The sequence below is a fragment of the Bradyrhizobium sp. LeoB3 genome, from assembly GCF_055456055.1.
In genome coordinates this window covers 173,015-288,357 of sequence record NZ_JBVBEF010000002.1, presented here as the reverse complement: position 1 = coordinate 288,357, position 115,343 = coordinate 173,015, and the positions used below count along the sequence as shown (strand labels likewise).

Genomic DNA, 115,343 nt, shown 5'->3' with positions numbered 1-115,343 from the left:
CCCTTCCCGGCTACGTTGCCTCCGAAACCGGCAAGGTCAGCGGCGTGAAGGATTTCCTGGAACGCATGCACTCTGATCGCTGAGGCCGGGCCGGCCGTTCGCTGGCCGAAATTGCGCTGCTCGAGAACCGGCTGGGCCGACCGTGCTGCACTGGCACGGCGACACCTTCGATCTTCCGCAGCAAGCTGTGCGGCTCGCTTCAAATGCCAATTACGAGAACCAGGCCTTCGCCTATCGGAGGAACGCGCTTGCGCTCCAGTTCCATCTCGAGGCCGACCCGCGTCAGCTGGAAGAGTGGTATGTCGGCCACGCGGCCGAATTGTCGGCGGCGAAAACGGGGTGGCGGTTTGAGGCGGTCCATGATTCAAGCTTCTGATGTGGACAGCATGAATCGGACCCGGACGGCCGCCGGTGTTGAGGGCACCTCAAGCGTCCGTTGTTGGACTCGGCGACACCTTGGAACGACACCTTGGAGATTGGACACATGGCGCTCAAGCGGATGGACAACGTAGGAATCGTCGTCGAAGACCTCGGAGGGACGATTGATTTCTTTCGCGAACTCGGCCTCGAGCTCGAAGGGCGTGCCACGATCGAAGGAGAATGGGCCGGACGTGTCACCGGACTGGGCGATCAGCGTGTCGAGATTGCCATGATGCGCACACCGGACGGCCACGGCCGGCTCGAGCTCTCCCGCTTCCTCACGCCATCCGTCGTCGCAGATCACCGGAACGCCCCGGTCAATGCCCTAGGCTACCTCCGCGTGATGTTCGCCGTGGACGACATCGACGAGACGCTTGAAAGGCTCCGCACGCGCGGCGCGCAGCTCGTAGGCGAGGTAGTCCAGTATAAAGACGCGTATCGGCTCTGCTACATCCGTGGGCCTGAAGGGCTTCTGATCGGACTCGCCCAAGAACTCGGCTGAGCGCAATACGAAGACAAACGGCGACGAGTGACCAATTTCAGCGAGCGCGCCCGAGGCCGCCCCGCCTGTTCGAGATCCATCCCTCCAACCGACGGCCTCTGCCGTCGTTACACCGCGGCCCCGATACTCGCTGACTGCTTGCTGCCAATATGATAGGCTGATGCTCCTAATCGAGGAGAATGGATGCCATGGTACGTGGCCCCTGTTGCGGGGGCGGGATGAAATAGGCGGCTAGGCCGCACGATGGGAGGAAATTATGACCATCGAAAGCATTCTGAGGCGGAAGGGCACCGAGGTTACGACAATAGCTCCGGACGCGAGCATCAAGAGGGCGGCAGACTGGCTCCGCGCAAAGAATATTGGCGCTCTCGTGGTGACAAGTGAGGACTCTGTTCTCGGCCTGATTTCCGAACGTGAAATCGTTCATGCATTTTCTCGCTATGGCGCGACAGCCGGGTCGATGCTTGTGAAGGAAATCATGCAATGCGGTGTGACTACGGTGTCTCCGGACGAGAGTGTCAATCGCGCGATGAAATTGATGACGCACCATCGCGTGCGCCACATGCCGGTACTGCGCGGCGGCAAGCTAGTCGGTATCGTCAGCATCGGCGACGTCGTCAAGGATCGACTTGAGAATCTGGAGCTTGAGGCGAACATCCTTCGTGACGTCTACAAGGCCGCGCGTTGACGGCCCGGGCGCTGGCTCCTAGGCGCGCTGTCAATCCTCGTGCTCGCGTTCACATGGACTCGGTTGCACCCTAGAAAGGCTGCATGGGGACGCCCGCGCCGACAAAGCTGCGGAAAGCGTCGCATCCAATAAAAACGTTGTGGCTGTGAACGAGCTCACAACGCAACCAGCGCGATCATGTTTTGATCGGGCTGCATCAACCATTGATAGAATGGGATGCGACGGTCGCCGGAGGGCTTCCCCAGGAAAGGGGTAAGACATGAACAGCAAACCTCCCACTCCGAAGCGGGGTGCCTTCCCTACGCCGAAAGAGGTGCGCGACAAAGCACCAAAGTACAACCCTGACGCATCCGACACAGCCGACGATCAGGAAGGCAAGGAGACAGACTCTTCGCCGGACCAGCAGCGGCACGAGGATACTCAGCGTGGACCGAAGGACGAAGCAATGGAGCCTAAGCGGAAATAATCGAAGTTCATTTCAGCAAACGGAGACATACCATGGCAATCCAGCTTGGAGGAAGCGGACAAGGTAGATATCCCAAACGCGGAGCGACTCCCACGCCGAGGAGCGTTTTGGCAGCCGCCACTCCACATAGTGTCGTTGGCCTTGCAGCGGCACCTCCCCATTTCATCACGATCCCTCATAGACTGTCCTCTTGGGGCAATTTCGATCACGGTGATTGCGTCACTGCCGAAGAAGCGTTCGCGAAGGCGTGTCACAATCCGGAAATCTTCATTTCGGACAACGAAGTGATACGATGGGCGACGAAACATGGGGTGCTGGAGGGGGCCTATCTGCATCAGGTGATGCTTTGGATGCAGGAAAACGGCTTCCATCAGAACCGGCACATCTATGATGACGGCCAGATCTATTCGGTCGACTGGACGAATCCCTCCACGTTAAACAGCGCAATTGCGACAGGTCCGGTCAAGATTGGCGTTGCCGCAACCCAAATCCAGACCGCATGGAACTCAACGAACGGCAAGACCGGATGGTTTGCCCTTGGATTCACCAAGGACACCAACGAGGACCATTGCGTCAGCCTTTGCGGATACGGCTCGCTCAACTGGCTCGCACAGCAGCTTCAGGTCACCGTGCCGGCCGGTGTCGACGGTACAAAGCTTGGCTATGCGATGTTCACATGGGACTCGATCGGTATCATCGATCAGCCTTCTATGATCGCCGTTACCGAAGAGGCATGGCTCAGAACCCCGACGACGATCGTCAAGCCCGCAAAGACGCCCGCGCGGGAAAGCGTCACGGCGTAGCACGCTTCAGTGGAATGACTGCACCGGCGCGGAGCCCGCTTCACCGGCAGAGCTTCGCGCCGCCCTACAAATCCGCGGGGCGTCTCTTGCAGGCGAAGAACGCGGTGACGGCGAGCGGGATTGCGAGCGCGATCCATGAGGTCGTGTCCCAGATGCCATCGCCGAGCAAGGCGGACACAAGGCCGAAAGCGACGATCACCGCGATGATCGCCGGGAACAGAAAGATCTGGGTGAGCGAACGACGGGCGTTGATCATCAGAGGTGCTCCGGAACTTGCACGGCGGGATATCGGGATTCGGCCAATTCACCCACCACTCTACTCCGCGGGCGGCGCATGCGGTGTTTCGGCCGGTTTGCCGAAACGGCGTTTCGCGTCTTCGCGCCAGCGCTGGAAGGTGACGTAGAGCATCGGCACCAGGAAGATGCCGATCGAGCTTGCGGCGAGCATGCCGCCGAACACCGCCGTGCCGACCGCCCTGCGGCTGATCTCGGCGGCGCCGGTCGCGACCACCAGCGGCACCAGGCCGAGGATGAAGGCGATCGAGGTCATCATCACAGCGCGGAACCGCATCTGGGCGCCGAGCTCCGCGGCCTGCGCAATCGGCAATCCGCCCTCGCGCTGCTCCTTGGCAAACTCGACGATCAGGATGCCGTTCTTGGCAGCGAGCGCGATCAGCACCACGAGGCCGATCTGGCCGTAGAGATCGAGGTTCAAGCCGGCGACCTTGATCGCCGTGTACGAGCCGAGCACGCCCACCGTGACCGACAACAGGACCGGGATCGGAATGGTCCAGCTCTCGTACAGCGCAACCAGGAACAGATAGGCGAACAGCACCGCGAGCGCGAGAATGATGCCGGTCTGCCCTGAGGCCGCCTGCTCCTGATAGGCGGTGCCGGTCCATTCGTAGGAATAGCCGGCCGGTAGCGTCGCTCGCGAAATTTCCTCCATCGCGGCGATCGCGGTGCCCGACGAGACGCCTGGCGCCGGGCTGCCGTTGATGGTGACCGAGCGGTAGTTGTTGTAGCGGGTGATGACTTGCGGTCCGGTGACGATCCTCACGCTCGCGATGGAGCGCATCGGTACCATCTCGCCGCCGCTGTTGCGGACATAGATCTGCCAGATGTCGGAAATGTCGCCGCGATTGGCAGCCTCACCTTCGACATTGACCTGCCAGGTGCGGCCGAACAGGTTGAAGTTGTTGACGTAGATGCCGCCCAGCGTCGCCTGCAGCGCGGTGAACACGTCGGCCATGTTCAGCCCGAGCGCCTGCGCCTTGGCGCGGTCGATGTCGAGATAGATCGACGGATTGGTCGCGGTAAAGGTCGAGAACACGCGCGCCAGCCGCGGGTCACGGTTGGCCGCATTGATCAGGCCGGTCATCACGCTGCCGAGCGCAGCCGGATCCTGCCCTTCCAGCGCATCGAGCTGATATTCGAAGCCGCCGGAGGTCGAAAGCCCGATGATCGGCGGCAGGTTGAACGGCAGGATATTGGCCTGCCGGATCTGCGCGCCCTCCCCGAACATTCGCCGGATCGTCGCCTGCACCGAATCCGCGGCGGCCTGCCGATCGGCGAACGGCTTCATGCGCGCCACCATGAAGGCCGAGTTCGGCTCGCTCGCGCCGTCGAGCAGCGAAAAGCCGATGATCGAGAGCACGTGCTCGACCTGCGGCATCTTCTTCAAGAGCGCCTCGACCTGCTTGGTCACCTCGCTGGTGCGCGACACCGACGCACCGTCAGGCAATTGCACCGAGATGAAGAAGGCGCCCTGATCCTCCTCGGGCAGGAAGCCCGTCGGAGTTATGCGCGACACGCCGAAAACGCCGCCGGCAAACACCAGCACCGCGACCAGCGACAATATCGCCACCCGCAGCAGCCGGCGCACCATGCCGGCATAACGGTCGCGCACCCAATCGATGCCGCCGAGCACGCGCCCCATGATGCCGCGGCGCGGCCCGGTATGCCGCAGGAACACGGCGCAGAGCGCCGGCGACAGCGTCAGCGCGTTCAGCGCCGAGATCACCATAGCCGCGCTGATCGTCACCGCGAACTGGCGAAACAGGGTTCCGGAGATGCCGGGGATGAACGCGATCGGCACGAACACCGACAACAGCACCAGCGAAATCGCGATGATCGGCGCGGTGATCTGCGCCATCGCTTTTTTGGTGGCCTCCGCCGGCGACAGCTCGGGCTCGCTCTCCATCACGCGTTCGACGTTCTCGACCACGACGATGGCGTCGTCGACCACGATGCCGATGGCAAGCACCATCGCAAGCAGCGACACGGTGTTGGCGGAATAGCCGAGGATCAGGAGAACCGCAAAGGTGCCGATCAGGCTGACCGGCACCGCGACCGCCGGGATCACCGTGGCGCGCAAATTGCCGAGGAACAGGAACACGACGATCACGACCAGCACGAAGGCTTCGCCGAGCGTCTTCAGCACTTCCTTGATGGTATCGGAGACGAAGGTCGTGGAGTCGTACTGCACCAGATAGGTCAGGCCCGGGGGAAACCGTTCCGACAATCTGGTGAGCGTCGACTGCACCGCGGCGGCGGTGGTCACCGCATTGGCGCCCGGCGCAAGATAGATGCCGATCGGTACGCCGGGCTGGCCGTCGATCCGGGACTCGCTGTCCATGTTCTGGGCGCCGATCTCGACCCGGGCGACGTCGCTGACCCGGAGCACCGAGCCGTCCGGGTTGGCGCGCAGCACGATATTGCCGAACTGGGCCGCCGTCGTGAGCCGCCCTTGCGTCTGCACGTTGAACTGGAACTGCTGGTCCTCGGCGATCGGACGGGCGCCGATGCGGCCGACCGGCGCCTGTACGCTCTGCGCCCGGATCGCCGCGATCACATCCGAGGGCGCCAGATTGAGGCTGGTGAGCCGCTGCGTATCGAACCAGATCCGCATCGAGTAGTTCAGCTTCGCGAACAGCGAGGCCTGGCCGACGCCCGGCGTGCGCGAGATCGCATCGAGCACGTTGATGATCGCGTAGTTGGTGATGAACAGCGGATCCTGCTGGCCGCTCTTGCTGTACAGCACGATGAACTGCAGCACGGCCGAGGATTTCTTCTGCACGACCAGGCCTTGCGCCTGCACCTCGGTCGGCAGTTGCGCGAGCGCGCTCTGGACGCGGTTGTTGACGTTGACGGTGTTGATATCGGGATTGGTGCCGAGCGCGAACGAGACGGTCAGCGTGTAGCTGCCGTCATTGCCGCTGGTCGACTTCATGTAGAGCATCTTGTCGACGCCGACGACCTGGGCTTCGAGCGGCTGCGCGACGCTCGATTCCACCACTTCGGCGGAGGCGCCCGGGAAATTGGCGGTTACGGTGACCTGTGGCGGCACGATGTCCGGAAACTGCGCCACCGGAATTTGCAATAGCGCCAGCGCGCCCGCGATGGTGATGACCAGCGCGATGACGATGGCAAGCCGCGGACGATCGACGAAGATGGCGGAAATCATGGGCTGGTGCCCGCAGGCTTCGGACCGATCGCGCCGCCGCTCCGGGGCGAGCCCGTGTTTTCCGCCGTTTCCTTCAGGCTCGACTGGATCAGCGCGCTCGCCGGTGCCGGCGCCACCGGCTGGCCGGGCCGCACCCGCTGCATCCCTTCAGCGATCACCTTCTCTCCGACCGAAAGCCCAGAGGTCACCGAAGCGATGGTCGCGGTCGACTGTCCAAGGACGATCCGCCGCTGCTCCGCCTTGTTGTCGGCCCCGAGCACGAAGACATAGTCGCCCTGCTGGTCCGACAGCACGGCCGAGCGCGGGATCGCCACCACGTCGACCGGCTGCGCGCCCTCGAGCAGGACGGTGACGAACTCGTTGTCGGTGAGCTGGCGCACCGTGACGTTGTCCGCCGACGACAGACGAGGCAGTATGGGATTGGGGATAATGCCGCGCAGCGTGATGGTATCGGTGTTCTGCGCGATCGTGTTGTTGACGAAGTTGAGCTCGCCGACCTGGTCATAGAGCTTGCCGTCGGGCAGACGGATCCTGATCACCACCGCCTTGAACCCGCCCAGCGTCGCGTAACGGTCGCGCAGCACGAGGCCTTCGCGCACCGACACCGGGAAGGTCACGTACATCGGGTCCTGGCTCACGATGGTCGTGAGCACGCCCGAGCTTGGGCTGACAACGTTGCCTTCGGTCACCGCGGTGCGGCCGATCTTACCGTCGATCGGCGAGCGGATCTGGGTGTAGTCCAGATTGATCTTTGAGAGGTCGACTTGTGCCTGGGCAGCCTGCACCTGCGCTTCCAGGCTCTGCTCGTTGGCGAGCGCAGCATCATAGGTGGACTGCTGGCCGGCCGGGCCGCCGAGCAAGGCCTTGGCGCGGCCGGTCGTCAGCTTGGCGTTGACGAGGGTGGCCTGCAATTGCGCGACCTGCGCCTTCTTGGACTCAAGGTCCGCCTCGAACGGGCCGCGCTCGAGCTCGTAGAGCATATCGCCGGTCTTGACCTCGGCGCCTTCGACGAAGTTCCGCTTTTCCAGGAAGGCGGTGACGCGGGCGACCACGTTGACCCGGTTGGTGGCCTCGATCCGCCCCAGAAACTCGTTGGATTGGGTGACGGGCCGCTTGACCGCCTCAATGATACCGACCGCTGGAGGTCCCGCGGCCTGCTGGGCCTCGGCGGCGGCCAGCGCGCCGAACATGGCGCTGCCCAACGCGACGACCCCGGCGAGCCGGGCCATTGTTATCCCTGCAAGATTCACTGTTCGCGCCTTTGTCCCGTTTGACCCGGATCAATAGCATCCGCATCGGGAAAGCCAACGGTATGAACGTATGGCAGCGGTCAATCGATGCTCTCTCGATGGCCAGATCGCCGTGTCGCACCAAAATGTGATGGCGGAGGAAGGGATCAGGTCCGCAGGCCTCCGCTGGTAGCGCTGTGTGGCCCCGCCGCTACTGGAACGAACTTTTTTGGCCAGGCGCTGCACAACCTGTTGAATGTTGCTTGCTGCATGATCGGCCAGCAAGCCAAGCTTGGCTAGGCGCCGTGGGGCCGGTCGCCGGGGGAGCTTTTCGGTGCCAAAGCTCGGGATTTGCGCGGCAGTCCTTCTTGCGATTGTCGGCGGATCGGAGACAAGGGCAGCCGACGTCGCGCCGACCAAGGCGCCGCCGGCAGCGTCCACGACGCCGCGCCCCTGCACCGACCCGTCGGACTTCGTCACGACCAACTGCCAGCTCACCTGGGAAGGCATCACGGTCTTCGGCATCATCGACACCGGCTTCGGCTGGCAAAGCCACGGTGCCTCGTTTGATCCGCGATCTGCAGTCGCAGCGTCCTACCTGGTCCAGAAACAGAACCGCTTGGCGACATGGACGCTCGCACCCAATGCCTTGAGCAATTCGACCATTGGCATCAAGGGAACCAGGCCAATCGGCGAGGACTTTTCTTTCGTCTTTGACCTCGATGCCGGCTTCGACCCCTATTCGCTGCGATTCTCGAATGGACCCGGAGCTATCGCCGCGAATGCCGGCCTCCCGCAAAACCTGCAAACCGCCTATTCGGATTCAAGCCGAGCGGGTCAGTGGTACAACGGTCAGGGTTACGTCGGCGTCAGCTCCCCGACCTTTGGCACGCTGACCCTCTTCCGACAGAACTCGCTGACGCTGGACGCCGTGTTCGATTACGATCCGTTCGGCGCCTCCTACGGTTTCTCGGCGATCGGCTTCCAGGGAATCACCTGCGGCGGCGGCAACACCGAAAATTGCAGACACTCGACGTCGGTGAAGTACCGGTACAACTTCAACCATTTCCGGGCGGCGGCGCTGTGGCAGTTCGGCGGCTATGACGAGAACAATGCGTCCAATGGCGCCTATCAATTCCAGCTCGGCGGCGACATTCCGATCCGCGACAATGACGTGCTCTCGGTCGATGCGATCTACAGCCATGTCAAGGATTCCGTGTCGCTTGCGCTTGCACCGGGAGCCAACAACGCGTTCGGGACGCCGATCGCCCCGTTCCTGCCGCAGACGCTGACGGCGACGATCTCCGACAACACCGCCGCGATGTTCGTGGCGAAATACACGACCAAGTCGCTGAAGCTGTACGCCGGTTACGAATACATCCGATACGAGCCGCCGAGCAATCCGCAGGCCGCCTTCACCGACATCGCCGGAAACTTCCTTTGCCAGGGCTGCGATGCCTTCAACGGCACGAACATCAATAATGCGGCGTTCGGCGTGAACGGGCTCGGCAACAAGACCTTTCAGGTCATGTGGGCCGGCATGAAATACTCCGTGAACGACGATCTCGATGTGATCGCCGCCTATTATCACTACATCCAGAATTCCTTCTTCGGCACCGCCGCCGGAGGCGCCTCCTTCTGCTCCTCCAGCGCGCACGCGCAATGCGCCGGCACGTTCGACGCAATCTCTGCCGCGGTCGATTGGAGATTTGCGCCGAAATGGGACACCTATTTCGGCGTGATGTTCACGCAGGTCAATGGCGGCCTGGCGTCCGGCTTTTTCCAGCACAGCAACGTCGCGCCCACAGCCGGGCTGCGCTTCCGCTTTTGAGACGGCGGATCTACGCTGACCGTTGCGACCAGCCTACCGGCGCCTCGATATCGAAATTGGCAAGCTCATAGCCGCGCCGGAAATCGACGATGTGCTTGTCCATCCAGGACCGCGCCTCGGCGGGATTACGCATCAAGAGCGCCTGCAGGATCTTCTCATGGGCGAAGACCAGGCGTTCGCCGGCATTCAGGCGGGAGAACACCCGCAAGAAAGCCGGATAGAATAGCTGGCTCATCGGCTCGCGGCTGAGCTGCAGCGCACGATTGCGCGAGGCTCGCGCGATGATCTGGTGAAACTCGATGTCGAGCGCAACGAGGCTCTGCTTGTCCTCGAGCGCGGCCTTGGTGTTCTCGACATTGGCGCGCAGCGCGGCCAGCAGGTCCTCGTCGATCCGCATCGCGGCGCATTCCGCCAGCACCGGCTCGAAACAGCGCATGCTTTCCCAGAGTTCGAAGAAGCTGATCTCCTGCAGTACGATCGCGGCCGTCACCTTCTGCGAAATGTCGGCCTCGCGCGGCGCGGTGACATAGAGCAATTTGCCGCCGTCGTGACGGCGGACGATGCCGTTCTGCTCCAGCACCCGGATCGCTTCCCGGACCGTCGAGCGGTGGACACCAAAGCTTGCCGCCAGCGCGATCTCCGCCGGCACCCGGTCGCCGACCGCCCACTCGCCCGACATGATCTTGGCCTCGATGCTGCGCACCACCAGCCGGTAGACCGGCTCGTTGCGCTCCTGGGCGTTGTTGCTGAGATCCGCTACAGACATCAGGCGACGCCTCGCGCGAACTCGCGGTCGCGCAATTCGCGGCGACGGATCTTGCCGGTGATCGTCATCGGAAGCTCGGCGATATACGCGATCGCGCGCGGATATTTGTAAGGCGCGGTGACCGACTTGACGTGGTCCTGCAATTCGCGCGTCAGCTCCGGCGACGGCGCATGGCCTGGCCGCAGCACGACGAACGCCTTCACGATCTCCCCACGCTCGGCATCGGGGCTGCCGACTACCGCGCACATCTGCACCGCCGGATGCTCGGCCAGCGCGTTCTCGACCTCGATCGGGCCGATGCGGTATCCGGCTGAATTGATGACATCGTCCGAGCGCCCGCGATACCAGAGATAGCCATCGGCATCCTTCTCCGCGCGATCGCTGGTCAGAAACCAGCGCCCGTCCGGACCATCGACAAAGCAGGCCGCGGTGCGCTCCGCATCCTTCCAGTAGCCGAGCATCAATTGCGGGTTTGGCACTTTCAGCGCGAGGTCGCCCTCCTGCCCCGGCGGCAAGCGGTTGCCCTTGGCGTCGATCACATCAAGGTCGGAGCCCGGCGATGGACGCCCCATCGAGCCGTAACGGACCGGCTCGGTTGGATAGTTCAGTGCGACCATCAGGGCTTCGGTCTGCCCATAGGCTTCATCGATGCGGATGCCGGTCGCCGCCTCCCAGCGCTCGGCGACGACGGGGTTCATGGCTTCGCCCGCAGTGACGACGCGGCGCAGCCGGCCGAGATCATCGCGCGCGCGGACTTCGCCGACGACGCGCGACAACTCCGTGCCGGGCGCGCAGTAGACGGTGACCTGGTGCTTGCGCAGGAGTTCGAGCCGGTCCTTCGGCACGAACGGGCCGTCGAAGAAGAACGAGCAGGCGCCGCAGCTCAGCGGCCCGAAGATGATGCTGGTCCCCGCCTTGCTCCAGCCGGTGTCTGCCGTGCACCAGATCACCTCGCCGGGACGCAGATCGAGCCAGTAGATCGCGGAGACCCGCCACGCAAAGATCGCGCGTGCCGCATGGACGACGGCCTTCGGATGGCCGGTCGAGCCTGACGTGTAGTACATGATCGCGGGATCTTCGGCCCTGACGATCGCCGGCTCGATCGTCTCGGAAGCGCGCGCCACTTCGCTGTTCCAATCGAGCCAGCCTGAGGTCTGGCCGAGCGCGATCCGCACCGGGATCAGCTCCTCCACGGATGCGAATTTGCCGGTCTGCTCGGGACGGCAGATCGCCGCCTTGGCCTCGGCATTGGCGACGCGATATTCGATATCGCGCGCCGTCAGCATCTCGATGCACGGGATCGGCACCGCGCCGATCTTCATCGCCGCAATCAGCGCGACGAACCATTCGGATAGCCGCGGCAGCATGATGATGACGCGGTCGCCCTTTTCGACGCCATTCGCGCGCAGCACATTCGCGAGCCGGTTCGATAGCAGCGACAGATCGGAATAGCTGTAGCGCCGCGTCTCGCCTGCGGCGTTCTCCCAGATCAGCGCCGCCCCATCCTGCTCGCGGGCGCGGCGGTCGATGATGTCAGTGCCGAAATTGAAGGTCTCCGGCACCTGCCAGCGGAAGTTGGCGCACAGGCTTTCATAGCCTTCGACCGCAGGCTCTTTGGGCGGTGACCAGACATCTCGCATCATTTCCTCCTGCTCGCGCGTTTTGCGCTTGTTGTTCTGTTTCTGCGGCGGGCTCTTACCGCCGCCTATCTCGCGCCGTGAGTCACGATCCGCCGTCCGATCGCCCAGCGGTGCACCTCGGACGGGCCGTCATAGATGCGGAAGGCGCGGACGTCGCGATAGAACCGCTCGACCACCGTGTCGCGGGTGGTGCCGAGCCCGCCGAGGATCTGCAGCGAACGGTCCGCGACGCGCGCGATCGCTTCCGAGCAGATCACCTTGGCCATCGAGCTCTCGGTCGAGGCCCGCTCGCCTTTGTCGAGCAGCCAGGCCGTATGCCAGATCGTCAGTTGCGCCTGGTGGATGTCCATCGCGTTGTCGGCCAGCATGAAGGAGACGCCCTCGTGCTCGCCGAGCGGCTTGCCGAACGCCGTGCGACGCCGCGCGTACTCGGTCGCGATTTCCTGGGCGCGGATCGCTGCGCCGAGCCAGCGCATGCAGTGCGTGAGCCGCGCCGGCGCGAGGCGAACCTGGGCGTGACGAAAGCCCTGTCCGATCTCGCCGAGCACGGCGTCGGACGGCACGCGAAGTCCATTGAAGCGGACCACCGCATGCCCGCCAACAAAGCTGGAATCGATAGTGTCGAGCGTGCGCTCGATCGTGATAGCGGGATCGGACATGTCGGCGAGGAACATGGTCGCAGCCCCCTCCATTCCTGCGCCGCTCGTCTTCGCCATGATGATCGCAAAGGCCGCGCCTTCGGCGCCGGTGATCAGCCATTTCTCGCCGTCGATGACCCAGTCATTGCCATCGCGCCGCGCCGTAGTCTGCAACTGGCCGGGATCGGAGCCCGCGCCGGGAGCGGGCTCCGTCATGCAGAAGCAGGAGCGGATATCTCCGGTCGCGAGCGGCTTCAAATAGCGCTCGCGCTGATCCGGCCGCGCCACGACATCGAGGAGATGGATGTTGCCCTCATCAGGCGCGGCGCAATGCAGCGCCACGGGACCGAGCATCGAATAGCCGGCGGCGGTGAACACGGCGGCGCGGCCGATATGCGACAGATGCTGGCCGCCATATTCCGCCGGCGCATGTGGCGCGAATACGCCGGTCTTGCGCGCGAGCGCGTTGAGCTCGCGCCGTAGCTCGTCGGTCGGACCATGGGAGGTCCAGCGCTTGTCCTTCTCGAACGGGACGACCGTGTCCTTGACGAAGGCTTTCACGCGATCGGCCAGTTCGGACACGCGCGGTGGCAGCGAAAAGTTCATGTCGAGTTGATGCATCGTCAGTTTCCTCGCTCAGTTCCGGTCGCTGCGTCGCGCGCGACCAGGAGAATGTCCTCGCCAAGACAGGCGAAGTCGGCATAGCGACTGTCCTTCACCGCGCCGTTGGCCCATTGCCGGTGCAGTTGCAGGAACACGATCCCGAGCTTGAACAGCGCGAGCACGCGCATCGCCGGCAGGTCATCGATATCCAGTCCGGTCAGATCGGCATAGCGCCGCGCGACTTCGGCACGGCGCCAGAACCCGGGATGAGTTGTCGGCATCTGCTGCAGGCGCTGCAATGCCGGCGGATCATCCGGCTGCGCCCAATAGCTCAAGAGCGTCGCCAGATCGAACAGCGGATCGCCCCGCGTGCCCATGTCCCAATCGACCAGCGCGACCGGCGAAAGCGTCTGCGGATTCAGGATCAGATTGTCGAGCTTGAAATCGCAGTGCAGCAGCGTCGGCGTCCGCTCACGGAATGTCTGCCGGGACAGCCACTGCGAAATGTCCTGCAGCAGACCTCGCAACGCGCTGTCCTCGGCAACCAGCGCCCCGCGTTTCGACCAGCCGGCAATCGCGCGGGCGATGAACCCCTCGGGGCGGCCAAGATCCTCGAGTCCGACCGCGCGCGCATCGACCCCGTGCAACGCGGCCAATGTTCCAACCATCATCTCCGAGAGAACCCCGGGTGCATCGTCGCGCCCTTGCAGCGGCGGCGACAGATCCGCGCCGCGGATGACGAGCCCTGCGCGATACTCAATGAGTTGGAAGGGAACGCCGATGACGCCGCGGTCGCCGCAATAATGCAGCCCCCTCGCGATGAACGGCAGCGCGTCGGCAAGGCGCGACAGGATGCGATGCTCGCGCGCCATGTCGTGGGCGCCCGGCGGCAGATCGCCGTCGGGCGGACGGCGCAGGACCGCCGGCGCGCCGTTGACGTTCAGGAGATAGTTGCGATTGGCGAGGCCACCGGCGAACTGCCGGATCGGCCGCGCCAGATCGACATTCATGCCGTGGGCTTCCAGATGCCGCGCAAGGCGATCCCAATCGGCAGGCGCGGTTTCCGCGGCCGACAGCAGTCCCGGATTTCCTGATAGCGACGGATCAGCAATCACGCGCGCCTCGACCTCCCTGTTCCGAATATCAAGGTTGGAGCCCTAGCCTCCCGCCGCTTCGAGGGCTCGGACGATTATTGTCGGACCAAAAATTAGCGCCAGGACCGCCAAGCTTGCAACTGGCAATAGCGAAATCGACACTCCGCGCCAGGCCATCTCATAAGCTTTTGTGATTTATAGATATTTTTCGAAACGGCTTCCGAGAGCCAGATCCACCGGAACGCATATGTCGGACAATAAATTAGTGCTCCCGGGCACCGAAGCGATGACGGTAGGCGGTCGGGCTGATGCCGGCGACTTTCCGGAAGCGCGATCGGAAGGTAACCGCGGATTCGAATCCGACCGAGCTTGCAATCTGATCGACCGAAGCCACGCTGGTTTCGAGCAGTTCCTGCGCCCGGCGAATGCGCATCTTGAGCAGCCATTGCAGCGGCGTCGTTCCGGTCTGCTCCTGGAAGCGTCGCGCCAGTGTCCTCGGACTCATGCGCGCCCGGTCGGCCAGCGACCGAACCGTGAGCGTGCGGTCGAGATTGGCGCTCATCCAGTCGAGCAGCGAGGCCAGGCTGGCGGCGGATTTCGGCGGTTCGTGCCTGATGAACTGGGACTGGCCGCCGTCCCTGACTAGGGGAGCAACGGCGAGCCGCGCCGCGTCGGCCGCAACCGCCTGACCGTGATCGCGTCGTAGCAGGTGCAGGCACATGTCCACTCCCGCTGAGGCTCCGGCGGAGGTGATCAGGCGCCCCTCGTCGACGAACAGCACGTTTGGATCGACCTGGATGCGCGGATAGCGCCGTGCGAACTCGTCTGCGCAGATCCAATGCGTCGTGGCCCGGCGTCCATCCAGGAGGCCAGTTGCCGCCAGAACGAAGGCTCCCGAACAGATCGACGCCAGTCTGGCGCCGCGCTCCCAGGCAGATTGAAGCGCCCCAAGCACGGCCGGGGAGACCGGAGCGGTCGGATCTTCCACTCCCGGCACCAGGACCGTATCGGCCGACGCGAGCTCCTCAAGGCCCCACTCCGTTTGTAACGTGAAATTCCTCGACCGAACTTCGGTCGCTTCGCTGCACACGCGGACACTATAGCTGGCGACGCCCGCCGCTCCACTCGCGCGCCCGAACACCTCGCACGGGACCGACAGGTCGAACGGCACGAACCCGTCCATCGCGAGAACTGAAACTTTATGCATGACCACCTCGGAGCGAGCATTTTCCAGGGCGAACATAGCCGAAACGCGGTTTGGCAGGAAATGATCGCAGGTTGTCATTTCGGTCACTCACCGAGCGCGCGAGGCATTGTCTATGCATGCCGCCGGTCTTGAAGCGGGAAGGTGCGCGTGTCCGACGATTACGAATCGACGCAGTTGCGGTGGCTTGGAATACTGTCGGTCCTCGAGGCGACAACGCTGGTCCTGCTTGTCGCAGTCGCCGTGCCACTGAAGCATATCGCCGGCTGGAACGTCGCCGTCCATGTCATGGGGCCGGTCCACGGCCTTGCGTTTCTCGGCTATTGCTGGGCTGCGATCCAGGCGATCGCGGAAGGCGGCTGGAGCCGATCGGAGGCGGTGCGGCTGTTCGCGGTCGCGTTCATCCCGTTCGCGGGCTTTGCCAATGCGCGGCTCATTGCACGAAAGTCCGCGGCCTTGCGCACCGGTGTGGTCCAGTGAGCCTTGCTACGCTTTACCCATGGCTGAAGGCGTTGCATGTCGTCAGCGCCTTCTTTTTTGTAGCCGGTACCGTCACCACGTCGATGGTGCTGGCAGCGGAGCGCGCGAATCCGGGATCGGTCGAGCCCGTTGCGGGTTTTCTGGCCAAATCGGAACGCTGGCTGACCACGCCGGCCATGCTGCTGGTCTGGGCTTTCGGCTTGACGTTGGCGGTCACGGCCGGGTGGTTCTCAAGCTCCTGGCTGCAAATCAAGTTTGCCTTTGTCGTTGTGCTCTCGGCCGTACATGGAATCCAGTCAGGCCAGCTCCGGCGCCTTGTCAGGAATAAGGCGCTAAAACCCTGGACAACGCTGCCCTTGATCCTCGTCTGCGTGATGGCGGTGGTCGTGCTGGTCGTGGTCAAGCCTTAGCCGCGCCCGCCTTGGGGCGCAGGCCATCCTGAGAGTGGATCGAGATCTGCTGCCGAAGCAGCCAGCGGATCTCCGAAGGGGTATCGATCTCGCGAATGTCCTCCGCCAGCGACGCTGCGCGCTGGCGATATCTCGGATCATCCAGCACCGAGCGTACAGCGGGACGCAATTGCTCTGCGATGGGTGCGTTGGTCGCCAGATTGACGCCGACCCCGGACCAGGCGACGCGGACGCCGACATCGCCGCGGTCGGCTGCCGTTCCCGCTGCGACGATGGGAACGCCGTAACTCAAGGCTTGATTGACACTGCCGTAACCGCCGTTCGTCACGAATGCATCGGCTTTCGACAACGCCCACTCAAACGGAAGATACTGGGCGACCCGCACATTTTGAGGCAAGCGGCCACCGAGCGCGTCGATCGGACGCCCGCCGGTCGTCACCATGACGAGAACATCCCGCTCGTTCGCCAGCGCCTCCAGCGTCGGCAGGGTCAGCTCGCTGAAATCGTTGTTGGTCAACGTGCCCTGGGTCACAAGGACGACCTTGCGTGAACCGTCCAACTCGTAGGCCCACGACGGCACTGGCGCCTGGTTCGGCGTAATCGGCAGCGGGCCGACGAAGTGCACCGAACTTGGCAGCCGGCGGCGCGGCAGTTCGAACCGCGGCACCGTGAGCTGCAGATAGATATCGGGCAGCTCCACCATCGCGTCATAAAGATTCAAACGCAGCGGCCTGCTCCCGATCTGGGCCAGGGACTCGTTCACGCATCGTCCGGCCGGGCCAAAGACGGATTGTTCGTAGGTTTGAAAGAGCGAGGCATACTCCCTTAGTTGCTGGTCGTTGCGCGCGGGCGGAATGCCTGCATCGTTCGGGGCGCCGTCGTCTCGACGTGACAGGAGATAGGTGGTTCCAAGCAGGGCTACGGACGGCCGCTGCGCACGAGGACCAAGCAGCATCGGCAACACACCCAGCATGAGATGATCGCCGATGATGATGTCGGGAGGAAACTCCTGCATGACGATTTTGATGCTCTCATACTGAGCCAGCATGAAATTGGCGAAACCCTGCTCCAGGATCAGCCGCAACTGCTGTGCGCCCGGCGCCGCTGTCATGATTTCCGGAAACAGTTTGGCGGCGTCTCGCGTATCGATGTCGGCCGCCGGCACGAAACTGCGGAATTGAGCGCCGATCTTTTCGACACGGTCTCGCAGATAGCTCGATGTCAGGCCCATGACCTTCCAGCCGTCGGCGATCAGTATCCGACCGACTCCCAATACTGGATGGAGATGTCCCATCATCGGGGACGAGACGAGAAGCGCCTTCATGCACGGTCTCCGTTGAGCTGAGCAGTTGAGCCGCGGTCATTGACGGCTCGTCGGCTGCGACGGGCCAAGCACGGCGTCTCATTATTGTTCGGTCGCTGTTACGGCAAAGTCACCGGAATGGACGAACGCGCTACAGCCGCAACAATCGGTCGAGTCAGCTTCGCGTTACGGAAGTAACAGAGCGCGTGCGGACTGAAATCAACGCGCAATATTGCGCTGACAGTGTTGGGCGAGGTCCTTCGATCCGGCGCTCAGTTGACTGACAGAACTTCGACAAGCTCAATCCAAATGACGACGCTTCCAGGCAAGACGGACTCGCTCGCGTTCACGTGCCTGCTCGGTTTGATGGCCACCCTTCCGGGCTTCGGCACCGACATGGCACTGCCGGCCCTCGCGGACACAGCCACGTCTCTTGCAGTTCCGGTACATAGTGCCGGCCTGACGATCAGCAGTTACATGATCAGCTTCGGCCTTGCGCCGCTGCTGTTCGGGCCGCTGTCGGATCGATACGGTCGCAAACCGATGGTCACGCTTGGCACCATCATCTTCATCATGGCCTCGGTCGGATGCGCGCTGGCACCATCGCTGCCGGTGTTGATTGCATGCCGCGTCATCCAAGGCATCGGCGCGGCGGCCATGACCCTCGCCATCGCGATCGCCCGTGACGCGTTCGACGATACTGTCGTCCGCCAAAAACTGTCGAATATCGTGATGGCGATCTACGTCTCCCCGATCGCCGCGCCGATGGCGGGAGCGGCTTTGCTCGACCTTGCGGGCTGGCGCGCGATCTATGCAAGCCTTGCAGCGCTCGGAATTGTCTTGCTGGTAGGCCAGCGCTTTGGCCCCGACTATGACCTGAAGCCGCGATCGGCGACCCGCTTGAGCCTTCTGGCGCTTATCGGAGATTATCGCTGCGTCCTGTCGCATCCGACCTGCCGCGCATATCTCTTTGCCGCCGCGGCGTCCTTCGGAGTTCTCGCCGCCTATGCGACCGGATCGGCCCTTTTCCTTGTCCAGGTCGCCGGGATGAGCTCAAGTCAATATGGAATCATATTCGGCCTGACTGCATTCGCCGGAATGGCTGGAGCGTTCGTCGACGGCCGGCTCAACGCGCGCGGAGTTCCATCGCATTATTCGTTGTCGATCGGATTTGCCATCCAGGTTCTTACATCGTCGATCCTGCTGGCCATGACGCTGCTGAGCTGGACGCCGACCACCGTCGTCATCCTGCTATTCGTCACGCTCACATTCAGCGGAGGGATCGCGGCGCCGGGCCTCATGCAGGGGGCGCTGCAAGCGCTGCCGGAAATGGCGGGCACCGTCAGCGCCGCAACCAACAGTCTTGTGATGATATCGGGCTCATTAACCAGCGCGCTCACGGCCGTTCTCTTCGACGGCCGGACGGCACTGTCGATGGCCGGCGTGATGGAATTCTGCGCTCTCGTTGCGCTGCTTTTCTTGGTAATGGCAGTCGGGCGAGTCAGGCAACAGGCCGTGATAGACATACCGCCGTCGTCCCGGGCTTGACCCGGGACGCATAACCACAGGCCTTTGTTGTTGTGCTCCGCGGCAACCCACTTGCTTTGCGCCACAACCCGTGGTTATGGCTCCTTGCTTTCGCAGGGACGACGGCGCGGCTGAGGTCCGCGCCTTGTACCACCAACATAGGCCAACGAGCGAAACTCGCTCGTTGGCCCTGGACGTCACGCTACCTCACAGCGCCTTGTCGACCTGGGCGTAGCCGCCTTTGCCGTCCCACTTATAGACGACATAATCGATGGCCTTGATGTCACCCTTTGCATCGAACGCCAACTTGCCGATTACAGTGTCCCATTCGCCGGCCTTTATGGTATCGACCACCTTCTTCGGGTCGGTCGTACCGGCCTTCGCCACCGCCTGCGACCACACCTGGAACGCCGCATAGGTGTAGAGCGTGTAACCCTCGGGATCGATGTTCTTGGCCTTGAACTTCTCGACGATGGCCTTTGCGGTCGGCTTTTCGCGAGGATCGGGACCGAAGGTGAACAATGTGCCCTCCGCAACAGGCCCGGTGATCGAGGCAAACTCGCGGTCGTTGATCGCATCGCCCGCCATCAGCACCGTCTTGAGCCCTTGATCGCGCATCTGGCGCAGGATCAGGCCCGCTTCCTGATGATAGCCGCCGACATAGACCAGATCGATGTTCTCGCGCTTGAGCCGAGACACGATGGAATTGAAATCCTTGTCGCCCTTGTTGAAGGACTCGAACATCTTCTCTGTGACGCCGGCCTTATTGAGCGCCTTCTTGGTTTCGTCGGCAAGTCCCTTGCCGTAGGTGGTCTTGTCGTTGAGGATCGCGATGTTCTTGCCGGCGAAGTTCTTGGCGATATAGCCGGCGGCAACCAGACCCTGCTGGTCGTCGCGGCCGCAGACCCTCAGCACGTTCCACAGCTTGCGCTCGGTAAGCAGCGGATTGGTCGAGCCCGGCGAAATCTGCAGCACGTTGCCGTCCGCATAGGCTTCCGAGGCCGGGATCGACGACGAAGAACAATAGTGGCCGGCGACGAACGGAATTCTCGCGCTGGCGATCTTCTCGGCGACGGAGCGCGCCTGCTTCGGATCGCAGGCATCGTCGTTGACATCAAGCACCAGCTTCCTGTTGAGGAGACCGCCGGCGGCATTGATATCGGCCACCGCCTGCTCGGCGCCGTTCTGGAACTGACGGCCGAACGCGGCTTCACCGCCGGTGATCGAAGAGGCAACCGCCACCCTGATGTCCTGGGCCAGCGCTGCAGAGGACAGCACAAGTGACACACCTAGTGTTAGACCGAAGAGCTTGACCACTTTCATACGAAAGTCCTTGGGGTTGTTTTAGAGAGACGGCGACTGCGCCGGTCCCTTCATAGCATGGCCGGCTGACATCGGCGCGATGTCAGCGTATTTTTTTACCAATGGTGCTGGCTCCATCGAGGGCGAGGTGGCGTGAGCTCTGTTATGCGTTATCGCCAGGAAGGCGGCCGCGGCCCCGCGTTACGGCCGTAGCCGTATTTTCCCGCGTCGGAATGTTCCGGAAACATGGCCGCGCCAGAGTCTCGGCGACTGATATTTGCCGGGAGATATCGATGTCGCACATCGACCAACTGTTCTACACCCGCCCATATCCGAAACAGACCCGACAGGCGCCGAACGCTCCGCGATGGTATGTCTCGATCAGCGCGATGGTGACGTTCCTGCTGTCGAAGATGAGGGAAGAACTGGCGATACGCCAGGCCATGGCAGAGCTGCGGGATCTCGACGACCGAATGCTGCGCGACGTCGGATTGTCCCGCTACGATATCGCATCCATCCGCAGGCGCGAAACCTAGCCGGTTACACAGCGCGCAAGGACCTCGATCGCTGATGATCAACGGCGCGCGCCACGCGCCCGTTGAATTCGCGCGCCGACACGGTTTGCAGTTCGATAGGACAGCATCATGAAGCACGAAACTGTGTTGCAGACACCGGCTGCGACCTCGGGCCTGGTCAGAAGGTTGGTTCGAGCCCAGGGTGATCCGGCGAAGCAACGTATACGCGCATGGCTCGGCAATATCTGCGACGAGAAACTCTTGACCTTCGGACTCTCGGCGGCCGATATCGCGCTCTTGCGGGCGCGTTGCCCTGAGAACTCTGATGCATCGGGTCGCAAATTGGAGGCCCGACGGATCGCGTGAGAGCTTCAGCGAGACGAATCGCGCCGGCACTCTGTCGGCGTGACTCCGAAACGGCGGCGGAACCGCTGGTTGAAGTAGGAGACCTCGCCGAAGCCGCATGCGAGCGCGATCTCGCTGATCTTGAGACGATCTCCCTGCTCGCTCGTAAGCATCTGCCGCGCCTGCTGCAGGCGACGCTCCAGCAGACGCTCCGTGAAGCTCTGGCCCGTCTCGTGCAAGAGATCCTGCACATATCTGGTCGAGAGACCGAGATGGCGGGCAACGTTCGCTGCCGAGAAACCGGCACTCATGAAGCTTCGATCGATCTCGGCAATAATGTCGTGAATGCGCGATGCCCGCAGGCCACGCGTCGTGGCGATCTGCGCGGCATCACCGCGCGCGCCGAGCACCAGCGCGATCAGGTCGAGAAGAGTGGTGCGAATATGCGCGTCGAGCTGCGGATCGTGGGGCGCACGCGACAGCTTTACGACGCTTTCGATATAGCGCCGCAGGTGAGCAACAGCCGGCCGCTGCGGATCGAGCGGCCGCGCCAACAGGTCGTCCGCCTGGCTGACCAGCGCAGTCAGTTGGTCCCGGCTGACCGTCAACGTCGTCCAGGCAAAGGGCGTATCGGACGCCATCTCCGTCGGCACGCCATTTGTCCCGAGAAATACGCCGCCGGAAGGGAGAGTCGCTTCGCGATTTGACTGATCCACCCGCAGCGTGCCGGTTCCGCGGTGGAAGACAAGGCAGAAATCGTCATCGGGGCCGCGAGAAATGGCGCTTCTCGATCGCTTCACCCTGCCGAAGGCGCCCCCGAATCGGGTGACGTGAATGTCCTGAAAGCCGGACCAGCGAAGGAACCCGGAAAACGGTCGGTCCTCGAACCTCGTGATGTCGACACAACAGGTGAGCGCCTCCACCTTCTCATACCAGAGAGAAAACCTTCGATCGTCTTCAAGCGCGGGATCGAGATTGTCGGAGTGGAAGCTTGTTTGATGCATTGTTCTTGAAATTGCACTTACACAACCATGTTACCGGCGCCGCTCCATGCGAGCCATGAGTAACTCTGCCGCAGCGCGTCGCGAATCGCTGATGCCGCTTCGGGTTGTTGCACAACAGCCACACGGACGAACGGTTTAGCGGGAGCGCGCTCGGGCTAAAATCCGGTGCGGGCGAGAACAAGACCATCGCTGCAACCCCTGCCATGTTGCGACACGGCTGCTGCGAGGAACTGCGTCGAGCTCACCCCCTGCGAGGTCGCGACGCGCTCGCCCAGCCTTCACATGTCGCCGTCCCATGACGGCGATGCATTGGAAAACCCTTTCTCCAGGGAAATTTAGGGGCGTGGTAATGAAGACGTTTCTACTCGGCACTGTCTTTGGTCTTGGCTTGGCGGCGGGCCCGACCTTTGCCGCCGATCTGTCCTATCCGGTCAAGGCGCCGCGCATCGCGGCCGTCCCAGTGTTGTCCTGGACCGGCTTCTATATCGGCGCCAATGTCGGCTTTGGCGGCGACAAGTTCAACTATCCGTTCCAGGCATTCCAGCGGCAGCTTCAGGCGGAAGCGCCTGCGCTCGAATCGAGCATCGCCGGCAATCTCAACCTGAACTCGAGCGGTTTCTTCGGCGGTGGCCAGATCGGCTACAATTATCAGTTCGCCAACAATGTGGTCGCCGGCATCGAAGCCGATTTCGAATGGTCGGGTATCGAGGGCAAGCTCGCGGGCGCCGCGCTCTTCACCGCTCCGGGCGTCGTCGGCAACGCAAGCTTCGACATCGGATCCGAGATCGAATGGTTCGGCACCGTTCGCGGTCGCCTCGGCTACACCTGGGACAGGGTCCTTCTCTACGCGACCGGCGGCGCGGCTTACGGCAAGGTCAAATCGCACGCCAGCTTCAACGCCAATGGACTTGTCGGTCCGCTGCCGGCCGTGATCTCGGCGAGCGACACGCAATGGGGCTGGACCGCGGGCGCCGGTCTCGAATACGCCTTCGCGCCGAACTGGTCCTTCAAGACCGAATATCTCTACGTCGACCTTGGCAGCCACACCGTGTTCAACAGCGCGGTCGATGACGTCGCCAACGGCTTCTTCTCGAGCGCCAGCATGGACGTCAGCACCAAGCTTCACACGGTCAAGGCCGGCGTCAATTACAGGTTCTGAGCGAATCCACGATCTTCAATGACCTTAGGGCTGCGGCATCGCCGCAGCCCTCGCCGTTTCCGGCTCTGCTCAACCGCCACCGAATCGATCGAATTGTAGTGAATTCGCTCCCGTTCCTTTAAGGTCGGGCGGATAGCTGGTCGTGCTGGGGAAAGGTCCGGAGTTGTGGTCCTTGTTCGATATGTTCACCGTCGGGCTGTTGGCCGAGGCCGCATGCGCGATTGGCTGCTTGATCGTTGTGATCACATGGGTGCGGGATCGCTCCACTAAGTCCTATTCCTGGTGGATCCTCGGGTTCCTGCTGTCCTTTCTTGGCGTCATTCTTGCGGCACAGCGCCAGACGCTGCCCCAGCTCTCGGCGTTCGGCGTTCCCGGCTTTTTCGCCCTGTTTGGCGCGGGCGCGCTCTGGTGCGGTGTGCGTGTTTTCGACCAACGACCGCTACCTGTATTGGCCTTGCTGCCGCCGCTGATATGGGCAGTGGGCCTGCCGTTCGCGTATCCGAGCTACGCGCTTCGCCAGATCGATTACAATCTCGCGATCGGCACGATGACGCTGCTGATCGGCCTCGATCTCTGGCGTTCATCGTCCCGGGAACTTTCGCCGCGGCTCTGCATCGCGCTGATCTGCCTGTTTGAGACGGTGGTCAGTTACAGCCAGGCCATTGCCATCTTCGTCATGCGCGACGAAATCGGCGCGGGCCCGCTCCGGGGGTGGCTCACCTTTGCGCCGTTCCAATCCGCCGTCGCGATGGTGGCGATCGTCGTCCTCGGCATTCTGATGATCGGCGAGCGTTCCGAACGCCGGCTCCGCGATCTCGCGATGAACGATCAGTTGACCGGCGTCCTCAATCGACGCGGCTTCTTCGAGACCTGCGCAGCCCGGCTTGCCAAACTATCCGGCAAGTCGTGCGAGATCGCGATTGCCCTCTTTGACATCGACTACTTCAAGGCCATCAACGACAAGCATGGCCATCCTGCCGGAGACGAGGTCATCGCCGAGTTCGCCAGGCGCGCCGCGCGCGCGATCCGCCAGGGCGACGTCTTCGGCAGGATCGGCGGGGAAGAGTTCGCGCTGCTGCTGCCGAACACCACGATCAACGATGCAAGGCTCGTCGTCGATCGAGTTCGCGCCACGTTCAGCGATGCGCCGATCCTTCATGACAACATTCAAATCATGGCCACCGCGAGCGCGGGGATATCGATCGCCGACGCTCGAGACATCGTCCTGGATCGGCTGATGTCGGCAGCCGATTCCGCCCTGTACGCGGCGAAGAAGGCGGGACGCAATCGGACCAGCATCCTGCACCCGGTGACGCCGACCGATCGCGACGCTGCGCCGATCGTCCGCAGCTCGTCCTGACTTGCCTGGAGCCTAGCCGTCGAACCCCGCCGGGATGAAGGCCGGCAGCTTTTCCTCGATGAACTGCTTCACCTGCGGTGAGTTGAAGACCTGGATGAACGCCTTCAGGCGCGGGTCGTCCTTCTTGTCGGCACGGGCGGTGAAGCGCAGCACCAGGCCGTCATCGATGGTGCGGTCGATGATCAGCGCCGATTTCGGATCGCCGCCGGCCGGGATCAGATAGGTGACGTTGACGAGCGCCAGCGTGACGTCATCGAGCGAACGATAGGTCTGCGCGGGATCGAGCTCGACGATCTTCAGGTTCTTAGGGTTTTCGATGATGTCGAACTTGCTCACCGCGAAACCTTTGCCCGGCGTCAGCTTGATCAGGCCGGCGCGTTCGAGCAGGATCAATCCGCGCGCCCCGTTCAAGGGCTCGTTGGGAATCGCGACGCTGTCGCCGGACTTGATCTCGTCGAGGCTCTTGATCTTCTTCGAGAACAATCCGACCGGCGCGATCACGCCCACCTTGTCGACCTGAACGAGATTGAAGCCGCGCTGCTTGTTCTGCAGCGCCAGGTAAGTCCCGTGCTGGAACAGGTTCGCATCGACATCGCCGCTGTTGACCACTTCGTTCAGCGCCACCCAGTCGCTGAGCTCGACAATCCTGACGTCCTGCCCCTTCTCCTTGGCGAGCTTGGCCGCATAGCCAGCCAACTGCCCGACCGGGCCGGCACTGGTCGCGATCTTCAGCGGCTCGTCGGCAACCGCGACTGTGGCGAGGGCAAGCAACAGGCCGGCGGCCTGCGCCATACGCATGAACGTCTTCATCTTGTCAGGTCCATCTCTTCTCGAAGGATCGTATGAGGCGGCCTCGCGAGCGCCGTTGACGAATGATGCTTGCCGGTCTCTGCGCTGTCGAGGCGTCGGAGAGAATAGCGATGCGCGTGCTGCGGCTTTGGCCTGACGCGGCGGTAATCTTTCATCCGCCGCGGCAAATTGAAAACAACGTCGTCCGGCTGGCGTGATAGTTTCCGCGAAACACGAACCCGTTGCGGAGAACGGCTGATGACGAGACCGCGAGAACTTCGCTTCAACGCGTTCAACATGACCGCGCCGAGCCACAACTGGGCCGGCCTGTGGTCGCATCCGCGCGATGCGTCGATCGACTACAACACGCTTGATTACTGGGTCGACTATGCCAGGACCGCGGAGCGCGGCCTGCTCGACGGCATCTTCCTTGCCGATGTATTCGGCGTCTACGACGTCTATGGCGGCAATCCGGATGCGGCGATCAGCCATGCCGTCCAACTGCCCAACGCCGAGCCGACGCTGCTGGTCTCCGCGATGGCGCTGGTCACCAAGCATCTCGGCTTCGGCATCACGTCGAACCTGACATTCGAGCATCCCTATCAATTCGCGCGCCGCTTCTCGACGCTCGATCATCTCACCAAAGGACGGATCGGCTGGAACATCGTGACCGGCTATCTCGACAGTGGCGCGCGCGGGATGGGCCTGCCCACCGCCCGCGCCCATGACGAACGCTACGACGCGGCGGAGGATTTTCTCGCCGCCGTCTACAAGCTCTGGGAAGGCAGTTGGGAGGATGACGCCGTCCGCCGCGACCGCGGCACGCGCCTGTTCGCCGATCCGGCGAAGGTCCATCGTGTCAGGCACGAAGGCTCGCATTATCGCGTCGACGGCATCCATCTCGCCGAACCGTCGCCGCAGCGCACGCCATTGTTGTATCAGGCGGGAACGTCACGGCGCGGCCGCGCCTTCGCCGCGAGGCATGCGGAAGCGATCTTCCTCAACGGCCAGACCCGGCCGATCCTCGCGCGAGCCGTCCGCGAGATCAGGGAGGCCGCAAAGGAATTCGGGCGCGATCCCTATGACATCAGGCTGTTTGCCGGCGCCACCGTGATCGTCGCGCCGACGCGCGCCGAAGCCAACGATCTACTGGAAGACTACGCCCGCCATGTCGACCAAGCCGGGCAGCTCGCGCTGCTCTCGGGATGGACCGGCATCGACTTCTCGACCTACCGTCCCGAAGAGGCCGTGCAATACGTCGAGAGCAATGCGATCCAGTCGATGGTCGAGAATTTTACGCTGCGCAGCGAGCGGCCGGTGAAGATCGGCGACCTTGCCAGCTTGAGCCACCTCGGCGCACGCTCACCCTTCGTGGTGGGCTCGCCGCAGGACGTGGCGGACGAACTGATCGCCTGGGCGGAAGAGACCGACGTGGACGGATTCAACCTGTTCCGTCTTGTCGTGCCGGAATCGCTGAACGCGTTCGTCGATCTGGTGGTGCCCGAATTGCAATCCCGCGGCGTCTACAAGACCGCCTATCGCGACGGCACCTTACGGGAGAAGCTGTTTCCGGGACACGGACCGCGCCTGCATGCGGCGCATCCAGGCGCGGGATTTCGCCGCCTGCCGACCGATGCCGTTCGATCCAACGCCGCCGAATAGTGTATTAGCCGTTCGGCAGCGCGAAGCGAACAAACGCCGCGTAGGGTGGGCAAAGGCGCTCTTTGCGCCGTGCCCACCATCAGGCACTCCGCTCGCAATGGTGGGCACGCTTCGCTTTGCCCACCCTACGTCAGGTCTATCACCACGTGGCGATATAGGTGCCCTTGAAGCGCTTATCGAGGAACTCCTTCACCTGTTGCGAGTGATAGGCGTCGACGAGTTGCTTGACCCGGGGCTTGTCCTTATCTTCCTCGCGCACAGCGATGATGTTGACCCACGGGCCATCTTTCGACTCATGCGCGATCGCGTCGGTCGCGGGATTGAGGCCGGCCTGCACCGCGTAATTGTTGTTGATCGAGACGAGGTCGACATCCTGCAGCGAGCGCGGGAGCTGTGCCGCGTCGAGCTCGACGAAGCGCAATTTCTTCGGATTTTCGGTGATGTCGGCAATCGTCGAGGCGACGTTGTTCGAGTCCTTCAGCTTGATCACGCCGTGGAGGGCAAGGATCATCAGTCCGCGCGCGCCGTTCGACGGATCGTTAGCGATCGCCACCCGTGCGCCCTCCGGCAGATCCGCCAGCTTCTTGTATTTCAGCGAGTAGACGCCCTGCGGCGAAGCGATGGTGTTGGCGACCTTCACGATCTTCCAGCCGGTCTTGGAGATCTGGTTCTTCAGATAAGGCTCATGCTGGAACGAGTTCGCTTCCAGATCCTTCAGCGCCAGCGCCTGATTGGGAATGACGTAGTCGGTGAATTCGACGACCTTGATGTCGAGGCCACGCTCGGCGGCCACCTTCTTCACCACCTCGAGGATCTCGGCGTGCGGCCCGGCGGTCACGCCAACCCGGATGGTTTCGGCCCTTGCGGCGCCGGCAAACAAGGCGGCTGCCGCAACGATCGCGGTAAAGATTCGCATAAAGCTCTCCAAAGATCACACAAACGTAACGCGGCTGGCACTAGCGCCGATCATTGGTGGCTTCAACCGCCTCGGTGACAAAACGACGAAACGGCTGCGATCATTCAACGTGGGGAACAAAACATTTGCTCTACATGGTGCAGCGCGATGCTTCTGTTCTCCGCAGCCGATCGGTCCTCCGTACGAACGGATGATGCAGCACGGTGACAGCATGTCACGCGAAACGTAATTCTCTTAATTGTCGTCCGCGGAGAATTTTGCACCACATCGGACGACTTCTCCGGAATTGCCACCGGCACGCGATTGATCGCAAATGAGGTTCCGGAATTCATCCGCATTATTTTGGAAGCCACAGATATGTTGTTCTCGCCTCGCCCGCGTTCGCAAGTTCCAGCCGCCTCCCGGATCAAACCCATCACGCGCCGGCTCGCCATGAGCGCGCTTGGCGTGCTGGCGATGATCTCGCTGGCGCGGCCTGCGATCTCGGAGGAAATCCGGATCGGTTACCAGAAATCCTCGACGCTCACCGCGATCCTCAAGACCAATGGTGAATTGGAGAAGGCGCTCGCGCCGCTCGGCATCACTGTGTCCTGGCACGAATTCACCAGCGGATTGCCGCTGCTCGAGGCCATCAATGTCGGCAGCGTCGATTTCGGCGCCGATGTCGCAGACACCGTGCCGATCTTTGCGCAGGCCGCCGGCGCCAAGCTCGCCTATGTCGCCGAGGAAGCCGCATCGCCGTCGGCGCAGGCGATTTTGGTGCCGAAGGACTCGCCCGTGAAATCTGTGGCCGATCTCAAGGGCAAGAAGGTCGCGGTGACAAAAGGCGCCGGCAGCCATTTCCTGTTGCTTGCAGCGCTCGCCAAGTCCGGCCTCACCTTCAAGGACATCACGCCCGCCTATCTGACACCGGCCGACGGCCGCGCAGCATTCGTCAGCAATAATGTCGACGCCTGGGTGGCCTGGGATCCCTTCCTCACCAGTGCCAGCCGCCAGTCCGGCGCGCGGATCCTTTCCGACGGCAGCAACGGACTCGCAAGCTACAAGCGTTACTATGTCGCCTCGGCTGCCTTTGCCGATCGCCGCGGCGACGCGCTCAACGTGATCTTCAACAAGCTTGCCGAGACCGGGAAGTGGGTGAAGGCCAACCCCAAGGATGCCGCAACCATTCTCGCCGGCCTCTGGGGCATCGACGCCGCGGCAGTGGAAGAAGCCAACAGCCATCGCTCCTACAAGGTCGGCGCAGTCACCGTTCCCGGACTATCAGAGCAGCAGCGCATCGCCGATGCGTTCGTCGCCGAAGGGTTGATCCCGAGAAAGGTCGATACGTCAGACGTCAAGATCTGGGCGCCGAAAGGATCCTGACGGCGCCCGTGAGGGCTCAACGATGGCGCAGCCGGCGGTTGACCCGGCGCGCCAGATAGTCGCCGGCGGTCTGCACCGTCTGTACCAGCGCGATCAGGACCACCACCACGGCCAGCATCATGCCCGGCATGAAGCGCTGATAGCCGTAGCGGATGCCGAGATCGCCCAGTCCGCCGCCACCGACTGCGCCGACCATGGCCGAATAGCCGAGCAGGCTGACCACCGCGAGCGTCAGCGACAGCACGAGCCCTGGCAGCGCCTCGGGGATCAGGACCTTGAGCACGACCTGCAGCGGGGTGGCGCCGAACGACGAGGCAGTTTCGATCAGGCCGGCATCGACCTCGCGGATCGCGCCCTCGACAAGGCGCGCGATGAACGGCGTCGAGGCGATGGTGAGCGGAACGATCGCCGCTCCCGAGCCGATCGAGGTTCCTGCGACAAGGCGCGTGAATGGGATGATCGCGACGACCAGGATGATGAAGGGCGTGGAACGCGTCGCGTTAACGATGACGCCAAGGATCGCATTCGCAGCCGGCGCGGCAAACAATTCGCCCTTGCGGCTGGTCGCGAGGAACACGCCGATCGGCAGGCCGAACAACGTGCCGAGCGAGGCGGAGACCGCGACCATGAACAGGCTTTCGCCGGTCGCCTGGATGATGAGATTGATGAGTTCAGGCGACATAGCCGAGGCGCTCCGCGGAAAACCGATGTTGGGCAAGGAAGGACAGCACGCGCGCAACCACGGCCTCGTCGCCGGGCACGCCAAGCGTCAGTGACCCGACCTGCTGGCCGCCGATCTCGTCGATCCGGGCCGACAACAGCGCCGCGTCGATCGCAAGCTCGCGCGACAGCCGCGCCACCAGCCGGTCGCCGCCATCGCCGCGGACGAGCACGCGGATCACGGCCTGGCCACCTGGCGTCGGTTGCTGCTGCAGCCGGCTCGACAAGGAAACCGGAACCGCGTCGCCGAGGACCTCGGAGAGAAAGCTCTGGGTAATCGCATGTTGCGGATGGGTGAAGATGTCGGCGACATGACCGCGCTCGACGATGTGCCCGGCATCGAGCACGATCACCTCCTTGGCGAGCTGTCGTACGACCGACATCTCGTGGGTGATCAGGATGATGGTCACGCCGAGCTCGCGGTTGATATTGGCGAGCAGGTCGAGAATCGAGCGCGTCGTCTGCGGATCGAGGGCCGAGGTTGCCTCGTCCGACAACAGCACGCTCGGCCGCGTCGCCAGTGCACGCGCGATGCCGATGCGCTGCTTCTGGCCGCCGGAGAGCTCCGACGGATAGCGATTGCGCTTGTCGGCGATATCGACGAGGTCGAGCAGCTCGGTGACGCGCGCGGCGATTTCGGGTTTCGACCAGCCGGCGATTTCAAGCGGCAAGGCGATATTGTCCGCCGCCGTCCGCGACGACAGCAGGTTGAAATGCTGAAAGATCATGCCGATCGAGCGTTGGGCCAGCCGCAGCTCGCGACCGGAAAGCGCCGAGATGTCGCTGCCATCGACGATGACGCGGCCAGTCGTCGGTTTCTCCAGCCCGTTGATCAGCCGGACCAGGCTCGACTTGCCGGCGCCGGAGCGGCCGATCACGCCGGTGATGGCGCCGCGGGGAATTGCGAAGTCGATGTCCTGCAGCGCCGTGACGCTCGGCTTACCGCGATAGGCGGGGTAGGTTTTCGAGACGGCCTCGAACCGCACCATCGCCTCCTTGGAGACGACATCGGGGGCGACGGGCGGAAATGCCTCCGGCGGTCGTGAGGCCGCGAGAGATTGATGCACATTCATTGCTGAAATCCGGTCTTTCGGCTGCGCGCTGCACTGCAAAATTACGCGAGCAGGGGCCGCTGGCAATTCCAGATATCGGCGGAGACGTAGGCCAAGCTTTCGTCGCTCGCCTCGGCAAGAGAAATTCCTTCCGCCAGACTGTGTGCTGGTTTTTTGGGCACCGACCGATCGCTAGCGTGAACCTGCCAACAATGCAGTTCCGTCGGCCGCCGCCGCGGACTGCGCCTGCCGCACGCGCGGGATGACCTCCCTGGCAAAACGCTCCATCTCCGCCTCGAACGGCTGGAACTGCAGCATGAACAGCTCGATGCCTGCTGTGTGGAATGCAAGGATGCGCGACGCCACCTCGTCATAGCTGCCGACAAGGCCGGCCGCCGTGCCGCCATTGCTGCCGACCCGCGCGGTCTTCTGCATCGTCTGCATCATCACGACCTTCGGATCGGTGTTCTGCTTCTGGATCGCCCGCATCGGCGCATCCTTGGCGGCGAGGTCCAGGAGCCGCCGGTACGCCGCCTGCGCCTCTTCGTTGGTCTGCCGCGTGACCACAAACGCCGAAAGGCCGAAGCGCAACGGCGCCGAAACCCGCGGCCGCGCCGCGACATCGGCAATCAGCGCCGCGACATCCGCGAGCGGCTGGCCATTGATGAACCAGACGTCGCCGTGATCGGCGACCAGCGCCCGCGCCGGCTCGGATTCGCCGCCGACATAGATCAGCGGCCGTTGCCGGTAGAGGTCGGCGGGCCGGAGTGCGTAGTCGCGCACGTCGAAATGCTCGCCCTTGTAGGTCAGCCGTTCGCCCTGCATCAGGCGCGACACCACGCTGATCCATTCACGGCCATAGGCATAGCGTGCGTCATGCTCGGCAAAGCCGATGCCCGCCTTTTCGAGTTCGGGCTTATTCCAGGCATTGACGAGATTGATCGCGAAGCGACCGCGGCTGATGTTCTCGATGCCGAGCGCCATCTTCGCCAGCACCACCGGATGATAGAGATACGGCTTGATGGCGGCGATGATCTCGATCCGGCTCGTCAGTGCCGCAAGCGCCGCCGCCGCGCTCCACGCCTCCAACTGATCGAGATCCTCCTGATGCGGATTGATGGTGTGCTGCGCGACCAGCGTGGAGTCATAGCCGAGCCGTTCCGCCGCAAGCACCAGATCGCGGTTGCGCTCCCACGACGCATCATAGGGTTCTTCCGGATCCTGATGCGCGGCACGCGGTCCATGAACCAATGCCCAGATGCCGAAACGAAGCGGTCGTGCCGTCATTTGTGATTTCTCTCGAATTGCGCGCATCATGCCGTGGTGGAAGCGCGGCTGTTTTCGCCAAAGCGCGAAGCGAGATCAAGCGCAGCCGCGGTGAAAGATATTCTTTGCCGTCTTGCGCGCGCAAAGAAACCAGAAAACTCTCCGGCACCAGACAATTGGAAAACCGCTCTATTTCTGTCCGGCTAAATTCGTGGGAGATTTCGCGACATATGGAAGGGCGTGCACTCACGCGGCGGAGCGCCGCAGTTGGGTGAATGCTCCGATGTGCCTCGCGCGTGGCATCCTGATGTCGCTTCATCGGCGCGCGCATCATGCAACACGATGAAGCGAGGACGACGTTGTCTTGAGCAACCTGGAACAAACCGTTTCCCCGGCCGAATTTGATGGGACCGAGAGCAAGGACGGCGCGGCTGCATCCCCGCGGAAACCATTCGAGCTGAGCCGCCGCGGACTGCAACTGCTCTCCTGGCTCGCGCCGGTGACCCTGCTCGTCGTTTGGGAAGTGCTGGCGCAGGCCGGATGGCTGTCGCCGCACGTGTTGCCGGCACCAAGCAAGGTCGTCAGGACGGCGTTCAAGCTTGTGACCACCGGAAGCCTGCTCAACGATCTCGGCATCAGCCTGCTGCGTGCTGTGGCCGGCTTTGCGATCGGCGGCGCCATCGGCTTTGCGCTTGGCATGCTGGTCGGCTTCTCGCGCATCGCGGAGGCCGCAATCGACCGCAGCGTGCAGATGATCCGCGCAATCCCGTTCCTGGCGGCGCTGCCGCTCGTGATCGTCTGGCTCGGCGTTGGAGAGGCCGAGAAGATCTTCCTGGTCGCGCTTGGCGTCACCTTCCCGATCTACATCAACACCACGTTGGGGATTCGCCAGGTCGATCCGAAACTGATCGAACTCGGACGCATCCAGGGTCTTGGCACGCTTGAATTGATCCGGCGGATCATCCTGCCGGGCGCCCTGCCTTCGATCCTGACCGGCGTGCGCTATGCACTCGCGACCGCATGGCTCGCCTTGGTGGTGGCCGAGACCATCGGCGCGCAGTCCGGCATCGGCTTCCTCGCGATGGATGCCCGCGAATTCCTGCGCACGGACGTGATCGTACTGACGATCGTGATCTATGCGCTGATCGGCGTCGCTGCGGACGCGATCGCGCGCTTGCTCGAGCGGCGCTTGCTCGCCTGGCACCCGAACTATGGAGGCGCGCGATGACCCTTCATGTCGTGCCCTCCTCCGTTGCCTCGCCCGCGGTGGTGGTGACCAACCTGCGCCGTGCCTATGGCAAGCGCGTGGTGATCGAAAACCTCAGTCTGCGCATCGAGCGCGGCGAGTTCGTGGCGCTGCTCGGCGAAAGCGGTTGCGGCAAGACCACGCTGCTGCGCGCGCTGGCCGGGCTCGACCCAATCGACGGCGGCCGCATCGTGGCGCCACGACGTCCGGCGGTCGTGTTCCAGGAGCACCGCCTGCTGCCGTGGGACAGTCTTTGGCGCAACGTGTCGCTCGGACTCCAGGTGAAGGATCCGCGCGAACGCGCGGCAGCAGCGCTGGCCGAGGTCGGCCTCGGCGACCGGCTCGATGACTGGCCGCGCAACCTTTCCGGCGGGCAGGCCCAGCGCGTCGCGCTGGCACGCGCCCTGGTGCAGCAGCCGGAGCTATTGCTGCTCGATGAACCCTTTGCCGCGCTCGACGCGCTGACCCGTATCCGCATGCACGATCTCGTCCGCGAACTGGTGGCAAACCATCGGCCGGGCGTCCTGCTCGTGACACATGACGTGGACGAAGCGATTGCGCTCGCCGACCGCATCCTCGTGATGCGCGAGGGCCGGATCGCGTTTGAGCATCGAACCAAAAGGGATGGCGCTGGCCGCATTGCGCGATCCGAGCTGCTCGCAGAGCTTGGCGTCGTTGCGTCTCACCATACAGCTTGAGCTCTTCGGAAGGACCGTTCATCCATGTCTAATTTCTCGTCTGCCAACCCCTCCCGCCGGCGTTTTCTCGGCTCCGCCGCCGCGGGCCTTGGCGTGCTTGGCGGCTTCGGCTTGCCCAAGACCGCGCGGTCGGCGACCGGCCGCACCACCGACACGGTCCGCCTGACCTGGGGACTCAGCGGCCTCAACCTGATCGCAAAGGAGCGCGGCGAGTTCGACAAGCTCTTGGCAAAGGACGGCATCAAGGTCGAATGGCTCGGACCGTTCCCGAACCATGCCCCGACGCTGCAGGCGGTGACGGGCGGCAGCGCGGACTTCAGCTTCGGCGGCAGCACCACGCCGGCGCTGGCCGCGATCATCGCCGGCTCGCCGCTGGTATTCACGCAATTCGTCGTTTACGAGCCACGCACCACCGCGATCATCGCCAAGGACGATTCCGGCATCAACAAGATCGAAGATCTCGTCGGCAAATCGGTTGCGGTGAACCGTTCAGGGCTCGGCGAATTCCTTCTGGTCGCGGCTTTGGAGAAGCACAAGGTCGACCGCTCCGCGGTGAAATTCGTCTATCTCAATCCGCCCGACGCGGCGCCGGCGCTGGCCTCCGGCAAGGTCGATGCGTGGTCGATGTGGAGCCCCGGCGTCGACATTGCGCGGCTCGAATACAAGGCGCACGATATCTTCCTGGAGGGGCGCGACCTTGATTTCCAGATCGACTACACCTCCTATCTGACCACCCGCAAATTCGCGACCGACAATCCGGCGCTGGTCCGCGCTGTCAACGACGCCTTCCGCGCCGAGGGCAAATGGATTTCCGAGAACAGCAAGGACGCCGAGTACATCGCGCAGAAGGCCGGCAAGTACAGCGACCAGGTGCGCGATCAGTTCATCGCGCTGAACCGGCAATATCGTTACTTCCCGGTCAATGATGAAAGATTCCTCGCCGACTTGCAGAAGGCCGCCGACTGGCTGGTGGCGCGCAAGGTCTTGCCTGAGCCGGTCAAGATCACCGACCACCTCGCGCAACTCTGAACGATCATTCCAACTCCATCCAGGTCAAACGATGAACAAGCCTGTATCTGCACTTTCCTTGGGATCGTCGCACCGTCTCGATCCCCGCTCACCAGATGTTGAAGCGCTCCTGAAACATATTGCCGAAGGCGCCAGCGAGCGCGAGCGCGACCGTGTCCTTCCGTTCCAGGAGATCGACCTGATCCGCAAGGCGCGGCTCGGCGCGCTGCGGCTGCCAACGGCGGCCGGCGGCGCCGGCAGCACGATCCGCGAATTGTTCGAGGTCGTGATCCGCCTTGGCGAGGCCGACGCCAACGTCGCGCATATTCTGCGCAATCACTTCAGCGTGGTCGAGCGTCTGGTGCGCACGCCCAAGGACGAGCAGAGCCGGGAATGGCAGAAGGCGGTCGCGGGAGGCGCCATCATCGGACTTGCGACCACCGAATTGGAAAGCCCGAAGGTCGGCGACATCACGCCCAACACCACGTTGACGCCGGATGAGAACGGCGACTTCCTGCTGAACGGCACGAAATATTACAGCACCGGCACGCTGTATTCGGACTACGTCCTGGTGCGCGCCGCCGATCCGTCCGGAGCGACTGGCGCCACGATCATCCCGGTGAAGCGAGAAGGCATCGAGCTGATCGACGATTGGGACGGGCTCGGTCAGCGGCTGACGGCAACCGGTACGACCCATTTCCGCAACGTGAAGGTCAAACGGCAGGAGGTCGTGTTCGATGCGCCTGACATCGGCTACGGCGTGCCCTATTCGAACACGTTCGCGCAACTGTTCCTGACCGCGATCGTCGCCGGCATCGCCCGCGCCAGCCTGCGCGAGGCCGCTGCCCTCGTCCGCTCCCGCAAGCGTACCTTCTACTATGCGCCAAGCCAGACCCCGACCGACGATCCGCTGCTGCAGCAGACCGTGGGCCAGATCGCAAGCGGCGCCTTCGCCGCGGAGACCGTCGTGCTCGCGGCGGCCGACGCGCTTGACGTCGCGACCGATGCGTTCGACGCGGGTGCCGCCAACGCGGTCGAGGCCGCGCACGAGGCCGCGCTGCTGTCGGCAAAGGCCAAGATCGTGGCGGACGAATTCGCGATCCGCGCCGGCAGCCTGTTGTTCGACGTCGGCGGCGCCTCCGCCACCAAGAAGGTCACCAACTTCGACCGCCACTGGCGCAACGCGCGGACCCTATCCTCACACAACCCAACGACCTTCAAGGCGCGCTCGATCGGACAATACGAGATCAGCGGCACACCGCTGCCGGCGAAGGGCTTCTTCTAGAGCACGCGTCGGAAAAGCCCGCCCCGGGTTGCCGTGCTGACGCCGGAGGAACTCGCTTCGACTTCGACCTGGAGGTGTGATCTCGATCACAAATAAATCGGGCCAACCGCGCTAACGTCCGCCCCGCTTGCTGAATGTCTGCGGGGACAAAATCGATGGACGACGAGTTTTGCAGAGAAAGAGCGCGCGCGGTTCGGGCCATTGCGGAGCAAGCAGATCCATTCATCAAGCGGCGCCTGCTGCAGTTGGCTCACCACTATGAGCGACGCATTCGCCTGTCTGAAGGCAACAAGGATGACAGGGACCCGGATCGGAAGGTGCCGACCGAGTCCCAGATGAAGTCCGCCCGTGGCACCTAGCCCAGCACCGGCAGCGTGATGATCTCGTAGCCATGGCTGATGCTGCGTTTCAAGACGGGATCTTCAATGACATAATCGAAGCGGCTGGCCGGGCGGATGCCACCCTTGGCAGCGAAAGTGCCGCAGAACATGGCGCAGCCATCGGGCAGTCGGGCAGTGCCAAATCCGCGCTCGATCAGATCGGGCACCGGCAGCATTCCGCTCAGCGCGCCTTCCTGATAAAGCACGCGTTCGCCGTCGATCGTCGCCCAGGATCGCAGCATGATCTGATCCCAGTGGCTTTCGATTTCAGCGAGATCCCACAGCATTGGCGCCACGGGCTTGTCGCACATCTGCTTTGATACCGTGATGTTGTAGGTCTCGACCTTGCGGTCGGTATGATCGGAGCCGACGCCGACGAACGTACGCCCTTCGAATCCAAACAGCACGAACTCGACCTCCCCGCTCGATTCGGTGCCGGTGCATTCAATGCTGCTGGCGGTCGTCAGCCTGCGCGCGGCACATCGGTAATAGATCGGGGTCGAAGCCGGAGGCGCGATGCCGATCGCCGCGAGCTCGGCAATGTGCTTGTCGCGCGCGACCGGATCGCGCCCGGTCCAGCCGGCGATCACCGCCTGCGTGATCGACAGTTTGAGCGGCGTGGTGGCGTTCTTGGCAACCAAAGTGAATTCGATATCGTTCTTCATGTCTGTTCCATGTGGCGTGCTCGATTTTCTTAAGCCGAGCTTTACAGGCTACGATCCGGGGTGAGTTGATTGCGATTGACGCGCAGTTCGATGACGGTCGGTAGATCCGCCCTTGCCGCCCGGGCAAAGGCATCGGGGAATTGATCGTGGTGATCGACGATCTCGCCATGCGCCCCATACGACTTCGCCAGGGCCCCGAAATCTGGATTCAGCAGGTCCGTGCCGCTCGGCCTGGCCGGAAAATGGTTTTCCTGATGCATCCGGATCGAGCCGTACATGCCGTTGTTGACGATGATGACAATGATCGGAAGCTTGTGCTGAACTGCGGTCGCGAACTCCTGCGACGCCATTATGAAGCAGCCGTCGCCGGCGAGACAGACCACCGTACGCTTCGGGTGACGCAGCTTCGCTGCGATCGCGGCCGGCAGCCCATAGCCCATCGAGCCGGACTTCGGCGCAATCTGGGTACCGAGTTGCCGGTAGCAGTAGTAGCGATGCAGCCAGATCGTGTAGTTCCCGGCGCCATTGGTGACAACGGCATCATCAGGCAGCACGCGATTGAGATGGGCGATCACCTTGGAGAGATCGAAGCTCGCCGTCTCCGGCCGTGGCGACTGATAATCGACCAGAGCCTGGCGTGACTCCTCGCGCCAGCCAGCCCACGGCTTTGCATCCAGTGGCCGCAGCTTCGCAAGCGCGGCGACGAAATTGGACGATTTCGATTGGATCGCGAGCGTCGGATTATAGGTCCGGCCGAGCTCCTCGGCTCCAGGAAACACGTGGATCAGGACTTGCTTTGGCGTCGGCACGTCGAGCAACGAAAAATGGTTGGTGGTCACATCACCAAGCCGGTCCCCGATCACCAGCAGCAGGTCTGCCGCCTTGACGCGCTCCATCAGGGCCTTGCTGCAGCCCAGGCTGAGATCACCGACATAGTGCGGGCTTCGATTATCCAGCACATCCTGCGACCGGAACCCTGCGACGACCGGCAGGTCGTTGCGCGTGACGAACGCCTTGAATTGCTCGGCCGCCTCCGGCGTCCAGCCGAGATTGCCGATGATGACGAGCGGCTTTTGCGCTCGACTGAGCAGTTCGCCGACCTGCGCTATTTGCTGATCTGACGGCGCGGTCTCGACAATCTGCGCAGGGAGCGCATCGGCGACATCGCTCGTGCTACTCAGGACGTCTTCGGGGAGCGACAGCACCACCGGGCCGGGGCGTCCCTGCATCGCGATGTGGACGGCACGATTGACGAACTCGGGAATCTGGTCCGGTGACTCGACCTCGCCGACCCACTTCGTCATGTCGTCGAACGTTCTGACGTAGTTGATCTCCTGGAACGCCTCGCGACCGCGGTGGCTGCGCGGCACCTGTCCGATGATCAGGATCATCGGCGTCGAATCCTGCCAGGCGGTGTGCAACCCGATCGCGGCGTGCATCGCGCCGGGGCCGCGGCTGACGACGCAAACGCCGGGACGTCCGGAAATCTTGCCGTCCGCTTCCGCCATGTGCGAAGCCGTGGCCTCATGACGACAGGTGACGAAGTGGATGCCTGCATCCAGCAGCGAATCGAAAATCGGCAGCGCGCTCTCGCCGGGCACGCCGAACATTCGGTCGATGCCATTGACGCGTAATGCGGAGACCAATAGCTGGCCGCCGCTGCGCAAAGCCGTTACCGGACCGGCCGGTTGCTCCGGATCATGCTTGTTCACGCGCTCGTTCCTGATTGCGTTACGGCGCCTTGCTGGCCGCTCACTCCTGGAAGACTTCGACGCGGCGCTGCCGCACCGTCGGCATCATGATCGAGATCAGCAAGGCTGCCGAGATCAGGAGCAGCGCGAGACTTATCGGCCGCTGCAGGAAGACCATGGGATCGCCATGCGAGGTGATCAGGCTGCGCCGAAAGTTCTCCTCAACCATGGGTCCGAGCACAAAGCCCATCAACAATGGCGCCGGCTCGGCGTCGAGCTTGCGCAGGACGTAACCCAGCAGGGAAAAGCCGACCGTCATGTAAACGTCAAAACTCGAATTATTCACCGAGTAGACGCCGATGGCGCAGACGACGACGATGACCAGATAAAGCAGCCGGTAGGGAACCGCGAGCAAACGAACCCAGATCCCGATCATCGGCAGATTGATGATCACCAGCATTGCGTTGCCGAGGAACATGCTCGCGATCAGGCCCCAGAACAGGTCTGGCTGCCGGGAGATGATCATCGGTCCGGGCGCGATGCCGTGCAGCGTCAACGCACCAACCATCAGCGCCATGGTGGCGCTGGTCGGGATGCCCATCGTCAGCAGCGGCACGAACGAAGTCTGCGCCGCAGCGTTGTTGGCGCTTTCCGGCCCCGCCACGCCTTCAATGGCGCCATTGCCGAACCGCGACCGGTCACGCGCCACGCGCTTCTCGAGGGCGTAGGCGGAGAACGACGCGATGGTCGCGCCACCGCCCGGCAGGATGCCGAACAGCGTGCCGAGCGCGGTGCCGCGCAGAACCGCGCCCCATGCCCCTCGCAATGCGCTGAACGACGGCCAGATGGTGCCGATCCGCATCTTGTTGACGATGCGGACCGATGCCCCTTCGAGATTGGAGATCACTTCGGCGACGCCGAAAAGCCCCATGACGAGCGCGACGAAATTGATGCCGTCGGACAGTTCAACAAGCCCGAAGGTCATGCGGGCTTCGCCGGTGTTGAGGTCCATGCCGACCATGCCGAGCAGCAGGCCGAGAAAGATCATCGCGATGGCGCGAAACGCGGAGCCGTTGGCGAGCACCACGGCCGAGACGAGCCCGAGCACCATCAGCGAGAAATAGTCCGGCGAGGCGAACTGCTGCGTCATCAAGGCGAGCGGCGGTCCAAGCAGCGCGATGACGACGGTGCCGATGCATCCCGCGATGAAGGAGCCGATGGCCGCAATCGCGAGCGCCTCGCTCGCCCTGCCCTGCTGGGCCATCTTGTAGCCGTCGATGGCGGTGACCACGGAGGTGGATTCGCCGGGAATGTTGACCAGGATCGCCGTCGTCGACCCGCCATACTGCGCGCCGTAGTAGATGCCAGCCAGCATGATGATCGCGGAGACCGGACTGAGCGCATAGGTCGCCGGCAGCAACAGCGAGATCGTGGCGACCGGACCAAGGCCCGGCAACACACCGATCAACGTGCCGCAGATGGCACCGACCAGGCAGAAGAAGAGATTTATCGGCGTCGCGGCGACGGCGAAGCCATGACCAAGCTGGGCGAAGACATCGGTCATGGCAAGAGGTCCACCGGAATCTTGAGAAGCCACACAAAGATCACGGCCGAGGCCGCCGCGAGCAGCACGCCGCTCACGAGGCTCTGCCGCCAACGCGTCTCGACGGAGGCAAAATGCGCAATGGCCACCTGCGCGAGGATCGCGATGATCAACCCGGCACGCTCGACCAGCACGCCGAAAGCCGTGAACGACAGCAGGATGCAGATCAACGGCCGCAGATGGAACGATCCAATCGGACTGCCTTCGGCGAGCAGTCCCTTGACGGCGAGGCAAAGCCCCATGCCGAGCAGAACGAGCGCAAGCCCGAGCGGGAAGTAGCCCGGCCCCATCTCCAGGACGGTGCCAACTGAAAGCGTTCGAATATAAAGCAGTGCCACGATCGCAACCGCGATCAGCAGCAAGCCGGAATAGAAGTCGGTATTGTTGCCGCGTCCGGCAGATGACCTCATGCTGATATTGCCTCCCGCTGACCTATCCCGAGGCCAGTCAGTTCTTCTTCTCGGCGATTTCCTTGAGGAGTTCCCGCCACTGCTCGACTTCAGCTGCGATCTGCGCCTTGTATTCGTCAGGCGTGGTGAACACGGTCGAGGCGCCGACCACCGCCATGCTCTTCTTGACCTCGGGGTCCGCCGCCATCTTCTTCAGCACGTCCGACAGTTTGGCGATGATCGGGTCCGGCGTGCTGGCCGGTGCCATCAGGCCGTTCCATGACTCGACGCTGTAGCCCGGCGTCACCGTTTCAGACACCGTCGGCAATTGCGGCGCGAACTCGTTGCGCTTGGCCGACGTCACCGCCAGCGCGCGCACCTTGTTGGCTTCCATCTGCGGCAACGCATCAGTCATGTTGGTGAATGACAAATTGACCTCGCCCGACACTACAGCAGCCGTGGCCGGCGAACCGCCCTTGAACGGAACGTGGGTCATCTTGGTGCCGTTCCGCGCATCGAAGAGCTGCACCGAGTAATGCATCAGGCCGCCGGCGCCGCTGGACCCATAGCTCAGCTTGCCGGGGTTGGCCCTGGCATAGGCAACGAGATCCTGCATCGTGTTGATCGGGAGCGACGGGTTGACGATCACGGTCTGCGGAATCGTGCTGACGACACTGACCGGCTTGAAACTCTTCACCGGATCGTACGATGTCGTTTGCGCGACCGGGGCGACCGAAATGGCACCAACGCTGCAGATGCAGAGCGTGTAACCGTCGCCCGGCGACTTCGCCACGAGGTCGGAGCCGACAATGCCGCCGCCGCCGGCGCGATTGTCGACGATCACCGTCTGTCCCAATTCCTTCTCGAGATATCGCGCGGTGATGCGCGCGACTGAGTCGGTGTAGCCGCCGGGCGCATAGGGCACGACCAGCTTGATGGTCTTGCTCGGCCACTCCTGCGCCGATGCCGCCGTGGCGCTCAATGCCATGCCTGCCGACAGAATGGCCGCCGCAATTCGCATCATCTTTCGTTTCCCCGCCTGTGATCTATTGAGTGAAGATGGTTCAGGTGATGTTCGATCCCGCAAGGCCGAGAGCGTTCCTGGCGACCGCCTCGCCCGAGGTGAATTCACTGAGCTCTACCGGCGTCGGCGCGAATTCAACCCGCCGGAACTTGTCCTGATCCTCGAACGGCACCGTGGCGTCGATGCCGAGCTTGGTACGCACGCCCTCTTTGCTGACGCGCACATATTCGTGGCCGCGCGCACCAGGGATCATGAACAGGTCGGCGGACGCTTCCATCCGCGTCGCCACCGCATATTCCACGTCGATGGGATCGCGGATGTCGATATCGTGGTCGACCACGGTGATGAGATCGAGATCCTTCAACGCACCGAATGCGGCCAGGATCGCGTTGCGCTGAAGCCCGTTGTGCTGACGGCTCTGCTTGTGGACCTGGATCACCGCGTGGAAACGATGCAGGCCACCTGACGTCATCTCGACGTCAGTCACGATTGGAATCGCCGACTGCAGCACTTTCAGCAGGCTGGCCTCGAGTACATATTTCCGCAGGATGATGGTCTCGCGTCCGAAGCCGTTGATGACGTGGTAGATCGGCCGCAGCCGATGCGTGACCGCGGTGATCTTCAGGACCGGCGCGTCGGCCGCCGGCGCGGCGAAGCCGACGAACTCGCCGAATGGCCCCTCGGGAGCGACCTCGTCGGCGAGGATCTCACCTTCGAGGACAAACTCGCTCTCCGCCGGCACCAGGATGTCTTGCGACACTGCCTTACCGACCGTGAGCGGACGGCCCGCGAGCCCGCCCGCGACGGCAAGCTCGTCGGCGCTTTCCGGCATCTGCGAACCCATAGTCGCCGCGGTAAAGTGCAGCGCGAGGTCGGTGCCGATGCAGACCGCGACCGGCAGCGACCTGCCCTGCTCCTTGGCGCGCTCGAACGCCAGCCGCAAGTGACGACCGAAGTCGAGCTTGATCGCAACGCGGTCCGGCCCCAAGAGCTGCAGGCGATGGTAGGAGGCGTTGTAGATGCCGGTGAGCGGATCCTCCACCACCACGATGCCGGCGGTGATGTAGCGGCCCGCATCGCCCGGTGCGTGAAACAACGCGGGTATGATCTTCGTAATATCAAAGCCGGTGCGGAGCACCACTTCCTGAACAGGAACTTCTTTCACGAGCTCCGGCTTCAGCGGACCACCGAGGGCGCGCTGCACGAGACCGCGGATGCCCCTGAAATCCAGCCCGAAACCCGCTTCGCAGTTTTCTCTCGAACTCAGGAGATTGCCGACGACCGGAACGTCCGCGCCCTTGACCGACGGAAACAGCAGGACCTGCTTGCCGTCGTGCTTCTTCAACATCGCGGCGAGCTCGAGGTGCGGATCGACCGGCTTTTCATAGGTGAGGATGCGGCCACGTTGCGCCAGACGGGCCAGCGCCGAACGGAAACGCGTATCGAGAACTTCAGGCTGCAAGATCGATCCCATCTAAATTACTAAACAAGAATAGCTAAGCAATAAAGCTAGTCAAGCCTGCTTGATAGGCACGCCGTGCTGAAGATGTGCGCGCCGTACGCGCAGACTTAGTTGGAAGGTCCAAGCGCTCGATCGACAATCGCGTCGATCAGCGAGAGCTGCGCCGCACTCGGCTCGCCTTGGCGCTCTTGCAGCGCAAAATCAATCACGGCTCGCAATGCGCTGATGATGTCCTTACGCTGCAGTGCACGCGACCGCGCCGGCAGCTTCGCAAGCCATTGCGCGAGCGCTTCATTCTGCAACCGTTCGGCGGACAGTTCGGCCGCCTTGATGCTCGACCGCAATTTCTCGGTCTGCTCGTTAGGCGCCGGCGCTGGTCCCGACTTCAACATCGTGCGGAGCGCGCGCAGCGGAAGCACGACCTGCTCACGCCAGTCGCGGCATGCCGCGTCCATAGCCGTGACATCGGATGGCGTCAGCGCAATCCCACGGCGGACGGCGGCGAATGTCGCCATCAACAACACCATGACGTCGACGCCGCATTCGTTCTGCAATGCAAGGCAGGCATCGGCGATGCCCGGCTCGGCATAAAGCTCCAGCGCAAACGCCCAGCTTTCCGCATCGATTGCGCCCGCCGTGGCGCCCCGCTCCGGCCCAGGCGCCTCGCCGCTCAACGCGACTCCTTGGTGTCGGCAGGTGCGAGCCCCTGCCAACGACTGACCACATCGGTCGAGATATCAAAGAGGTCGAGGACGCGGCCGAGCGTATGGTCGACCATCTGCTCGAGGTTCTCGGGGCGTGCATAGAACGCCGGCACCGGCGGATAGACGATGGCGCCGATTTCCGTCGCGGCCACCATCGACCTGAGGTGGCCGAGATGCAGCGGCGCCTCGCGCACCATCAGCACGAGCCGGCGACGCTCTTTGAGGACCACGTCGGCAGCGCGGGTCACCAGCGACGACGTCACGCCGCTGGCGATCTCGGCAAGGCTCCGCATCGAACACGGCGCGATCACCATTCCGAGCGTCTTGAACGAGCCGCTCGAGATCGAGGCGCCGATATTATCAACCTGGTGGACGACATCAGCCAAGGCCGTCACGTCAGAGACCTTGAGGTCGAGCTCCTGGGTCAGCGTGATTTTTGCCGAACGGCTCATCACCAGATGAGTCTCGATCGGCATCGACTTCAACAGTCGCAGCATCCGGACGCCATAAATGGCGCCGGATGCTCCGGTGATGCCGACGATCAGACGCCTCGGCTCGCCCTCAGGCGGGATCGAAATAGTGAATCTCCATCAGAAGGCAGCCGGTCACCGACTTGAACGGTCCATGATAGGCGCCCGGCGGGCGGCAGGCATAGGTATTCGGCTTGAACGACTCGCCGCCATTGCCCTGCTCGTCATTGCCGACGATCAGGTCGCCCGAAAACAGGAACACCTCTTCCCAATATTCGTGCACGAACGGCTTGGTCGTGTAAACGCCCGGCTCGAACCGAAGCAGCCGGGTGCGGCTGCCGCGCTTGTTCACTTCATCCAGGGCGCCCGAGAGGATTTTCTGCTGAATACCGGCCGGATAGCCCGGGGGCGTCTCCCACCCGCTGGACATATCGATGGCGCGAAACTCGTCGTGAAGCTTGTTGATTGCCATTTTTCGACTTTCCTGAAGTTTAGGCGACCGCTCGGGACGATGAAGCCGGTTTTTGGCCATTGGTCAATTCGTCCGTCAGATCGTAGCTCGACAGCATCTTGTCTAGCAACGCCGCCGACTTCTGCCAGTCATAGGTGCGGAAGGCGTGCCCCTTGGTGACGAAGGTCGCACCGGCATAGAACATCTCATATTGCGCGTGCCGCGAGGCGAATTCCGATCCGACCGCATCCCAGGCGAGCTTGTAGAACTTCACCTTGTCCACGGCGCCGACGGCCGGCGACTGCTGGGTCTTGCCGATCAGCTTGGCCAGATCCGGATTGTCGAAATCCTTCACGGAGGACGGCAGCATGATCATGCCGCCGCCGGCAAGCTCGCGCAGCGCGTTGATGATCTTGGCATAGAGCTGCTGCGTCATGGTCTGCGCCCCGTAGAGCATCTGCCGATCCGGCACAAAGTAAACGCCGCGCTGCTGGCCCTTGGTCTCCATCGCGACCATGAACGCTTCCACCATGCTGACCTCGGCGGCGAGCTGGCCGAGCGTCTCCTTGACCTGCGGGAAACCGATGATGCCATTGGTTTCCGCGATACGGTGCGCGATTCCCGCAAGGAAGCGCAACTTGATCGAGAGCCGGATCATGGCCTGGTAGTTCTGGTAGACATGCGCCGGCGTGACGTGGAACTGCTTCTGGCACATCGCGATGTCATCGACGATGAACACCCTGTTCCAGGGCACCTTAACGTCATCGAAATACAGAACCGCATCGTTCTCGTCGAAGCGGCTCGCCAGCGGGCTGTCGAACACCGCGCCCGCCCCGGCCTCGTAGGATTTGCGCGAGAGGATCTTGAGCCCCTTGGTGTTCATCGGGATCGCAAAGGAGATCGCGTATTTTTCATCGCCCGGCTGCAACGGCTGGATGCAGGTGACGAACACCTCATTGGCCATGATCCCGCCGGTCGCCAGCATCTTGGCGCCGCGCACAACGATGCCGTCAGCATCGCGCGACACGATGCCCGCGGTCAGGTAGGGATCGGACTGCCCAGCGGCGCTCTTCGAGCGATCGGCCTGCGGATTGATGATGACGTAGGTCAGATAGAGATCGTTGTCGCGCGCGTAGCGGTAATAATCCGCAAGCGCCTTGGCGCGCTCCTTGTCATAGGCCTCGAAGACCTCGAGCCCCATATACATGCCCGCAATGCACGAGGCGACATGGTCCGGCGCTCGCCCCATGAAGCCGGCATGCAGTTCGGTCCACGCCTCCAGCCCGCGCCGGCGCCTGACCAGCGCCTCATAGCTGCCCGGCAACTCCCAAATGCGATTGGCGCGGGTGCCGGTGTCGGTCTCAAACGTCATGAGCTCGCGATTTTCCGGCGCGCTTTGGAAGTCGAACATCCGACCGACCGAAGCCACGGCGCCGCGAAACGCCGGATGCGTGGTGACATCGGTCACCAGCTCGCCATCAAGATAAACTTCGCGTCCGTCGCGTAGGCTCGCAATGTGCTGTGCGCCAGTCTTGATCATGAAGGCCTCGAGATCTCCTGGATGGATTTACTAGTAGTGCATTGGAAGCGGCCATTCCGGGCTGCTTTCGGTTCCGGCAAGGCTGCGATAGGCCCCGCGAAAGAATATAAGCGGTTCTTTGGGAGGATGGGCGGAAAACCGCACGACCCTCCCGACGAAGATCACATGGTCACCTCCGTCATACTGCGCGTAGGGCACGCATTCGAAATGCGCCAGCGCGCCGGCGATCAGCGGCGCCGACATATGGCCGATCGTGTGCTCCACCGCAGTCCATTTATCGCCGAGCGCCCGGGCGAATTGGTTCGACAGATGCTCCTGATCGTGCCCCAGGATGTTCACGGCATAGCCCTTGGCCTCCGTCATCGCGGCCAGGCTGAAGGCCTTGCGGTCGATCGAGAACAGGATCAGTGGCGGATCGACCGAGACGGAATTGAACGAGCTCATGGTCAGCCCGATCGCACTTCCGTCGGCAGCCTGCGCGGTGATCACGGCAACCCCGGTGGCAAACTGCCCCAACGCCCGGCGGAAGGCACGCGCATCGAGATCTGTGGTTGCGGTCATCAGGAGTCAAAGCCCATAATTAGCTTTATAACAAAGCTATATTATCGAGGTAAAAAGACCGCTGTCAAGCAAGCCGATGCCGATCTTTGCGGCAGCGCAACGCAAGCTGTTCGTGCTTGTGCCAGACGACATATCGCGGCGCAACAGCGAGGAATTCATGCCGAGCAAGACAAGATCCCGGACAGCCAAGACCAATCGGAAGGCACAAAAGCCTGGAATTGAGCCAACGGTCTCGATCCCGCATTTGATGATGGATGGGTCCGACTGGGCCTTTCGGCACTTCATTCACGATGCGCTCGCCTTTTTTACAAGATTGCAGGCGGTACGGAGCCAACTCGGCGCTGTGATCGGTCTGTCCCGAACGCAGTATACGGTGCTGATTGCGGCCGCACATCTGAGCGGCGAGAACAGGAAGATTGGAGTGAACCAGGTCGCCGAACATCTGCACTTCAGCGGCGCCTTCGCCACAATCGAGATCAACAAGCTCGCTGCCGGGGGCCTTGTCCACAAGCACGTCGATTCGGTGGATCGGCGGAGGGTCATCCTGGCAGCGAGCCCGAAGGGCCGAGCATTGCTCAGCGAGTTGGCGGCGGTGCAGCGTCCGGTCAATGACATGCTGTTTCGCGCGTTGTCGGCAACCGACTTCCGGAAAATGCGCAAGCTGATGTCCGGCATGGTCTATGCCGCCGACGAGGCGGCACCCCTGATCGAGAATAGGTTACGCGGCCGCCAGCGGGCGTTGTGGGATCGTGAGGCTTCCTGATTGCCCCCCAGCCCTTGTGGCCCGTTATCCATGTTAGATTGGCGCCTGCCATGTTCTTGCTTCGCAACTAAGCTATTGCCCAAACATATTTGATGCGGCAGGATTTGCGGCAGCTGGTTTGGGAGAGACTAATCAAATGAAACTCGATGTCAGGCGCCTGCTCTGTTTCACCGATCACAAGGAGGTCGAGGCTGGCCAGCGCCACGCCAGGCCGCTGCGCCGTGTCGCCGCGGTCGCGATCATCCAGAACCCCTATGCCGGCCGCTACGTCGAAGACCTGTCCGAAGGGACCGCTGCCAGCGCGGAGATTGGAGCAGTGCTGGCCAAGCTGGCGCTCGAAGCGCTCGGGCCGCACAAGGCCGAAAGCTATGGCAAGGGCGGGGTCGTCGGCCTCGGCGGCGAACTCGAGCACGCCAACGCCTTGCTGACCACCACCTTTGCGACGCCGCTGCGGGAGGCCGTCGGCGGCGCCAAGGCCTGGATCCCCTCCTTCACGAAACTCGCGGCGCCAGGGTGCCTGATCGACGTTCCGTTGGCCCATAAGGACGCCCTTTACGTCCGCTCACACTACGACGGCGTCTCGGTGACGCTGCCGACCGACGCGCCGGCCGCCGACGAAATCGCGCTGATCATCTGCCTCGCCAATCGCGGCCGCCTCAACGCGCGCGTTGGAGGCCTGTCTGCTGACGCCATCGTCGGCGAAGACGGACTACACTAACCCCAGCGACAGGACTCTCCATGCGCACCGCGATCGTCAACATCGGCACCATCGTGACGGGCGACCTTGCCGCTCCCTTTGCCAAGGGCGACGGCATCTTGATCAATGATGGCAGGATCGTCGAGATCGGAACGCTTTCCGCTGACGCGGTCGCAGCTTGCGATGTGGTGATTGATGCCGCGGGAACGACGGCGGTGCCCGGGTTGATCGACAGCCATGTGCACATCACCTTCGGCGATTACACGCCGCGCCAGCGCGTCGTCGGCTATCTCGAAAGCTATCTGCACGGCGGCACGACGACGGCGATCACCGCATCGGAAGTGCATGTGCCTGGCCGACCGAAGGATGCGGCCGGCGTCAAGGCGTTGGCGCTGGCGGCGCGGGCGTGCTTCCTGGATTATCGTCCCGGCGGCGTGCGGGTTCACGCCGGCTCGGTCATTCTCGAGCCCGGCCTCACCGAGGGTGATCTTGAGGAACTCGCAGGGGGCGGCATCTGGCTCGCCAAGGCAGGCTTCGGCGCCTTCGCCACGCCTTTCGACTATGCACCGCTGATGCAGGCGGCGCGACGATTGGGCATGGTGACCACCATGCACACCGGCGGCTCCTCGATCCCCGGCTCGTCAGGGATCTGGGCCGAGCATGTGCTGGCGTCCAATCCGACCGTGTCCTTTCACGTCAATGGCGGTCCGGTGGCGATGCCGGAGGCGGGCTTTGCCCGGCTGGTCAACGAGAGCACCATTGCCTTGCAGCTTTGCACCGCGGGCAACCTGCGCACCGCGCTCCTGACCGCCAAACTGCTCGACGAAGCGGGGCAGCCGGAGCGGCTGTTGATCGCCACCGATACGCCGACCGGAAGCGGCATCATGCCGCTCGGCATGTTCTACACGATCAGCCACCTGGCAAGCCTCGGCGGCATGCCGCCGGAACAGGCAATCGCCGCGGCCACCGGCAACAATGCGCGCGTCTATCGGCTCAACACCGGTCTGCTGCAGCCGGGCAGGGAAGCCGACGTGCTCCTGATCGATGCCTGTGCCGGCGGCTCGCAGGATGACGCGTTGTCGGCATTGCGCAACGGCGACGTTCCCGCGGTATCCGCCGTGTTGACGGCAGGCGTTCCGCGCTTTGTCGGTCGCAGCCGCAATACGCCGGCCGGCATCCGCAACGTACGCGTCGCGGAAAACCGCCTGCCCCGCGACTTCTCAGGCGCCGCGCATTAGACCCGACGCGTTTTCTGCGCAGATAAGTCTACGCAATCTGCGTAAACTTGATTGCTATGCGAACCGGGGTCCACCCTCGGATCAAGTCCGAGGGCATTGCTTCGCTCGAAAACGCTTCTAATTCTCGAAATCCGGCAACCGGTACTTGCTCGCCAACCGGTCGGCAAGGCCTGAGGCGCGATCCCAGTCATAGGTGCGATAGCTGTGGCCGCGGGTGACGAACTGCGCACCGGCGTAGAACATCTCGTATTGCAGATGACGCGAGGCGAATTCCGAGCCGACCGCATCCCAGGTCATTTTCAGCATCTTGACCCGCTGCTCGCCGCTCATCGCCGGCGAGATCTGAGTGAGCGAGATGATGTCGGCCAGTTCCGGATTGGCGAAATCCCGCACCGATGACGGCAGCATCAACAGCGCCCCGCCGGCCAGTTCGCGGATGGTGCTGATGATCTGCGGGTACATTTCCTGCGACTGGACCTGCGCCGCATAGAGCAGATGCTTGTTGGGCAGGAAATATTCGCCGCGCATGGCGCCGCCGGCTTCCATGCCGAACACCATACCCTCGATCAGCGCCGCCTGCGACGCCAGCTTGCCGAGCGTATCGACCACGGGCGGAAAATTGATGGTGCCGATGGTCTGCGCGATGCCGCGCGCCAGGCCGACCAGAAACCGCAGCTTGACCGAAAGCCGGATCTGCGCCTGGTAGTTCTGATAGATATGCGCCGGGGTATCATGGAGTTGTGCCCGGCACATGTCGGTGTTGCGCAGCAGGAAGACGCGTTCCCACGGCACCTTGACGTCGTCGAAGAACACCAGGGCATCATTCTCGTCGTAGCGATAGGCCAGCGGATTGTCGTACTCGCTGACCGCGTGCGCCTCGAACGACTTCCGCGACAGCATTTTCAATCCCTTGGTGCCCATCGGCAGCGCACAGGAAAATGCCAGATGCTCCTCACCCGGCCGGAGCGGCTGGCCGGAGCCCACAAACAGCTCATTGGCCATGATCGCACTGGTGGCAAACAGCTTGGCGCCGCGAATGGTGATGCCGGAAGCGTCCTCGTCGACGATGCGGGCCACCATGTCCTCGGCGCCCTTGCCCTGGCTGCCGAACGCCTTGGAGCGGTCGCCCTGCACGTTGTTGATGACGTAGGTCATGAACAGGTCGCTCTTGCGGGCGTAATCGAACCAGTCGCGAAACGCCTGGGCGCGCTTCGGATCATAATTTTCGAAAACCTCGATGCCCATCATCATGCCGGACATCGAAGACGCGACGTGGTCCGGCGATCGGCCGAGGTAGCCGCAGGACAATTCGGCCCACTCCACCAGCGCCTTCCGGCGCTCGACCAGATCCTCATAGCTCCTGGGGAACTGCCAGGCGCGGCTGATGCGCCGGCCGCCGCCGACGTCGAAAGTCATCCGCTCCAGATTGTCGGGATGCGCCTGATAATCGTACAGCACGCCGGCCGATTCGACGGCATGACGATAGGCAGGATGCGTCGATACATCGGCGACGCGCTCGCCGTCGAGAAAGACCGCCCTGCCGTCCCGCACGCTTGCGACGTGCTCGGCGCCGTTCTTGACCAAACCGCCCGCAGCCGCCCCGGATGATGCCTCGTCCATCGCGATTCCCCAAAAAACATCGAACAAATGGCACCTCGTGCCACCCGATGCAGGATTAGATAGCTAATATCCGAAGCTATTATGGGCTGAATGTCAAGACTGCAATAAATGCTGTGCCCCTCCGGGCACAAGCATTGCAATTACAAGCATTGCAAATGCCATTGGGAGCGTTCAATCTTGCGACGAACCCAATCAATGAGATGATCCCTTGGCCAAGACAGCAGCGCGCGCCATCACCGCCAAACCCGGCGCCGGACGCATCGCCCATCGCACTGCGCTCACAACCTCCCGCCCTGAACTGCTTGTAGACGGCTCCGACCAGCAGTTTCGCAAACTGGTGCACAGCCTGTTCGGATTCCTGGCCCGGCATCAAACCCTGCGCGACGGCCATGCCGCCGTCATCGGTCTTCCCGGGATCGAATACACCACGCTGATCGCGATCCGGCATCTGGCGGCGCAAGGCGACGTCCACGTCAAGACCGTCGCCGACCACCTCCATCTCAGCGGCGCCTTCGTCACCACCGTGACCAACAAGCTGGAAAGCAAGGGCTTGATCGAAAAGGCGGCGCATCAGGGTGACCGCCGACGGCTCTCGCTCAGCGTCACGTCGCGGGGCGTCGAATTGCTCGAGCGGCTGGCGCCGACGCAAATGCAGATCAACGACGTGGAATTTGGCTGCCTGAGCGCGCGGGAGTTCGAGATGTTGCTCGACCTGGTGCAGCGCCTGGTCGAGTCGAGCGACCGCGCTATCGCGCTGCAGCGATACCTGGCCGAAACCAACGTCCAGCCGATCGCCCCGCCATCGCGTAAATCCTCGTCCAAGCCACGGAAGACCGGCAGGGCGTGACAGGTTGCCGCAAACTTGACCGCAGTGCCGAAAAAAATAGCTTCCAAAGAGAACTAATCTACAAAGCTGCGAACTTTTCGTTTGTCAAAAAGCCAAATCTGTTGGAGCATTGGCTACGCGCGGGGCCGCTGGCACGCCGCGTGCATTGCACCCTTCCGAGATCGGCTGCAGCAGGCAGCCATGGTTAACAGCAACGGAAAGAAGTCGATGTTGAAGGTCATATTGAACCCGTCGCGGCTGCTAGGCACCCTCGCCGTGATCTCGCTCAGCGCGGGCAGCGCATTGGCGCAAGCCCCGGAGATCGCGCTTGGCGCAGTCGTGCCGAGCAGCGGCCCATTCGCCGAATGGGGCCGCAGCAACAGCGTCACGCTGAAGATGCTGGAGAAGCAGACCAACGATGCCGGCGGCATCAACGGCGCCAAGTTGAAGATCACCATTCTCGACGACGGCGCCAAGCCGGCCCAGGCGGCGAGCTCGCTGCGCAAACTGGCGGGCGACGAAAAGGTTCTCGCAGTCGCAGGCCCGCTGACCAGCAGCGCCGCCGAAGTGACGTTTCCGGTCGCCAACGAGATGAAGGTGGTCGCAACCTCGCAGGCCTCCTCGAAACCGGGAGTGGCCAAGCTGAACCGCCCGTGGGCGTTCCGCAACACCATCGACGAAGGCGTGCTCGCCAAGACGACGGTGCCCTATTTCAAGAAGGCGTTCAACATCAAGACCGTCGGCATCATCTTCGATGCCAAGGACGCCACCGCAGCGACCGTCGGCAAGGCGATCATGCCCGCCGCGCTGAAGGCGAACGAGATCGCCATCGTCAACGAATCCGACCCGCTGTCCTTCAACACCGGCGATCTCGACGTCAGTGCCCAGGTCACCAAGCTGAAGTCGCTGAACCCGGACGGTGTGGTCGTCAGCGCGGACTATAGCCAGGCCATCACCGTGCTGCGCGAGATGAAGCGCCAGGGCCTGATCAAGCCGGTCGTCGGCGCCACCCAGTTGATTTCGTCGGCGATCCTCAAGGCCGCGCCGGAAATTCCGATCATTGCGCCGGCGACCTTCTTCGCCACCATGAAAGGCGAAGCGGCCGAGAAGTTCGTCGCCAATCTACAGCCGCTGCTGCGCAAGGAGAGCGGCTTGCCGGCCGAGATTGAACCGAGCATGTATGACGCCAACATCTATGAGATCGTCAGCATGTATATCGATGCGATCAAGAAATCCGGTGTGACCGGCAAGCCTGCAGACGTCGAGGCCGATCGCGCCAAGATCCGCGACCATCTTGCCAAGCTGGAGGGCTTCCAGGGCCTCGGCGGACCGATTGGCTTCAACGACGACGGCGATGCGATCAAGGCGTTTTACGTGTTGCAGGGTCAGAACGGCGCCTGGGACACCAAGGTCCGCGGCTGCAGCTCCGCGCCCAACCACGCCGGCTGCTGATCGACGCAGCAGCCATTGCGCGGCCGGGTTCGCCCGGCCGCTCTCATCAACGCTCATCGAACCGACTGAACATTTCATGCTGTGGCAGCAACTCGTGAACGGCCTCACGCTAGGAGCGATCTACACGCTGCTGGCGCTGTCGTTCTCCATCGTGATGGGAATTCTCGGCATCCTCAATCTGGCGATCGCCGAACTCTTCATGATCGGCGGCTATTTCGGATTCACGCTGATCGCCGCAAACTTTCCCCTTCCCGTCGCCGTGCTCGGCGGCATGGCGGGTGCGGCCATTGCCGCCATGGTGATCGAGAGGATTGGCTATCAGCCGTTGCGGGGTACTCCTGTCGTCACGCCGATGCTGAGCACGCTCGGCTTCTCGATCATCCTGCAGAACGTCGCGACAAATTTCTGGGGCTCCGACCCGCTGCAACTGCCTGATGAATATCTCGGGCGGCAGTATACGCTCGGCCCGGTCAATATCGGCCAGATGCAGCTCATCGTTGTCGGCGCCACCATCGTGCTGGTGACGCTGATCGCCTACACCGTGCAGCGAACCACCGTTGGCCGTGCGCTGCGGGCGGTCGCCGAAAACCGCGAAGTGTCGCGCCTGCTCGGCGTCTCGGCGGACCGGCTGACCTTGTTTGCCTTCGCCCTGTCAGGCGCGCTCGCGGGCGTTGCCGGCGTCCTGATCGCGCTGCATTACGGCGCTATCACGCCATATCTTGGCGTCGAAATCGGGCTGAAGGCGGTCGCTGTGATGGTGATCGGCGGCACCACCAACATCTGGGGCGCGCTGCTCGCAGGTCCCCTGATCGGCGTGGTCGAGGTGCTCACGGTGGCTTATGGCGGCTCGCAGGTCCGCGACTTCGTGGTGTACGGCTTCATGATTCTGATTCTTTTGCTGCGCCCACAAGGTCTGCTCGGCGGCGCGCGTTCCGACCAGGGCCAGCGCGTGTGATGTCGACCTATTATGCCAGCCTGTTCGCTGAAGCCGGCATCCTGCTGCTCGGCGCGCTCAGCGTTTACATCATCCTCGCCACCGGCCAATTGTCGCTCGGCAACGCGGCCTTCATGGCGATCGGCGCCTATCTGAGCTCCTACCTCACGGTCGAACTCGGCATGCCGCTCACGCCGGCGCTGACCCTCTCCGCGATCGCGGCCGGCATTATCGGCGTGATCGTGGGCTTCCCCGCCCTGCGGCTGAAAGGCATCTATCTTGCGATGGCCACGCTCGGCTTCGGCGAGATGATGCGCAGCTTCTTCATCAACTTCCCTGCAATGGGTGGGTCCGGCGGCTTTCACGGCATGGCGCACATTTCGGTCGGGTATATCTGGGCATGGGCCGGCGGCATCCTTGTCGTATTGATCCTCGTCGAGCGTTCGCGCGTATGGCTCGAGATGCAGGCCGTGCATGACGACGAGACCGCGGCGGGGCTGGTCGGCCTAAACACCGTGGCGATCAAGGTGGGCGCATTCGGGATCGGCGCGGCTGTTGCCGCGATCTCCGGTGGGCTGTTCGCGCACCATCACGTCTATATCGAACCCGCCAATTTCGGCTTCGAGCGCTCGATCGACTTCGTGCTCGCGACCATCCTCGGCGGCTCCACGCTCGGGCTGGGCTCGCTGATCGGCGCGATATTGCTGGTCTTCCTGCCCGAATTCCTGCGGCCGATCGCGGACTGGCGCCTCGCCGCCTTCGGCACGCTGCTGATCCTGGTGCTCCTGGTGCGTCGCCAGGGCATCGTCGACCGCACGCTGCTGCGTGGGCTCACGTTCAGGAAGGCGGCATCATGAGCGCGCCGCTTCTTCAACTCAGCGAGGTCACAAAGAGCTTCGGCGGCATCCATGCGCTTTCCGCCGTGACCAGCGGCGTGCCTGAGGGCAAGATCGTCGGCATCATCGGTCCCAACGGCGCCGGAAAGACGACGCTGTTCAACGTTATCACCGGGGCCTATCGCGCCGATTCCGGCACGGTTCGCCTGAATGGCACGGCGCTGAATGGGCTGCCTCCCCACCAAATCGCGCGCGAAGGCATTGCGCGAACCTTCCAGAATATCCGCCTGTTTCCCAGCATGACGGTCTGGGAGCATCTGCTCGTTGCGCAGCCGCACCGCGAATCCTGGTGGCGCCGATTGCTGCCGGTCGGCTGGGGCGACCCTGCCGCGCAGGTCCGCGCGGTAGAGGTGATGGAGTTCTTCGGCCTGACGGACTTGCGCGACCGCCCCGCCAAATCGCTGCCTTATGGAATGCAGCGCCGGGTGGAGATGGCGCGTGCCCTCACCGCGCGGCCGAAGCTGTTGCTGCTCGACGAACCCGTGGCCGGCATGAACCATGACGAGGCGGAAGAGATCCGGCAACTGATGCTGAAGCTTCGCGCAACCGGATTGACGATCCTTCTCATCGAGCACGACATGAACTTCGTGATGCGGTTGTGCGATTATCTCTATGTGCTCGATTTCGGCGTGCTGATCGCGGAAGGCGCGCCAAGCGAAGTCCGCACGAATCCTCGCGTCCTCGACGCCTATCTCGGTAAGGACGAATGATACTCTCGGCTCGTGGGCTGCAGGTCCGGTATGGCGCCATCACCGCGGTGCGCGGCGTGGACATCGACGTCGCTGAAGGCGAAATCGTCGCGTTGCTCGGTGCCAATGGCGCGGGCAAGAGCACGATCGCCCGGGCGATCGCCGGCCTCTTAGCGTTCCAGGGCGAGATCGTCTACAAAGACCAAAAGCTCAGGCCGAATGACGCCGAACGCAACGTTCGCCGTGGCATCGTGCTGGTGCCCGAAGGGCGCGGCATCCTCGGACGCATGACGGTCGAGGAGAACCTCGCGATGGGGATCTATACCCGCGCTGACAAGAGCCAGGCGATCGCGGACCTCAAGCGCATGCAGGACCGCTTTCCGATCCTCGGCCAGCGGCGTCACAACGCGGCGAGCCTGCTCAGCGGCGGCGAGCAGCAATTGCTGGCGACCGCGCGCGCTGCTGTCGAAACCGCGCCTGTTGCTGCTGGACGAACCGTCGCTCGGCCTTGCGCCCCAAGCCACGGCTTACCTCTTTGGCGTCATTGCCGAGACCCGCGCCGAAGGACTATCTGTGCTATTGGTTGAGCAAAAGGCGCGTCAGACGTTGAAGGTGGCGGACCGGGCGTACGTGCTCGAGACCGGTCGCGTGGTGGCATCGGGGCCGGCGCAGAAGATGATCGAAGATCCCGCGGTCTCGGATGCCTTCTTGGGAGGACCGGGTTGAATTCAGCCCAGAACTTGAGCCCGGCGCATCTTGAGACCAACGTGCTCGTGATCGGTGCCGGCGGCGCCGGCATGTACGCGGCGCTGGAAGCTGCGCGTGCCGGTGCGTCCGTGATTCTCGCCGATCGCAGCCTGATTGGTCGCGGCGGCGCAACGGTGATGGCGCAAATGACGGTGGCGGCTGCGCTTGGCGAGCAGACGCCCGATCACTGGGAGTACCATCTGGCGGATACGCTCGCGGCAGGCCGCGGACTGTGTGACGAGCGCCTCGCCGCGCTGCTTTGCGAGGACGGGCCGCGGCGGCTGCGCGAGATGGACGACTGGAAGGTGGGCTGGGCGCGGGAGGACGGCCACATCAAGCAGGCTCAGGCGCCAGGCCGTGACCGTCCCCGCTGCGCCTATGTCGATTTTTCTCTCGACGGGTCCCGCGGTCTCCAGGACACTGCGGACCCGACTGAAAAGTGCGAGCGATGTGCGCCTGATCGGCGATCTCGTGATCGTCGATATCGCCATACAGGACGGCGAGGCCTGCGGGGCAGTCGCGTTGCACCTGCCGACCGGTCGCGCGGTGACAATCGCCGCGAAAGCCGTGATCGTCGCAACTGGCGGCCTTACCGGCCTCTATCGCCGCAACAGCGCCTCTGCCAACATGGCCGGCGATGGCTATGCGCTGGCCTTGCGCGCCGGGGCGGAGTTGATCGACATGGAGTTCGTTCAATTCTTCCCGATTGGCCATCTGGCACCGCGTCTGATCGGCATGGATCCGATCATGTGGGATCCGTTCCGCTACAAGCTGGGCGGCAGGCTGCTCAACTCTGAACGCCGGGAATTCGAAACGGCCTACGCGAGCCAGGATTCCCGCAGTGACGGTCGTTACGTCCTGACTCGCGATCTCGCGACCTATGCGATCACCAAGGAGGTCGAGGCCGGTCGCGGCAGCCCGGCGGGCGGCGCCTATCTCAGCTTCCGGCACGTACCCGAGGCGGAGATACGCCGCGCATTCGGACCCGTCGTGGATCGTCTTCTTGCCAACGGTATCGACCTTGCTCGACAGGACGTCGAGGTCGCGCCGATCGCCCACTACACGATGGGCGGGGTTCGGGTCGACGAGACGCTGCAGACGCGCATACCGGGACTTTATGCCGGCGGTGAGGTCGTGGGCGGCGCCAATGGCGCCAACCGGCTGTCCGGCAATGCGATTACCGAAGCGCTGGTCTTTGGCGCGCGCGCCGGTCGCAACGCCGCGGAACGAGCCAAGGCACAAAGCCTGTCCTGGTCAGCAGAGGCGGTTCGCCCCGTGCTTGATCTGCTGCGCAGCGCGACAAGACGAGATGCGCCCAATCCTGCGGCCGCGATTGCCGGGTTGCAGACGGTGATGGCCGACAAGGTTGGTCCTTTCCGAACAGAAGCCAAGCTTCGCTCGGCACTCTCCTCGATCCTGCAGCTCAGCCAGGAGATCGGCAATGTTCCACTTTCGACCGGGGCGCCGTTCGACACGATGATGACTGACTGGCTGGACCTTCGGAACATGCTGCTGGTGGCGCGGTCGGTTACAGAGGCTGCGCTGGTGCGCAGCGAAAGCCGCGGCGCGCATCAACGGGAAGACCAACCGAGGCTGTCGGAGAACTGGTGCGTCAACCAGACCATCAGCCTGTCACAAGGCGATATCAGCCTGCGCAGGATCGCGCCGGCCAATGGAAGGCCCGTGGCATGAACACAACTCTGCGCATTCGGCGCGGCAACGCCGGGGAAACGCCGCGCTTCGAAGAGTTCGACGTCACGTTCGAGCCAGGCCAATCCGTGCTCGATGGCCTTCGCATGGTCCGTCGACTGATCGACCCCACCCTCGCCTATCGGTACTCCTGCATCAACGCCAACGCGTGCAAGGAGTGCATGATGCTCATTGACGGCACAGTCGACTACGCCTGCACGGTGCGCCTCAAACAGGGCGTCATGACGCTGGCGCCGCGGCCGAAGAAAGCGCTGATAAGAGACCTCGTCACCGAAATCGCGCCACCCGACGAGCGTCTATAGCCGCGTTTGAAGCAACAATTTGCGATCATTCCGCGATCATCGCCACTATCGCAAGCGAGATTTCACGGGAATCGGCGGCTCATAGGCTCGGACGGCCGGAGCCGCTCCGACGAACTTCTCGCAATCGACGACAGTGATTTGCCCGCAGCAGCCTTGAGCCAATCGCGACGTGCCGACGTCGCGCGTCAGCACATTGGGATTGCCATGGAGGCAAAGCGGATTCTCCGCGCCATCAGGCGCGGGATCGTACCAGGCGCCAGTCGGCAAATTGACGACGCCCCGCATGACGTCGTCGGTCACCTTAACCGCCGCGAGGCAGGCGCCGCGCGCGTTGAATATCCTGATGACATCGCCGTCGACGATCCCGCGCGGCGCGGCATCGTCCGGATGCATCCGCGCGACTTCCCTGCCCTCGATCTTCCGGGACTGGCTATAGTCACCGAAATCGAGCTGGCCATGAAGTCGCGTCGCCGGCTGATTGGCAACCAACCACAATGGAGCCGTCGCGTCCGGCTGCTCGGTCGAGGCGAGCCAGGTCGGGTGGCCCGGGCAATCGTCATAGCCGTAGCCGGCGATCGTCTTGGAGAATATCTCGATCTTGCCGCTGGGCGTCGGCAGCGGATTTACCTCTGGCTCCGTTCGAAAACGACGCAGGATGCCTCCGTCGTCCGGTTTCGACGGAAGCGCCAGTTCGCCGCGATCCCAAAACTCCTCGAAATCAGGCGCCGCCCAGCCGCGCTCGGCCAGGGCCCGCCGCGTCGGCTCATACAGATGGCGCATCCACTGCGCGGCATCGCGTCCTTCGGCAAAGACTTCTGCGGCGCCAAGGCGTTCGGCGAGATCGCAGAGAATTGCGAAGTCGTCACGTGCTTCACCGATGGGCGGCGCAATCTTGCGCATCGCGATCAAGCGCGGATCGGTCGCCGCCGCGCCGATATCATCGCGCTCCAGCGTCATCGTCGCAGGCAGCACAATGTCGGCGGACCGTGCCATCGCGGTCCAGGCGAGTTCATGGACCACGATCGTATCGGGGCGCGCGAATGCCTGACGCAGACGATGAATATCCTGATGATGATGGAACGGGTTGCCGCCCACCCAATAGACGAGCTTGATGTCGGGATAATGCAGCTCGCCGCCGTTATATGCGAATGGCGCGCCCGGATTCAGCAGCATGTCGGAAATCCGCGCCACCGGAATGAACTCGCGAACCGAGTTGGTGCCTTGTGGCATCGTCGGAATCGGCACGGCGTTGACACGGCGGCCGGTGTGCCCCATCGCGCCGAGCGCATAATTGTAGCCGCCGCCGGGCAGGCCGATCTGACCGACCATTGCGGCAAGAACCGCGGCGGCCCACACCGGCTGCTCGCCATATTGCGAGCGCTGCAGCGCGTGGGCCACGGCAATGAGGCTGCGGCCATGCACAAGGGAGCGCGCGATATCCCTGATCGTGTCGGCCGCAATTCCGCTGATTGCGGCAGCCCAATCGGCATGCTTGGGCTGTCCGTCGCGGTCACCGCGAAGATAGCGCGCGAACACGTCGAAGCCGGTCGTGTAGCGGTCGACAAACGCACGGTCGCAAAGATTTTCCGCGAGCAAGGTGTGCGCCATCGCGAGCATCACGGCAACGTCGGTGCCCGGACGAATCGGAATCCACTCGGCCCTGGCCTCGGGCGGGAAATCGTCGCGCAACGGGCTGATCGAGATGAACCGCGTGCCTCGCTTGACCGCCTCGCGCATGGCGTCGGGCTCGACGTGCCGGCTCAGCCCGCCGCTGGCGATCATCGAGTTCTTGATCGGCATGCCGCCAAACGCGAGCACGACATCGGTGTGGGTGCGCACCTGATCCCAGGTGACGTTGCGGCGCGAAAGCGCCTCGAACGGCCCCATCACATGCGGCAAAATGACTGCCGATGCGCCCGCGCTGTAGCTGTTGACCGAACGCACATAGCCCCCGCAAACCAGGTTGAGAAAGCGGTGGATCTGGCTTTGCGCATGATGAAAACGGCCCGCGCTCGCCCAACCGTACGAGCCTCCATAGATTGCCCGCGGGCCGAAATTGCCGCGAACGCGCGCGAGTTCGCCGGCGAGCAAATCGAGCGCGGTATCCCATCCGCATTCGACAAAATCGTCGCCGATCTCGCGCCGCTGCGGGCCTGGCCCATGCTCGAGCCAGTTGCGGCGGACCATCGGCTTGAGGATACGCGCCTTGTGGCGCAAGGCACCTTTGAAGTTGCCGAGGATCGGCGATGGCGCAGGATCGCCGCCGTAAGGCAGGATCGCGACATCCTGACCATCCCAGCGCGCCGAAAACGCTCCCCAATGCGCACTGTGCGTCGCGAAGGCCTCGTTTTGATCGGTCGCGTTGGAATGCGTCATGCGAGGTTGCCCCGTCTATCAATCGCCTCAAGAGTTACAGCAACGATGCCTCGATAACGAACGGCCCGCGCTGTCGAAGCGCAGCATCGAACACTTCAGCGAAACGCTGAACGGTCGTTACGCGTTCCGCTGCCACACCCATGCCGCCGGCAAGCTTGACCCAATCGATCTCGGGATCCTCGATGTCGAGCATGCGGCGAGCATTCTGGCCCGGGTTAGCGACGCCAACCTTGCGCATTTCCCCGTGGAGGATTGCATAGCCCCGGTTGGCAAAGATGATGGTGACGATGTCGAGTTTCTCGCGCGCTTGCGTCCACAGCCCCTGAAGCGTGTAGAGACCGCTGCCGTCAGCCTGAAGCGACACGACCTTGCGCCCCGGACAGGCGATCGCGGCGCCCGCCGCCATCGGCACTCCGATGCCGATGGCGCCGCCCGTAATCTGGAGATAGTCGTGCGCGGGCGCGTTGTAGGACAGCTCGTAGAAGCCGGAAGACGTGATCGCCTCGTCGCACACGATCGCGTTCTTCGGCAGCTTCGCGGCAACCAGGCGATTGATCATTTCTGCGGTCAGTGGTCCGTCGGCCTGGAGCGACACTTCCGCCGCCGGCGGGTGGCTCGTATGCAAACCTGCTGCCGATTTGGCGCCGACAGCTTCCGCAAGATGGGCGAGAATTCCCTTCAGATCGTGACCGAGCCCACCGAGTTCGACCACGCTGCACCCCTCAGGTGCGAGGCGACCCGACTGGGTCGGGTAGCCAAAGAACGTGACCGGCTCCTTGGCGCCGATCAGCACGATCATATCGAGCCCTGCCAATGCGGCACGACCCGGCTCCCAGGCGAAGGATATCTTCTCGATCGGCGCCCGACCGCGCCCGCGCTCGATGCGCCCGTTGACGCCCTGTGCAAACAGCCGCGCGCCGGTCTTGGCGCAAATCCTTTCGGCATCGGCAAGCGCATCGGCGCGCAAAGCCTGCCCAGACAACATCAGCGCCGCCTTGCAACCGCGGCGCAAACGATCGACGACCGCCTTGAACTTGTCCGGATCGACTTCGTGCCGCGGCGGCGGCGAACGCCTGGCGAGCGGAGCCCCGGCTGATCGCTCCGACCAGGCCATATCCGCCGGCAAGATCAGCGTCGCGATGCCGTTCGCCAAGCTTGCGTCCCAGGCATCCGCGACATCCTGCTCGATCGACGCGGCGCTGCCGATCCGGCGCACGAACGCCGACATCGGCCGGGCGAGCGTTTCGATGTCGCTCGTCAGCGGCGCGTCGAGCGGAAGATGCGCGGTCGAATGCTCGCCGACGATATTGATGATCGGCGTGCCGGCGCGCCTGGCGTTGTGCAGGTTGGCGAGCCCGTTCGCCAGACCGGGGCCGAGATGCAGCAGGGTCGCCGCGGGCCGGTCCGTCATCCGGCCATAGCCATCGGCGGCTCCGGTGACGACGCCCTCGAACAGCCCAAGCACGCATCGCATGTCCTGCCGACGATCGAGCGCGGCGACAAAGTGCATCTCCGACGTGCCCGGATTGGCGAAGCAGGTATCGACGCCAAGCGCGAGCAGCGCGTCGCAGAGATGATCCGCACCAGTTTTCATGTCATTGCGCCCCGTGTTTCCCGTTCGCAAGCACCTAGGCGAAACATACGTTGGCCGACGGCTCGTGAGGCCTGCCGAACAACGAACGCCCAGGAATGGCCTCGAGCAGCTCGCGGGTGTGAGCGTGCTGCGGCGCGCCGAATACCGATTGCGTCTCACCCTGCTCGACGATTTCACCGCGCCGCATCACGACGATCCTGTCGGCGATCTCCGATGCGACACGCAGGTCATGCGTGATGAACAGCATTGCGAGGTTCATTTCTTCGCGCAGCTCGGCCAATAGCTCCAGAATGTGCTGTTGCACGGAAACGTCGAGCGCCGAAACCGCCTCGTCCGCGACCAGCACCAGCGGCTTCAACGCGATGGCGCGCGCGATACAGATGCGTTGGCGTTGGCCACCGGAGAATTCATGAGGATAGCGTTCGTATGCGCTCTCCTTCAGCCCTACCCGCGCCAACAATCGCTTTGCGTCCGCAATCGCCTCGACGGAGGGCGTTCCATAGGTCATCGGACCGCGCGCGATGGCTTCGCCGACCTTTTGCCGTGGATCGAGCGCCGCAAAGGGATCCTGAAAGACGATCTGCACCTTGCGGCGCATCGCGCGCAACTGCGCGCCTTTCAATTTAAGAAAATCCACCCCATCGAAATCAATCGAGCCAGTGTCGGGCTCGATGAGCCGCATGACCATGCGCGCGAGTGTCGATTTGCCCGATCCGGACTCCCCGACGATGGCGACCGTCTCGCGTGGTCGCAGCGTGAGCGCGACGTCCTGCACGGCAGGCACTCGCCGCACCGGCCTGAACGCGCCCTGACGCGACGCGAATACCTTGTTGAGACCGCGGGCTTCCAACAATGGATCGCTGCCCAGCGCCTGGCTGTGCGTCGTTGGGGGGCGCCCGCCCGGCACTGCCGCAATGAGCGCCTTGGTGTAGTCATTCTTGGGGGCGCGAAGCACCTCATCGACCGTGCCCTGCTCGACCACGCAGCCGTTGCGCATGACGACGACACGGTCGGCTATGTCGGCGACAACGCCAAAGTCGTGCGTGATGAACAGGACGCCCATTCCCCGCTCGGCCTGCAACTTCCGGATCAAGCCGAGGATTTGCTTTTGCGTGGTGACGTCGAGTGCGGTGGTCGGCTCGTCGGCGAGCAGCAGTGCCGGCTCGTTTGCCATCGCGATCGCGATCATGATGCGTTGGCGCTGACCGCCGGAGAGCTGGAATGGATAGCTGCGGGCGAGCGCCGGAGGATCGGGCAGGCCGACCGCCGCGATCAATTCGACGACCCGCGAGTCCAGCTCGGAACGGTACAGCTTCGCGCCGGCGTGCGTGACGATGGCTTCCGCGATCTGCTGACCGACACGCGTCAGCGGATTGAGCGCGCTGAGCGGCTCCTGGAAGATCATGGATATCGGGCCGCCCCGCAGCGCCCGCATTGCCCCTTCATCCGCTGTCGCGAGGTCCGTATCCTTGAAACGGATGGCACCGCCGGCGACGTGAAGAGCCGGCGGCAACAGCCTGAGCACGGCGTGCGCGGTGATCGACTTACCCGAGCCGGACTCGCCGACCAGGCAAACGATCTCGTTGCGGCGCACGGCGAGCGAGACGTTTTCCACCGCGAACTGCCGGTCGCCGCCTCTGGGCAACGCAACGGACAGATTTTCGATTGCAAGCAGCGGTTCGTCCGTCATGCACCTCGCGCCTTCCGCGACAGTCTCGGGTTCAGGGTATCGTTCAGTCCTTCGCCAACGAGGTTGATCGCCAGCACGGTGAGGAAGATGGCTACACCGGGGAACACGCTCATCCACCACGCCTGGCGCATCACCGAACGGGACGCGCCGATCATGAATCCCCACGACATCAGATTGGGGTCACCGAGCCCCATGAAGCTCAGCGCACTTTCGATCAGGATCGAACTGGCGATCATCAACGAGCCGGTCACGATGATCGGCGACACCGCGTTCGGCAGGATATGGCGCAACACCACCGACATCGGTGGCTGCCCCTGACAGACCGCGGCCTGCACGAACTCCCGGCTCCGCAGCCGCAGAAACTCGGCGCGCGTCAGCCGGGCGAGCTGCGGCCAGCTCACAGCGCCGATCGCGAGGATCACGTTGGTCAGTGAAGGCCCGAGCGTCGCCACCAGCAGGATGGCAAGAATGAAGCCAGGAATCGTCTGGAACAACTCGACGAAGCGCATCAGGATGTCGTCGACGCGGCCGCCGAAATAGCCGGCAACGGCTCCCACGGTGACGCCGATCGCGAGCGCGGCAAGTGTCGACGAGACGCCTATGAGAAGCGAGACCCGCGCGCCATAGGCGATGCAGGCGGCGACGTCGCGGCCGAGCATGTCGGAACCGAGCCACGTCTCGCCGTCGAACGGCGGCTGGAACGGCGCGGCCACCATATCCCAGGGATCGACGGGAAACAGGGTCGGCGCCACGATGGCCAGCACAACGACTCCGGTCAGGATGACCAGTCCGATGACGCCGGCCGGATGCCGAAGAAAGGATGCCAGGTTCTTCACGGCCGCCTCACCTCACACTTCGTACGGAGATGCGCGGATCCACCATGCGATAGACCGCCTCGGTGAGCAGGTTCAGCCCGATCACCACAATCGACATGACCAGGAAGATGCCTTGCATGACCGGATAGTCGCGCTGCAGCACGGCGTCATAGATCAGCCGCCCCAGGCCGGGCCAGGCGAACACGGTCTCGACGACAACCGCGCCGCCAACCACCGCGCCGGCCTGCATTCCGGCGACCGTGATAACGGGCAGGATCGCATTGCGAAGCAGATGGTGCATCACGATCCGGGACTCGGTCACGCCCTTGGCGCGCGCCGTCTTGATGAAATCCTGCTGCTTGACCTCGATGATCGAGGAACGCATCAGCCTGGCGTAGATCGCGAGATAGACAGCGGCCAGTGACAAGGTCGGCAGGACCATATGCGAGGCAATGTCCGCGATGCGCTGCCACGGCGTCATCTCGACGCCGACGGTCACGTAGCCGAATGGCGGAAGCCAATTGAGCTGCACGGAAAACAACAGCACGAGCATCAGGCCAAGCCAAAACACCGGCAAGGCATAGAGCAGCAGCGAGACGATCGTAAAGAACGTGTCGGACCATTTTCCCGCACGTGTGCCGGCTATCGTTCCTAACGCCGTACCGAAGACCAGGGACAGGATGAACGCCGTACCCGTGAGCAGCAAGGTCGCGGGCAGCCGCTCCAGCAGCAGCGACAACACGGCCCGCTGTTGCCGATAGGAATAACCGAGATCAAGCGTCAGCGTCTTCTTCAGGGAGCTCGCCAGTTGCACCAGGTACGGCTGATCGAGGCCATAGGCCGATCGTATCTGGCGGAGCAATGTTTCGTCGGCAGCACCGCTTTGTCCTGCGATCACCTGCGCCGGGTCGCCGGGCGCCGCGTGAACGAGAATAAAGTTGAAGGTCGCGATGACCAGAATCACGCCGATGATCTTCACCGCTCCGTAGGCGATGCCCAGCACGTAGGCCGACAAGCGGCCTCCGTACCGGGTGATGGCGACGACGCTCATTCGAACCGGACCGCGCCGAAGGTTTCGTGAACGCCGATGGCGGTCGTGGTCACATTCTTGAGCTTCTTGTCGGTAAACGTCGGAAAGTCCTGTTCGAGCAGCCACACGATCGGCACATCCTCGACCAGAGCCTTCTGCACCGCGCTGTACAGTTCCTGCCGCTTCTCGTCCGGCGAAGCGGTCGCAGCTTCCTCGAAAAGACGATCGACTTCCGGATTTGAATATCCGGCCGTGTTGGAGAACATGATGCCCTTGCGGATGTTCGACGAAATGTAGGTGCGCGATACGCCGATAGCGGGATCTCCGAGTTGATAGACGAGATTCGTCGTCATCGAATACTCCCCGTTGCTGACCTTCTGGATCCAGCCCGCGACATCGGTGCCTTCAAACTGCAGGTCGATTCCGACCCGCAGCAGCGACTGGCGCAAGAACTCTGCGACGCGACGATAGAGCTCGCCCGATGGCGTGACCAGGAACGGAACGGTGATCCGCTTGCCATCGGCGCCCGGCTTCAATCCCATCTCGTCGAGAAGAGCTTTTGCCTTGTCCGGTGAGTATTCGTACTGCTTTACGTTCTTGTCGTAGAACCGGGTCTTCGACGAGATCGGACCAGTCGCAACCTTGCCGAGACCGAAGTAGACACGCTGGAGCAGAGCCTTGCGGTCTATGGCGTACATCACCGCCTGACGGAAGCGCTTGTCATTCATCGGCGCGATGCGATTGTTCAGCTCGAGCCACAGATGTGGCGCGAAGTACTCATATCCCTTTGTCGTCATGTCGAGATGGGGCAGCTTGGTGAGGCGAGCCACATCGTACTGCTCGATGTCGCTCCACTGCGTCAGCTTGACGGTCCCCTGCTCGAGCACGACCGAACGCGCCGCTGCGTCCGGAATGACGCGGTAGATAATCTCGTCGATATGAGGTTCACCGGCGCGATAATAGCCCTCGTGCTTCACCAAGTGAATGTGCGACCCCCGCACCCATTCCTTCAGCTTGAAGGGACCGCAGCCGATCGCCTTGTCATTCGCAGGATTGGTCTTGAAGTCGGTGCCTTCGTAGATGTGCTTGGGCAGGATCGGCGCCGTGGTGCAATCGAATGCTCCGAGGAACGGAGAAAACGGCGACTTGAGCTTGAAGACGACCGTCAGCGGATCGGGAGCTTCGGCGCTATCGATGCGGGTGAATATCGGCCGGGCCCGCGCGTGGGTCTCGGGCAGGATCTTGGTCATCGAGAAGATGACGTCGTCGGCCGTCAGCGGCTTGCCGTCGTGGAAGGTGATGTTCGGAAACAGCTTGAACGTATAGGTCAACCCGTCGGGAGAGACGCTCCAGGATTGCGCCAGGCCGGGGATCGGTTTCAGGTCAAAGTCGTAGCGAAGCAGGCTCTCGTAGATCTTGCCGCAGATCGTCAGCGTCGGCTGGAGCTGGCTGATCGCGGAGACCAGCATGGCCGGCTCCGGATGGATAATGGTGCTGAGCGTGCCGCCGCGCGTCTGCCCCGCGGCACGGTGCAAGCCGAGCGGGATCCCCGCGACGCTGGCCATTCCCGCGGCCAGTCCCAACTTGCCGAATTCACGCCTGTTCATTCCCATGATATCCCCCCTTCCTGTTGACATGGCTCTCTGGACGAGACGCGCCGGCCGCAGATGCGGCGGCGACCATCACAGCTTCTTCAATCCGCACCAGTTGGCGACGAAGAGCGCGATGCTCAGTGTGATCTTGCGGACGCTTTCGAGATCGACGCGCTCATTGAACGCATGCGGCCCGATGCCGTAATGGCCGTAGCACAGCGCCGGAATTCCATAGTCGACGTTGTAGTAGCGCGTATCGGTAACGGCGGTGCCGATCTGCAACTGCATCGGCTCGTTGAAGACCACCTGATGCACCGAGGAGAGCACCTGCTCGGCTTCGCTTCCGGGCTCCAAGACCGACGGATCTGCCTGGAAGCCGCTCCAGATCAGTTCGGCCGGATTGCTCGACAGGAAGCTGTCGGTGGCCTGTGCGTCGGCCAGGCACTTCTCGATGCCACGCATCGCCTCCTGCGGGCTAGTGCCGGGAAGCAGGCCGAGCCGGCAGTCGAACTCGCACCAAGCCGCCGTCGAGCTTGCCCAATCGCCGCCCTTGATGATGCCGACATTGAACTTGATCGGCGATTTGACAGTCTTGAACCACGGATGATCCACGGCCTGTTCGTTAAGCCGCTTGGTGTAGTCCTGGAACGCACGGATCACGTGCATACCGGACAAAATGGCGCTGGTGCCGTTCTCCGAGTAGGCGACATGTGCCGGCGTGCCCCGCACCCGCACCCTGAACCAGATCGCGCCGACCTGCGCGCGCAAGAGCTTGTGGCCGATCGGCTCGGGGATCAGGCAGGCGTCGGCGCGATAGCCGCGCATCAACGTCGACAGCGCGCCGTTGCCGGTGCTTTCTTCCTCGGTGACGGTCTGCACGTGGATGCGGCCCTGCGGCGCGTAGCCCGCGGCCCGGATCGCATCGAGCGCAAAAATCATCGCCGACACGCCGGCCTTCATGTCCTGAGCGCCGCGGCCGTGCATCCAGCCGTCGCGCACCACGCCGTCAAATGGCGGAAAATCCCAGAAATCCGCCGGGCCTTCCGGCACCACGTCGATATGACCCTGGAGGATCAGGCTGCGCCCCTTCCCGCCGCCCTCATAAGTCGCCACGACTTGCCTCGAGCCGGCAAGATCGATCCCGTCCATCGGGGCCGCCTTCGGATGGCTCATCAGATCGACATCGGCGAGACTGAAAGCATCGACCTTGTAGCCGCGCTCGGCCAGGCGCTCGGCCATCCAGGCCTGGAGCGGGGCCTCCTGACCGCGGAGACTGCGGAATTGTACCAGGCGCGCGAGGAAGGCCACCTGGTCGTCAAAGTTGCGATCGACGGCAGCCCGCAATTCTTCCGCAAGACTGTTGGTCTTGGTCAGCTCAGTTTCCAAGGTCGTCTCCTGTTCGCAGGGGGCATTTCAACGAATGCCCATTGTTGGTCTGGTCGATGTTCGCCGGTCGTGGAGCTCAGGCGACGAGGCAGGATTCGAGGATCGAAAGCCCCTCGTCCACGATCTCGTCCGATGCCGTGAGCGGGACCAAGATCCGAATCGTGTTCGCAGTCGTGCCGCAGGAGAGCAGGATCAGGCCGTTCTGGTGCGCGAGCCTCGTGACCTGACTGGTGGCTTCAGCGTCGGGCTCGTTGCTCCCCCGCTGCTTGAGCACATCGAAGGCGATCATCGCGCCCAATCCGCGAGCCCGGGAAATCGGCAGCAGATGGTTGGCCTGCGCGAAGCGATCGATCGCATCGCGCAAGCGCGCACCGATCTCATTGGCGCGCGCGAGAAGGTTCTCCTGTTCGAACACGTCGAGGACCGCAAGCGCCGCCGCGCATGCCAGCGGATGGCCGGCATATGTGCCCCCGAGGCCACCCGGCTCCGCCGCGTCCATGATCGCGGCACGTCCGATCACGCCCGATAGCGGCAAACCACCGGCAAGGCTTTTCGCGACGCAGATAAGGTCCGGCTTGACGTCGTAATGCTCCATCGCGAACATTTTGCCAGTCCGACCGAATCCGGTCTGAACCTCGTCCGCGATCAGCACGATCCCATTCTCGTCGCAGATGCGGCGCAGCCCACGCATCAGTTCGGCAGGAGCCTGGTGGAAGCCGCCTTCGCCTTGCACAGGCTCGATGATGATCGCCGCCACCTGCGATGCATCGATATCGGCCTTGAAAATGAAGCCGATATAGCGCAGCGCGTCGTCGACAGTAACTTCACTGCCACTGATCGGGAATGGCACATGCCACACGCCGGGCAGCGGGGAAACAACGCCCTTCTTGTAAGGGACGACTTTTCCCGTCATCACCGACGCAAAAGCGGTGCGGCCGTGGAAGCCTCCCGTGAACGCGATGACGCCAGTGCGGCCGGTTGCCGCACGAGCGATCTTGACCGCATTCTCGGTGGCCTCGGCGCCGGTTGTCAGCAGTATCGACTTCAGCGGCCCGCTGATCGGCGCCAGCGCATTGAGACGCTCCGCCAGCTCAACATAGGAGTCATAGGGGGCGACCTGAAAACAGGTGTGCGTAAAGCGATCCAACTGATCGCGAACCGCCTTGATCACCAGCGGATGGCGGTGACCGGTGTTGAGAACCGCGATACCACCGGCAAAATCGACGTAACGTCGTCCCTCGACGTCCCAGAGCTCGCTGTTGAGTGCCCGCTCAGCGAAAACCGGTGTGGCATGACCAACACCACGGACCACCGCAGCCTGCCTGCGCGACATCAGTTCGGAGTTTAGCGTCATTACTTACTTCCCCAAGTTGAGGGGACCGTAGTTGGCGCTATCGAACGAACAACCAGTTTTATTATCGCGCTATGGTGACTCACATGCACCAGTCGGACCGATCAGTGCGCTGGCCAGCACATTTTGTAGCCAATTCCGCAGTGCAACAATCGCCGGGTCGCGCCATCGCTCCTTCAAAGCGACCAATTGGTACGTTCCCATGTAGACGGAGGTGGAGAGCAGCTCGACCAATGCACCAGTGCGAAGGTCGTCCTCGACAAGGACGTCATTTGCGATCGCCACGCCCTGCCCAAGCCGCGCCGCCTCGATGGCGAGGTGGGCATGCCAAAGACGCTGGCCGCCGAGCTGCGGCAAATCGACCAATCCGGCCAGCCGAAACCAGCGCTCCCATTGCTCCGTCGATTCCTCGTGGATCAAGGCGATCGACGCCAAGTCCGTCAGGCTCGTGATGGCGGGATGACGCGCCAGATAGCTCGGGCTGGCCACCGGGAAGACCCTCGGCCGGATCAAGGGCTCGGACGCAAGATCGAGATGCGTGGTGATCACATCGGCATAGACGATCTCGGCATCGGCCTCACCGCGCGAGAGATCGGGGTGCGACAAGGTTGGTTGCAGGTTGACTTCCCATCGGTTCGGCGGGCCCGTCAGTTCCGGAAGCCTCTGCAGCAGGCGGCGGTTGGCGATGCCGGGAATACACCAGATGTTAAGCGTGGTTCGCGACGGAGGACGTACCGCAACCGTGGCGCGCGCGATGATGTCGAACGCTTGCGACAACTGCTCATAGAGGAACGAGCCTCGTTCGGTCAGCATGACGCCGCGACCCTGAGCCCGGACAAGCGTGACGCCGAGGCTTTCCTGCAGGTTCTGGATATGACGCGACACGACCGTATGGCTCACCGCCAACTCGTCGCCAGCGGCACGCATGCTGCCGGTGCGGCCAACAGCTTCAAAAGCTCTCAATGCGACGAGGGATGGAACCCGGGGCCTGGTCATAACAGTGTGGGCAATCAGCGCTTCAATCGCCGAGGGTTATGCCCCACCTAAATGTTTTCTTCAATTCGAACAGACACATCGTTGGGTGGCCCGTTCGGTAATGGGTATGAACGGTCGACTCGCTCACTCCTTGTATAGCTGGCGTTAAGCCTATTCGGGCTGCTTCGGCAGGAAGTCGATCATCAGACGTGCTATATCGTCGACCTTCTCGTCTAGCGCGAAGTGACCGGCATCCAACAGATGAATCTCCGCGTCCGGCAGGTCGCGCCTGAACGCCTCGGCGCCCGGTGCAATGAAGGATGGATCATAGCGCCCCCACACGATGAGCGTCGGTGGCTTATGCTCGCGCAGAAATGCCTGCCATGCGGGGTAAGAGGCCACGTTCGTGCGATAGTCGTAAAGCAGGTCCGCCTGGATTTCTCGCTGCCCAGGTCGGGACAGGAACGCATATTCGTCGGTCCATGTATCGGGATTGTAGCGCTCGGGATTGGGGCTGCTGCCGATGTGACGGGCCTTGGCGCCTTCGAGCGACGTGAAAGCGTCGACCTGCTCCGGGTGCGCATCACGATCGGCCCAATATTGCGCAATGCCGCTCCATTTGGCGCCGAGCCCTTCCCTGTAGGCGTTCGCATTCTGGATCACAAGCGCGCGCACCCGCTCGGGATGAGCCACCATGATGCGGTAGCCAACCGGACCGCCATAATCCTGCAGGTACAGGACATAGCGGCTGATCTTGAGCTGCTCGAGCAAGGCGTTCGTGGTCTGAGCAAGATGATCGAACGTGTAAGCGTAGCGCGAGGGCGGCGGAGCCTCGCTCTGGCCGAACCCCGGATAGTCAGGTGCGATCAGGCGATAGCGCGTGGCAAGAAGCGGAAGCAAAGTATCGAACATCCGCGAGGAGGACGGAAAGCCGTGCAACAGCACAATCGTCGGCGCGTCGCTCGGCCCCGCTTCACGATAGAAGATGCCGACGCCATCCACCTGCGTGCGATGATAGGTGATCGTGGCCGAGGTCGACGGCAAGGCTGCGGCCTGGGCGCCATGCCCCATGGCCAGCGCGGCGATGGCCGATAGAGCGGTTGGAAGCTTCATATCCTTACCTCCGGCAATGCGACTGGCCGACTTGCGACCGAAACGCGAAGAGACAAGTCCTTCGAACAGCGACACGCGATGACGTCGGTATCCGCTGAATATCTGTCGCAGGAAGATATAGGCTCGATCTCCATCCTGAAAATTCAAATAATGAGATACGTATCATCTCATTTGACGATATCGGAATCTCTCCGCGAAGCGATGGGCATGGTCAGAGCGAAGCCGATGGAATTTGGCCTGCTCGGCGCCATATTGAGTTGTGTCGCCAGAACGGTCGGAGATCGATAAGCTTTTTCGCCGATCCGATGGATACCGCTGAATTCAGAAAAGACCCGTTCGCACATTTGGGAGAACTGCAGGATGGCTAAAGCGTACGAGATCATCGACCACAATTATGATGTGGTGATCGTCGGTGCCGGAGGCGCCGGATTGCGCGCGGCACTGGGCATGGCATCGTCAGGCCTCAAGACGGCTTGCGTTACAAAGGTCTTTCCGACACGCAGCCACACCGTCGCCGCACAGGGCGGCATGGCGGCATCGCTTGGAAACATGGGTGATGGCGACGATTGGCGCTTTCACATGTACGACACGGTCAAGGGCTCCGACTGGCTCGGTGATCAGGACGCAATCGAATACATGTGCCGCGAAGCCGTGCCCGCGGTGCTGGAACTGGAGCACTATGGGGTGCCCTTCTCGCGCACCGGAGATGGTCGGATCTATCAACGTCCCTTTGGTGGCCAGACCATCGAGTACGGAAAGAAGATGGCCCAGCGCACCTGTGCGGCGGCCGATCGGACAGGCCATGCCATCCTGCACACGCTCTATCAGCAGTGTCTGACGCACGGCACGGAGTTTTTCATCGAATATTTCGCGCTGGACCTCCTGATGGATGATGACGGCGCCTGTCGTGGCCTGCTGGCGTGGAACATGGAAGATGGGACCATCCACCGCTTCAATGCTCACCGCACTGTGCTGGCCACCGGAGGTTACGGCCGCGTCTACTTCTCCTGCACCGCCGCCCACACCTCTACCGGCGACGGCAACGCGATGGCCCTGAGGGCCGGGTTGCCGCTCGAGGACATGGAATTCACACAGTTTCACCCGAGCGGCATCTACGGCTCCGGTTGCCTGATCACGGAAGGGGCGCGCGGCGAAGGCGGCTATCTCACCAATTCCGAAGGCGAGCGCTTCATGGAGCGTTATGCGCCAAGCGCGAAGGATCTTGCCGGGCGCGACGTCGTGTGCCGCGCCATGACGATTGAGATCAACGAAGGGCGTGGCTGCGGTCCGCGCAAGGACTACATCGAACTACACCTGGAGCACCTCGATCCGGAACTCCTGCACACGCGCCTGCCGGGCATCAGCGAGACCGCCAAAATCTTCGCGGGCGTCGACGTCACACGCCAGCCGATTCCGGTGCTGCCCACCGTCCATTACAACATGGGCGGAGTTCCGACCAATCTGCATGGCGAAGCCGTCACGTCTCGCCATGGCGATCCGGAAACGGTCGTCCCAGGACTGATGGCGATCGGGGAGGCGGCTTGTGTTTCCGTGCATGGAGCGAACCGCCTCGGCTCCAATTCGCTTCTCGACATCATCGTGTTTGGACGGGCTGCCGCTCATCGCGTGATCGAGACCCTGCGTCCGCAAGAGGGCCACGCACCGGCGTCCGACGAGGCGACCGATCGTGCCATCGCGCATCTCGATCGCATCAGGTGGGCCAAAGGCAAGGCCGTCGCCGGCGACATCAGGCTGGCCATGCAACAAACCATGCAGCGCCACTGCGCCGTATTCCGCACCGGCGCGCTGCTGGACGACGGTTTGACAAAACTCAACGAGGTGATCGCCACGATGCGGGATGACATTGGCGTGACCGATCACACGATGATCTTCAACACCGATCTGGCCGAAACACTCGAACTGGACAACATGCTTGCGCAGGCCAGCGTCAGCCTTCATTCAGCGATCGGTCGCAAGGAAAGCCGCGGCGCCCATGCGCGGGAAGATTTCCCCAAACGCGATGACGAAAATTGGCTGAAGCACACCCTGTGCTGGCTCGATGATGATGGCCGCGTGCGGCTCGATTACAGACCAGTGCATTTACAGCCGCTCTCAAACGAGGTGCAGTCAATCCCGCCAAGAGAGCGCGTGTATTGATTGAGGGGGACCGCTCAATGCTGGATGTCGCTCAGTTTCAAGAAAACCGGTAGCCGATGTCAGCCAACCTTGCATGAATAACGCTGTCTGCACCGGACAGGACGGCTTCGCCTCATCGCTAACCGCATTGCAGGCAACAACGGTGGTCGCCTGGGCAATCGCCGTCAAGCGTGTCACGCCTGAAGACGATGAGTTGCGCCTGCGATGGTTGCCCCATCCGAACCTCCCGACGCCGGTCAAAGGACCGACACCCGCAGAGATCGCGTTCTGGCTGGCCGCAGTCTCCCCGCCGGAGAAAAGCGCCACGCCCGGCCCTACCGCGCTTCCTCTTGAGCAAAGCGCCGCGCTGCTTGACGTGCAGGAGACGGACCACTTGGCGCGACTCCGGCATCATGAGGACCGGCGCAGCTATCTGGCCGCCCATGCGGGAGCGCGCCTGATCCTTGGACATGCAGTAGGTCGACCGCCGAATGCGCTGCGGTTTGCACCATCGGCGAACGGCAAGCCGGTCCTTCTCGTCGATCCGCAGGAAATCGACTTCAGCCTCAGTCATGCCAGGGGCGCCGTTGCCGTCGCCGCAGCACGCATGCCCATCGGGGTCGACGTCGAACCCCTACGCGAAGTAGATCATCTGGATTCCATCAGCGAGCTGGTGCTGGCCGCCGAAGAACAAGCTGCTCTGCGGAAAGCACCGGAAATATCCCGGTCCCGATTGTTTCTCCGCTATTGGACCCTCAAGGAGGCATTGCTGAAAGCGGCCGGACTAGGTTTCGCAGTTCCGCCAAATGAGGTCATCGTCGATGCAGGACCAAGCCCAACGGTCCTCGCAGTACCTCCTGCGCTTGGATCTGTCGCGCAATGGCACCTCCTCGCCTCTGCTGATTTCTGACGGAAGCGCCGACAAAAAAACCGCCGTGGACGAAAATCCACAGCGGTAGCTGCTGGAGGCCAGCGCGGAAAGAGCGTCTCGTCTTCAAACAGCGCACGCTGGAAATCAGTTGCTCGACGGGTAAATCTTTCCCGGATTCATGATTCCTCTCGGGTCCAGCGCCGTCTTTACCGCCTTCATGAGCGTCACCCCCTCACCGTGCTCCGTTTCCATGTGCGCGATCTTGTGCAGCCCTACGCCGTGTTCGCCTGAGCATGTGCCTCCCATCGCAATGGCTCGGCGCGCGGTGCGAAAGGCGAGCGCCTCGGCGCGCTCAGTCTCTTGCGCGTCCTTCGGATCGAACAGGATTCCGAGATGGAAATTGCCATCACCGACATGGCCGACGATCGGCGCCGTCAGGCCAGATGCGACAATGTCCGCCTTGGTCTCCAGCAGGCAGGCCGGCAGCGCCGAAATCGGCACGCAGGCATCGGTACCCATATTGGCCTTACCGGGCTCAAGCGCCATCACGGCTTGATAGGAATTGTGGCGCGCCTTCCACAACCGCGTCCGGTCTTCCGGCCGCTCGGCGAATTGAAACGCGCCGCCGCCGTGATCCGCTGTTATCGCCTGCATCATCTCCACTTCCTCGCGCACTCCGTTCGGCGTGCCGTGAAACTCGAGAAAGAGCGTCGCCGTCTCCACATAATCCAGCTTCGAATAGCGGATTGCGGCGCGCATCTGCACCTCGTCGAGCAGTTCAATGCGCGCCATCTTCAGATTGGACTGCAGCGCCGTCACGACAGCGGCGACAGCACCTTCAAGCGAGGCAAACTGGCAGACGGCCGCAATGATGGTCTCCGGCTGCCCGTAAAGCTTGAGCTGGATTTCGGTGATGACGCCGAGCGTTCCTTCGCTGCCGACATAGAGATGGGTGAGATCAAGGCCGGCAGATGACTTCCGGGCGCGGCTACCGGTGCGGACGATGCGGCCATCGGGCGTGACGACGGTGAGGCCGAGAATGTTCTCACGCATCGTGCCATAGCGCACCGCATTGGTGCCGGAGGCTCGTGTGGCGGCCATGCCGCCGATCGAGGCGTTGGCGCCTGGATCGACCGGAAAGAACAGGCCGGTGTCGCGAACATGCGCGTTCAGCGCTTCGCGCGTCACGCCCGCCTGGACCCGGCAGTCGAGCGAGTCCGGTGTGACCTCAAGGATTTTGTCAAAGCGCGTCATGTCGAGCGACACGCCGCCGGCAAGGGCTGCGAGCTGGCCCTCAAGCGAGGACCCCGCGCCGAATGGCGTGACCGGTACGCGGTGTTCGTTGCACAGCGCCAGAACGAAGGCGACCTCCTCGTTGGTCTCGGGAAAGACCACGAGGTCTGGCACACCGACTGCCGGCAGACCCTCGCCGTGGCTATGCTGGTCGAGCACGGCCTGCGAGACGGTGACCCGCGCGCCCAGACGTTCGGCGAGCCGCGCGCGCACAGCGGCGATGACTTCGGTTGTTGGGCGCGGCAGGGTGTGGGCGTTCATGTCGGCCTCCATTGGTGACCCTGCTTCCATCTGCACCACGGCGATCCGCCTTTCAAGCCGCGACGGCGCCGGCTCTCGTGAGCACCAGATCCAGCCCGATGGCTTATTCGGCGGCCTCGCCGTGGCCGAGATAGGCGCCCATCAGGCGGGGATCGCGCGCGACTTCGGCGGCGCTGCCCTCGGCGACGATGCGTCCCGAGCTCAGCACATAACCGCGATGCGCGACCGCGAGCGCCATGCGGGCATTCTGCTCAACCAGCAGGATCGCGGTCCCCTGCCGATTGATTTCCACGAGCTTGCCGAACACCTGCTCGACCAACAGCGGAGCCAGTCCGAGCGACGGCTCGTCGAGCAGCAAGAGGCGCGGACGGCTCATCAATGCGCGGGCAATAGCGAGCATCTGCTGCTCCCCACCTGAGAGCGAGAAGGCCAGCGACGCCGACAGGCGCTTGAGGTTGGGGAAGAGTTCGAGCATTTCATCGATCAATCCCGCCAGTTCGCCGTGCGGCCGCCCGTAGGCGCCGATCTTGAGGTTCTCGATCACGGTCAATCCGCCGAACAGCCGCCGGCGCTCGGGAACGAGCGCCAGTCCCATTCCGACCAGACGCTCGGTCGGCTCCCCGATCAGCTCCTGACCTGTGAAGCGCACCGAGCCCGACGCCTGCGCCAGACGCGCAATCGCCTTCAGCGTGGAGGATTTGCCTGCCCCGTTGTTGCCGAGCAGCGCCACGAACTCGCCGACACCGACCTTCAGCGACACCTGCCGCACCGCCTCGATGTCACCATAGCGGACCACGAGATCGGAGACCTCGAGCAGCGGCGCGCCAGTGCCTTCGCTTGCGCGGCCGACCCGTTCATGGAGCTCCTCCTCGCGGTCGGCACGGCCGAGATAAGCCTCGATAACGGCGTCGTTGCGCTGGATCTCGGCCGGCGCGCCCTCCGCCAGCACCTTGCCGAAATTGAGCACGGTGATCCGGTCGGCGAGCGTCATCACCACTTCCATCTCGTGCTCGATCAAGAGGATCGTCATCCCGCGTGCATGCATCTGGCGGATCACCTCGATCAGGCGTGCGGTCTCGGCGTGGTTGAGACCGCCATGCGGCTCGTCAAGCAGCACGAGGCGCGGCTCCAGCGCTAGCGCCTTGGCGATTTCGAGCAGACGCCGCTGCCCCTGCGGCAACGAGGCGGCATTCGCGTCGGCAACATCAGCAAGTCCGACGAACGCAATGATCTCGTCGACCCGGCGCGCGTTCTCCTGGTCGAAGCGCCACGGATGAGCCCTGCCGTGTCGCGCGGCAAGGACGTTCTGACGCACAGTCATCGAGCCGAACAGGCGAGTATTCTGGAATGTGCGTGCCAGCCCCATTGCCGCGAGCTGGTGCAGCGGCTTCGACGTGACGATGGCGCTTTCGAAGCGCACCTCGCCTCCGGTCGGCGTATAGATGCCGCTGATGATGTTGAACAGCGTGGTCTTGCCCGAGCCGTTGGGGCCAATCACAGCATGGATCGTGCCCTGCGCGACGGTGAGCGATACGTCTTCGAGCGCCGTCAGGCCGCCGAAACGTTTGGTGACGCCGGAGAGTTCAAGCAGCGCGTTCATGATGCGTCACGTCCGATCGTGCATAGGATTTTTCGCGCCGGCGAAGACTGTGGAAGGCGGAGAGAACCAGTCCGGAGAGACCGGCAGGGAAGAAGGTGATCACGAGGATGACCATGACGCCGAACACGGCAAATTAGTATTCCTGCATGAAGCGCAACAGCTCCGGTACGAAGGTGTAGAGGATGGCCCCGAGCACGGCGCCAAGGGGGCTGCCGAGGCCGCCGACCACCGCCATGGCGAGGTAGGAGAAGGTCGACTGCCACGAGAAGACGTCGGGGCTGATATAGCCGCGCAGCAGCACGTAGCAGATGCCGGCAAGACCGCCATAGGCGGCCGAGATCACGAACAGCATGATCTTGAGCCGCGAGATGTCGACGCCGATGGCCTGCGCGGCCAGCGCATCGTCGCGTAGCGCGCGGATGCGCAGACCCAGCGGACCGTTGGCGATCCAGACCTGAAGCAGATAGGCACAAGCGACGATCGTGAGCAACACCCACAGCATCTTGTCGTTCTCGCCGGCGAGCCCGATGCCCGGGATCGCGGTGATGCCGTTGGCGCCGTTGGTGAGGCCCTCCCAGCTCACCAGCAGCCGCTCGACGATCAGCGCGAAAGCCAGCGTGCACAGGGCGAGGTAATGCCCCTTCAGCCGCAATGTCGGCCAGCCCAGCGCCATCCCCACCGCGGCGGAGATTGCGATCGCGCCGATCGCGGCGACCGGCACCGGCATGCCTGCGGCCTGAAGCAGCGTGAATCCATACGCCCCGATGCCGAAGAATGCGCATTGTGCGAGCGACATCTGGCCACCGAAGCCGAGAATGAAATTGAGCCCGAGGACCAGGAGGATGTTGATCAATGTCACGTCTGCGACCTGCAGATAGTACACCGACAGGAATTGCGGCAGGACGAGGCCGCACAGGATCGCCGCGCCGATCACCAGAAGGGCGAGCGTACGCATCGTCAGCGTGTTTCCGTCGGCGGTCATTTATGGACGCTCCAGTTCGAGTTCACCGAAAATGCCCTGCGGGCGGAACATTAGAACTGCGATCAAGACGCCGAACGCGATCACGTCGATATATTCCGACGAAATGTAGAAGGAGCCCGCCGACTCGATGACGCCGAAGCGCCGAATAGAGCTTCTTCCAGTTCTGCACCCGCTCGTCGGGATTGTCCTTGACGAACTCGCCGATCGCCATGCATCCGTCGGCGCCCTCTCCGGCGAGGCCGAGGAAAATCGGCTGCGAGAATGCCGTGTTGCCGGCGATGCCGAATTTGACGCCGAGGGTCTTGCTCTGCTTGGCAATGAGCCCGGCCGGTTGATCGTCAGTCCAGACGATGATGCCGTCGACACCAGCCTGCTGGAAGGCCAGGATCTGTGAGGTGTAATCTTTGGTCGCGTCGGTGTGGGCCTGCACCAGCGCAGGCTCGACGCCGCGCTTGGTCAAGGAGGCCTTGACCACGCCCATGCCGGATTGCCCAAAGGCCGTGTTGACGTAGCCAAGTCCGATCTTCTTCCATTGCAGATCTTCGGTGACGTATTTGACCAGAAGGTCCGCGCCGATCGCATCATTCAGGCGGACGCGAAACACCCAGGGGCTGCCTTGCTGGGTGACGACCGGACCGGTTGCGCCCGTCAGGCACGGGATCTTGTATTTCGCGAGCAACGGCAGGTTCGGCAGGATACCCGGCGTGTAGTGCGGACCCACCAGTGCCACGACTTCGTCCTGGGTCGGGAGCTTGGTGACGGCATTGGCCGCCGCAGTGGGGTTCGGCCCGAGATCGTCGGCGATGCGCACTTCGATCATGCGCCCCTTGATGCCGCCCTTGTCATTGACCTGCTTCACCGCAATCGCGACGCCGTTCTTCATCCACTGGCCGTTCTGGGCGAACTGACCCGTCATCGGTCCGGAAATGCCGATGCGGATGGGATCGGCGGCATGTGCACGGCCGAAGATCGCCGGCATTGCGAGCGGCGCGGCGGCGATGCCCTTGATCAGACTGCGTCGAGAGAAGTGCAAGGTAGAGACCATGGCAGTTTCCTCACTTGGTTTTGCGATGCCGCCTCGTCTCGAGCGGCTGGTTTTGCGAGCAGGATCGGCTCAGTTGTCCGAGCGGAGCGGACGGAGGCCGAAGACACAGGCGGCCGAGAGCAGCGCCATCGCGACCATGTAGCCGGCCACCCAATAGGCCGAGCCGTACTCGGCAAGCAGCGCGGTTGCGATCAGCGGCGAGAGGCCGCCGCCGAGGATCGGGCCGAGCTGCTGCACGAGCGAGAGGCCGCTGTAGCGAATGCGCGCCGGAAACAGCTCCGAGAAGTAGGCGCCCTGCGCGCCGTAGACCGAGCCATGACCAAGCGCGAGACCGAGTGCGATCGCGAGCCAGATCATGCCGGTGTGCCCGGTGTTCAGCATCTGGAAGAAGACGAGCGCGAGCACGGCCTGGAAGATCATGCCGCCTAAATAGACCGCGCGACGACCAATCCGGTCCGACAGCGCCCCGAACATCGGCAGCGTCAGGCATTCGAGCGCACAGCCGACGAGCACGCCGTTCAGGATCGTCTGGCTCGGCAGTCCGAGCTTGGTCTTGCAGTAGGTGATCGCGAACACGGCGTAGATGTTGAACAGCCCGCTTTCGGCGACCTTGGCACCGATGCCGAACAGGATGTTGCCCTTGTGATTGCAGACCGCTTCGACCACCGGCACGCTGGCAGCCCCCTCCTCGCTCAGCACGCGCTTGAACGCCGGCGTCTCCGAGATCTTGAAGCGGATGAAGAGCCCGATCCCGACGAGGACGATCGAAAACAGGAACGGGATCCGCCAGCCCCAGGCGAGGAAGTCAGGCTCGCTCATGGAGGTCGACAGGATTCCCAAAAGCGCGATCGGAATCAGGAATCCGGCGGGCACGCCGATGTGGACGAGTGAGCTGAAGAAACCGCGCCGGTCGGCCGGCGCGTGCTCGACCGTCATCACCATGCCGCCGCCATATTCGCCGCCGATGCCAATTCCCTGCAACAGCCGCAGCCCGATGAGACAGATCGGCGCCAACACACCGACCTGCTCATAGGTCGGCATGAGTCCGATGAGGAAAGTCCCAAGTCCCATGATCAGGATAGTGATGAGCAGCGCCGTTTTTCGGCCGACGCGGTCCCCGAAATGGCCGAACAGCACGCCGCCGAGCGGCCTTGCACAATAGCCCACGAAGAACGTCGCGAAAGCGAGCAGCGATCCGACCAAGGGATCGGAACTCGGGAAGAAGATCTTGTTGAAGACGAGCGCGGTTGCGGTCGCGTAGAGCGTGAAGTCGTAATACTCGATCATGTTGCCGATGGCGCTCGCCACAGCAACCTTCCGGATGTCGCTGGACTCCCGACCCTTGATCGAAGCGGTCGCTTGGTCTGCCACCCGGCTGGACCCGCTCGACCTAACCATTCCGCTCATGACGTCGTCCTCCGGCTTCGGCAGGAAGACATCCCCTGCCCGGACTTTTGTCCGTATTGCGGACAACATGAGCAGTGACTTATTCCGCATGTCAAGTGGATTCTCGGCCGCGCCGCTAATCTCCTCTTAAATTTGCCGCGAACAACTCGATATGTTGCCGACCACGCTTGACGTGATGCGCGCATTTGTCATACAAAATGTCCACATTCCGGACAATAAAGGAGGATAACGTGCCAGCGAAGATTACCGGGATCATCCCGCCCCTCACCACGCCGTTCGATCAGAACGGCGACATCGACGAAAAGGCCTTCCGTCGCCAAGTGAAGTTTTTGCTCGATAAGGGCGTGCATGGCATCTGCGTTGGCGGCAGCACAGGTGAGGGTCACACGCTTACCGCCGACGAATTCCGGCGTTTGATCGAGGCCTGCGCAGAGGAGCTGAACGGCAAGGTGCCGCTCGTCGCCGGCATCATCGCCAACTCGACCCGCGAAGCGATTGCCCGCGCCCGCGCCATCGAATCGGTCGACGTCGCCGCGCTCCAAATCACGCCGGTGCACTATCTTTTCAAGCCAGACGAGGATGCGACGGTCGGCCACTTCAAGACGCTGTCCGAGTCGGTCAAGCAGCCCGTCATCATTTACAACGTCGTGCCCTGGAACTACCTGAGCCCCGCGCTGCTGCTGCGGATCATGAACGAGCTGCCCGGCGTGATCGGCGTCAAGCAGAGCGCCGGCGACCTGAAGCTGATGGCCGATCTTTTGCTCGACGTGCCCGCGGGCAAGGTCGTGCTGACGGCGGTCGATGCGCTGCTCTATCCGTCCTTCGCGCTCGGCGCGCATGGCACGATCGCCGCGAACCCGGCCGCAGTGCCCGGCGCCTGCGTGGCACTGTGGAACGCGGTCGAGCGCGGTGACCACGCGACCGCGATCGAGATCCACAAGCGCCTGTTGCGGTTCTGGAACACGATCGTCGGCGACAATCTCCCGGCCTGCGTGAAGCATGCCCTCACCCTCCAGGGATCGCCGAGCGGTCTTCCGCGGCAGCCGATGCCGGCTCCGACCAGCCGGCAGAAGGACGCGATCGCGGCTGCCCTCAAGCCCCTGCTCGAGGTGGAAGGCAGCACGAGGCTGGTCGCAGCCGAGTGAGCACACGACAAAGGGCGCGGCATTGCCGCCGCGCCCGATTCCGTCTAAGTCGGACTTGGTTCGCGTCCTGGATATTGCGTGGTGACGCCACCCGAAAGGTCCGACATGACTAGCGTCGACAGCGGTCGACAGAGCGTGAAGTCGCTCTTCAAGATGCTCGAGGTCCTGGAGGCCTTCTCCTCGACCGACCCCGAGCTGAGCGTTGTCGAGATCGCGCGACGCACCGGCCTACCGCGCACCACCGTTCATCGTATCGTCGATAGCCTGCGCAGCGTCGGGTTCCTGGAACAGGATGCGAGCCGCGATCGCTACCGGCTTGGCATAAAACTGTTCGAGCTCGGCGGCAGCGCACTCATGAACCTGCCGCTGTATCGCGAGGCGCCGCCCTTCGTCGATACGCTTGCCAAGCTCAGTGGCGAGGATGTGCATCTTTGCGTCTTCGACGGCGCGCAGATGGTCTTCGTCAATCGCCGCAGCCAAATTGCTGCACGCCCGCACAACACCGTCATCACGATGGAAGCCTCGCCTTGTCACTCGACAGGCGTGGGTAAGGCGGCGCTCGCCTTCCAGAGCGACGCCGTGATCGACCGGGTCATCCGCGCCGGCCTGCCTCGCTTCACGCCGAACACAATCGTTGAGCCCAAGCGGCTAAAGGCCGAACTGGCCGCGATCAGGTCCCGCGGCTATTCGGTGGACGATTGCGAGCATGAGCCGGAGCTGCGCTGCGTCGGCGCACCGATCCGCAACAGTGCGGGCCGCGTCTTCGCGGCAATTAGCGTGAGTGGTCCGAGCCGGCGCGTTACGGCCGAATGGGTGCCAGAGCTCGCCCGGACCGTGATGACGCACGCCGAGCTCCTGTCGATCCGCCTGGGCTACCAGCCTGACTCGCACAGCCGAGCCGCCGACGCTGCGCCGGAACGCAACGCCCCCAAACGTCGTCAACGGACCACGGCAGGAACCGCACAAGGCGAACGTGGCGCCTGATCGAAGGGCTTCACCTTCCATCTTCGCCAGTCCGGGGCGCCGCGCGCAGCTAAGAGGTGATTAGCCCAGACGGTCGCCTCAACTGCCCCGTCGAATCTGCAAGACTCGCGAGGTAATGCGCGGCATCAGTAATATCGGCGACGATCTCGCGTTCGGCGCCATCGGCGTCACCCGCCATGATAGCCTTCAGCGCCGCGGTGTGATGATCCCAGCCCTTCAGCAGGACGACATATTCGGGGATCACGTAGGACAGCACCGGCCCGCAGCGCAGCCACATGTTCTCGATGGTCTCGACGAGCAGCGGGACCCCCGACATCGCGTAAATGCCGAAATGAAACTTGCGGTGATGCTCGAGGTAGCTCTCGAGCTTGCGCGCAGCGATCAGCGACTGCATCGTCGAGAGCCGCTCTTGCAGCTTTCGCAGGGCGGCCTCGTCATGCCGCCGCAGGGCCGCCTCCCGCGCTGCGCGGCCTTCCAGCGCGCAACGCACCACCGTCAGGTCCGAAAGCTCGCGGCGGGACAGGTGCGGCACGATCGCGGAGTTGCGCGGCCCCTGCTGCAGCACGCCTTGCGCTACGAGACGGGTGACGGCGTCGCGCACCGGCGTGATTGACGTCCCGAAACTTTCGGCCAGCGAGCGCAAGGTCAAGACCGTGCCGGGCTCGAACCGCCCGGCCAGCAGCGCATCCCGCAACTGCGCGTGCGCGAGATCCCACAGCGGTTCACGCTCGATTCGTTTCAATGCCGTCATACAACGCTCGGTATCGCGGCGCGCGACATCGCGCAAATCCCTCCTCCGGTCGGCCGTCTTGACCTACCGACGATGTTTGTTATAACAAACAACAAAACGGGAGGAAATACCACGATGAGAAAAATTGCCGCGATCACCCTGGCGTGCCTGATTTCGATGCTCCAGGCGCCCGCCAGCTACGGTCAGTCGGACTATCCCCAGCGGGACATCACTTTCATCGTGCCGTGGAACGCGGGCGGCTCGAACGACGTCGCGGCCCGGGCGCTCGATCCGATCCTGCGCGAACATGGGATCAAGATCGTCATCGAGAACGTCGTCGGCGCGACCGGCGTGATCGGGATGCGCCGGGTCGCGAGCGCCGCGCCGGACGGCTACACGCTGGGCATGGGGACCAGCTCGACGTTGGCGCTGATGGCCCAGGGCAAGGTGCCGCTGACGAATGCGCAGTTCACTCACATCGCACGCGTCTCGACCGATCCGTTGATGCTCCTGGTCTCGACCAAGGCCGAGCAGAAATCGCTCGACGACTTCATCAAGTACATGAAGGGCAATCCCGACAAGGTCACGATCGGCACCCCCGGTAACTACAATCTGAACCACATCTTCGCCTTGATGACCGCGCGCGCGGCGGGCGTGAACTTCGTCAACGTGCCCTACACCGGCGGATCGAAAGTGGTGGCCGACCTGCTCGGTCAGCACGTCGATTCCGGCGTGTTGAAGCCGTCGGAAACACTTGGCCAGATCCAGGAAGGCCTGCTGAAGCCGATCGGCATCTTCGCCAATGAGCGGCTGGAGATGTTTCCGGACGTACCGACCTTCAAGGAAAAGGGCTACGACGTCTTTCCCTACGGCCCCGTCGTCCAGATGGCTTACGTCGTTGGTCCGGCAAACCTCCCTGACGATGTCCGCACCAAGCTGGTCACCGCGTTTCGCGCCGCCATTCAGGACCCGCGCTTCAAGGAATTCGCCAAGAAGAACGTGTTCCTCGTCGACGACCTGACCGGCGATGCGCTGACCAAGGAAGTCGACAACGTCGCAGCCACGCTCGGCACTGTGGCGTCACAGGTCTTTCCGAAGGAATAGGCTGATACGGCGGAATCGCTGCTCTTAATCCCAACCACTCTCCAACCAAGGTTCACGCGCTTGTCCATCAAGAAGATCACCTGTCACGTCGTCGCAGCTCCGGTGCAACGTCCCTTCACCTCCTCGCGCGGCTGGCTCTACAAGACACGCGGCACCTGCCTGGTCGAGATCGAGACCGCTGACGGCATCGTCGGCTGGGGCGAGTGCTACGGCCCGTCAGCGGTCGCGAAAGCCTTCATCGAGACCCAGCTTGCCCCGCGCGTGATCGGCCACGATCCCTTCGACGTCGAGGTGATCTGGGAAGACCTCTACAACCGGATCAAGGATTACGGTCCGAAGGGCATGTCGATCGCAGCCATCAGCGGCATCGACATCGCACTCTGGGACATTATCGGCAAAGCCTGCAACAAGCCGGTGCACAAGCTCATCGGCGGCGCCTTCCGCACCGAGGTCGATGCCTACGCCACCGGGCTCTATTTCACCGACATGGACCGGCTGGTCGAGGAAGCGGTCGAGGAAGCGACGGGCTACGTTGAGGCCGGTTTCAAGGCGATCAAAATGAAGATCGGGCTTGGTTCGATCAAGCGTGACTTCGAGCGCGTGAAAGCCGTACGCGAGGCGATCGGCCCCGGCATCAAGCTGATGGTCGACGCCAATCATTGCTTCACTGTGCCCGCTGCGATCCGTCTCGGCCGCAAGCTCGAAGAGCTCGACATCGAGTGGTTCGAGGAGCCGATCTCGCCGGAAGACATCGACGGCTATGTGGAGGTCTCGCGCGCGCTCGACATGGCGGTCGCCGGCGGCGAGAACGAGTTCACCCGATGGGGCTTCCGCGACGCCATCGTGCGCAAGGCGATGGACATCGTGCAGCCCGATGTCTGCGCGGCGGGCGGCATTACCGAATGCAAGAAGATCGCGACGCTTGCCACGACGCATGGCGTGGAATGCGTCCCCCACGCCTGGGGGTCCGCGGTCGGCCTTGCCGCCACCATCCACTTCCTGGCGTCGATCCCGAACCAGCCGCCGAGCCTGTTTCCGATGCCGCCGATGCTGGAATTCGAGCAGGAGGAAAACCCGTTTCGCGATCACCTGGCGGTCGAACCGATCGTCCAGGTCAAGGGCAAGGTCGCGGTGCCGACCGGCGCCGGACTTGGCATCGAGATCGATCGCGGCGTGATCGATCGCTACCGGGTGGCGTGAACCGATGGTCCGCTCATGAAATTCGTCACCTTCAGCGAGCAAGGCTTTTCGCGCGCCGGCGTGCTGCTGGACAACGGCAGCGAAACCATCGTCGACCTTGCGCATCCGGCGATGGGCGAAGCCCTCGGCGGCGCGGCACCGCAGGTGCAAGCCCTGATCGAAGCCGGCCTGCCCAAAGTCGTGGAACGCATTCGCGTGCACGGCTTCGCTGCGGCAGCGCGGCTTTCGCGCGAGGCGGTCACGCTGATGGCGCCCCTGCCGGCGCCGCGGCGCATCTTCGGAATCGCGCATAACTACCGCGACGCGCTGGCTGAACGCGGCATGGCGCCGCCCGAGAAACCGGTGCTGTTCATGAAGGCACCGCAAACGATCATTCGGCCGGAACAGCCCATCGTGCTGCCTGCAACGATCGGCGGGGTCACCTACGAGGCGGAACTCGCGGCCGTGATCGGCACGCGCGCCGAGAACGTCAGCAAGGAGCGTGCGCTCGATCACGTCGTCGCCTATGGCTGCTTCAACGATGTCAGCGCAAGCGAGATCATCAAGGCCGACGGCCATTTCGACCGCGGCAAGAACTACCCGACCTTCGGTCCGTTCGGACCTTACCTCGCCTCCCGCGATGAGGTACCAGATCCGCACGCGCTCACCGTGACGCTGAAAGTCGACGGCCGCATGCTGCAGTCCGGTTCGACGGCGAACATGCTGTTCGATGTCGCCGACCTCGTTTCCTATCTGTCGCGACAACAGGCCCTCGAACCCGGCGACATCATCGCCACCGGCACGCCGGCCGGCGTGGCCGGGCTGCACAAGCCGCCGGCGTGGCTCAGGCCTGGTTCGACCGTCGAGGTCGAGGTTCAAGGCCTCGGCCGCCTGCAAAATCCAATCATCGAGGGGCCTGCGCCAGATGCCTGAGAAACCCGTCGTCCTCCTGACCAACGCCATGCACCCTGATGGCGAGGCGATTCTCACCCCGCACGTTCGGTTGATCGTCGCGCCGGACACCAGGCCGGAGACACTGCGCCAATGGGCAGCGGATGCCGACGGCATCATCGTGCGCGCGAAACTGCCCGACGACATCGTCGATCATGCACCACGCCTGAAGGGTATCGTCCGTCACGGCGTCGGTCTCGACTTCATCCCGGTCGCCGCCGCCACGGCACGCGGTATCGCGGTTGCGAACCTGCCCGGAAGCAACACTAACGCCGTCGCCGAATATGTCATGTCGGCCTTGATGCATCTGCGCCGGCCGTTGCAGCGCGTGGACACGCTGATGCGCGCCGAAGGCTGGGCGACCAGCCGCGCGATGGCAGACGGCCTCACCGAGTTGAGCGGAACGACGCTCGGCATCCTCGGCGTCGGAACGATCGGGCGCCGCGTCGCCTCCATCGCGAGCAACGGTTTTGGAATGACTGTGCTCGGCACGTCGCGCCGGAAGGGATCGCTGCCGCCTGATGTCGAGGAAGTCACGCTCGTGGAGCTGTTCGCGCGGAGCAACGCCGTGGTGGTCTGTTGCGCACTGACAGACGAGACGCGCAGGCTCGTCAGCCATGATCTGCTGGCGCACATGCGGCCCCAATCCGTCCTGGTGAACGTCTCGCGCGGCGCCGTGGTCGACACGCCCGCCATCATCTACGCGTTGCGGTCAGGCAAGCTCGCCGGTGCCGCGCTCGATGTATTCGATGTCCAGCCGCTGCCGCCCGACGACGCATTGTTCGATTGTCCCAACCTGCTGCTGACGCCGCATATCGCGGGGATCACCGCCACCAGCGGCCGTGCGATGGCGGTTGGCTCGGCCGAAGAAATGCTCCGAATCCTGCGCGGCAAGCAGCCGCTCAATCTCGTCAATCCCGAACACAAAGCGGTCTGAGGTCTTAAAATGCGTATCACATCGATCAAGGCGGTCCCGATCTCCTATCCCGTACCGCAGGGCCAGAACGTCAGGTTGGGCATCGGCCGCGCGGTGAAGCGCGACGCGGTGCTGGTCAAAGTCACGACGGATGAAGGCCTCGTTGGTTGGGGCGAAGCCCATCACGGCCGCTGCCCCGGCGCCATCGCCAAGCTGATCGACACCACGATCTCCGAATTGGTCGTCGGCATGGATGCGATGAACGTGGTCGGCGTCTGGCAGCGCGTCTACCAGATGCAGTTGGCGAGCCATGGCATGGGCTACGCCGCCGCGATGGCGCTCAGCGGCCTCGATCTCGCGCTGTGGGATATCCGCGCCAAGGCGGCGGGCTGGCCATTGTACCGGCTGCTCGGCGGCGCCTCAAAGCCGATCAAGGCCTATGCCGGCGGCATCTCGCTCGGATGGCAGGCGCCGGAGTCGCTGGCCCAGGAGGCGCTGGGCTACGTCGCGCAGGGCTATCGGGCGATCAAGCTTCGGGTCGGCGACAATCCGCGCGACGACGTCGCCCGCGCCACGGCGGTGCGCAAGGCGGTCGGAGACACCATTGAAATTCTGGTCGATGCCAACACCGGCTACACGGTCGACGACGTACGTCGCGTGATGCCGGCCTATGACGAGCTGGAGATCGGATGGCTCGAGGAGCCGTTCCCGGCGCAGGATTATCGTTCGTACCGGACCGCCGCCTCGCTCGGCTCGACGCCGCTGGCGGCCGGCGAAAACCACTTTACGCGCTTCGAATTCACTCGCCTGATCGAGGATGGCGCCGTCAGCTTTGTGCAGCCGGACCTGTCCAAGACCGGCGGCGTCACCGAGGCGATGCGGATCGCCGGGATGGCCTATGCGTGGAAGCTGTCCTTCAACCCGCACACCTCCGCGACCGGCATCAACATGGCGGCAACCATCAACGTGCTCGCGGCGGTCGATGCCCCCGGCTATTTCGAGGGCGACGTCGCCAAGCACAATCCGTTCCGCGACGAGGTCGGCGGCGTCCCGTACAAGCTCGACGCCGAGGGTTGCGTCAAACCATCTGAAACGCCTGGCCTCGGGGTCGAGATCAACGAGGCTTTCATCAACGCACATCCACTGATCGAGGGCCCCTGCTATGTCTGAACCGCTGCAGGCTGAAGTCAAATCGCGCGCAACGCGTCTTGCTTACTTCGCCTGCGGCGCGTTCCTTCTTCTGTTGACGGGCGCGGCCTCCGCGCAGACCCCGGCCGCGCCCGCAGCGGCCGATCCGGACACCTACCCCAGCCACACGATCCGCTACATCGTTCCCTATCCACCGGGCGGGTTCAATGACACGCTGGGACGGATCGTGTCGCAAAAACTCCAGGAGGCCTGGGGCGTTCCCGTGGTCGTCGAGAACCGGCCGGGCGGCGGCACGCTGATCGGGACCGACGCTGTCGCCAAATCCCCGCCCGACGGATACACCCTGCTCGGCGTGGCGTTTCCGTTCGGCTCTAACCCGAGCATTTACAAGAGCCTTCCATACGACACCGTCAAGGATTTCACGCCGCTGATCTTTGCGGGTCAGACGCAGAATCTTCTCGTCGTAAGACCTGCCATGCCGATCCATTCGGTCAAGGATTTCCTCGACTATGCCCGAAACAATCCCGGCAAGGTCTCTTACGGGTCCACGGGCATCGGTTCGTCGAACCATCTCTCGATGGAGTTGTTCAAGAGCATGACCGGGATCGATATCGTGCACGTCCCTTACAAGGGAAGCGCACCGATGGTGAACGATCTGCTCGGCGACCATATCGACGCGGCCTTCGACAATACGCCGAACGTGCTGCCCCAGGTCAATGCCGGCAAGTTGCGCGCGCTCGGCGTCAGCAGCACGGCACGCTCGACGCTCGCGGAAGGCGTTCCGACGGTTACGGAAGCAGGTGTTCCCGGCTACGAGGTCACGGTCTGGTTCGGCATCGTCGGCCCCGCCGGAATGAAGCCGGAGATCGTCCGCAAGCTGAATTCAGAACTGAATGCGATCCTCAGGATGGATGACGTCAAGCGCCGCTTCCAGGATCAGGGCGTCGATCCCGTCGGCGGCTCCCCTTCGCAATTCGCTGATCACATTCGCAGCGAGATCCAGAAATGGGCGAAGGTCGTCAAGGACGCCAATATCCAGCCGGAGTGAACTTTCGTTGGACGTCACTGTGTCACTGCGCTTCGCCCGAATGGTTTGTTCTCGGCGATGAACCTTGCCGCCAGCACCAGGGCGCCCATCGAAAACTCCTTTCCATGGGCGGCGATCATTCGCTCGGAAAGTTCCGCCAGCTCCTTGAAGAATTGATCTTTGCTGTCGGCTTCATTTGGCGATCGGGTAGCTGTCATGATTTCCCTCCTGATGATCGCGGCATGACTCTGCACCTGCAGCCGGATCAAGCTGTTTGAACCGGGTCCGGCTATTTGAAAATGTGGGGCGGAAACGTCACGATCGCCGCCTCCCCGCCGCTTGTTCCAAATGCAAGATGCTGACCATCGCGGGACCATTGCAAGGTGTGTACGGGGCCTCGACCGGGCGGTTTGACGATGAGTTCGTCGGCGTCTCCGATCCTGGCGACAACGACCATGCCGTCGCCGTAACCCGCTGCCACCAGGTGACGCTCCGGGTGCATATCCACCGCCTCGACGAGGACGAATCTGGCGCGGGCGGTCGCGAGGTTGGTCGGCTGTTCGCTGGCATCGCTGAGGCTGGAAACGTCCCACGCAATCACCCGATAGCCCCCGCTCGTAACCAGGACGCGGGAGTCTGCACTCCACGAAAGAGACGCAACGCTGGCAGGATAGCCGGGAATCCGAACGATCCGCGCATCGGAAAGGCGCACCAACACGATGCCCGTTTTTGCGACCGATATGGCCAGCCAGCTTCCGTCGGGACTCCATGACAAGGTTGAGATGGAGCCAAAATCGAATGAAGCCGCCGGCTCGGGTCGTGGCCCGAAGGCACGAACAAGCAGACAGCCGTCGACCCCCATCGCAAAGCGCCGACTATCCGATGATACGGCGATTGCCGATGCATTTCCTCCCGCACGCTCTTGCAGCCAGCCGACGTCGCCATTGGAATCATAGGATATGACCGACCCGCCAGAAGCAGCCAGAATGCCGCCAGCCTGCACTGGGGTGACGAGATCGATAGGGGAACCATGGTTTGCGGCTAACTGCGTGATGCCGGATGTCGACACGCCGACCAATCGGCTGTGATCACTCGCGATAAAGCCGGAAGCTCCGATCGGGGCAAGATGAAACGGAGCATCGCTGATTGCGACTTTCATCAACGGCGGCACCGGTTTTCGTCGCGGTGAAATCGTTGTTCGGCCCTCGTCGAGTGCGATACGACAGCGATCCTGCGGCGGCTCGATATCAGTCAGGGGAGCTATCGCCAGCGCCCCATCGGCGAGGGCGAACGCAACTATCTGTCCCGCCAGGTCGAACGCCACACTGGTAACGGGCGCGCCTAAAGTCCAGTGCCGGCCAAGCAATTCATAGAGCGTTACGGTCTCTGCTTCCATCGTATCCATTGATCGCCTCACATTCGGATGGGCTGACCCGCGGCGGCAATCCACCTGTCCAGTTCTTCGAGGCGTTGCTCCAGCGCGGCGCAATGCGCGTCGCAAGCCGCCATTTTGGCATTTGCGTTTTGCAGGCGTCCGCGCGCGTCCTCTAGCTCCTTGGCGAGCGCATGCGAGGCGCCTGTTGCCGCAATCTCCTGCTCGACCCGCTGAATCTCGAACTCCGCCCCGCCGCCAAGCTGACGGTTCAGAAGGCTGCGCGATTGAGCGGACGATATCTCCTGAACGACCAGCAACCGCTGCTTCAGTATTTCGGCAAGCGTCGGAGAATCATCACTCATGAATCCGTCTCGACTTGAACCAGGATTCGCTGCAAGCCACCGACATCAGATACGAAGTGTTTCTGCGCATCATTGATGTGAGATTGCAGCGAGTCCCACAGATCGACTCTCAGCAACCGCGCCGGATCTCCGGCCATCGTCTCGAGCGTCTGCAGGCCGAACTGATGTCGCAAGCCGATACCCTGCAAGACGAAATCGGTCAGCTCGCGTGCATGCGTTTCGATGAAGGGACGCAATAGTGGGTGTACGCCGTAGCTGATGCCGCGCTTTGCGAGTTCGGTCTCGATGAACACGATGAAATGCCGCACCAGGAGATTCTGGCTTTCGCCGATCAGGTGCACCATGAAAGTGACGTCGCTGTCGGCACGCGCAAGAATCTGCGACGCCAGCGTCGCCGCCGCGACCGGCTCTCCTCGGCTCTTCTGTTCATCCCAGACAGTTGCCATGCCTGCCCTGTCCTCAGCTCCGCGAGCGGTATTGATGCAATTTGCGATACAGCGTGGCACGCGAAAGCCCCAGCTTTTCGGCGGCGGCAGCAATATTGCCGCCCGCGTTTGCGACAGCCCTCTCGATGGCCCGACGCTCCATTTCGTCGAAGCGCGCGATCTCGTCGCCTCCCGATCTAGGGCCATCCTCCGCCGGCGAGCGCGCCTGAAGTGGCTGAGCCGCAGCTTCCCGGAAATCCTCCGGCAAGTCCCTGGGGGTGACAATGCCGGTGAGCGTCATCAGCACAAGGTTCTCGATCAGATTGCGCAGCTCGCGAACGTTGCCTGGCCAGCTATAGCGCCGCAGCAATTCCATCGTGGCGGCCTCGAAACGCAGCGGTTCGGTGCTATAGGTCGCGGCGAACTGTCTGTTGAAGTGATCGATCAGGATCTCGACATCGCCCAAGCGCTCGCGGAGCGGCGGGATGATGAACTTGACGACACCGATCCGGAAATACAGATCCTTTCGGAAACGTCCCTCCGCCACCTCCTGCTTCAAGTTCCGATTGGTCGACGCCACGAGCCGCACGTCCACCGGGCGCGGCTTGCTGTCACCGAGCCGGTAGACCGCGCGCTCTTCCAGCACACGGAGCAGATAGGGCTGCAGATCCAGTGGCAGCTCACCGATCTCGTCGAGGCTGAGCACGCCGCCATTGGCAAATTCAAACCGTCCAGGCCTGCCCTCGCGCGTGGCGCCGGTGAAGGCGCCTGGCGCATGGCCGAACAATTCGCCGCCGAGAAGCTCTTTAGATACCGCACCGCAATTGAGGGCAACGAAGGGCTCCTTGCCCGTCTTCTGGCTGGCCGCGTGAACCAGGCGGGCAAATAGCTCCTTACCGACTCCCGTCTCGCCCTCAAGCAGGATTGCTGTCCGGCCGAGCGCCGCCCGCTCAACCTTCTCGACCGTCTGCAGCAATGCTTCACTGCATCCGACAATTGCGTCCTTGGCCGACATGAGTGCCGCGTGGGCTGTCGGCGACATCTGGGATACGGCAAGATTCACGCGCGGCCTCGATGCGAGCACCAGCATCGCGCCCTTCACCACGCCGTCGACCACTAATGGCTCGATCCGCTGCTCCCGCAGTTCCTCAGGCAGCCCATTCGCAAGCTCTCTGGCCAAGAAGCCGTCGGTGCTCGGGAGAAGCTGCGTTCCGATGCTCAAGTCCTGCGATTGCGCAATCCGCCGCCAGCGAACCGAGGCCATGTCGTTGTGATGAACGACCCTGCCGAACCGATCAAGAATGACGACGCCGTCCGCGCTGTTCATCCCGGGCATTCGAGAAATGCTGGCCTCGAGTAGCTGCATTCTCTCGATGCGAATCTTCTCCGAGAGAGCGAGCTCGATATGATTGGCCGCGACCACCGCGAGCGCGACATTATGCCGGTGAAAGATCGCCTGGGGTCCGGAAAAATCGACAATGCCGATGATGCTGCCGTCGATCGGACTACGAATCGGGCTGCCGACACAGGTCCATGCCTTGATGCCCTCCGAAAAGTGCTCGGCCGCATGGACATGAACCGGTTTTCCCGTGATGAGTGCTGTGCCAATGCCGTTGGTGCCGGTAACCGTCTCGCCCCACGCTGCACCGACTTCCAGGCGAATATCATGGCCTGCATCAATCGTCCGCTGATCGCCCCCCACGTCCAGCACGACGCCGTTCCTGTCTGTGATGACGACCATCGTGGCGGCGTCACCGAGCACCTCCGCGACGCGGCGGAAGGTCTCCGCACTCGAACCAAGCAAGTCATCATTCTTCAGACGCAGCTCGTAGAGATCATCCGGCGAGGCGACGAGATTGCTGCCCTTGCAATGAGCATTGACCCCGGACTGGACACTGCGCTGCCATGATTCCTCGATGACGCCTCGCACTGGCGCGTTCTCGCGCCTGAGGTCCCCGAACGTCAAAAAGTTTTCCCATGCCCTGTTGGTTTCTCGCTCATCGTATGGCCGCCCCTGCTCCGTATCCGTGGCGCCCGGAACTTTGTAGCCTTCCAGGGAAAACGGCGGCTTGGCCATGAGCGTTTCCGTCAGCATTGGAGCACCATACGTACGTTGGCAAACAGCAACCCGATCGGCAGAAACAACCTGAACCGGACCTGATCGGAATCGTCATCCCCACAGGCCGAGTTTACGGAGATCATTCGACGTTTTTGGCGATCGCATCCAACCCGAGACGGCCGGCGATGATCTGTTCCAGGCGTTCCTCGGACACCTCATCGGGCACGCTCACTCCTTCAAGATCGGCGAGGACCTTGCAGAGCTCTTCATCCAGCGGATCGAAGATTCCGTTCTCGCGCGTCGCGAGAGCGAAGTATCGCGATTGGCCCGTTCCGCGCAGCTCGCCGACAAAATGGAGTTGCCGCCCCGACGCGAGATCAGCGATGACGACACGGCCGTTAAGGCTGATCCGCACATATGGTTCCAACTCTCTGGGACGGCCTGGCGGCGTCAACCAGAGCTTGCCTGATGGCTGGGGCTGCGGCGGGGGTGCGGAATTGCGCAATTCCTGCCAGCGCCCAGCCGTCAGATGATTGGCGATCGCGTCGATCTTCGTGCGGTTCTTCCGAATGAAGTCCTTCGCCGCGACCTCTTCCCGGCGCGGACCATCGCGCTTGGAAATGATGTGGACCATGTTTTCCTCCCGCCCGGTCGGATGACCGTGGAGGCTTGTGCACTGCCTCCTTCGGCTCACGCCGGAGCTTTTTAAGATTGTAGCCCGTTCTCGCTCATTGTCACCGTCCAATCATTCGACCACAAAGGTATGGATCGTCAGACGACGATGCGGAACACTGACCGCATACAATGCCTCATGCGCGCCCTAGCTTCTCTGCCCCGCCCCCCAGTGCCGGTCCCTGGGTCGGGTCGATGTACTGCGGCACGTCGGCCACAAGCGTGTTGGTGGTCAGCACCAGCGTGGCAACGGAAGCCGCGTTTCGAAGCGCGGTATACGTCACCCGCACCGGATCGACGATGCCGGCTGAAACCATGTCGATGAAGACACCGTTGGCGGCATCGAACCCCACGCCCGCCGGTGCGCTCAGCAAGTCGGCCACGACCTTCTCCGCATCATAGCCCGCATTCCGGGCAATGAATGCGGCGGGACGGGATAGTGTTTCGCGCACCAACTTGATGCCCTCGCCGAGGTCGCCATTGACGTTGCCGAGCGTGCGCACGACCACCGGCGCGCACTGCGCCAATGCGGTGCCGCCGCCCGGCACGATGCCCTCCTCGGCTGCGGCACGCGCCGCACTGAGCGCATCGTCGATCAACTGGATCGTCCGTTTTTGCTCGACGGGCGTCACGCCACCCGCAAGGATCACCGCCGTTCCTCCTGAGAGCTTCGCCAGGCGCTCCTTGAGCTTGTCCTGCTCGATATTGGGTGGTGCCAGATCGTACTGCTTCGCCACCTGCTGGCGCCGCGCCGCGATCGCCGCTTCGTCGCCACCGCCGCGAATGATCACCGTTTCGCGTCCACTTGCCCGAACTTGTCGCGCGGTTCCCAGATCGGCAAGGCTGGCTTCTTCCAGCTTGCCGCCAAGCTCGCGAGCGATGACCCGTCCCCCTGTTATGATAGCGAGATCGTCCATCATCGCCTTGCGCCAGTGGCCGTAGTCGGGTGGATTTACCACCAGAACCTTGCCGCGGTTACCATCGCCAAGCAGCGTGACGACGACGTCAGGCGCGATCTCTTCAGCGACGATGACAAGCGGTCGCCCGGTCGAGGCGACCGTCGCGCGCACCGCCGACAGTTCGCCCGGCGTTTTGATTTTCAAGTCAGTCAGGAGAATGTAGGGCTGATCCAGCACCACCTCCATCTTTTCGACATCGGTCACCATGTGATGGGAGATGTAACCACGGTCGAACGACATGCCTTCGACCACTTCGAGCGTCGTGCTGGTCGTCAGCCCGTAATCGGAACTAATGATGCCATCCTTGCCGACACGCTCCACCGCCTCCGCGATTAGACCGCCAAGATGGGGGTCGGTCGAGGCGATCGTCGCCACCGCCTGCAGTGTCTTGCGATCGGATACAGCAATTGCCCCACTCTTGAGAGTCTCGACAACGACCTCGACGGCCCGGTCAATCCCCTTGCAGAGATCGACCGCCTTGGCACCGCGCTCCAGGGCTGCAACGCCTCCTTGGATCAGGCCGTTTGCGAGCACCATCGCCGTCGTTGTACCATCGCCGGCAACTTCGTTGGTCTGCATCGAGACCTCACGCACCACCTGCGCGCCCATGTTCTCGAAACGGTCAGGCAACTCGATTTCCGAGGCAATTGTGACGCCATCGCGTGACACCATGGGGGTGCCGATTGGCCTGTCGACCATTGCGTTCATGCCCTTGGGACCTAGCGTCGACTCGACCGCGGCGGCAAGCTTCTGGACTCCGCGCGCAAGAGCGCGACGGGCTTCTATGTCATGCAGCAGAACTTTCGCCATTATGTTTCACTCCCACCTGGCTATCTATTTTTGTCTGGTCGGGCGGACTTGCTGACCGCTCCGGTTGTTGGCACCCGCAAGCACGAGGCGCGTCACCTCATGCAACCGCGGTGGAATGCTTCTCGGCTGGCCCGGCCGCCCGCACGGCACAGCCACTGCCGCAGCCTCCGCACGGCGCCACGTCGACGGCAGCCTGCCCCGCATCGCCGTCAGGCTCGCGATAGCGCGCCGCAAGAAGGCCCCTGCACAACGAGCTGTTAAACTCCATGTTGATCCGCACCCCCCGCAACCGCTGCAGATAAGAGGCAAGCTCGCGGCGCTTGATCGGATGTCCCTCGTAACTGACGAAGACCTGATCACCAGGCCGCCTGGCAAGGCGTTGTTCAACCAAAAGTTCGCGATAGCGCGGCTTCTGGCGCGCGGCTTGCTCCGAACCGAACGCGATTTCGTCATAGGTGCCTAGATTCATCTGACAAATCGCCTGGTCGTCATGACCAGCCTCTCGCAACGCCAGAATCATGACCTCCTGGCGTCGCTCGAACGCCTTGCGGCGGAACTTCTCACGCACCTCATCAAGCGAGCCTCCGGAAGCAAAGTCCCGGAGTGCGTCGCCGAACGATTTGCCCTCGCTGACGCCACGATTGATCTCTTCGGCGACCATGTGATCCCGAAGCTGCAGTCGCGTCTCGCTAACCCATGACAGCGAAGACACCGCCCGCCGCATGTCGTCGGCCATGAGGAAAGCGAAGTTCGCTGAGCACCAGTAGGTCGGCAAGCGGAAGACGATGTCGACCCCGCCATCATCATCGACATTGACAAGCTCAACAAATCCAAGCTCGGTGACCGACTCGTCGAGCTCGGGATCGCTGACCAGCGCGAGGCGTTCCCATACCTCGCGGGTCCTTCGGTCATGATGCAGAAGGACAGCGTCCATCGTTGTCACTCCGCTGCGGCTGCGTGCGCGCTTCCCGCGAGCTTGCCCTTCTGCGCCTCGACATCCACCCCGTAGAGGCGCGCGGCGTTGAGACCGAGGATCTTCTTCTTTGCCTGCAGCGTCAGATCGACGCCGTGCTCCTGCTTCAGATCGTCGGGCAGCTCGAAGTTCCAGAATTTTTCGACCAGCCAGCGCGGCGTCCAGATGGCGTAATCGCTGCCGAAAAGCAGCTTGTCTTCGCCGACCCAGAACAGCAGTTCGCTGATCACTTCGGCGAAATAGCGTGGACGGCCATGGATGAACGGCAGCGCCACCGCGAGGCCGCCATAGACGTTGGTCTCCTGCACAGCGATCCAGCAGAAATCGTCCAGTCGCGGCAAGCCGCAATGCTCGATGATGAAATTAAGACCCTGGAAGTCGGTGGCTGCATGATCGACGTCGTGAACATCGAATGCATCCTTGTCCAATGGAATGATGGTCGGCCCCTTGTGGACGTGGATGTTCTTGATGCCAAGCTTTTCGCAGAGCTCGAGGCAACGATAGGAGTTTGGATCGGTCAACTTCCAGCCCCGTGACTCGCCCTTCCACTCCGCCGTATAGAGCTTCACGCCCTTTATGCCGAACGTCTCCTTCATATAATGAATGTATTCGAGCGCCCGCTCTCCATCCCGTGGATCAAAGGCGCCGTTGACAATGAAGCGATCCTTGTACCGCTTCGCCATTTCGGCGTTGCGGTCGATCGTGTTGAACCCGTTCTTGTAGAATTCGGTAAGGTACGTCGACTGCACGATCGCCATATCGTCCGGGCCGTCGACGAACAGATCGTGGTACATCTGCTCGGCGCTGTACTTCTCGAACTCGTCCTTGGGCCAGAGCTTATCCGGCGGGCTGAGTGAGGTATGATAGGTGTAGAAGCAGTCAATGAACTGCTTGCCGTGAATGTTCCGCTGGTTCGCCGGACTGCCGTCCCAGAAATGGGTGTGCCCGTCGATGACGAAGACTTCCTCGCCGGTGGGGGTTATGAACATGATAATCTCCAAGGTTTTGCTAAGCGCTTTTCCATCAACGTCGGGACCGCCGACCGTGCGAGAAATTGGTGGGGCCGCAGTCACCAGGATACGACCCCACCCAGGCTCGCGAGTTGCAAGAGGTCACTCGCAAGAGGTCACTCGATGTATTCGAAGACCTCTTCCATGTTGCCGAACAGCGTCACCGTATTGTCGTCGATACGCACCATTCGGCCATAATGGGTCGAGGTGTTCACTTCGAAGATCTCGGCCGTCATGTCTTTGCCGAGAATTTCGCTGATCTCATCCATCTTGAAGACCAGCTTGCCCTCACCGTCGATGCGGATCAGGGCCGGCTGGTAGGTCACGGTCACGTTCGGCTTCTTCGCCATGAACTCGGCGATGGCACGCGCTTCCACGCTGTCATTCATCGTGACGCCGCACTGATGAGAAATCGTCTGGTCGAAGACGATGTCTCCCATCTTCTGGAAGATGTTCTGGTTGGTCGCAGTTCTGGAAGCAACGGACATTGCAATTTACTCCTTGGGAAGGACGAGACCGAGCTCGCCGAGGATCTTCTTGATGCGTTCGACCGACTGTGCGCGGGCGTCGGCGTACTGCACCGGCTTCGAATGCGGCTGCGACCAGATCGGCTGCAGGCCGGCGGCCGCCTTGTTGGCGAACGCCACGTGCTTGTCCACCCAGCCCTGGAACAGGTTCTTGTTGTGGGCGGCATGCTGATTGTCGGTCACCAGAAGATGCAGAAGGTCGATCGTGTTCGCGAGATTGCGCTCATAGTCGGCCTCGGCCGCGGAAATGACGGACGGCGTGATGAAGTCGCCGTTCGACGAGGCCACCTGCATCAGGAAGCCGCTACGAAACAGCTCGCCGACGAGCGGCTCGAACACGATGTTGATGGCGAAGTATTGCTCGAGATAGTCGGACGAACCCATGATCGATTCGACCGCTTCCCTTGCGCCTTGCCAGCCCTTGTCTTCCAACCAGGTGCGCTTGCCCGCCGCGTCGTCGAAGCCCGGAATGTCCATTCCGATCTCGGCGAGATAGAGCGTGATGTCCTGCGCAAGGCGAAGCTTGTAGGACGAGTTGGTCAATGTCGCATTGTTGATCATCTGCGTATAGCCGTAGCGCTGAGCCTGCATCAGCGACGTGCCGAGGCCGAACTCGACATGTTTCCACGCGCCGAGGTGGTTTTGCAGAATCTTGACCCACGCTTTGTTGAAAGCCTTCGGCGCGCCGGACTTGCGGCCGTTGGCGATCACCGATTGAACCATCCCTTCGATCTTGGACTGACGCTGGTAATGGGTGCGCTCCCACTCCTGGTCGGGCGCACGGAATGCATGCCAGTTCGAGCTCAGCGCCGCAGTGTTGTCCTTGGTGTAGGCGCCCTTCCCGTTGGGGAAGGAGATGATCCAGTCCTGCAGCAAGTAGCGTTCCGGATCCGGCTGCACATCAACGGTCACGTCCTCGTAGTGCGTCGCCCGCTTGCTGCGCGGCTCGAAATACCTGTACCTGCGGCTGTCCGAATCCGGAAACACCGCAGCGCCTGCTGCACCGGATCCCACTGAAACGCTTGGAACTGCAGTCATAGTCTCCTCCTCCCATTGGTGGCTTTGCACTTGACGGACCGGCACTCGGAAAGTCTCAGTTGGCGGCCGGCGTGAACTTGTCGAAGAAGACGCGGTCCGCTTCGACGTCATTCATCTGCAGCACCGGCGTCAGCGCCTCGATCATCGGCGATGGTCCGCAGGCGTAGACGTCGACGTCTTCCCCGTATCCCGAGCTGCGCAGATGTGCCCCGACCGCTTCATGCACGAAGCCCTTTTCCCCGCGCCAGGCTGTGTCGTCGGCTGCGTGAGAGAGGACGGGCACGAACGTAAAATCCGGATGCTTTGCCGAGAGTTCTGCAAAGCGATCGAGATAGAAAAGGTCGTTCTGCGTCCGGGCTCCGTAGAAGAAGCGCACTGGACGCGCTTCCCCGGAGCTGATGTGATCGTGGAGGATTGACCAGAGCGGCGACATTCCCGATCCGCCCCCGACCAGGATCATGGCTCCGTTTCGGTTTTCTCGCCGGAAGCAGGTGCCGTAAGGTCCCCTGATCCCGACCCTGGTTCCGAGGGCAAGGTCCCCGTCGAGCCGGGAGGAGAAACGTCCGTTCGGGTACTTCTTGATGATGAATGCGAGTTTTTGGCCTTCGAGCGGCGAATTTGCCATGGAAAACGAGCGCGTAATCGTCTCTGCCCCCGCGAGCGTGATGTCGACATATTGACCCGCCCAGAACTTCAGAGGTTGCTCCAGCGAGATCTCAAGGTGCCTGATGTCGTGGGTCAGCGCGGAGACGCTCGTCACTGTGCCCGTGAAGTCCCTGACCGGTATCGATTTCGACAGCACCTCTTCGTCATAGTTGAGGAGCTCTACTTCGAGATCCGAGTAGGCCAACGTGCGGCACAACAAAATGTAATCCTGACCGCGCTCCATCTCGTTGAGCGCGAACGTCGAGTATTTCTTCAGCTCCACATCGCCCTCGGTAAGGACGCATTTGCACGCTGAACATTGTCCCTCCTTGCAACCATGCGGCAACGCGATGCCTTGGCGGAAGGCGGCATCAAGGACGGTCTCGTTCTCCTCGACCTCGAATTCTATGCCTACCGGATGCAGGCGAACGACATTAGCGGGCGCGCCCATGGGGCCTCCTCAAACCAAGGCTTGCAGAACTTTCAGGGATTGAGAGAAGGAGCCGACCGGAGCCGGCTCCTTCCGTTTAGGTCAGTTGCAGGGATTGATGGTGAATCCCTTGCGATACTCGGCGAGATGCGCCTCCCGGTCGGCCGGGCTCATTTCTCGCAGCGTCAGCAGCGGGCTCTTCAAGGTGTGGCCGCGGACATCGTCAAGCGTCCACATCTCCTTCTCGTCGAAGCGCAGGTGTGGCTGCGGCACCAGCGTCTTGCCGTCAGTGCGGACGAAGCCGAGGTCCTTGATCGCATCGGCGAGGTCCCAGCCATCGTAGCAGCTTTCCCATTCCCGCCGTCCGCTGAACCGGCCCATCGCGGGCGTCGGTCGTCCCTCGTATTCGCCGGCGAATGCCTGCACGGCAGTCCAGCGATCCAGCTCATGCGCGAAGGTATAGAGCTTGCCGTCAATCTCGTCCGTAACGATGTCCTCACGGATCAGGCAAGGCACCAGGCACGACCAGCAACGATGCGGATAGACGTAGCCGACATCGCTATTGAAGAGGATGTTGGTCTGGCCGGGATGCGACAGCTTCTCGTACCATTTCCAGAATTCGCCGAACTGGGCGTACCAGCCCGGATATTTATGCTCGAACCACTCGAAGTCCTTGTCGGTCTGAGCTTCGATCCGCCAGAAGTTCACCGACCAGCCAACCGCGAAGAATTGCGCGACCCTGTGCACGTAGTGCTTCTCGGTCAGGCGCTTCCAGGCTGTCTGGACGTCGTCATGATGGATCTTGATGCCGTATTTCTCGAGCGGCAGCATATAGGTGCGATAATAGTCCTCGAAGATCCAGCGATGCCACATCTCCGCATAGGACTCCTTGTTCTTGTCGCGGTTCGTGGTTCCATACTCGATGAAGGTTCCGATCGCGGCATCGACGATCGCGTGGTTCTGCCAGAAGGCATAGCGCAGGTCCCGCTCGATCAGCAGATGGTTGTCGGGCTCCTTGAGCATGGACATCAGCATCGAATGGCCGTTGCCGATGTGCCGGCTTTCGTCCGACTGCACGGAAAGGAACACGGTCGGAAGCGCGTAGTCGCCGTTGCGAGCGGCTTCGGACGGCATCGCCACGAACAGCGTGTTCGTGAAGGCAGTCTCAGCCACGACGGTCAGATAGATGTTCGCCGAAGTGATTGCGTCACCGGTGATGAAGCCCTCACCAAACTGACGGCCGATCGTGGTGGCGTAGCACTTGCCGAACGCCTCTTCCGTGATATCGAACCCGGCCGGATCGATGTAGTTCTCCATGTACCACTTCTTGAGGTTCATCTGGATCGTCGAGTGACGAAACTCGTCGACCATCTGCATCGTGAAGCCGGTGCGGAGATCCTCACCCGGAGCGAGACGGCCGACCATGGCCATCGAGCGCGCCGCCGAGATCTCGGGGAACGGGATGATCGCCAGGAACAGCTTCATCCACTCGACCCATCGCGGCTCGACGTTGCGGAACATGTCGCCGCGCAGGGCCGCATCAAGCGCGCCATAGACGCGGTTGTCCTTTTCCTCCTGCATCGGGAAATAGGAGCGAAGGACCTGTTTCATCGGGTCCTTCGGCGCCTTCGTGATCTTGTAGTCCGTGGGGAAGGTCATCGCTTCCTGGACGTAGGAAGGATTCCAGCCGAGATCTGCAATCTTCTTTGCAGCGTCACCGACGGAAATGCCGCGCTGGGCGGTGATCTTGTTGAGCGTTAGCGTTCCAGACATCTAGTCTATCCTCCTGATCGAGTCAGAAACCACATCGATATTCCGCCTGCCCTGCGCCTCGACGGGCCGGGCAGTGCTTACCCGTGCGTTACGGGCCACCTCGCGGCCGTTCTCACGACCGGACGTTTGATATCGGCAAGGGTCTCAGGATGACTGTGGAGCGCTCTGCGGACGATCAGCAGCGATCATGGAACCAGCGGCCTCGATCGCAATTGCGTTGCCCCGCAGAAGATACGCCCTCAGCTCGATATCCCCTTCCCTCGTTCTTTTCGCGGCTCGCCCCAGACGATGGACCAGTCAGCGTTGTTGTGCTCAGGAGCTTTGCAATGGGCGTGCCAGCTCGTCCGAGCCCCTCGCCAGATGATTTCTGATGACGTGAGCGTGAGATGAGTGACGGTCGCGCACGCACGGCTCTCGGCTTGACGACTGATCGAGACGCAAATTGCGACAGGAATTGCAAAATGAGAATCGCTGCAACGCAGAGGCGTCAGTTTGCATCGCAATGTTTGCGCCGCAATAGCGATCACTCGCTTGGACCAAGTCCGCCATGGCATATGACGGGCGGACGCCAAATCCATCGCGAGCAAACGAATGCCCGCGATGGATTAGAACTCTTTGTCAAGGAATCAAAACTGCGCGTCCATGGATCTTTCCGGCGTTGAGATCGTGCAATGCCTTGTTGGCGTCCGCGAGGCGATATTCGGCGGTTGCGAGTTCGACCAAACCCCGATCCGCAAGCGCCATCAACTCGGTTAGCTCGGCCCATGTACCGACCAGGTTGCCGATAATGTTTTTCTCGGTGATCACCATATCCACGGTCGGAACGCGGATGTCTTCACCGTAACCAACAACGTAGTAGCTGCCCATCGGGCGGGTCATCGCCAGCCCCTTGGACGTCGTGCCTTTCTCGCCAACAAAATCGATCACGGCTTCCGCGCCGTTTCCGGCAGTCAATGCCAGAACGGCTGCCACTTCGTTGCCGTCAGCTTTCACCAGATGGTCGGCGCCCGATTTTTCGGCCAGCTTCAGCGACGCTTCGGACTTGTCGACAACGATGATATCGGCCGCACACATCGCCTTGAGACACTGGATTCCGATGTGGCCCAACCCACCTGCACCGATTACGACGCAGGATTCGCCCGGCAAAAGGTGACGAGAGGCCTTCTTGACCGCGCGATAGGCCGTGAGGCCCGCATCCGCATAAGGCGCCACATCCTTTGGCGCAAGAGTCCGTGGCAGCGGCACAATATTGCGTTCGGAGGTGCAAAGGAATTCTGCATAGCCGCCGTTGCAATCAAGCCCCGGAAACGTGCCGGGACCATGCATATCGAAGCCTCGGCGACAGGCGAGACAGGTGCCACCGGTGATCTTCGGGTGAACGATGACCGGGTCACCCTTCTTTACTCCCTCGACTTCCTTGCCAACCTCTTCGATCCAACCTGCATTTTCGTGTCCCATGATGATGGGTAGCAGTTTGTCGCCGGTCGGATCCATATGCGGCTTCCATACACCTTCGATGATATGAAGGTCGGTCCTGCATACGCCAGCTCCACCGATGCGGACGATGACATCAGTCGATTTAGTCAACTTGGGATCAGGCGCTTTTTCTTCGCTGACCCACTGGTCGTTGGAAAGCTTCTCGTCGTACGCTCTCAATACTTGGGCTCTCATGTTGTCCTCCGTCTGCCCGGCGAGCTTTGCGCTCGCCATCGCGGAGGCGCCTCAGCATTTTTCGTGCCAGCGGAGCTGTACAGCACAAGCGCGCGCATCTAAGCACGTCAGGAACGGCGAGGTCTTTGCCGCTGGCGGCTAGCTGGTAAATAGGAGCTCGTACCCACCGGTCGCTTGTCGGGCCAAGGCTTTCGAGGGTTAAAGGTCTTTTTCGGCGAGTTTGCGAAATTCGTCGGGCACGGAACGAGAAATGCCAAGCGCTGCCGGGCCGTATCCGATCGCATCCCATCCGAAGCGATCGCGGATCTTGTCGACGGCGCAATCAGCCGCCCAACGGGCCATGCCTATCCTGGTGCCGGGGCGGCGCGCTTCATCTTGAAGTTCAAGCGGGAGTTCGAGCTCGAGATCCCAGTGCTCCTCAAGATGCGACACGGAGATCGCCAATAGCGAGATGGTCTTCTGGTCCGGATGATCTGCAAGGATTGCTCGCACCAGTTCCTCGGCGATCTCAGCAAGAATCATGGTCGCGGAGATCGGCGCATCGAGCGTTACCGAGCGCGTCACCGAGCTCAGGTCGGCGAAGCGAACGCGGACCGTCACGGTTCGACCGGGCCTGGACTTCGCCCGGAGTCGCGTAGCGATGCGGTCCGCGAGGTGAAGCAGCGTGGGTCGAATAATCCGCTCTTCGGCCGGCTTCCTGCCAATCGCTGACTGCGCCCCTGCCGATCCGGCCCGGCGGTGAGACTTGATCTCCCGCGGATCGCGATTCCATGCCAGCGCCGCGAGTTTCTCGCCTGCAGCGGGGCCGAGCAAGCGCTCGAGCGACCATCCCGGTGTCTTTGCCAGATGTCCGATGGTCAGCACGCCGATTTCGGCGAGCTGCGCCTTCGTGACGGGACCCACTCCCCACATCAGCTCGACGGGCAGGTGGTGAAGGAACTCCAGTTCGGTGTCGGGATCCACGACCACGAGCCCATCTGGCTTCGCCACTTGCGAGGCAATTTTCGCCAGATGCTTGGTGCGCGCCACACCGACCGAGATCCCAAGACCGATCTCCATCCGCACGCGTTGGCGGATTGTCTTTGCAATTTCGGCGGGCGTACCGAAGAGATGGGTGCAGCCCGCAACGTCGGCAAACGCCTCGTCGATGGAAATACGCTCCACCAGTGGCGTGAAATCGTCGATCACCTTGATGGCAGCATCACCCAGCCGTTGGTAGTCCTTGAAATGGCCGCCGACAAAAGTGAGTTGCGGACATAGCTGGCGTGCGTGCCGTCCCGGCATACCACCTCGAACCCCGAACGCCTTGGCTTCGTATGAGGCAGCAAGCACGACCCCGCCACCGACAGCGATAGGTCTGCCGCGCAGCGAAGGATCGAGCAGTTGCTCGACCGAGGCGTAAAAGGCATCAAGGTCTGCATGAAGGATGGTGGCCGCCGTTGCCATCCAGAGCGTTCACCGGTGAAATTTGACCGAAATTCACTGAGAACATAATGCGAACATGTTGGAACGCGTGTCAAGCCGGTTTCACAAAGGCTGAGAAGCTATTGGCTGCTCAAGCCTGGGCCTGGTTGAGCGACCGTTTTCTCTTCAGCTCACGGGAACGCGATTGAGCGAAAGGCTCCTGTTGCACGGCCGTCATCAGATCTCCGTACAGCATACCGATATCGAGACGAGACGATCATCCCCAGTGACGAGCGGACGGTACCCGATAAGGGCAGAGGTTGACATGCACCCTGCCGATAGTTGATCTTTTTGCTCGCGGAATTCAGCGGATCGAGATTGGACAGACCTAACAACCAAGGCTAGCAAACGACTACCCCGGTCACGCAAAGGGGAATCAGGCGCGGACATGCCGATCTCTGACAAGGAAATTCAAAGTACGTCCGACGCACCGAGGGACGGAGAGAAAAACACCCGCACCGCGACGCGCGCTCCTTCCATCATTGTCGGCATCGTTGCAGCTGCCGTCGTCGCGCTCTCTGTCTTCTATCTCTTGCGACCGGAACCACTGCTCGTCCAGGGCGAGGTCGATGCAACGCGGCTGGATATAGCCGCGCGTGTCGACGGGCGGGTCAAGGAAATTCCCGTCGAACGTGGCCAGAACGTTCCGGCTGGCGCTGTGCTCGTGCGGATCGACAATCCCGAAACTCTGGCCAAACACGAGCAGATGAAGGCAGCAAAGACTGTCGCCGAGGCTCAACTTGCCAACGTCCTCATCGGAACACGGGTGGAAACCATTGCCGCACGGAAAGCGGCAATGGAGCGGGCGCAGGCTGCCCAGGTGCTTGCCCAGAAGACCTTTGACCGTACCTACACATTGACCCAGCAAGGCAATGCGCCGCAAGCCCGTCTCGACCAAGTGACCGACACGCTGCACGAAAGCGAGCGCGCAGTCGATCAGGCCAAATCGTCCTACGACCAGGCTGTCAACGGCTACACAAAGGAGGAGCGGGCGATCTCCAGGGCCAACGTCGAAAAAGCCAATGCCGATATCCAGAGCGTTCAATCGATCATTGATCAACTCGTGGTCTATGCCCCCGTCGCCTCGCAGATCTATCAGCGCAATATTGAGCCTGGCGAATACGTATCGCCGGGCGTGCCGCTGGTTACCTTGATCGATCTGGGCGATGTCTGGATTCACTTCGATCTTCGCGAGGATCTCGTCAAGGGCTTGAAGGTCGGCGATCGATTTGATGTCCGCATTCCGGCTCTCGATGACCGCCGCGTCACCGTCGAGGTCAAGCTTATTGCAACCAAGGGCGAATATGCGAGCTGGCGGGCCACGCGTGCTTCGGGCGATTTCGATTTGCGGACGTTTTCGATTCGTGCCTACCCGGTCCAGCCGGTGCCCGAGCTGCGACCGGGTATGAGCGCCTATCTCGACTGGCGGTCGCGGCAATGAGGCTGGCGTCAAGACCGGGATTTCTGTTGGTCGCACAGCGCGAGTGCCAATGGCTGTTTCACGATCGTGTGGCGCTGCTTTTGATCTTTGGCGTGCCTCTCTTCGCGTTCGTGGTTCTCACAACGGTCTTCAGCCATCCGGTCATCCGGGGGCTCGGGGTGACGGTCGTCGACGAGGACAAGTCGGACGCTTCGCGTGCCCTGGTGGAATACGTCGCGGCATCTCCGAGCCTGAAAATCGTCGACCGCTCCGGTACGCTGTCCACGGCCGTGAAGGATATACGGTCCGGAAAGGCGATCTCGGCAATCTATATCCCACCGGATTTCGAGCGCGACCTGCAGGCTCAACGCCGTCCGCAGGTGGTTGGATTCTACAACCAGCAGTTCCTGACGGCGGCCGGCATTGCCTCCTCGGGGCTGAGCGATGCGCTTTCCGCCGCAGCCGCCGTGGCAGCCCCCGCGAAGCACGCAGCGCCCACACCAGCCTCGATCGGAACGATGGCCGGGGAAACCATCGCGCTTGTCAATCCGCAAAAGAACTATGCCCAGTTCCTGCTCCGTGCGCTGCTGCCGACGATCATCCATGTAGTGATCACGCTCGCGGCAGGCTATTCCGTCGGCTCCGAATTCCGCCGGCGCGACGCGCGGGCCTGGCTCGAAAGTGCCGGAGGCGATCCGGTCGTTGCGCTGGCCGGCAAGCTCGCGCCCCTCTTCGGCATCTTCCTCCTCATCATGCTTGCCGAGCCGCTCTTCCTGGAGGGCGTGCTGCAAGTCCCCTTCAGGGGAGACCTTCCGTTGATGGTGGCCGCCGGCTCGCTCCTGATTGTCGCCTACCTCTCGCTCGGTGCCCTGCTGCAGCTCCTGGTCGGCGATCTGGCGACGGGGCTGGGACTTGCGGGCCTCGTTGCCTCTCCTGCATTCGGCTACGCCGGCGTCGGCTTCCCCGCGATCGGCATGAATGCGTTTGCGCAAGTCTGGAGCGCGATACTGCCGCTGCGCTGGTACATGGCCGTGTTGTTGGGCCAAGCGGCACGCGGATTGCCGGTGTCGGACTCCGCCATTCCGTTCGCGGCGCTCGCCGGCCTGACGATGCTCTATGCTGGTTTCGCCTTGCTGCGTATGGCGAGCCTCAAGCGCAGGGGCTGGTTTGAGACGGCGCGACCAGCCGAGCAATCAGAGATCGGCCGCGCGCCCCGCGGCGTCGGCGGCGCCTTCATGGCGGAGTGGCGGCGCGTGCTCGGCGCGCGGAGCGCCTTCACCCTCCTGTTCCTGGCTCCCTTGGTCTACGGCATTTATTATCCGCAACCCTATCTGAACCAGATCCTGCGCAAGCTTCCCATCGCGGTCGTCGACAACGATCTGAGCGATCTCAGCCGCCAGATCGTCGAGACGCTGGATGCGAGCGGAGCATTGAGCGTTGCGGTCCGCACCCGTACACTCGCCGAGGCGCGCACCGCAATCGATCGTGGGAAGGCCTTTGCCGCCGTCGAAATCCCGCCAGACACTGAGCGCGACGTGCTCAAGGGCATCACCGCTCACATTCCGATCTACGCGGATGCCACCTATTTGTTCATATTCAGATCGACCGCCAGCGGGGTCGCCACCGCAATCGGGACATTGACGTCCGAGCTTGTTTCGCGAGGCGCACGCTCGGATGGAAGCCTTGTCAAGGCGAAGCTGGCGAGTTCGAGCCCGGCCGACATTCTGCTGCAGCCGATCTTCAACCCCGTGGGCGGCTATGCAAGCTACATCGTCCCAGCGGCGTTTGTGCTGATCCTGCAGCAAACCCTTCTGATCGGTGCGGCGATGTTGACCCGTACTGCGCTGGCAACCGGCGGCGGAGCGTTCGCCGGCGTGCTCGGCCGCGGCGTCGCCCATCTGACGATTTACCTTCCAGCGCTCGCACTTTATCTCATCGTGCTGCCGCGCATCTATGGCTTTTCAACGCTCGGGCATCTTCCACAACTGCTCGCGCTTGCTGCCGTCTTCCTGCTTGCGACGAGCTTCATGGGGCAGGCCGTCGGCGCCTGGTTCACGCGGCCCGAAAATGCAACCATCCTGCTCCTTGCAACCAGCCTGCCCCAATTCTTCACCGCCGGCTTCGCATGGCCGCGCGAGGCGATCCCCGATGTGGCCATCGCCCTGGGCCGACTGTTCCCGGCCGACTTCGCGATTGACGGCCTCGTGCGCATCAACCAGCTCGGCGCCAGCATTTGGGAGGTCGCACACGATTGGCTTGGACTGTGGTGCTTGGCGCTCGCCTATTTCGTGCTCGCCGTGATCTCAGCGCTTGCCGTCAAGAGAGGGCAGACACGTGCGCAAAGCTAGGCGTGTCGCCATCGCCGCGATCGCACTCGCGCTCGTCGCGGGCGTTGTGATCTATTCCGTCCGTGGTTCCGGATCGCCGTCCGCAATCGTTGGCGTCGTGCGGGCGACCGAGGTCAGGGTGGACCCGGAAGTAAACGGCCAACTCGTTTCGATTGCGGTCAAGAAGGGCGCGCAGGTACATGCCGGCGATGTCCTCGCGACGCTCTCGGCGGTGGAGTTGACCGCACAGGTGGACCAGGCGCGCGCCGCGCTCGCCTCAGCAACCGCGAACCGCAACAACGTCTATGCCGGCGTCAGGCGTGAGCAGGTCGACTCTCTGAAAGCTGCAATCGCCAAGGCAAAGTCCCGCCTCGACTATGTGCAGGCTCAGCTCACAAGAACCACCACGCTGGCGCGTCAGAGCTTTGAGTCCCAGCAGGCGCTTGACCAGGCCGAAAACGACGCCGCGAGCGCACGTGCCGATGTGGCGGAGGCCCAGGCGAACTACGATGCGGCCGTGGCGGGTCCGACCCAGGAGGAACGCGCGATCGCCGACGCAGAGGTGCAGGCCGCAGCGGCTGCGGTCGCGGTGCTCGAGCGTCGCCTCGACAAGATGGTCTTGCGTGCTCCCGCCGACGGTGTGGTCAGCGTCATCGCCGCAGAAGTCGGCGAGAACGTTCGCGCGGGTCAACCGATCCTGATGGTCGAAGCGGCGGGCAAGCAGTGGCTTTCATTCAATGTGCGCGAAGACCATCTGAGCGGTCTCGCGGTCGGAGAAACAGTCGGCGTGGTGCGGAACGGCGAGGACGGCGCGATCAAGAGCGCCATCACCGAACTGCGGCCGCTCGGCGTCTTTGCGACCTGGCAGGCCGAGCGCGTGATTGGCGATCACGACCGCAATACGCTACGCTTGCGCCTCGACCCACAGGGAGAGGCGGCCAGCCTCGAGCCAGGTATGACTGTTTGGATCAAGCAGTGACCAAAGCGCACTGCCTGCCCGTCCCGTAGCGGTCACCACCAACGACACGACATTCCCACGCAGATCGCTCCATGCCAATTATGGAGAGCTTGGCGCGACGACCTGGCGGGTGAGCGTATCGCGCTCCAACCCCGTCAACTGCTTGGTGTCCTCCGCGGAAAATGTGCCGTTGCCAAGGACGCGGACCATGTTGTTCGGGTCATAATTGTTGCTTTGTCTGCCACGGTTCCGCTGTCGTTCGCTATTGGGGCGATCTTCCTCACTTCCTCCACCGAAGCCGAGGAACTCGACGATGATGATGGAGGGTTGCTCGCCGGCGCGCGCCTGCGGCACGGTGGCTTGCTGGGCTGCGGCGCCCGCCGTGTTCGATGCTTCGGTCAGGCCGCCGATGTTGGGTGCCTGGACCTGCGGCACGCCGACGACGCCGCCTTGCGCCTGGATGTTGGCGGCGTTGACGATATGCAAGGCTGCGATGTTGACGAAGCTCGATGCGCGGATCCCCGCCTCGCCTGCATCGACGGTGCCGAGCGGCGCGACCAGATCGACCGTCCCGGGCGGCACCTCCGCGATCTGTCTCAGCGTCGCGATGCCGGCGCCGCTGGACGGCACGACCGGTGACACGGTGACATTGCCGTATCTGTCGTAGGCGCGTTTGGGCGGCGTGTAGATCACCGTGGTTTTGGCGCCGCGGCCGGCGTTGATGTCGCCTTCCGCCGACCAGACGATGATATTGCCGCCGAACGTGGTCATGATGCGCGACAGGCCAAGCAGCACGCTGCCCTTCGAATAGATCTGGATGTCGCCTGCCCCTTGCGTGATGAGGCCGGCATCGGCGCCCGGCGACAGCCCCTCGGTCCCGAGCGTGACCTCCCCGTTCGGCACCAGGAACTGGATGTCGCCGCCGAAATCGGTGTGCACATAACCGCTTTGAACGGTCGTCTTACCCGCGCCGGCCGCGACCGCCGCCGAGAACATCGTGATATCCCCACCATAAGCGGCATCGTTCGGCAACAACGTTGCAATCGCCTGGCGCCCGCGCAAATAAGAGCCGGCACGTGGGCCGCCATCTTCGTTGTATTCGCGCCCGCCTGCGGTCAGTTCGGCGTAATAGACCTGCCGCAGGAAGATGCGCTGCTGCGCTGCCGACAAGGTGAAGAAGTAACCGAGCGCATCGGCCTTGGACCCGCTATAGCTGAAGCGTTCCTTCAGCCAGTCATAAAGTTCATCCCCATAAGTCTTTGCCACCTTGCCGGGCTGATCGGCGAGTTTCCCCTCGCCCATGAGATTCTTCGGATCGAGATAGAGCTTCGCAAAGCCGGTCCAGTCGACTTGCCCAACACCAATCTCACCCGCACCCACGCCGGCCTGCATGACGACACCGGCGCCGGGCCGGTTGTCGCCCGCGAGCAACGGTCCGATGCTTTCGACCGTCGCGATTGACCCTTGATAGATGTCCTTGGCGGCTGTGATTTCGAGCGTGCCGGGGCCGGCAATCGCCAAGCCTCCGCGCCACCCGTTGGTGGACGAGGGAGCGCCCGCATAGATGATGTTGCCGCCGGCCGCGATGGTGGACACGTCGTTCTGATCGGTGTGCAGGATCAGACCCATCGTATTGACGATATCTCCGCCTGCGAGCATCCGCAGCGGCCTTGCAGCCTGATAATAGGTGTTTGCAACGATGCTCTGATCGGGGGCGGTCCAGCTCTGGTCGACGATCCGGCCATATCTGATGCCCGTGATGTCGCCATTCACCGCATAGATGTGTGACGGCTTGCGTTGAGACGGATCGCCTTGGTCCAGCGGGGCTTTATCCTTCACCGTGCTTGAAGCGAAGGCGAAGGGGTGCCCACCACTCGTGTAGGAATAGACGACAATTCCTCCACCGACTTGGTCAGCCGCATTCGCGTAATCGCCGAAATAGTTAGAGGCCGTGATGTTAAGCCCATCATTCAGGATCACCCAGGCCGGCTTGAACGGCGTCGCCAACGCCGTTGTCGGAGTCATCAAGGGACCCGTCTCGCTACCGTTGCCAAAGATCGATCCTTGCGCCAGCACCTCGAGTTCGCCACTCGGTGACGGCAGCATGAGCCCTCCGCCCGGGTTATAGATATTGCCGTTCGCAGCGACCGCCCGCATGATCGGGGGC

103 protein-coding genes and 1 pseudogene (2 of these 104 running past the window's edge) are annotated in these 115,343 nt (G+C 62.7%); 44 read left to right on the top strand and 60 right to left on the bottom strand.

Annotated elements, in window-relative coordinates:
* The 5 genes from ACZXDY_RS04050 to ACZXDY_RS04030 all read left to right on the top strand — a co-directional run.
* Positions 1 to 83: the 3' portion of a substrate-binding domain-containing protein gene (locus ACZXDY_RS04050; protein ID WP_464344592.1), read on the top strand. Its footprint begins 1,003 nt before the window's first position; 83 of the gene's 1,086 nt are visible here — the last part of the coding sequence; the start codon falls outside the window, past its left edge; it ends in the stop codon at positions 81 to 83.
* A 59-nt stretch (positions 84 to 142) separates the two neighbouring features.
* The gene (locus ACZXDY_RS04045) at positions 143 to 376 is read left to right on the top strand and encodes a hypothetical protein (RefSeq protein WP_464344591.1); all 234 of its coding nucleotides are present in this window, start codon (positions 143 to 145) and stop codon (positions 374 to 376) included.
* A gap of 108 nt (positions 377 to 484) precedes the next feature.
* On the top strand, positions 485 to 922 hold the full coding sequence (locus tag ACZXDY_RS04040) for a VOC family protein (RefSeq protein WP_464344590.1): 438 nt from the start codon (positions 485 to 487) through the stop codon (positions 920 to 922).
* Positions 923 to 1,178: 256 nt separating this feature from the next.
* Complete coding sequence (locus ACZXDY_RS04035) at positions 1,179 to 1,610, top strand: CBS domain-containing protein (protein WP_028162091.1); 432 nt, start codon at positions 1,179 to 1,181, stop codon at positions 1,608 to 1,610.
* A 498-nt stretch (positions 1,611 to 2,108) separates the two neighbouring features.
* Positions 2,109 to 2,879 carry a hypothetical protein gene (locus ACZXDY_RS04030; RefSeq protein ID WP_464344589.1) on the top strand — a complete coding sequence of 257 codons (771 nt, stop codon included), beginning with the start codon at positions 2,109 to 2,111 and terminating at the stop codon, positions 2,877 to 2,879.
* Positions 2,880 to 2,943: 64 nt separating this feature from the next.
* Here the strand turns inward: ACZXDY_RS04030 and ACZXDY_RS04025 are convergent, their stop codons facing one another.
* From ACZXDY_RS04025 to ACZXDY_RS04015, 3 genes are read right to left on the bottom strand one after another with little or no spacing between them, the layout of a single operon-like run.
* Entirely contained in the window at positions 2,944 to 3,135 is a 192-nt protein-coding gene (locus ACZXDY_RS04025) for a hypothetical protein (protein ID WP_464344588.1), read from the bottom strand.
* Between the two features lie 60 nt (positions 3,136 to 3,195).
* Complete coding sequence (locus ACZXDY_RS04020; protein ID WP_464344587.1) at positions 3,196 to 6,345, bottom strand: efflux RND transporter permease subunit; 3,150 nt, start codon at positions 6,343 to 6,345, stop codon at positions 3,196 to 3,198.
* Positions 6,342 to 7,574, bottom strand: a complete 1,233-nt coding sequence (locus tag ACZXDY_RS04015) for an efflux RND transporter periplasmic adaptor subunit (RefSeq protein ID WP_080663565.1) — start codon at positions 7,572 to 7,574, stop codon at positions 6,342 to 6,344. The genes ACZXDY_RS04020 and ACZXDY_RS04015 overlap by 4 nt, the downstream gene beginning before the upstream one ends.
* Before the next feature lie 334 nt (positions 7,575 to 7,908).
* Between ACZXDY_RS04015 and ACZXDY_RS04010 the strand changes: the two genes are divergently transcribed.
* Positions 7,909 to 9,405 (top strand): porin, encoded by a 1,497-nt coding sequence (locus tag ACZXDY_RS04010; RefSeq protein ID WP_464344586.1) that lies wholly within the window; start codon positions 7,909 to 7,911, stop codon positions 9,403 to 9,405.
* Between the two features lie 10 nt (positions 9,406 to 9,415).
* Here ACZXDY_RS04010 and ACZXDY_RS04005 read toward each other — a convergent pair whose 3' ends face one another.
* The 5 genes from ACZXDY_RS04005 to ACZXDY_RS03985 all read right to left on the bottom strand — a co-directional run bounded on the left by ACZXDY_RS04005 (position 9,416) and on the right by ACZXDY_RS03985 (position 15,389).
* Positions 9,416 to 10,171, bottom strand: coding sequence for a FadR/GntR family transcriptional regulator (locus tag ACZXDY_RS04005; protein WP_464344585.1), 756 nt, complete (start codon positions 10,169 to 10,171; stop codon positions 9,416 to 9,418).
* A complete protein-coding gene (locus tag ACZXDY_RS04000; protein ID WP_464344584.1) occupies positions 10,171 to 11,811 on the bottom strand; it encodes an acyl-CoA synthetase in 1,641 nt (546 codons plus the stop codon). The genes ACZXDY_RS04005 and ACZXDY_RS04000 overlap by 1 nt, the downstream gene beginning before the upstream one ends.
* A gap of 65 nt (positions 11,812 to 11,876) precedes the next feature.
* Positions 11,877 to 13,070 (bottom strand): acyl-CoA dehydrogenase family protein, encoded by a 1,194-nt coding sequence (locus tag ACZXDY_RS03995; RefSeq protein ID WP_464344583.1) that lies wholly within the window; start codon positions 13,068 to 13,070, stop codon positions 11,877 to 11,879.
* Between the two features lie 2 nt (positions 13,071 to 13,072).
* Positions 13,073 to 14,167, bottom strand: coding sequence for a phosphotransferase family protein (locus tag ACZXDY_RS03990; RefSeq protein WP_464344582.1), 1,095 nt, complete (start codon positions 14,165 to 14,167; stop codon positions 13,073 to 13,075).
* A gap of 241 nt (positions 14,168 to 14,408) precedes the next feature.
* Positions 14,409 to 15,389, bottom strand: a complete 981-nt coding sequence (locus ACZXDY_RS03985) for a GlxA family transcriptional regulator (protein WP_464344581.1) — start codon at positions 15,387 to 15,389, stop codon at positions 14,409 to 14,411.
* A gap of 111 nt (positions 15,390 to 15,500) precedes the next feature.
* Between ACZXDY_RS03985 and ACZXDY_RS03980 the strand changes: the two genes are divergently transcribed.
* Together ACZXDY_RS03980 and ACZXDY_RS03975 are read left to right on the top strand one after the other, a co-directional pair.
* Positions 15,501 to 15,830, top strand: a complete 330-nt coding sequence (locus tag ACZXDY_RS03980; protein ID WP_464344580.1) for a DUF3817 domain-containing protein — start codon at positions 15,501 to 15,503, stop codon at positions 15,828 to 15,830.
* Positions 15,827 to 16,240: a CopD family protein gene (locus tag ACZXDY_RS03975; protein WP_464344579.1), complete on the top strand. Its 414-nt coding sequence runs from the start codon at positions 15,827 to 15,829 to the stop codon at positions 16,238 to 16,240. Before ACZXDY_RS03980 ends, ACZXDY_RS03975 begins: the two co-directional genes overlap by 4 nt.
* Here the strand turns inward: ACZXDY_RS03975 and ACZXDY_RS03970 are convergent.
* Positions 16,230 to 17,405 (bottom strand): glycosyltransferase, encoded by a 1,176-nt coding sequence (locus ACZXDY_RS03970; protein WP_464344578.1) that lies wholly within the window; start codon positions 17,403 to 17,405, stop codon positions 16,230 to 16,232. The two genes, ACZXDY_RS03975 and ACZXDY_RS03970, sit on opposite strands and share 11 nt — an antisense overlap.
* 447 nt (positions 17,406 to 17,852) lie before the next feature.
* On the opposite strand from ACZXDY_RS03970, the gene ACZXDY_RS03965 reads away from it, so the two are divergent.
* Positions 17,853 to 19,091, top strand: coding sequence for a multidrug effflux MFS transporter (locus tag ACZXDY_RS03965; RefSeq protein ID WP_464344577.1), 1,239 nt, complete (start codon positions 17,853 to 17,855; stop codon positions 19,089 to 19,091).
* 186 nt (positions 19,092 to 19,277) lie between these two features.
* Here the strand turns inward: ACZXDY_RS03965 and ACZXDY_RS03960 are convergent, their stop codons facing one another.
* Positions 19,278 to 20,393 (bottom strand): branched-chain amino acid ABC transporter substrate-binding protein, encoded by a 1,116-nt coding sequence (locus ACZXDY_RS03960; RefSeq protein WP_464344576.1) that lies wholly within the window; start codon positions 20,391 to 20,393, stop codon positions 19,278 to 19,280.
* A gap of 272 nt (positions 20,394 to 20,665) precedes the next feature.
* Here ACZXDY_RS03960 and ACZXDY_RS03955 point away from each other — a divergent pair, with 272 nt between their 5' ends.
* Positions 20,666 to 20,908 carry a DUF1127 domain-containing protein gene (locus ACZXDY_RS03955; protein WP_464344575.1) on the top strand — a complete coding sequence of 81 codons (243 nt, stop codon included), beginning with the start codon at positions 20,666 to 20,668 and terminating at the stop codon, positions 20,906 to 20,908.
* Between the two features lie 350 nt (positions 20,909 to 21,258).
* Here the strand turns inward: ACZXDY_RS03955 and ACZXDY_RS03950 are convergent, their stop codons facing one another.
* Positions 21,259 to 22,236, bottom strand: a complete 978-nt coding sequence (locus ACZXDY_RS03950; RefSeq protein ID WP_464344574.1) for a helix-turn-helix transcriptional regulator — start codon at positions 22,234 to 22,236, stop codon at positions 21,259 to 21,261.
* A gap of 349 nt (positions 22,237 to 22,585) precedes the next feature.
* Between ACZXDY_RS03950 and ACZXDY_RS03945 the strand changes: the two genes are divergently transcribed.
* Positions 22,586 to 23,395 (top strand): outer membrane protein, encoded by an 810-nt coding sequence (locus ACZXDY_RS03945; RefSeq protein ID WP_464344573.1) that lies wholly within the window; start codon positions 22,586 to 22,588, stop codon positions 23,393 to 23,395.
* Positions 23,396 to 23,537: 142 nt separating this feature from the next.
* Entirely contained in the window at positions 23,538 to 24,755 is a 1,218-nt protein-coding gene (locus tag ACZXDY_RS03940; RefSeq protein WP_464344572.1) for a GGDEF domain-containing protein, read from the top strand.
* A gap of 12 nt (positions 24,756 to 24,767) precedes the next feature.
* On the opposite strand, the gene ACZXDY_RS03935 is transcribed toward ACZXDY_RS03940, so the two are convergent.
* Positions 24,768 to 25,565 carry a MetQ/NlpA family ABC transporter substrate-binding protein gene (locus tag ACZXDY_RS03935; protein WP_464344571.1) on the bottom strand — a complete coding sequence of 266 codons (798 nt, stop codon included), beginning with the start codon at positions 25,563 to 25,565 and terminating at the stop codon, positions 24,768 to 24,770.
* A gap of 237 nt (positions 25,566 to 25,802) precedes the next feature.
* On the opposite strand from ACZXDY_RS03935, the gene ACZXDY_RS03930 reads away from it, so the two are divergent.
* Positions 25,803 to 27,206 (top strand): LLM class flavin-dependent oxidoreductase, encoded by a 1,404-nt coding sequence (locus tag ACZXDY_RS03930; protein WP_464344570.1) that lies wholly within the window; start codon positions 25,803 to 25,805, stop codon positions 27,204 to 27,206.
* A 139-nt stretch (positions 27,207 to 27,345) separates the two neighbouring features.
* Here the strand turns inward: ACZXDY_RS03930 and ACZXDY_RS03925 are convergent, their stop codons facing one another.
* Positions 27,346 to 28,122, bottom strand: coding sequence for a MetQ/NlpA family ABC transporter substrate-binding protein (locus ACZXDY_RS03925; RefSeq protein WP_464344569.1), 777 nt, complete (start codon positions 28,120 to 28,122; stop codon positions 27,346 to 27,348).
* 432 nt (positions 28,123 to 28,554) lie between these two features.
* Here ACZXDY_RS03925 and ACZXDY_RS03920 point away from each other — a divergent pair, with 432 nt between their 5' ends.
* A complete protein-coding gene (locus ACZXDY_RS03920; RefSeq protein ID WP_464344609.1) occupies positions 28,555 to 29,487 on the top strand; it encodes an aliphatic sulfonate ABC transporter substrate-binding protein in 933 nt (310 codons plus the stop codon).
* 16 nt (positions 29,488 to 29,503) lie between these two features.
* Here the strand turns inward: ACZXDY_RS03920 and ACZXDY_RS03915 are convergent, their stop codons facing one another.
* The 3 genes from ACZXDY_RS03915 to ACZXDY_RS03905 all read right to left on the bottom strand — a co-directional run bounded on the left by ACZXDY_RS03915 (position 29,504) and on the right by ACZXDY_RS03905 (position 32,546).
* Positions 29,504 to 30,169: a methionine ABC transporter permease gene (locus ACZXDY_RS03915; protein ID WP_028162066.1), complete on the bottom strand. Its 666-nt coding sequence runs from the start codon at positions 30,167 to 30,169 to the stop codon at positions 29,504 to 29,506.
* A complete protein-coding gene (locus tag ACZXDY_RS03910; protein WP_464344568.1) occupies positions 30,159 to 31,280 on the bottom strand; it encodes a methionine ABC transporter ATP-binding protein in 1,122 nt (373 codons plus the stop codon). The genes ACZXDY_RS03915 and ACZXDY_RS03910 overlap by 11 nt, the downstream gene beginning before the upstream one ends.
* Before the next feature lie 171 nt (positions 31,281 to 31,451).
* Positions 31,452 to 32,546 carry an LLM class flavin-dependent oxidoreductase gene (locus tag ACZXDY_RS03905; RefSeq protein ID WP_464344567.1) on the bottom strand — a complete coding sequence of 365 codons (1,095 nt, stop codon included), beginning with the start codon at positions 32,544 to 32,546 and terminating at the stop codon, positions 31,452 to 31,454.
* Positions 32,547 to 32,982: 436 nt separating this feature from the next.
* Here ACZXDY_RS03905 and ACZXDY_RS03900 point away from each other — a divergent pair, with 436 nt between their 5' ends.
* The 5 genes from ACZXDY_RS03900 (at position 32,983) to ACZXDY_RS03880 (ending at position 37,121) form a co-directional block, all read left to right on the top strand.
* Complete coding sequence (locus tag ACZXDY_RS03900; RefSeq protein ID WP_464344608.1) at positions 32,983 to 33,753, top strand: ABC transporter permease subunit; 771 nt, start codon at positions 32,983 to 32,985, stop codon at positions 33,751 to 33,753.
* Entirely contained in the window at positions 33,750 to 34,469 is a 720-nt protein-coding gene (locus ACZXDY_RS03895) for an ABC transporter ATP-binding protein (RefSeq protein WP_464344566.1), read from the top strand. The genes ACZXDY_RS03900 and ACZXDY_RS03895 overlap by 4 nt, the downstream gene beginning before the upstream one ends.
* Positions 34,470 to 34,493: 24 nt before the next feature.
* Positions 34,494 to 35,498 carry an NrtA/SsuA/CpmA family ABC transporter substrate-binding protein gene (locus ACZXDY_RS03890; RefSeq protein ID WP_464344565.1) on the top strand — a complete coding sequence of 335 codons (1,005 nt, stop codon included), beginning with the start codon at positions 34,494 to 34,496 and terminating at the stop codon, positions 35,496 to 35,498.
* Positions 35,499 to 35,529: 31 nt separating this feature from the next.
* Positions 35,530 to 36,762 (top strand): acyl-CoA dehydrogenase family protein, encoded by a 1,233-nt coding sequence (locus tag ACZXDY_RS03885; RefSeq protein WP_464344564.1) that lies wholly within the window; start codon positions 35,530 to 35,532, stop codon positions 36,760 to 36,762.
* A 155-nt stretch (positions 36,763 to 36,917) separates the two neighbouring features.
* Positions 36,918 to 37,121 (top strand): hypothetical protein, encoded by a 204-nt coding sequence (locus ACZXDY_RS03880; RefSeq protein WP_130224220.1) that lies wholly within the window; start codon positions 36,918 to 36,920, stop codon positions 37,119 to 37,121.
* On the opposite strand, the gene ACZXDY_RS03875 is transcribed toward ACZXDY_RS03880, so the two are convergent.
* The 11 genes from ACZXDY_RS03875 to ACZXDY_RS03825 form a co-directional block, all read right to left on the bottom strand.
* Positions 37,118 to 37,807 (bottom strand): DUF2848 domain-containing protein, encoded by a 690-nt coding sequence (locus tag ACZXDY_RS03875; protein ID WP_464344563.1) that lies wholly within the window; start codon positions 37,805 to 37,807, stop codon positions 37,118 to 37,120. The two genes, ACZXDY_RS03880 and ACZXDY_RS03875, sit on opposite strands and share 4 nt — an antisense overlap.
* A 41-nt stretch (positions 37,808 to 37,848) precedes the next feature.
* Entirely contained in the window at positions 37,849 to 39,519 is a 1,671-nt protein-coding gene (locus tag ACZXDY_RS03870) for a thiamine pyrophosphate-binding protein (RefSeq protein ID WP_464344562.1), read from the bottom strand.
* Between the two features lie 40 nt (positions 39,520 to 39,559).
* Complete coding sequence (locus ACZXDY_RS03865; RefSeq protein WP_464344561.1) at positions 39,560 to 41,062, bottom strand: tripartite tricarboxylate transporter permease; 1,503 nt, start codon at positions 41,060 to 41,062, stop codon at positions 39,560 to 39,562.
* Positions 41,059 to 41,511, bottom strand: a complete 453-nt coding sequence (locus ACZXDY_RS03860; RefSeq protein ID WP_456641119.1) for a tripartite tricarboxylate transporter TctB family protein — start codon at positions 41,509 to 41,511, stop codon at positions 41,059 to 41,061. Before ACZXDY_RS03860 ends, ACZXDY_RS03865 begins: the two co-directional genes overlap by 4 nt.
* Positions 41,512 to 41,548: 37 nt before the next feature.
* Positions 41,549 to 42,514, bottom strand: coding sequence for a Bug family tripartite tricarboxylate transporter substrate binding protein (locus ACZXDY_RS03855; protein ID WP_464344560.1), 966 nt, complete (start codon positions 42,512 to 42,514; stop codon positions 41,549 to 41,551).
* A gap of 40 nt (positions 42,515 to 42,554) precedes the next feature.
* Complete coding sequence (locus ACZXDY_RS03850; protein WP_464344559.1) at positions 42,555 to 43,976, bottom strand: UbiD family decarboxylase; 1,422 nt, start codon at positions 43,974 to 43,976, stop codon at positions 42,555 to 42,557.
* Between the two features lie 107 nt (positions 43,977 to 44,083).
* Positions 44,084 to 44,650, bottom strand: coding sequence for a TIGR02444 family protein (locus ACZXDY_RS03845; RefSeq protein WP_464344558.1), 567 nt, complete (start codon positions 44,648 to 44,650; stop codon positions 44,084 to 44,086).
* Positions 44,647 to 45,252 (bottom strand): UbiX family flavin prenyltransferase, encoded by a 606-nt coding sequence (locus ACZXDY_RS03840; RefSeq protein ID WP_130224206.1) that lies wholly within the window; start codon positions 45,250 to 45,252, stop codon positions 44,647 to 44,649. Before ACZXDY_RS03840 ends, ACZXDY_RS03845 begins: the two co-directional genes overlap by 4 nt.
* Entirely contained in the window at positions 45,242 to 45,622 is a 381-nt protein-coding gene (locus ACZXDY_RS03835) for a cupin (RefSeq protein WP_454630646.1), read from the bottom strand. Before ACZXDY_RS03835 ends, ACZXDY_RS03840 begins: the two co-directional genes overlap by 11 nt.
* Positions 45,623 to 45,641: 19 nt before the next feature.
* Entirely contained in the window at positions 45,642 to 47,141 is a 1,500-nt protein-coding gene (locus ACZXDY_RS03830) for a 4-hydroxyphenylacetate 3-hydroxylase family protein (protein ID WP_464344557.1), read from the bottom strand.
* 30 nt (positions 47,142 to 47,171) lie between these two features.
* Positions 47,172 to 47,702 (bottom strand): flavin reductase family protein, encoded by a 531-nt coding sequence (locus tag ACZXDY_RS03825; RefSeq protein WP_028162052.1) that lies wholly within the window; start codon positions 47,700 to 47,702, stop codon positions 47,172 to 47,174.
* 76 nt (positions 47,703 to 47,778) lie between these two features.
* Between ACZXDY_RS03825 and ACZXDY_RS03820 the strand changes: the two genes are divergently transcribed.
* The 3 genes from ACZXDY_RS03820 (at position 47,779) to ACZXDY_RS03810 (ending at position 50,400) form a co-directional block, all read left to right on the top strand.
* Entirely contained in the window at positions 47,779 to 48,465 is a 687-nt protein-coding gene (locus ACZXDY_RS03820; protein WP_464344556.1) for a MarR family winged helix-turn-helix transcriptional regulator, read from the top strand.
* A 136-nt stretch (positions 48,466 to 48,601) separates the two neighbouring features.
* Positions 48,602 to 49,183, top strand: a complete 582-nt coding sequence (locus ACZXDY_RS03815) for an amino acid synthesis family protein (protein ID WP_208819678.1) — start codon at positions 48,602 to 48,604, stop codon at positions 49,181 to 49,183.
* Positions 49,184 to 49,203: 20 nt separating this feature from the next.
* Positions 49,204 to 50,400: an amidohydrolase family protein gene (locus ACZXDY_RS03810; protein ID WP_464344555.1), complete on the top strand. Its 1,197-nt coding sequence runs from the start codon at positions 49,204 to 49,206 to the stop codon at positions 50,398 to 50,400.
* A 117-nt stretch (positions 50,401 to 50,517) separates the two neighbouring features.
* Here the strand turns inward: ACZXDY_RS03810 and ACZXDY_RS03805 are convergent, their stop codons facing one another.
* A complete protein-coding gene (locus tag ACZXDY_RS03805; RefSeq protein ID WP_464344554.1) occupies positions 50,518 to 52,020 on the bottom strand; it encodes a 4-hydroxyphenylacetate 3-hydroxylase family protein in 1,503 nt (500 codons plus the stop codon).
* Between the two features lie 208 nt (positions 52,021 to 52,228).
* Here ACZXDY_RS03805 and ACZXDY_RS03800 point away from each other — a divergent pair, with 208 nt between their 5' ends.
* From ACZXDY_RS03800 to ACZXDY_RS03760, 9 genes and pseudogenes are all read left to right on the top strand, one after another.
* Entirely contained in the window at positions 52,229 to 52,867 is a 639-nt protein-coding gene (locus tag ACZXDY_RS03800) for a MarR family winged helix-turn-helix transcriptional regulator (RefSeq protein WP_464344553.1), read from the top strand.
* Between the two features lie 180 nt (positions 52,868 to 53,047).
* The gene (locus ACZXDY_RS03795) at positions 53,048 to 54,298 is read left to right on the top strand and encodes an ABC transporter substrate-binding protein (protein WP_464344552.1); all 1,251 of its coding nucleotides are present in this window, start codon (positions 53,048 to 53,050) and stop codon (positions 54,296 to 54,298) included.
* Between the two features lie 76 nt (positions 54,299 to 54,374).
* Positions 54,375 to 55,253, top strand: coding sequence for a branched-chain amino acid ABC transporter permease (locus ACZXDY_RS03790; protein WP_028162045.1), 879 nt, complete (start codon positions 54,375 to 54,377; stop codon positions 55,251 to 55,253).
* The gene (locus tag ACZXDY_RS03785; protein WP_456641130.1) at positions 55,253 to 56,089 is read left to right on the top strand and encodes a branched-chain amino acid ABC transporter permease; all 837 of its coding nucleotides are present in this window, start codon (positions 55,253 to 55,255) and stop codon (positions 56,087 to 56,089) included. Before ACZXDY_RS03790 ends, ACZXDY_RS03785 begins: the two co-directional genes overlap by 1 nt.
* A complete protein-coding gene (locus ACZXDY_RS03780; RefSeq protein WP_028162043.1) occupies positions 56,086 to 56,838 on the top strand; it encodes an ABC transporter ATP-binding protein in 753 nt (250 codons plus the stop codon). The genes ACZXDY_RS03785 and ACZXDY_RS03780 overlap by 4 nt, the downstream gene beginning before the upstream one ends.
* Positions 56,839 to 56,894: 56 nt before the next feature.
* Positions 56,895 to 57,404, top strand: a complete 510-nt coding sequence (locus ACZXDY_RS03775) for an ATP-binding cassette domain-containing protein (protein WP_464344551.1) — start codon at positions 56,895 to 56,897, stop codon at positions 57,402 to 57,404.
* A 210-nt stretch (positions 57,405 to 57,614) separates the two neighbouring features.
* Positions 57,615 to 58,680: pseudogene (locus ACZXDY_RS03770) on the top strand (FAD-binding protein); the annotation flags it as partial.
* A gap of 237 nt (positions 58,681 to 58,917) precedes the next feature.
* Positions 58,918 to 59,256: a hypothetical protein gene (locus tag ACZXDY_RS03765; protein ID WP_464344607.1), complete on the top strand. Its 339-nt coding sequence runs from the start codon at positions 58,918 to 58,920 to the stop codon at positions 59,254 to 59,256.
* On the top strand, positions 59,253 to 59,576 hold the full coding sequence (locus ACZXDY_RS03760; RefSeq protein ID WP_464344550.1) for a 2Fe-2S iron-sulfur cluster-binding protein: 324 nt from the start codon (positions 59,253 to 59,255) through the stop codon (positions 59,574 to 59,576). The genes ACZXDY_RS03765 and ACZXDY_RS03760 overlap by 4 nt, the downstream gene beginning before the upstream one ends.
* A 45-nt stretch (positions 59,577 to 59,621) precedes the next feature.
* On the opposite strand, the gene ACZXDY_RS03755 is transcribed toward ACZXDY_RS03760, so the two are convergent.
* The 10 genes from ACZXDY_RS03755 to ACZXDY_RS03710 all read right to left on the bottom strand — a co-directional run bounded on the left by ACZXDY_RS03755 (position 59,622) and on the right by ACZXDY_RS03710 (position 73,498).
* Positions 59,622 to 61,952 carry a molybdopterin guanine dinucleotide-containing S/N-oxide reductase gene (locus tag ACZXDY_RS03755; protein WP_464344549.1) on the bottom strand — a complete coding sequence of 777 codons (2,331 nt, stop codon included), beginning with the start codon at positions 61,950 to 61,952 and terminating at the stop codon, positions 59,622 to 59,624.
* A 34-nt stretch (positions 61,953 to 61,986) separates the two neighbouring features.
* Positions 61,987 to 63,546: an acetolactate synthase large subunit gene (locus ACZXDY_RS03750; RefSeq protein WP_464344548.1), complete on the bottom strand. Its 1,560-nt coding sequence runs from the start codon at positions 63,544 to 63,546 to the stop codon at positions 61,987 to 61,989.
* A gap of 34 nt (positions 63,547 to 63,580) precedes the next feature.
* The gene (locus ACZXDY_RS03745; protein ID WP_464344547.1) at positions 63,581 to 65,236 is read right to left on the bottom strand and encodes an ABC transporter ATP-binding protein; all 1,656 of its coding nucleotides are present in this window, start codon (positions 65,234 to 65,236) and stop codon (positions 63,581 to 63,583) included.
* The gene (locus tag ACZXDY_RS03740) at positions 65,233 to 66,072 is read right to left on the bottom strand and encodes an ABC transporter permease (protein WP_464344546.1); all 840 of its coding nucleotides are present in this window, start codon (positions 66,070 to 66,072) and stop codon (positions 65,233 to 65,235) included. The genes ACZXDY_RS03745 and ACZXDY_RS03740 overlap by 4 nt, the downstream gene beginning before the upstream one ends.
* A gap of 7 nt (positions 66,073 to 66,079) precedes the next feature.
* Positions 66,080 to 67,102 (bottom strand): ABC transporter permease, encoded by a 1,023-nt coding sequence (locus ACZXDY_RS03735; protein ID WP_464344545.1) that lies wholly within the window; start codon positions 67,100 to 67,102, stop codon positions 66,080 to 66,082.
* Positions 67,099 to 68,688 carry an ABC transporter substrate-binding protein gene (locus ACZXDY_RS03730; protein ID WP_464344544.1) on the bottom strand — a complete coding sequence of 530 codons (1,590 nt, stop codon included), beginning with the start codon at positions 68,686 to 68,688 and terminating at the stop codon, positions 67,099 to 67,101. The genes ACZXDY_RS03735 and ACZXDY_RS03730 overlap by 4 nt, the downstream gene beginning before the upstream one ends.
* Before the next feature lie 75 nt (positions 68,689 to 68,763).
* Positions 68,764 to 70,059, bottom strand: coding sequence for an ArgE/DapE family deacylase (locus ACZXDY_RS03725; RefSeq protein ID WP_464344543.1), 1,296 nt, complete (start codon positions 70,057 to 70,059; stop codon positions 68,764 to 68,766).
* A 76-nt stretch (positions 70,060 to 70,135) separates the two neighbouring features.
* Positions 70,136 to 71,413 (bottom strand): 4-aminobutyrate--2-oxoglutarate transaminase, encoded by a 1,278-nt coding sequence (gene gabT, locus ACZXDY_RS03720; protein WP_464344542.1) that lies wholly within the window; start codon positions 71,411 to 71,413, stop codon positions 70,136 to 70,138.
* A gap of 69 nt (positions 71,414 to 71,482) precedes the next feature.
* Complete coding sequence (locus ACZXDY_RS03715; RefSeq protein WP_130224168.1) at positions 71,483 to 72,406, bottom strand: LysR substrate-binding domain-containing protein; 924 nt, start codon at positions 72,404 to 72,406, stop codon at positions 71,483 to 71,485.
* A gap of 150 nt (positions 72,407 to 72,556) precedes the next feature.
* Positions 72,557 to 73,498 carry an alpha/beta fold hydrolase gene (locus ACZXDY_RS03710; RefSeq protein WP_464344541.1) on the bottom strand — a complete coding sequence of 314 codons (942 nt, stop codon included), beginning with the start codon at positions 73,496 to 73,498 and terminating at the stop codon, positions 72,557 to 72,559.
* A gap of 360 nt (positions 73,499 to 73,858) precedes the next feature.
* On the opposite strand from ACZXDY_RS03710, the gene sdhA reads away from it, so the two are divergent.
* Positions 73,859 to 75,655: a succinate dehydrogenase flavoprotein subunit gene (gene sdhA / locus ACZXDY_RS03705; protein ID WP_464344540.1), complete on the top strand. Its 1,797-nt coding sequence runs from the start codon at positions 73,859 to 73,861 to the stop codon at positions 75,653 to 75,655.
* A gap of 73 nt (positions 75,656 to 75,728) precedes the next feature.
* Positions 75,729 to 76,544: a 4'-phosphopantetheinyl transferase family protein gene (locus tag ACZXDY_RS03700; protein ID WP_464344539.1), complete on the top strand. Its 816-nt coding sequence runs from the start codon at positions 75,729 to 75,731 to the stop codon at positions 76,542 to 76,544.
* 105 nt (positions 76,545 to 76,649) lie between these two features.
* Here the strand turns inward: ACZXDY_RS03700 and ACZXDY_RS03695 are convergent, their stop codons facing one another.
* The 5 genes from ACZXDY_RS03695 to ACZXDY_RS03675 form a co-directional block, all read right to left on the bottom strand.
* Positions 76,650 to 78,059 (bottom strand): FAD-binding oxidoreductase, encoded by a 1,410-nt coding sequence (locus ACZXDY_RS03695; protein ID WP_464344538.1) that lies wholly within the window; start codon positions 78,057 to 78,059, stop codon positions 76,650 to 76,652.
* Between the two features lie 103 nt (positions 78,060 to 78,162).
* Entirely contained in the window at positions 78,163 to 79,659 is a 1,497-nt protein-coding gene (locus tag ACZXDY_RS03690) for an ATP-binding cassette domain-containing protein (protein ID WP_464344537.1), read from the bottom strand.
* Positions 79,660 to 79,792: 133 nt separating this feature from the next.
* On the bottom strand, positions 79,793 to 80,641 hold the full coding sequence (locus tag ACZXDY_RS03685; RefSeq protein ID WP_464344536.1) for a branched-chain amino acid ABC transporter permease: 849 nt from the start codon (positions 80,639 to 80,641) through the stop codon (positions 79,793 to 79,795).
* A 22-nt stretch (positions 80,642 to 80,663) separates the two neighbouring features.
* Complete coding sequence (locus ACZXDY_RS03680) at positions 80,664 to 81,686, bottom strand: ABC transporter substrate-binding protein (protein ID WP_464344535.1); 1,023 nt, start codon at positions 81,684 to 81,686, stop codon at positions 80,664 to 80,666.
* A 69-nt stretch (positions 81,687 to 81,755) separates the two neighbouring features.
* Entirely contained in the window at positions 81,756 to 83,093 is a 1,338-nt protein-coding gene (locus tag ACZXDY_RS03675; protein ID WP_464344534.1) for an MFS transporter, read from the bottom strand.
* Positions 83,094 to 83,323: 230 nt separating this feature from the next.
* On the opposite strand from ACZXDY_RS03675, the gene ACZXDY_RS03670 reads away from it, so the two are divergent.
* Both ACZXDY_RS03670 and ACZXDY_RS03665 read left to right on the top strand, forming a co-directional pair.
* A complete protein-coding gene (locus ACZXDY_RS03670; RefSeq protein ID WP_464344533.1) occupies positions 83,324 to 84,238 on the top strand; it encodes a dihydrodipicolinate synthase family protein in 915 nt (304 codons plus the stop codon).
* A gap of 105 nt (positions 84,239 to 84,343) precedes the next feature.
* Complete coding sequence (locus ACZXDY_RS03665; RefSeq protein WP_464344532.1) at positions 84,344 to 85,222, top strand: IclR family transcriptional regulator; 879 nt, start codon at positions 84,344 to 84,346, stop codon at positions 85,220 to 85,222.
* A 49-nt stretch (positions 85,223 to 85,271) separates the two neighbouring features.
* Here the strand turns inward: ACZXDY_RS03665 and ACZXDY_RS03660 are convergent, their stop codons facing one another.
* Positions 85,272 to 86,009, bottom strand: coding sequence for a GntR family transcriptional regulator (locus ACZXDY_RS03660; protein WP_464344531.1), 738 nt, complete (start codon positions 86,007 to 86,009; stop codon positions 85,272 to 85,274).
* A 78-nt stretch (positions 86,010 to 86,087) separates the two neighbouring features.
* On the opposite strand from ACZXDY_RS03660, the gene ACZXDY_RS03655 reads away from it, so the two are divergent.
* From ACZXDY_RS03655 to ACZXDY_RS03630, 6 genes are read left to right on the top strand one after another with little or no spacing between them, the layout of a single operon-like run.
* On the top strand, positions 86,088 to 87,056 hold the full coding sequence (locus ACZXDY_RS03655; protein ID WP_464344530.1) for a Bug family tripartite tricarboxylate transporter substrate binding protein: 969 nt from the start codon (positions 86,088 to 86,090) through the stop codon (positions 87,054 to 87,056).
* Positions 87,057 to 87,116: 60 nt separating this feature from the next.
* Positions 87,117 to 88,256: a mandelate racemase/muconate lactonizing enzyme family protein gene (locus ACZXDY_RS03650; RefSeq protein ID WP_464344529.1), complete on the top strand. Its 1,140-nt coding sequence runs from the start codon at positions 87,117 to 87,119 to the stop codon at positions 88,254 to 88,256.
* A gap of 15 nt (positions 88,257 to 88,271) precedes the next feature.
* Positions 88,272 to 89,168, top strand: a complete 897-nt coding sequence (locus ACZXDY_RS03645; RefSeq protein ID WP_464344528.1) for a fumarylacetoacetate hydrolase family protein — start codon at positions 88,272 to 88,274, stop codon at positions 89,166 to 89,168.
* Entirely contained in the window at positions 89,161 to 90,123 is a 963-nt protein-coding gene (locus tag ACZXDY_RS03640) for a hydroxyacid dehydrogenase (protein ID WP_464344527.1), read from the top strand. Before ACZXDY_RS03645 ends, ACZXDY_RS03640 begins: the two co-directional genes overlap by 8 nt.
* 9 nt (positions 90,124 to 90,132) lie before the next feature.
* Positions 90,133 to 91,272, top strand: coding sequence for a mandelate racemase/muconate lactonizing enzyme family protein (locus ACZXDY_RS03635; protein ID WP_208819610.1), 1,140 nt, complete (start codon positions 90,133 to 90,135; stop codon positions 91,270 to 91,272).
* Positions 91,265 to 92,299 (top strand): Bug family tripartite tricarboxylate transporter substrate binding protein, encoded by a 1,035-nt coding sequence (locus ACZXDY_RS03630; protein ID WP_464344526.1) that lies wholly within the window; start codon positions 91,265 to 91,267, stop codon positions 92,297 to 92,299. The genes ACZXDY_RS03635 and ACZXDY_RS03630 overlap by 8 nt, the downstream gene beginning before the upstream one ends.
* Positions 92,300 to 92,313: 14 nt before the next feature.
* On the opposite strand, the gene ACZXDY_RS03625 is transcribed toward ACZXDY_RS03630, so the two are convergent.
* From ACZXDY_RS03625 to dinB, 15 genes are all read right to left on the bottom strand, one after another.
* Positions 92,314 to 92,547 carry a hypothetical protein gene (locus ACZXDY_RS03625; RefSeq protein ID WP_464344525.1) on the bottom strand — a complete coding sequence of 78 codons (234 nt, stop codon included), beginning with the start codon at positions 92,545 to 92,547 and terminating at the stop codon, positions 92,314 to 92,316.
* A gap of 20 nt (positions 92,548 to 92,567) precedes the next feature.
* Positions 92,568 to 93,683, bottom strand: coding sequence for a WD40 repeat domain-containing protein (locus ACZXDY_RS03620; RefSeq protein ID WP_464344524.1), 1,116 nt, complete (start codon positions 93,681 to 93,683; stop codon positions 92,568 to 92,570).
* 8 nt (positions 93,684 to 93,691) lie between these two features.
* Positions 93,692 to 93,970, bottom strand: coding sequence for a hypothetical protein (locus ACZXDY_RS03615; protein ID WP_464344523.1), 279 nt, complete (start codon positions 93,968 to 93,970; stop codon positions 93,692 to 93,694).
* Positions 93,971 to 94,011: 41 nt separating this feature from the next.
* Positions 94,012 to 94,461 carry a hypothetical protein gene (locus ACZXDY_RS03610; protein WP_464344522.1) on the bottom strand — a complete coding sequence of 150 codons (450 nt, stop codon included), beginning with the start codon at positions 94,459 to 94,461 and terminating at the stop codon, positions 94,012 to 94,014.
* Between the two features lie 13 nt (positions 94,462 to 94,474).
* Positions 94,475 to 96,517, bottom strand: coding sequence for a sigma-54-dependent Fis family transcriptional regulator (locus ACZXDY_RS03605; RefSeq protein WP_464344521.1), 2,043 nt, complete (start codon positions 96,515 to 96,517; stop codon positions 94,475 to 94,477).
* Positions 96,518 to 96,638: 121 nt separating this feature from the next.
* Complete coding sequence (locus ACZXDY_RS03600) at positions 96,639 to 97,244, bottom strand: hypothetical protein (protein WP_464344520.1); 606 nt, start codon at positions 97,242 to 97,244, stop codon at positions 96,639 to 96,641.
* A 64-nt stretch (positions 97,245 to 97,308) separates the two neighbouring features.
* Positions 97,309 to 98,940, bottom strand: a complete 1,632-nt coding sequence (groEL, locus tag ACZXDY_RS03595; protein ID WP_464344519.1) for a chaperonin GroEL — start codon at positions 98,938 to 98,940, stop codon at positions 97,309 to 97,311.
* Between the two features lie 97 nt (positions 98,941 to 99,037).
* The gene (locus ACZXDY_RS03590) at positions 99,038 to 99,874 is read right to left on the bottom strand and encodes a metal-sulfur cluster assembly factor (RefSeq protein ID WP_464344518.1); all 837 of its coding nucleotides are present in this window, start codon (positions 99,872 to 99,874) and stop codon (positions 99,038 to 99,040) included.
* A gap of 5 nt (positions 99,875 to 99,879) precedes the next feature.
* A complete protein-coding gene (locus ACZXDY_RS03585; RefSeq protein WP_464344517.1) occupies positions 99,880 to 100,902 on the bottom strand; it encodes an amidohydrolase family protein in 1,023 nt (340 codons plus the stop codon).
* 137 nt (positions 100,903 to 101,039) lie between these two features.
* Entirely contained in the window at positions 101,040 to 101,411 is a 372-nt protein-coding gene (locus ACZXDY_RS03580; RefSeq protein WP_130224117.1) for an MmoB/DmpM family protein, read from the bottom strand.
* 6 nt (positions 101,412 to 101,417) lie between these two features.
* Positions 101,418 to 102,488 (bottom strand): aromatic/alkene monooxygenase hydroxylase subunit beta, encoded by a 1,071-nt coding sequence (locus ACZXDY_RS03575; RefSeq protein ID WP_464344516.1) that lies wholly within the window; start codon positions 102,486 to 102,488, stop codon positions 101,418 to 101,420.
* A gap of 55 nt (positions 102,489 to 102,543) precedes the next feature.
* Positions 102,544 to 103,584 (bottom strand): 2Fe-2S iron-sulfur cluster-binding protein, encoded by a 1,041-nt coding sequence (locus tag ACZXDY_RS03570; protein ID WP_464344515.1) that lies wholly within the window; start codon positions 103,582 to 103,584, stop codon positions 102,544 to 102,546.
* 81 nt (positions 103,585 to 103,665) lie between these two features.
* Positions 103,666 to 105,336: an aromatic/alkene/methane monooxygenase hydroxylase/oxygenase subunit alpha gene (locus ACZXDY_RS03565; RefSeq protein WP_208819582.1), complete on the bottom strand. Its 1,671-nt coding sequence runs from the start codon at positions 105,334 to 105,336 to the stop codon at positions 103,666 to 103,668.
* A 618-nt stretch (positions 105,337 to 105,954) separates the two neighbouring features.
* A complete protein-coding gene (locus ACZXDY_RS03560) occupies positions 105,955 to 107,007 on the bottom strand; it encodes an NAD(P)-dependent alcohol dehydrogenase (protein WP_456641320.1) in 1,053 nt (350 codons plus the stop codon).
* Between the two features lie 198 nt (positions 107,008 to 107,205).
* Positions 107,206 to 108,453: a DNA polymerase IV gene (gene dinB / locus ACZXDY_RS03555; protein WP_464344514.1), complete on the bottom strand. Its 1,248-nt coding sequence runs from the start codon at positions 108,451 to 108,453 to the stop codon at positions 107,206 to 107,208.
* A gap of 406 nt (positions 108,454 to 108,859) precedes the next feature.
* Here dinB and ACZXDY_RS03550 point away from each other — a divergent pair, with 406 nt between their 5' ends.
* From ACZXDY_RS03550 to ACZXDY_RS03540, 3 genes are read left to right on the top strand one after another with little or no spacing between them, the layout of a single operon-like run.
* Positions 108,860 to 109,912, top strand: coding sequence for an HlyD family secretion protein (locus tag ACZXDY_RS03550; RefSeq protein WP_464344513.1), 1,053 nt, complete (start codon positions 108,860 to 108,862; stop codon positions 109,910 to 109,912).
* A gap of 26 nt (positions 109,913 to 109,938) precedes the next feature.
* Positions 109,939 to 112,239 carry an ABC transporter permease gene (locus ACZXDY_RS03545; RefSeq protein ID WP_464344512.1) on the top strand — a complete coding sequence of 767 codons (2,301 nt, stop codon included), beginning with the start codon at positions 109,939 to 109,941 and terminating at the stop codon, positions 112,237 to 112,239.
* Positions 112,226 to 113,197, top strand: a complete 972-nt coding sequence (locus ACZXDY_RS03540; RefSeq protein ID WP_464344511.1) for an HlyD family secretion protein — start codon at positions 112,226 to 112,228, stop codon at positions 113,195 to 113,197. The genes ACZXDY_RS03545 and ACZXDY_RS03540 overlap by 14 nt, the downstream gene beginning before the upstream one ends.
* 78 nt (positions 113,198 to 113,275) lie before the next feature.
* Here the strand turns inward: ACZXDY_RS03540 and ACZXDY_RS03535 are convergent, their stop codons facing one another.
* On the bottom strand, positions 113,276 to 115,343 hold the end of the coding sequence (locus ACZXDY_RS03535; protein WP_464344510.1) for a filamentous haemagglutinin family protein. 5,564 nt of this gene lie beyond the right edge of the window; only the last 2,068 of its 7,632 coding nucleotides appear in the window; the start codon falls outside the window, past its right edge — the gene reads right to left on this strand; its stop codon occupies positions 113,276 to 113,278.

Excerpts from the sequence above, each read along its gene's own strand:
- ACZXDY_RS03735 (WP_464344545.1), bottom strand. The coding sequence starts at position 67,102 with ATGAGCGTCGTCGCCATCACCCGGTACGGAGGCCGCTTGTCGGCCTAC.
- ACZXDY_RS03620 (WP_464344524.1), bottom strand. The coding sequence starts at position 93,683 with ATGGATACGATGGAAGCAGAGACCGTAACGCTCTATGAATTGCTTGGC.
- ACZXDY_RS03685 (WP_464344536.1), bottom strand. The coding sequence starts at position 80,641 with ATGACCGCCGACGGAAACACGCTGACGATGCGTACGCTCGCCCTTCTG.
- ACZXDY_RS03745 (WP_464344547.1), bottom strand. The coding sequence starts at position 65,236 with ATGACGGACGAACCGCTGCTTGCAATCGAAAATCTGTCCGTTGCGTTG.
- gabT (WP_464344542.1), bottom strand. The coding sequence starts at position 71,413 with ATGACGCTAAACTCCGAACTGATGTCGCGCAGGCAGGCTGCGGTGGTC.
- ACZXDY_RS03630 (WP_464344526.1), top strand. The coding sequence starts at position 91,265 with ATGTCTGAACCGCTGCAGGCTGAAGTCAAATCGCGCGCAACGCGTCTT.
- ACZXDY_RS03950 (WP_464344574.1), bottom strand. The coding sequence starts at position 22,236 with ATGCATCAAACAAGCTTCCACTCCGACAATCTCGATCCCGCGCTTGAA.
- ACZXDY_RS03935 (WP_464344571.1), bottom strand. The coding sequence starts at position 25,565 with ATGAAGACGTTCATGCGTATGGCGCAGGCCGCCGGCCTGTTGCTTGCC.
- ACZXDY_RS03955 (WP_464344575.1), top strand. The coding sequence starts at position 20,666 with ATGTCGCACATCGACCAACTGTTCTACACCCGCCCATATCCGAAACAG.
- ACZXDY_RS03560 (WP_456641320.1), bottom strand. The coding sequence starts at position 107,007 with ATGAGAGCCCAAGTATTGAGAGCGTACGACGAGAAGCTTTCCAACGAC.
- ACZXDY_RS03715 (WP_130224168.1), bottom strand. The coding sequence starts at position 72,406 with ATGACCAGGCCCCGGGTTCCATCCCTCGTCGCATTGAGAGCTTTTGAA.
- ACZXDY_RS03675 (WP_464344534.1), bottom strand. The coding sequence starts at position 83,093 with ATGAGCGGAATGGTTAGGTCGAGCGGGTCCAGCCGGGTGGCAGACCAA.
- ACZXDY_RS04040 (WP_464344590.1), top strand. The coding sequence starts at position 485 with ATGGCGCTCAAGCGGATGGACAACGTAGGAATCGTCGTCGAAGACCTC.
- ACZXDY_RS03565 (WP_208819582.1), bottom strand. The coding sequence starts at position 105,336 with ATGTCTGGAACGCTAACGCTCAACAAGATCACCGCCCAGCGCGGCATT.
- ACZXDY_RS03925 (WP_464344569.1), bottom strand. The coding sequence starts at position 28,122 with ATGCGAATCTTTACCGCGATCGTTGCGGCAGCCGCCTTGTTTGCCGGC.
- ACZXDY_RS03995 (WP_464344583.1), bottom strand. The coding sequence starts at position 13,070 with ATGCATCAACTCGACATGAACTTTTCGCTGCCACCGCGCGTGTCCGAA.
- ACZXDY_RS03860 (WP_456641119.1), bottom strand. The coding sequence starts at position 41,511 with ATGAGGTCATCTGCCGGACGCGGCAACAATACCGACTTCTATTCCGGC.
- ACZXDY_RS03750 (WP_464344548.1), bottom strand. The coding sequence starts at position 63,546 with ATGAAAACTGGTGCGGATCATCTCTGCGACGCGCTGCTCGCGCTTGGC.
- ACZXDY_RS03655 (WP_464344530.1), top strand. The coding sequence starts at position 86,088 with ATGAGAAAAATTGCCGCGATCACCCTGGCGTGCCTGATTTCGATGCTC.
- ACZXDY_RS03550 (WP_464344513.1), top strand. The coding sequence starts at position 108,860 with ATGCCGATCTCTGACAAGGAAATTCAAAGTACGTCCGACGCACCGAGG.
- ACZXDY_RS03710 (WP_464344541.1), bottom strand. The coding sequence starts at position 73,498 with ATGAAGCTTCCAACCGCTCTATCGGCCATCGCCGCGCTGGCCATGGGG.
- ACZXDY_RS03805 (WP_464344554.1), bottom strand. The coding sequence starts at position 52,020 with ATGGACGAGGCATCATCCGGGGCGGCTGCGGGCGGTTTGGTCAAGAAC.
- ACZXDY_RS03695 (WP_464344538.1), bottom strand. The coding sequence starts at position 78,059 with ATGAACGCCCACACCCTGCCGCGCCCAACAACCGAAGTCATCGCCGCT.
- ACZXDY_RS03875 (WP_464344563.1), bottom strand. The coding sequence starts at position 37,807 with ATGAAGAACGATATCGAATTCACTTTGGTTGCCAAGAACGCCACCACG.
- dinB (WP_464344514.1), bottom strand. The coding sequence starts at position 108,453 with ATGGCAACGGCGGCCACCATCCTTCATGCAGACCTTGATGCCTTTTAC.
- ACZXDY_RS03815 (WP_208819678.1), top strand. The coding sequence starts at position 48,602 with ATGAAACTCGATGTCAGGCGCCTGCTCTGTTTCACCGATCACAAGGAG.
- ACZXDY_RS03780 (WP_028162043.1), top strand. The coding sequence starts at position 56,086 with ATGAGCGCGCCGCTTCTTCAACTCAGCGAGGTCACAAAGAGCTTCGGC.
- ACZXDY_RS03590 (WP_464344518.1), bottom strand. The coding sequence starts at position 99,874 with ATGGACGCTGTCCTTCTGCATCATGACCGAAGGACCCGCGAGGTATGG.
- ACZXDY_RS03885 (WP_464344564.1), top strand. The coding sequence starts at position 35,530 with ATGAACAAGCCTGTATCTGCACTTTCCTTGGGATCGTCGCACCGTCTC.
- ACZXDY_RS03835 (WP_454630646.1), bottom strand. The coding sequence starts at position 45,622 with ATGGCAATCAACAAGCTTCACGACGAGTTTCGCGCCATCGATATGTCC.
- ACZXDY_RS04015 (WP_080663565.1), bottom strand. The coding sequence starts at position 7,574 with ATGGCCCGGCTCGCCGGGGTCGTCGCGTTGGGCAGCGCCATGTTCGGC.
- ACZXDY_RS04000 (WP_464344584.1), bottom strand. The coding sequence starts at position 11,811 with ATGCGAGATGTCTGGTCACCGCCCAAAGAGCCTGCGGTCGAAGGCTAT.
- ACZXDY_RS04035 (WP_028162091.1), top strand. The coding sequence starts at position 1,179 with ATGACCATCGAAAGCATTCTGAGGCGGAAGGGCACCGAGGTTACGACA.
- ACZXDY_RS03825 (WP_028162052.1), bottom strand. The coding sequence starts at position 47,702 with ATGACCGCAACCACAGATCTCGATGCGCGTGCCTTCCGCCGGGCGTTG.
- ACZXDY_RS04005 (WP_464344585.1), bottom strand. The coding sequence starts at position 10,171 with ATGTCTGTAGCGGATCTCAGCAACAACGCCCAGGAGCGCAACGAGCCG.
- ACZXDY_RS03610 (WP_464344522.1), bottom strand. The coding sequence starts at position 94,461 with ATGGCAACTGTCTGGGATGAACAGAAGAGCCGAGGAGAGCCGGTCGCG.
- ACZXDY_RS03635 (WP_208819610.1), top strand. The coding sequence starts at position 90,133 with ATGCGTATCACATCGATCAAGGCGGTCCCGATCTCCTATCCCGTACCG.
- ACZXDY_RS03930 (WP_464344570.1), top strand. The coding sequence starts at position 25,803 with ATGACGAGACCGCGAGAACTTCGCTTCAACGCGTTCAACATGACCGCG.
- ACZXDY_RS03880 (WP_130224220.1), top strand. The coding sequence starts at position 36,918 with ATGGACGACGAGTTTTGCAGAGAAAGAGCGCGCGCGGTTCGGGCCATT.
- ACZXDY_RS04025 (WP_464344588.1), bottom strand. The coding sequence starts at position 3,135 with ATGATCAACGCCCGTCGTTCGCTCACCCAGATCTTTCTGTTCCCGGCG.
- ACZXDY_RS03865 (WP_464344561.1), bottom strand. The coding sequence starts at position 41,062 with ATGACCGATGTCTTCGCCCAGCTTGGTCATGGCTTCGCCGTCGCCGCG.
- ACZXDY_RS03665 (WP_464344532.1), top strand. The coding sequence starts at position 84,344 with ATGACTAGCGTCGACAGCGGTCGACAGAGCGTGAAGTCGCTCTTCAAG.
- ACZXDY_RS03905 (WP_464344567.1), bottom strand. The coding sequence starts at position 32,546 with ATGACGGCACGACCGCTTCGTTTCGGCATCTGGGCATTGGTTCATGGA.
- ACZXDY_RS03645 (WP_464344528.1), top strand. The coding sequence starts at position 88,272 with ATGAAATTCGTCACCTTCAGCGAGCAAGGCTTTTCGCGCGCCGGCGTG.
- ACZXDY_RS03960 (WP_464344576.1), bottom strand. The coding sequence starts at position 20,393 with ATGAAAGTGGTCAAGCTCTTCGGTCTAACACTAGGTGTGTCACTTGTG.
- ACZXDY_RS03765 (WP_464344607.1), top strand. The coding sequence starts at position 58,918 with ATGGCCGACAAGGTTGGTCCTTTCCGAACAGAAGCCAAGCTTCGCTCG.
- sdhA (WP_464344540.1), top strand. The coding sequence starts at position 73,859 with ATGGCTAAAGCGTACGAGATCATCGACCACAATTATGATGTGGTGATC.
- ACZXDY_RS03890 (WP_464344565.1), top strand. The coding sequence starts at position 34,494 with ATGTCTAATTTCTCGTCTGCCAACCCCTCCCGCCGGCGTTTTCTCGGC.
- ACZXDY_RS03680 (WP_464344535.1), bottom strand. The coding sequence starts at position 81,686 with ATGGTCTCTACCTTGCACTTCTCTCGACGCAGTCTGATCAAGGGCATC.
- ACZXDY_RS03810 (WP_464344555.1), top strand. The coding sequence starts at position 49,204 with ATGCGCACCGCGATCGTCAACATCGGCACCATCGTGACGGGCGACCTT.
- ACZXDY_RS03790 (WP_028162045.1), top strand. The coding sequence starts at position 54,375 with ATGCTGTGGCAGCAACTCGTGAACGGCCTCACGCTAGGAGCGATCTAC.
- ACZXDY_RS03580 (WP_130224117.1), bottom strand. The coding sequence starts at position 101,411 with ATGTCCGTTGCTTCCAGAACTGCGACCAACCAGAACATCTTCCAGAAG.
- ACZXDY_RS03830 (WP_464344557.1), bottom strand. The coding sequence starts at position 47,141 with ATGATCAAGACTGGCGCACAGCACATTGCGAGCCTACGCGACGGACGC.
- ACZXDY_RS04020 (WP_464344587.1), bottom strand. The coding sequence starts at position 6,345 with ATGATTTCCGCCATCTTCGTCGATCGTCCGCGGCTTGCCATCGTCATC.
- ACZXDY_RS03910 (WP_464344568.1), bottom strand. The coding sequence starts at position 31,280 with ATGAATGTGCATCAATCTCTCGCGGCCTCACGACCGCCGGAGGCATTT.
- ACZXDY_RS03915 (WP_028162066.1), bottom strand. The coding sequence starts at position 30,169 with ATGTCGCCTGAACTCATCAATCTCATCATCCAGGCGACCGGCGAAAGC.
- ACZXDY_RS03730 (WP_464344544.1), bottom strand. The coding sequence starts at position 68,688 with ATGAACAGGCGTGAATTCGGCAAGTTGGGACTGGCCGCGGGAATGGCC.
- ACZXDY_RS03575 (WP_464344516.1), bottom strand. The coding sequence starts at position 102,488 with ATGACTGCAGTTCCAAGCGTTTCAGTGGGATCCGGTGCAGCAGGCGCT.
- ACZXDY_RS03795 (WP_464344552.1), top strand. The coding sequence starts at position 53,048 with ATGGTTAACAGCAACGGAAAGAAGTCGATGTTGAAGGTCATATTGAAC.
- ACZXDY_RS03690 (WP_464344537.1), bottom strand. The coding sequence starts at position 79,659 with ATGAACGCGCTGCTTGAACTCTCCGGCGTCACCAAACGTTTCGGCGGC.
- ACZXDY_RS03985 (WP_464344581.1), bottom strand. The coding sequence starts at position 15,389 with ATGTTCGCCCTGGAAAATGCTCGCTCCGAGGTGGTCATGCATAAAGTT.
- ACZXDY_RS03585 (WP_464344517.1), bottom strand. The coding sequence starts at position 100,902 with ATGTTCATAACCCCCACCGGCGAGGAAGTCTTCGTCATCGACGGGCAC.
- ACZXDY_RS03945 (WP_464344573.1), top strand. The coding sequence starts at position 22,586 with ATGAAGACGTTTCTACTCGGCACTGTCTTTGGTCTTGGCTTGGCGGCG.
- ACZXDY_RS03820 (WP_464344556.1), top strand. The coding sequence starts at position 47,779 with ATGCCGATCTTTGCGGCAGCGCAACGCAAGCTGTTCGTGCTTGTGCCA.
- ACZXDY_RS03755 (WP_464344549.1), bottom strand. The coding sequence starts at position 61,952 with ATGACGCATTCCAACGCGACCGATCAAAACGAGGCCTTCGCGACGCAC.
- ACZXDY_RS03570 (WP_464344515.1), bottom strand. The coding sequence starts at position 103,584 with ATGGGCGCGCCCGCTAATGTCGTTCGCCTGCATCCGGTAGGCATAGAA.
- ACZXDY_RS03920 (WP_464344609.1), top strand. The coding sequence starts at position 28,555 with ATGAGCGCGCTTGGCGTGCTGGCGATGATCTCGCTGGCGCGGCCTGCG.
- ACZXDY_RS03640 (WP_464344527.1), top strand. The coding sequence starts at position 89,161 with ATGCCTGAGAAACCCGTCGTCCTCCTGACCAACGCCATGCACCCTGAT.
- ACZXDY_RS03760 (WP_464344550.1), top strand. The coding sequence starts at position 59,253 with ATGAACACAACTCTGCGCATTCGGCGCGGCAACGCCGGGGAAACGCCG.
- ACZXDY_RS03605 (WP_464344521.1), bottom strand. The coding sequence starts at position 96,517 with ATGGCCAAGCCGCCGTTTTCCCTGGAAGGCTACAAAGTTCCGGGCGCC.
- ACZXDY_RS03700 (WP_464344539.1), top strand. The coding sequence starts at position 75,729 with ATGAATAACGCTGTCTGCACCGGACAGGACGGCTTCGCCTCATCGCTA.
- ACZXDY_RS04030 (WP_464344589.1), top strand. The coding sequence starts at position 2,109 with ATGGCAATCCAGCTTGGAGGAAGCGGACAAGGTAGATATCCCAAACGC.
- ACZXDY_RS03895 (WP_464344566.1), top strand. The coding sequence starts at position 33,750 with ATGACCCTTCATGTCGTGCCCTCCTCCGTTGCCTCGCCCGCGGTGGTG.
- ACZXDY_RS03855 (WP_464344560.1), bottom strand. The coding sequence starts at position 42,514 with ATGATGCGAATTGCGGCGGCCATTCTGTCGGCAGGCATGGCATTGAGC.
- ACZXDY_RS03965 (WP_464344577.1), top strand. The coding sequence starts at position 17,853 with ATGACGACGCTTCCAGGCAAGACGGACTCGCTCGCGTTCACGTGCCTG.
- groEL (WP_464344519.1), bottom strand. The coding sequence starts at position 98,940 with ATGGCGAAAGTTCTGCTGCATGACATAGAAGCCCGTCGCGCTCTTGCG.
- ACZXDY_RS03785 (WP_456641130.1), top strand. The coding sequence starts at position 55,253 with ATGTCGACCTATTATGCCAGCCTGTTCGCTGAAGCCGGCATCCTGCTG.